The 113,376-nt window shown below is 56.4% G+C and carries 102 protein-coding genes, 1 tRNA gene and 1 pseudogene (2 of these 104 cut by a window edge); 62 read left to right on the plus strand and 42 right to left on the minus strand.

Annotated elements, in window-relative coordinates; translation table 11 throughout:
- The 3 genes from QV747_RS02120 to QV747_RS02130 form a co-directional block, all read right to left on the minus strand.
- Positions 1-522, minus strand: partial view of an HDOD domain-containing protein gene (locus QV747_RS02120; RefSeq protein WP_273428752.1) — the 5' portion only. 336 nt of this gene lie to the left of the window's left edge; the window shows 522 of its 858 coding nt (coding positions 1-522); the start codon lies at positions 520-522; its stop codon lies off the left edge, out of view.
- A gap of 75 nt (positions 523-597) precedes the next feature.
- Positions 598-1,038, minus strand: a complete 441-nt coding sequence (locus QV747_RS02125) for a SufE family protein (protein ID WP_273428754.1) — start codon at positions 1,036-1,038, stop codon at positions 598-600.
- Positions 1,039-1,044: 6 nt separating this feature from the next.
- Positions 1,045-2,253, minus strand: coding sequence for an aminotransferase class V-fold PLP-dependent enzyme (locus QV747_RS02130; RefSeq protein WP_273428756.1), 1,209 nt, complete (start codon positions 2,251-2,253; stop codon positions 1,045-1,047).
- 39 nt (positions 2,254-2,292) lie between these two features.
- Between QV747_RS02130 and nudB the strand changes: the two genes are divergently transcribed.
- The 5 genes from nudB (at position 2,293) to QV747_RS02155 (ending at position 7,567) form a co-directional block, all read left to right on the plus strand.
- Positions 2,293-2,769, plus strand: a complete 477-nt coding sequence (gene nudB, locus QV747_RS02135; protein WP_273428758.1) for a dihydroneopterin triphosphate diphosphatase — start codon at positions 2,293-2,295, stop codon at positions 2,767-2,769.
- Position 2,770: 1 nt separating this feature from the next.
- Positions 2,771-3,547 (plus strand): endonuclease/exonuclease/phosphatase family protein, encoded by a 777-nt coding sequence (locus tag QV747_RS02140; RefSeq protein ID WP_273428760.1) that lies wholly within the window; start codon positions 2,771-2,773, stop codon positions 3,545-3,547.
- Entirely contained in the window at positions 3,544-4,713 is a 1,170-nt protein-coding gene (clsB, locus tag QV747_RS02145; protein ID WP_273428762.1) for a cardiolipin synthase ClsB, read from the plus strand. Before QV747_RS02140 ends, clsB begins: the two co-directional genes overlap by 4 nt.
- Before the next feature lie 190 nt (positions 4,714-4,903).
- Positions 4,904-6,946: an NADPH-dependent 2,4-dienoyl-CoA reductase gene (locus tag QV747_RS02150; protein WP_273428763.1), complete on the plus strand. Its 2,043-nt coding sequence runs from the start codon at positions 4,904-4,906 to the stop codon at positions 6,944-6,946.
- 333 nt (positions 6,947-7,279) lie between these two features.
- A complete protein-coding gene (locus tag QV747_RS02155) occupies positions 7,280-7,567 on the plus strand; it encodes a hypothetical protein (RefSeq protein WP_273428765.1) in 288 nt (95 codons plus the stop codon).
- Between the two features lie 80 nt (positions 7,568-7,647).
- On the opposite strand, the gene QV747_RS02160 is transcribed toward QV747_RS02155, so the two are convergent.
- Entirely contained in the window at positions 7,648-8,553 is a 906-nt protein-coding gene (locus QV747_RS02160) for a recombination-associated protein RdgC (RefSeq protein WP_273428767.1), read from the minus strand.
- Positions 8,554-8,681: 128 nt separating this feature from the next.
- Here QV747_RS02160 and QV747_RS02165 point away from each other — a divergent pair, with 128 nt between their 5' ends.
- The 3 genes from QV747_RS02165 to QV747_RS02175 all read left to right on the plus strand — a co-directional run bounded on the left by QV747_RS02165 (position 8,682) and on the right by QV747_RS02175 (position 12,434).
- On the plus strand, positions 8,682-9,689 hold the full coding sequence (locus QV747_RS02165) for an extracellular solute-binding protein (RefSeq protein ID WP_047393746.1): 1,008 nt from the start codon (positions 8,682-8,684) through the stop codon (positions 9,687-9,689).
- Positions 9,690-9,791: 102 nt separating this feature from the next.
- Complete coding sequence (locus QV747_RS02170; RefSeq protein WP_273428770.1) at positions 9,792-11,387, plus strand: iron ABC transporter permease; 1,596 nt, start codon at positions 9,792-9,794, stop codon at positions 11,385-11,387.
- Between the two features lie 3 nt (positions 11,388-11,390).
- Entirely contained in the window at positions 11,391-12,434 is a 1,044-nt protein-coding gene (locus QV747_RS02175) for an ABC transporter ATP-binding protein (RefSeq protein WP_273428772.1), read from the plus strand.
- Between the two features lie 75 nt (positions 12,435-12,509).
- On the opposite strand, the gene QV747_RS02180 is transcribed toward QV747_RS02175, so the two are convergent.
- Genes QV747_RS02180 through QV747_RS02195 form a run of 4 tightly spaced genes read right to left on the minus strand, consistent with a single transcriptional unit; the run spans position 12,510 to position 15,396 of the window.
- Positions 12,510-14,213 (minus strand): SulP family inorganic anion transporter, encoded by a 1,704-nt coding sequence (locus QV747_RS02180; RefSeq protein ID WP_273428773.1) that lies wholly within the window; start codon positions 14,211-14,213, stop codon positions 12,510-12,512.
- Between the two features lie 2 nt (positions 14,214-14,215).
- Positions 14,216-14,632 (minus strand): DUF6691 family protein, encoded by a 417-nt coding sequence (locus QV747_RS02185; protein WP_273428774.1) that lies wholly within the window; start codon positions 14,630-14,632, stop codon positions 14,216-14,218.
- A 10-nt stretch (positions 14,633-14,642) separates the two neighbouring features.
- On the minus strand, positions 14,643-15,068 hold the full coding sequence (locus QV747_RS02190; RefSeq protein WP_273428775.1) for a YeeE/YedE family protein: 426 nt from the start codon (positions 15,066-15,068) through the stop codon (positions 14,643-14,645).
- Positions 15,058-15,396: a metalloregulator ArsR/SmtB family transcription factor gene (locus QV747_RS02195; protein ID WP_028448991.1), complete on the minus strand. Its 339-nt coding sequence runs from the start codon at positions 15,394-15,396 to the stop codon at positions 15,058-15,060. Before QV747_RS02195 ends, QV747_RS02190 begins: the two co-directional genes overlap by 11 nt.
- 87 nt (positions 15,397-15,483) lie before the next feature.
- Here QV747_RS02195 and QV747_RS02200 point away from each other — a divergent pair, with 87 nt between their 5' ends.
- Genes QV747_RS02200 through QV747_RS02210 form a run of 3 tightly spaced genes read left to right on the plus strand, consistent with a single transcriptional unit; the run spans position 15,484 to position 17,028 of the window.
- On the plus strand, positions 15,484-16,353 hold the full coding sequence (locus QV747_RS02200; protein WP_273428777.1) for an MBL fold metallo-hydrolase: 870 nt from the start codon (positions 15,484-15,486) through the stop codon (positions 16,351-16,353).
- A gap of 12 nt (positions 16,354-16,365) precedes the next feature.
- On the plus strand, positions 16,366-16,794 hold the full coding sequence (gene trxC, locus QV747_RS02205) for a thioredoxin TrxC (protein WP_273428778.1): 429 nt from the start codon (positions 16,366-16,368) through the stop codon (positions 16,792-16,794).
- Between the two features lie 30 nt (positions 16,795-16,824).
- The gene (locus QV747_RS02210; protein WP_273428780.1) at positions 16,825-17,028 is read left to right on the plus strand and encodes a DUF2892 domain-containing protein; all 204 of its coding nucleotides are present in this window, start codon (positions 16,825-16,827) and stop codon (positions 17,026-17,028) included.
- Positions 17,029-17,157: 129 nt separating this feature from the next.
- Here the strand turns inward: QV747_RS02210 and pbpG are convergent, their stop codons facing one another.
- A complete protein-coding gene (pbpG, locus tag QV747_RS02215; protein ID WP_034618752.1) occupies positions 17,158-18,201 on the minus strand; it encodes a D-alanyl-D-alanine endopeptidase in 1,044 nt (347 codons plus the stop codon).
- A 226-nt stretch (positions 18,202-18,427) separates the two neighbouring features.
- On the opposite strand from pbpG, the gene QV747_RS02220 reads away from it, so the two are divergent.
- Together QV747_RS02220 and QV747_RS02225 are read left to right on the plus strand one after the other, a co-directional pair.
- Entirely contained in the window at positions 18,428-20,146 is a 1,719-nt protein-coding gene (locus tag QV747_RS02220) for an alpha/beta hydrolase (protein ID WP_273428783.1), read from the plus strand.
- 93 nt (positions 20,147-20,239) lie between these two features.
- On the plus strand, positions 20,240-21,418 hold the full coding sequence (locus QV747_RS02225) for an acetyl-CoA C-acetyltransferase (RefSeq protein ID WP_273428785.1): 1,179 nt from the start codon (positions 20,240-20,242) through the stop codon (positions 21,416-21,418).
- A 100-nt stretch (positions 21,419-21,518) separates the two neighbouring features.
- Here QV747_RS02225 and mscL read toward each other — a convergent pair whose 3' ends face one another.
- The 7 genes from mscL to QV747_RS02260 all read right to left on the minus strand — a co-directional run bounded on the left by mscL (position 21,519) and on the right by QV747_RS02260 (position 27,529).
- On the minus strand, positions 21,519-21,950 hold the full coding sequence (gene mscL / locus QV747_RS02230; protein WP_273428787.1) for a large conductance mechanosensitive channel protein MscL: 432 nt from the start codon (positions 21,948-21,950) through the stop codon (positions 21,519-21,521).
- 45 nt (positions 21,951-21,995) lie between these two features.
- A complete protein-coding gene (gene rlmM, locus QV747_RS02235) occupies positions 21,996-23,045 on the minus strand; it encodes a 23S rRNA (cytidine(2498)-2'-O)-methyltransferase RlmM (RefSeq protein WP_047393729.1) in 1,050 nt (349 codons plus the stop codon).
- Positions 23,046-23,128: 83 nt separating this feature from the next.
- A complete protein-coding gene (locus QV747_RS02240; protein ID WP_273428790.1) occupies positions 23,129-24,664 on the minus strand; it encodes a sensor histidine kinase in 1,536 nt (511 codons plus the stop codon).
- Between the two features lie 38 nt (positions 24,665-24,702).
- Positions 24,703-25,362 carry an energy-coupling factor ABC transporter permease gene (locus QV747_RS02245; protein WP_273428792.1) on the minus strand — a complete coding sequence of 220 codons (660 nt, stop codon included), beginning with the start codon at positions 25,360-25,362 and terminating at the stop codon, positions 24,703-24,705.
- Between the two features lie 3 nt (positions 25,363-25,365).
- Positions 25,366-26,013, minus strand: a complete 648-nt coding sequence (locus QV747_RS02250) for an alpha/beta hydrolase (protein WP_273428794.1) — start codon at positions 26,011-26,013, stop codon at positions 25,366-25,368.
- Between the two features lie 42 nt (positions 26,014-26,055).
- Complete coding sequence (locus QV747_RS02255) at positions 26,056-26,367, minus strand: ferredoxin (protein ID WP_273428796.1); 312 nt, start codon at positions 26,365-26,367, stop codon at positions 26,056-26,058.
- Positions 26,368-26,437: 70 nt separating this feature from the next.
- Positions 26,438-27,529 carry a hypothetical protein gene (locus QV747_RS02260; RefSeq protein WP_273428798.1) on the minus strand — a complete coding sequence of 364 codons (1,092 nt, stop codon included), beginning with the start codon at positions 27,527-27,529 and terminating at the stop codon, positions 26,438-26,440.
- Between the two features lie 127 nt (positions 27,530-27,656).
- Between QV747_RS02260 and QV747_RS02265 the strand changes: the two genes are divergently transcribed.
- Entirely contained in the window at positions 27,657-28,130 is a 474-nt protein-coding gene (locus tag QV747_RS02265) for a WbuC family cupin fold metalloprotein (RefSeq protein ID WP_273428800.1), read from the plus strand.
- A gap of 62 nt (positions 28,131-28,192) precedes the next feature.
- On the opposite strand, the gene QV747_RS02270 is transcribed toward QV747_RS02265, so the two are convergent.
- Both QV747_RS02270 and metG read right to left on the minus strand, forming a co-directional pair.
- Positions 28,193-28,471: an acylphosphatase gene (locus tag QV747_RS02270; protein ID WP_028449004.1), complete on the minus strand. Its 279-nt coding sequence runs from the start codon at positions 28,469-28,471 to the stop codon at positions 28,193-28,195.
- 88 nt (positions 28,472-28,559) lie between these two features.
- On the minus strand, positions 28,560-30,584 hold the full coding sequence (gene metG, locus QV747_RS02275) for a methionine--tRNA ligase (protein WP_273428802.1): 2,025 nt from the start codon (positions 30,582-30,584) through the stop codon (positions 28,560-28,562).
- Positions 30,585-30,780: 196 nt separating this feature from the next.
- Here metG and QV747_RS02280 point away from each other — a divergent pair, with 196 nt between their 5' ends.
- From QV747_RS02280 to typA, 5 genes are all read left to right on the plus strand, one after another.
- On the plus strand, positions 30,781-31,146 hold the full coding sequence (locus tag QV747_RS02280; protein ID WP_028449006.1) for an Hpt domain-containing protein: 366 nt from the start codon (positions 30,781-30,783) through the stop codon (positions 31,144-31,146).
- A gap of 52 nt (positions 31,147-31,198) precedes the next feature.
- Complete coding sequence (locus tag QV747_RS02285; RefSeq protein ID WP_034618910.1) at positions 31,199-31,822, plus strand: trimeric intracellular cation channel family protein; 624 nt, start codon at positions 31,199-31,201, stop codon at positions 31,820-31,822.
- Positions 31,806-32,441, plus strand: coding sequence for a CoA pyrophosphatase (locus QV747_RS02290; RefSeq protein WP_273428806.1), 636 nt, complete (start codon positions 31,806-31,808; stop codon positions 32,439-32,441). The genes QV747_RS02285 and QV747_RS02290 overlap by 17 nt, the downstream gene beginning before the upstream one ends.
- Positions 32,442-32,515: 74 nt before the next feature.
- Positions 32,516-32,992 (plus strand): DUF3592 domain-containing protein, encoded by a 477-nt coding sequence (locus QV747_RS02295; RefSeq protein ID WP_273428808.1) that lies wholly within the window; start codon positions 32,516-32,518, stop codon positions 32,990-32,992.
- Between the two features lie 239 nt (positions 32,993-33,231).
- Entirely contained in the window at positions 33,232-35,049 is a 1,818-nt protein-coding gene (gene typA / locus QV747_RS02300; protein WP_028449009.1) for a translational GTPase TypA, read from the plus strand.
- Positions 35,050-35,255: 206 nt separating this feature from the next.
- Here the strand turns inward: typA and bamC are convergent, their stop codons facing one another.
- A complete protein-coding gene (bamC, locus tag QV747_RS02305) occupies positions 35,256-36,380 on the minus strand; it encodes an outer membrane protein assembly factor BamC (protein WP_273428809.1) in 1,125 nt (374 codons plus the stop codon).
- A gap of 37 nt (positions 36,381-36,417) precedes the next feature.
- Positions 36,418-37,293: a 4-hydroxy-tetrahydrodipicolinate synthase gene (gene dapA, locus QV747_RS02310; protein ID WP_273428811.1), complete on the minus strand. Its 876-nt coding sequence runs from the start codon at positions 37,291-37,293 to the stop codon at positions 36,418-36,420.
- A 471-nt stretch (positions 37,294-37,764) separates the two neighbouring features.
- Between dapA and nagE the strand changes: the two genes are divergently transcribed.
- Positions 37,765-39,246 (plus strand): N-acetylglucosamine-specific PTS transporter subunit IIBC, encoded by a 1,482-nt coding sequence (gene nagE / locus QV747_RS02315; protein ID WP_028449012.1) that lies wholly within the window; start codon positions 37,765-37,767, stop codon positions 39,244-39,246.
- A 26-nt stretch (positions 39,247-39,272) separates the two neighbouring features.
- On the plus strand, positions 39,273-39,758 hold the full coding sequence (locus QV747_RS02320) for a PTS glucose transporter subunit IIA (protein ID WP_028449013.1): 486 nt from the start codon (positions 39,273-39,275) through the stop codon (positions 39,756-39,758).
- A gap of 83 nt (positions 39,759-39,841) precedes the next feature.
- On the opposite strand, the gene QV747_RS02325 is transcribed toward QV747_RS02320, so the two are convergent.
- Together QV747_RS02325 and fnr are read right to left on the minus strand one after the other, a co-directional pair.
- Positions 39,842-40,525 carry a hypothetical protein gene (locus QV747_RS02325; RefSeq protein WP_273428813.1) on the minus strand — a complete coding sequence of 228 codons (684 nt, stop codon included), beginning with the start codon at positions 40,523-40,525 and terminating at the stop codon, positions 39,842-39,844.
- 18 nt (positions 40,526-40,543) lie between these two features.
- A complete protein-coding gene (gene fnr / locus QV747_RS02330) occupies positions 40,544-41,290 on the minus strand; it encodes a fumarate/nitrate reduction transcriptional regulator Fnr (protein WP_081986573.1) in 747 nt (248 codons plus the stop codon).
- Between the two features lie 151 nt (positions 41,291-41,441).
- Here fnr and hemN point away from each other — a divergent pair, with 151 nt between their 5' ends.
- Both hemN and QV747_RS02340 read left to right on the plus strand, forming a co-directional pair.
- Entirely contained in the window at positions 41,442-42,857 is a 1,416-nt protein-coding gene (gene hemN / locus QV747_RS02335; protein ID WP_273428814.1) for an oxygen-independent coproporphyrinogen III oxidase, read from the plus strand.
- Positions 42,858-42,873: 16 nt separating this feature from the next.
- On the plus strand, positions 42,874-43,542 hold the full coding sequence (locus QV747_RS02340) for a sulfite exporter TauE/SafE family protein (protein ID WP_373317272.1): 669 nt from the start codon (positions 42,874-42,876) through the stop codon (positions 43,540-43,542).
- A 42-nt stretch (positions 43,543-43,584) separates the two neighbouring features.
- Here the strand turns inward: QV747_RS02340 and QV747_RS02345 are convergent, their stop codons facing one another.
- Complete coding sequence (locus QV747_RS02345; protein WP_273428817.1) at positions 43,585-44,073, minus strand: GNAT family N-acetyltransferase; 489 nt, start codon at positions 44,071-44,073, stop codon at positions 43,585-43,587.
- Positions 44,074-44,148: 75 nt separating this feature from the next.
- Here QV747_RS02345 and QV747_RS02350 point away from each other — a divergent pair, with 75 nt between their 5' ends.
- Complete coding sequence (locus tag QV747_RS02350; protein ID WP_273428818.1) at positions 44,149-44,487, plus strand: YkgJ family cysteine cluster protein; 339 nt, start codon at positions 44,149-44,151, stop codon at positions 44,485-44,487.
- 124 nt (positions 44,488-44,611) lie between these two features.
- On the opposite strand, the gene QV747_RS02355 is transcribed toward QV747_RS02350, so the two are convergent.
- Positions 44,612-46,417, minus strand: a complete 1,806-nt coding sequence (locus tag QV747_RS02355; protein WP_273428819.1) for a DEAD/DEAH box helicase — start codon at positions 46,415-46,417, stop codon at positions 44,612-44,614.
- A 372-nt stretch (positions 46,418-46,789) separates the two neighbouring features.
- On the opposite strand from QV747_RS02355, the gene QV747_RS02360 reads away from it, so the two are divergent.
- The 19 genes from QV747_RS02360 (at position 46,790) to rfaE1 (ending at position 65,531) form a co-directional block, all read left to right on the plus strand.
- The gene (locus tag QV747_RS02360; RefSeq protein ID WP_273428821.1) at positions 46,790-47,821 is read left to right on the plus strand and encodes a hypothetical protein; all 1,032 of its coding nucleotides are present in this window, start codon (positions 46,790-46,792) and stop codon (positions 47,819-47,821) included.
- Positions 47,821-49,533, plus strand: a complete 1,713-nt coding sequence (recJ, locus tag QV747_RS02365; RefSeq protein WP_273428823.1) for a single-stranded-DNA-specific exonuclease RecJ — start codon at positions 47,821-47,823, stop codon at positions 49,531-49,533. The genes QV747_RS02360 and recJ overlap by 1 nt, the downstream gene beginning before the upstream one ends.
- A gap of 21 nt (positions 49,534-49,554) precedes the next feature.
- Positions 49,555-50,883: a chitinase N-terminal domain-containing protein gene (locus tag QV747_RS02370; protein ID WP_047393707.1), complete on the plus strand. Its 1,329-nt coding sequence runs from the start codon at positions 49,555-49,557 to the stop codon at positions 50,881-50,883.
- A 27-nt stretch (positions 50,884-50,910) separates the two neighbouring features.
- Entirely contained in the window at positions 50,911-51,354 is a 444-nt protein-coding gene (locus tag QV747_RS02375) for a gamma-glutamylcyclotransferase (protein WP_273428825.1), read from the plus strand.
- A gap of 69 nt (positions 51,355-51,423) precedes the next feature.
- Entirely contained in the window at positions 51,424-52,179 is a 756-nt protein-coding gene (rlmB, locus tag QV747_RS02380; RefSeq protein WP_028449024.1) for a 23S rRNA (guanosine(2251)-2'-O)-methyltransferase RlmB, read from the plus strand.
- A gap of 194 nt (positions 52,180-52,373) precedes the next feature.
- A complete protein-coding gene (locus QV747_RS02385; protein WP_273428826.1) occupies positions 52,374-53,708 on the plus strand; it encodes a DUF3422 family protein in 1,335 nt (444 codons plus the stop codon).
- Between the two features lie 114 nt (positions 53,709-53,822).
- Positions 53,823-54,389, plus strand: coding sequence for a CDP-diacylglycerol--glycerol-3-phosphate 3-phosphatidyltransferase (gene pgsA / locus QV747_RS02390; RefSeq protein WP_028449026.1), 567 nt, complete (start codon positions 53,823-53,825; stop codon positions 54,387-54,389).
- A 62-nt stretch (positions 54,390-54,451) separates the two neighbouring features.
- Entirely contained in the window at positions 54,452-55,618 is a 1,167-nt protein-coding gene (locus QV747_RS02395) for an MFS transporter (protein WP_273428828.1), read from the plus strand.
- 141 nt (positions 55,619-55,759) lie between these two features.
- A complete protein-coding gene (gene aroF, locus QV747_RS02400) occupies positions 55,760-56,764 on the plus strand; it encodes a 3-deoxy-7-phosphoheptulonate synthase (RefSeq protein ID WP_273428829.1) in 1,005 nt (334 codons plus the stop codon).
- A 10-nt stretch (positions 56,765-56,774) separates the two neighbouring features.
- A complete protein-coding gene (locus QV747_RS02405; protein WP_273428830.1) occupies positions 56,775-57,443 on the plus strand; it encodes an META and DUF4377 domain-containing protein in 669 nt (222 codons plus the stop codon).
- Positions 57,440-58,309 (plus strand): prephenate dehydrogenase/arogenate dehydrogenase family protein, encoded by an 870-nt coding sequence (locus QV747_RS02410; protein ID WP_273428832.1) that lies wholly within the window; start codon positions 57,440-57,442, stop codon positions 58,307-58,309. The genes QV747_RS02405 and QV747_RS02410 overlap by 4 nt, the downstream gene beginning before the upstream one ends.
- Positions 58,310-58,336: 27 nt before the next feature.
- The gene (gene mgrA / locus QV747_RS02415) at positions 58,337-59,326 is read left to right on the plus strand and encodes an L-glyceraldehyde 3-phosphate reductase (RefSeq protein ID WP_273428834.1); all 990 of its coding nucleotides are present in this window, start codon (positions 58,337-58,339) and stop codon (positions 59,324-59,326) included.
- A gap of 106 nt (positions 59,327-59,432) precedes the next feature.
- On the plus strand, positions 59,433-60,089 hold the full coding sequence (gene cmk, locus QV747_RS02420) for a (d)CMP kinase (RefSeq protein WP_273428836.1): 657 nt from the start codon (positions 59,433-59,435) through the stop codon (positions 60,087-60,089).
- Between the two features lie 179 nt (positions 60,090-60,268).
- Entirely contained in the window at positions 60,269-61,957 is a 1,689-nt protein-coding gene (rpsA, locus tag QV747_RS02425; protein ID WP_231550504.1) for a 30S ribosomal protein S1, read from the plus strand.
- A gap of 25 nt (positions 61,958-61,982) precedes the next feature.
- The gene (locus tag QV747_RS02430) at positions 61,983-62,267 is read left to right on the plus strand and encodes an integration host factor subunit beta (RefSeq protein ID WP_028449033.1); all 285 of its coding nucleotides are present in this window, start codon (positions 61,983-61,985) and stop codon (positions 62,265-62,267) included.
- A 114-nt stretch (positions 62,268-62,381) separates the two neighbouring features.
- Positions 62,382-62,684 carry a lipopolysaccharide assembly LapA domain-containing protein gene (locus QV747_RS02435; RefSeq protein WP_028449034.1) on the plus strand — a complete coding sequence of 101 codons (303 nt, stop codon included), beginning with the start codon at positions 62,382-62,384 and terminating at the stop codon, positions 62,682-62,684.
- Between the two features lie 3 nt (positions 62,685-62,687).
- Positions 62,688-63,863 (plus strand): lipopolysaccharide assembly protein LapB, encoded by a 1,176-nt coding sequence (lapB, locus tag QV747_RS02440; protein ID WP_273428839.1) that lies wholly within the window; start codon positions 62,688-62,690, stop codon positions 63,861-63,863.
- Positions 63,864-63,904: 41 nt separating this feature from the next.
- Entirely contained in the window at positions 63,905-64,603 is a 699-nt protein-coding gene (pyrF, locus tag QV747_RS02445) for an orotidine-5'-phosphate decarboxylase (protein ID WP_273428841.1), read from the plus strand.
- Between the two features lie 4 nt (positions 64,604-64,607).
- Positions 64,608-65,531, plus strand: a complete 924-nt coding sequence (gene rfaE1 / locus QV747_RS02450) for a D-glycero-beta-D-manno-heptose-7-phosphate kinase (RefSeq protein ID WP_273428842.1) — start codon at positions 64,608-64,610, stop codon at positions 65,529-65,531.
- A 63-nt stretch (positions 65,532-65,594) separates the two neighbouring features.
- Here the strand turns inward: rfaE1 and QV747_RS02455 are convergent, their stop codons facing one another.
- From QV747_RS02455 to flgA, 6 genes are all read right to left on the minus strand, one after another.
- On the minus strand, positions 65,595-67,370 hold the full coding sequence (locus tag QV747_RS02455) for a GGDEF domain-containing protein (RefSeq protein WP_273428843.1): 1,776 nt from the start codon (positions 67,368-67,370) through the stop codon (positions 65,595-65,597).
- 105 nt (positions 67,371-67,475) lie between these two features.
- Complete coding sequence (ispH, locus tag QV747_RS02460) at positions 67,476-68,396, minus strand: 4-hydroxy-3-methylbut-2-enyl diphosphate reductase (RefSeq protein WP_273428844.1); 921 nt, start codon at positions 68,394-68,396, stop codon at positions 67,476-67,478.
- On the minus strand, positions 68,393-68,884 hold the full coding sequence (lspA, locus tag QV747_RS02465) for a signal peptidase II (RefSeq protein ID WP_047393696.1): 492 nt from the start codon (positions 68,882-68,884) through the stop codon (positions 68,393-68,395). The genes ispH and lspA overlap by 4 nt, the downstream gene beginning before the upstream one ends.
- Positions 68,877-71,762, minus strand: a complete 2,886-nt coding sequence (ileS, locus tag QV747_RS02470; RefSeq protein WP_273428846.1) for an isoleucine--tRNA ligase — start codon at positions 71,760-71,762, stop codon at positions 68,877-68,879. Before ileS ends, lspA begins: the two co-directional genes overlap by 8 nt.
- Positions 71,763-71,792: 30 nt before the next feature.
- Positions 71,793-72,719, minus strand: coding sequence for a bifunctional riboflavin kinase/FAD synthetase (locus QV747_RS02475; protein WP_273428847.1), 927 nt, complete (start codon positions 72,717-72,719; stop codon positions 71,793-71,795).
- A 156-nt stretch (positions 72,720-72,875) separates the two neighbouring features.
- Positions 72,876-73,574, minus strand: a complete 699-nt coding sequence (gene flgA / locus QV747_RS02480) for a flagellar basal body P-ring formation chaperone FlgA (RefSeq protein ID WP_273428849.1) — start codon at positions 73,572-73,574, stop codon at positions 72,876-72,878.
- A gap of 73 nt (positions 73,575-73,647) precedes the next feature.
- Between flgA and rmuC the strand changes: the two genes are divergently transcribed.
- The gene (rmuC, locus tag QV747_RS02485) at positions 73,648-75,126 is read left to right on the plus strand and encodes a DNA recombination protein RmuC (protein ID WP_273428851.1); all 1,479 of its coding nucleotides are present in this window, start codon (positions 73,648-73,650) and stop codon (positions 75,124-75,126) included.
- Positions 75,127-75,367: 241 nt separating this feature from the next.
- Positions 75,368-77,953 (plus strand): bifunctional aconitate hydratase 2/2-methylisocitrate dehydratase, encoded by a 2,586-nt coding sequence (gene acnB / locus QV747_RS02490; protein ID WP_273428853.1) that lies wholly within the window; start codon positions 75,368-75,370, stop codon positions 77,951-77,953.
- Positions 77,954-78,027: 74 nt separating this feature from the next.
- Here acnB and QV747_RS02495 read toward each other — a convergent pair whose 3' ends face one another.
- On the minus strand, positions 78,028-78,834 hold the full coding sequence (locus QV747_RS02495; RefSeq protein WP_273428855.1) for a carbonic anhydrase: 807 nt from the start codon (positions 78,832-78,834) through the stop codon (positions 78,028-78,030).
- A 196-nt stretch (positions 78,835-79,030) separates the two neighbouring features.
- Between QV747_RS02495 and QV747_RS02500 the strand changes: the two genes are divergently transcribed.
- The 6 genes from QV747_RS02500 to QV747_RS02525 all read left to right on the plus strand — a co-directional run bounded on the left by QV747_RS02500 (position 79,031) and on the right by QV747_RS02525 (position 84,470).
- Positions 79,031-79,486: a PilZ domain-containing protein gene (locus QV747_RS02500; RefSeq protein ID WP_273428856.1), complete on the plus strand. Its 456-nt coding sequence runs from the start codon at positions 79,031-79,033 to the stop codon at positions 79,484-79,486.
- Entirely contained in the window at positions 79,483-80,160 is a 678-nt protein-coding gene (ung, locus tag QV747_RS02505; RefSeq protein WP_273428858.1) for a uracil-DNA glycosylase, read from the plus strand. The genes QV747_RS02500 and ung overlap by 4 nt, the downstream gene beginning before the upstream one ends.
- A gap of 2 nt (positions 80,161-80,162) precedes the next feature.
- Positions 80,163-81,041, plus strand: coding sequence for an ROK family protein (locus QV747_RS02510; RefSeq protein WP_273428860.1), 879 nt, complete (start codon positions 80,163-80,165; stop codon positions 81,039-81,041).
- A gap of 78 nt (positions 81,042-81,119) precedes the next feature.
- Positions 81,120-82,895: a glycoside hydrolase family 9 protein gene (locus QV747_RS02515; protein ID WP_273428861.1), complete on the plus strand. Its 1,776-nt coding sequence runs from the start codon at positions 81,120-81,122 to the stop codon at positions 82,893-82,895.
- Between the two features lie 9 nt (positions 82,896-82,904).
- Positions 82,905-83,909 (plus strand): ADP-glyceromanno-heptose 6-epimerase, encoded by a 1,005-nt coding sequence (gene rfaD / locus QV747_RS02520; protein ID WP_028449048.1) that lies wholly within the window; start codon positions 82,905-82,907, stop codon positions 83,907-83,909.
- A 126-nt stretch (positions 83,910-84,035) separates the two neighbouring features.
- Entirely contained in the window at positions 84,036-84,470 is a 435-nt protein-coding gene (locus tag QV747_RS02525) for a DUF4124 domain-containing protein (protein ID WP_273428863.1), read from the plus strand.
- Positions 84,471-84,578: 108 nt separating this feature from the next.
- Here the strand turns inward: QV747_RS02525 and QV747_RS02530 are convergent, their stop codons facing one another.
- Positions 84,579-86,477, minus strand: a complete 1,899-nt coding sequence (locus QV747_RS02530) for an MFS transporter (RefSeq protein WP_288791466.1) — start codon at positions 86,475-86,477, stop codon at positions 84,579-84,581.
- 163 nt (positions 86,478-86,640) lie between these two features.
- On the opposite strand from QV747_RS02530, the gene QV747_RS02535 reads away from it, so the two are divergent.
- From QV747_RS02535 to QV747_RS02550, 4 genes are all read left to right on the plus strand, one after another.
- Positions 86,641-87,474: a DUF1338 domain-containing protein gene (locus tag QV747_RS02535; RefSeq protein WP_273428867.1), complete on the plus strand. Its 834-nt coding sequence runs from the start codon at positions 86,641-86,643 to the stop codon at positions 87,472-87,474.
- Complete coding sequence (locus QV747_RS02540; protein WP_273428869.1) at positions 87,474-88,592, plus strand: saccharopine dehydrogenase family protein; 1,119 nt, start codon at positions 87,474-87,476, stop codon at positions 88,590-88,592. Before QV747_RS02535 ends, QV747_RS02540 begins: the two co-directional genes overlap by 1 nt.
- Complete coding sequence (locus QV747_RS02545) at positions 88,589-90,157, plus strand: aldehyde dehydrogenase family protein (RefSeq protein ID WP_273428871.1); 1,569 nt, start codon at positions 88,589-88,591, stop codon at positions 90,155-90,157. Before QV747_RS02540 ends, QV747_RS02545 begins: the two co-directional genes overlap by 4 nt.
- An 85-nt stretch (positions 90,158-90,242) precedes the next feature.
- Positions 90,243-92,363, plus strand: coding sequence for a prolyl oligopeptidase family serine peptidase (locus QV747_RS02550; protein WP_273428873.1), 2,121 nt, complete (start codon positions 90,243-90,245; stop codon positions 92,361-92,363).
- Positions 92,364-92,365: 2 nt separating this feature from the next.
- Here the strand turns inward: QV747_RS02550 and QV747_RS02555 are convergent, their stop codons facing one another.
- The 3 genes from QV747_RS02555 to QV747_RS02565 are packed head-to-tail and all read right to left on the minus strand — an operon-like array spanning position 92,366 to position 95,077.
- Entirely contained in the window at positions 92,366-92,614 is a 249-nt protein-coding gene (locus QV747_RS02555) for a DUF2164 family protein (RefSeq protein ID WP_273428874.1), read from the minus strand.
- Positions 92,615-92,632: 18 nt separating this feature from the next.
- Positions 92,633-93,730: an anhydro-N-acetylmuramic acid kinase gene (locus QV747_RS02560; RefSeq protein ID WP_273428876.1), complete on the minus strand. Its 1,098-nt coding sequence runs from the start codon at positions 93,728-93,730 to the stop codon at positions 92,633-92,635.
- A 24-nt stretch (positions 93,731-93,754) separates the two neighbouring features.
- Positions 93,755-95,077, minus strand: coding sequence for a peptidoglycan DD-metalloendopeptidase family protein (locus QV747_RS02565; protein WP_273428878.1), 1,323 nt, complete (start codon positions 95,075-95,077; stop codon positions 93,755-93,757).
- Between the two features lie 318 nt (positions 95,078-95,395).
- Between QV747_RS02565 and QV747_RS02570 the strand changes: the two genes are divergently transcribed.
- Both QV747_RS02570 and QV747_RS02575 read left to right on the plus strand, forming a co-directional pair.
- Positions 95,396-96,226 (plus strand): SAM-dependent methyltransferase, encoded by an 831-nt coding sequence (locus QV747_RS02570; RefSeq protein WP_273428880.1) that lies wholly within the window; start codon positions 95,396-95,398, stop codon positions 96,224-96,226.
- A gap of 244 nt (positions 96,227-96,470) precedes the next feature.
- Positions 96,471-97,886, plus strand: a complete 1,416-nt coding sequence (locus QV747_RS02575; RefSeq protein WP_273428882.1) for a GNAT family N-acetyltransferase — start codon at positions 96,471-96,473, stop codon at positions 97,884-97,886.
- Positions 97,887-98,312: 426 nt separating this feature from the next.
- On the opposite strand, the gene QV747_RS02580 is transcribed toward QV747_RS02575, so the two are convergent.
- The 3 genes from QV747_RS02580 to QV747_RS02590 all read right to left on the minus strand — a co-directional run bounded on the left by QV747_RS02580 (position 98,313) and on the right by QV747_RS02590 (position 102,146).
- Positions 98,313-99,941: a methyl-accepting chemotaxis protein gene (locus QV747_RS02580; RefSeq protein WP_273428883.1), complete on the minus strand. Its 1,629-nt coding sequence runs from the start codon at positions 99,939-99,941 to the stop codon at positions 98,313-98,315.
- Between the two features lie 320 nt (positions 99,942-100,261).
- Positions 100,262-100,352 (minus strand) — tRNA-Ser (locus QV747_RS02585).
- Positions 100,353-100,487: 135 nt separating this feature from the next.
- Positions 100,488-102,146, minus strand: coding sequence for a SulP family inorganic anion transporter (locus tag QV747_RS02590; RefSeq protein WP_273428885.1), 1,659 nt, complete (start codon positions 102,144-102,146; stop codon positions 100,488-100,490).
- A gap of 165 nt (positions 102,147-102,311) precedes the next feature.
- Between QV747_RS02590 and QV747_RS02595 the strand changes: the two genes are divergently transcribed.
- Complete coding sequence (locus QV747_RS02595) at positions 102,312-102,932, plus strand: hypothetical protein (protein WP_273428886.1); 621 nt, start codon at positions 102,312-102,314, stop codon at positions 102,930-102,932.
- Between the two features lie 60 nt (positions 102,933-102,992).
- Here the strand turns inward: QV747_RS02595 and QV747_RS02600 are convergent, their stop codons facing one another.
- Positions 102,993-103,829, minus strand: a complete 837-nt coding sequence (locus tag QV747_RS02600) for an HAD family hydrolase (RefSeq protein WP_273428888.1) — start codon at positions 103,827-103,829, stop codon at positions 102,993-102,995.
- Positions 103,830-103,926: 97 nt separating this feature from the next.
- Here QV747_RS02600 and QV747_RS02605 point away from each other — a divergent pair, with 97 nt between their 5' ends.
- The 3 genes and pseudogenes from QV747_RS02605 to QV747_RS02615 all read left to right on the plus strand — a co-directional run.
- Positions 103,927-104,424, plus strand: a complete 498-nt coding sequence (locus QV747_RS02605; protein WP_273428891.1) for a hypothetical protein — start codon at positions 103,927-103,929, stop codon at positions 104,422-104,424.
- Between the two features lie 54 nt (positions 104,425-104,478).
- On the plus strand, positions 104,479-104,943 hold the full coding sequence (locus QV747_RS02610; protein ID WP_273428892.1) for a hypothetical protein: 465 nt from the start codon (positions 104,479-104,481) through the stop codon (positions 104,941-104,943).
- A gap of 18 nt (positions 104,944-104,961) precedes the next feature.
- Positions 104,962-105,447: pseudogene (locus tag QV747_RS02615) on the plus strand (GGDEF domain-containing protein); the annotation flags it as partial.
- A gap of 20 nt (positions 105,448-105,467) precedes the next feature.
- On the opposite strand, the gene mfd reads toward QV747_RS02615, so the two are convergent.
- Entirely contained in the window at positions 105,468-108,878 is a 3,411-nt protein-coding gene (gene mfd / locus QV747_RS02620; protein WP_273428893.1) for a transcription-repair coupling factor, read from the minus strand.
- Between the two features lie 285 nt (positions 108,879-109,163).
- Between mfd and tyrS the strand changes: the two genes are divergently transcribed.
- Positions 109,164-110,438, plus strand: coding sequence for a tyrosine--tRNA ligase (gene tyrS / locus QV747_RS02625; protein WP_273428895.1), 1,275 nt, complete (start codon positions 109,164-109,166; stop codon positions 110,436-110,438).
- A gap of 71 nt (positions 110,439-110,509) precedes the next feature.
- Here tyrS and QV747_RS02630 read toward each other — a convergent pair whose 3' ends face one another.
- Positions 110,510-111,898, minus strand: a complete 1,389-nt coding sequence (locus QV747_RS02630) for an efflux transporter outer membrane subunit (protein WP_273428897.1) — start codon at positions 111,896-111,898, stop codon at positions 110,510-110,512.
- Positions 111,891-113,376, minus strand: partial view of an efflux RND transporter permease subunit gene (locus QV747_RS02635; protein ID WP_273428898.1) — the 3' end only. Its footprint extends 1,664 nt past the window's final position; 1,486 of the gene's 3,150 nt are visible here — the last part of the coding sequence; its start codon lies off the right edge, out of view; its stop codon occupies positions 111,891-111,893. Before QV747_RS02635 ends, QV747_RS02630 begins: the two co-directional genes overlap by 8 nt.

Below are 113,376 nucleotides of genomic sequence, written 5' to 3' on the forward strand. Positions count from 1 at the left end.
AATAAACACGGCCCGGCTCATACGCTCGCCGCGCTGTAGGGTGCGCACATAATTTGAATAGCGCGCCGCCATCACGGCTTTGCCGCAACCACGAAACAAGCCAAAGGTGTAGGCCTCTTCGGCCTGAATGCCATGCACCCGGCTGGCCAGCTGGCTGGCGATCATCGCAGTTTGCGTGGCCTGATCCCAAAACAGGGCCATGCGTTCGCTTTGCTTGGGATCGAGAGTTTGTTTGAGAACTAGGCCTTCCAAAATGGTGCAGATATTGCGCAAACCTAACAACTGCAAGGCTTGATCGACTGAGGTGATTTTCTGGCTGAGCTGGTAAAACGGAGAATTCACGGCCTTGAGCATGGCCAGTGAGAGGGTGAGATCGTGGTTGATCAGGCGGCCGATCTCGACAAAATCTGGGTCGCTACTCTGCTGGGCCGCTTGCAGGGCATCCAGAATGGCGGGCCGCGGCGGAATCACCAGATTGCGCAGCAGTTGCTCAGATTCAACATTCGGCAATTCACGTAGCATGGGTGTGCCTTCCAACAGATTGTCTTCAATTTAGCAGCCCGCTGGCCGAAATTAAATGCCCATACTGGAAAAAACTTACTGGCGTTGCTTTTCGATGGTTTGCACAATCGCGCGCAGCCCATTGCCACGGCTGGCCGTCAGAAAGCGCTGCATGCCCCGTGCTTGCAGCCAGCCTTCAAAATCAAAGGTTTGTACGGCATTGGTGGGCTGGTGGTGATAGGCCGTGAGCACCAGTGCCAGCAGGCCTTTGACGATGCGTGAATCACTATCGGCGGCGATTTGCCAGTGACCGTCGGCGCTGCGGTCTTGGCGTAGCCAAACCTGACTTTCGCAGCCGCTCACCTTGCAGTCGGCGGTTTTATATTCCGCCGGCCAATCGGGGAGTTGGCGCGATAGTTGCACCAAGAGGCGGTTTTTCGCTTCCCAGCTGGCGGCCGCATCGAGGGTCGCGGCCAGCTGCGTCAGGGTGATGGTTTGGCCAAATGGGTGGGCCAATAGCTCGGTAGGGATCATCATGGCGCCTTAATTAAGCATGTCTAAAGTTTCGGCCAACACCGCCAAGCAGCGAGCCACATCGTCGGCGGTGTTGTAGGCGGCCAGCGAGATCCGCAGGCTGCTGCTAATGCCCAAGGCCTGTTGCAAAGGCTGGGCGCAATGATGGCCGACCCGCACCGCAATCTGCTGCGCATCTAAAAACTGTGCGACGTCATAAGGGTGAACGTGGCCAAAGGTCAGCGCCGACAGGCTCAGTTTATGCGCCGCCTGCCCATGGATCACCACCCCGGGTATTGCGCGCAAGCCATCTTCCAGCTGTTGATGCAGTGCGGTTTCATGCGCCAGCAAGGCGGCGCGATCTTGCTGGGCCAGCCACGTTAGCGCCGCGGCCAGCCCCACGGCTTGCGCGATTGGCGGGGTACCGGCTTCCAGATGCCCGGGTGGCGCGGCATAGCGGGTGCCGCTAAATGCAACCGTCTCAATCATCTCGCCACCACCTTGCCACGGGGGTATGCGCTGCAAAAGCTCATCGCGGATATAAGCCACGCCAATACCCGTGGGGGCATATACTTTATGCCCAGAAAAAACATACATATCGCAGCCCAAAGCCTGCACATCGACCGGCAAATGGGCAACCGCCTGCGCGCCATCGACCGCGATCAGGCAATTATGCTGGTGTGACATGTCACAGATGGCTTGAATATCCTGAACACTGCCAATCGCGTTGGAGGCATGGCTGATTGCCAATAGGCGGGCGCGTGGGCGAGCCAGTAATGTGGCCAGCGCTGTGAGATCAATCTCGCCGCTGGCGGTGATGCCCAGTGGCAAGATGCTCAGCTGACGGCGCTCGGCCAGCATTTGCCAGGGCACCAGATTGGCATGATGCTCCAAGGTGCTGACAATGATTTCATCGCCGGGCGAGAGCAACATGCCGACGGTATTGGCGAGTAAATTCAGCGCCTCGGTGGCGCCACGGGTGAAAATGATTTCGTCGCTGCTGGCGGCATTTATAAATCGCGCCACAGTGTCGCGCGCATCTTCATAAGCCTCGGTGGCGGCCACCGCCAAACGATGCGCGCCGCGATGCACATTGGCATTGCTGGTTTCGTAATACGCACGCTCGGCATCGAGCACACAGCGGGGCTTTTGCGTGGTGGCGGCGTTATCGAGGTAGATCAATTCCGGGTAGTGGCCCAACAGGGGGAATTGCTGCTTGAAGGCGGCAACGTCAAACATAGGCAAGAAAGGCTAGAGGGATTAAGTAGCGATTGTATAATGCCAGCTCCTGATCTGCCGAATAAAAGCCCCATGCCTTATAAACAGCCGGTATCCATCCTGTTGATCATCCATACGCCCGACTTGCAGGTGCTCTTGCTCGAACGCAATGATTTTCCCGATGCCTGGCAATCGGTCACCGGTAGTCGCGAAGGCGACGAAGCCTTGCGCGATACGGCCTGTCGCGAATTGTGGGAAGAAACCGGTATTCGTGTTGACCCAAGCCAGATTGTGGATTGGCAACAACAGCATGATTTCGAGATTTTCGAAGTTTGGCGCCACCGTTACGCCCCGGGCGTAACGCACAATACCGAGCATGTATTCAGTGTTGAGCTGCCCGCCATCTGTGACGTGGCCATGGCGCCGGGCGAGCATCGACGTTTTCGCTGGGTGGGCTGGGAACAAGCGGCCGAGATGGTGTTTTCGCCTTCCAATGCCGAAGCGCTGCGTGAATTACCAAGCCGGGTAGGCGCCTAAGATGCTGGCCACTGCCGCGCCCAGCGCTCCGCGTCAGCTCGTCGTGGCCAGTTACAATATCCATAAAGGCTTTTCGCCGCTCAATGCCCGGCTGGTGCTGCATGATGTGCGCCATGCACTCAATCAGCTGGCACCGGATCTGGTGTTTTTGCAGGAAGTGCAGGGCCAGCATGTGCGGCATTCGCAGCGCTTTGCCACCTGGCAAAATGCCCAGCACGAATACCTTGCCGGCGACAGCCTGCATAGCGCCTATGGCGGCAACGCCCATTACCGCTTGGGCCATCATGGCAATGCGCTGTTATCGCGTTTTCCGATTGCGGCGGCTGAAAATGTCAGCCTCACTTTGCATCGGTTTGAGCAGCGCGGTGTGCTGCATTGTCAGCTCAGCATTCCGCACTGGGATACCCCTTTGCATGCGCTGTGTGTGCATCTGAATTTGCGCGCCACCGACCGGCGCAAGCAAGTGCAGCTCCTAGCGAGCTACGCCCGTAGCGCGATACCCGCGAGTGAACCTTTGCTACTGGCCGGAGACTTTAACGACTGGCGCGGCGAGCTCAGCAGCATGCTGGCAGCTGAGCTGGGCGTACATGAGGCCTTTGAAGCGCTGCATGGCGCGCCGGCGCGCAGTTTTCCGGTGCGCTGGCCTTTGCTAACGCTGGATCGGATTTATCTGCGCGGCTTTCAGGTGCAGCGGGCCGAGGTATTGTCCGGTGCGCCGTGGCGGCAGCTGTCTGATCATGCGCCGCTATACACCATTTTGCAGGGGCTAACGCCATGAAACGCCCACCGCTACGCGAGAATAATCAGGTCAAATTATTACGCAATGGCGGTGAGTTTTTTCCGCTGTTGCTGCGGCAGATTGCCGCCGCCGAGCGCGAAGTGCTGCTGGAAAGCTATATCTTTGCCAGCGACGAAATTGGCCGCAGCGTGCTGGAAGCTTTATGCGCCGCCGCACAGCGTGGGGTGCTCGTGCGGGTCTTGCTCGATGGGTTTGGCGCGCGGGATTTACCGGCCCACTGGCGGGCCGAACTCAAAACTGCTGGCGTGCAGCTGCTGTTTTTCCGCCCGGAGGTGGAGCGCTTTGCGCTTAATCGCGCCCGTTTGCGGCGTATGCATCGCAAATTATCCTGCTTTGATGGCCGCATTGCGCTGGTGGGGGGCATTAACATCATTAGCGACTTTGACGAGCCTCATCTGGCGCCGCGCTACGATTACGCCGTGCAACTGATAGGCCCGGTGGTGAACGATGTGCGCGCAGCCTTGCAACACGAGTGGCAGCACAGTGCGTGGGCGCAGCTCAAGCGCAAATGGGCCAATCGCCTGACGCTAGATACCCCAGTTGAGTATGTCGGCGCAACGCCGATTCAGTTTGTTACCCGTGACAATACCCGCAATCGAAATGCCATCGAGCAGGCCTATCTGCACCGCATCGAAGCCGCGCGGCAGGAAATCGTGATTGCCAATGCCTATTTTTTGCCTGGCCGGCGGATTCGCCAGGCGCTGTTGCAGGCGGCGCGGCGTGGGGTGGCGGTGATTTTGCTGCTTCAAGATGAGCGTGATCACGCGCTGCTGCAGTATGCCAGCTGGGCATTTTACCGCCCGCTAGTAGCTGCGGGGGTCGAGATTTACCACTACAAGGCCGGTTTTATGCATGCCAAGGTGGCGGTCTTTGATGGCGAGTGGGCCACGGTGGGCTCAAGCAATATCGACCCTTTTAGCCTGATGCTGGCGCGCGAAGCCAATGTGTTTATCCACGATGCGCACTTTGCACAAACCCTTAGGCATGACATCCAGCGGCATCTGGTGCGCGATGCTCAGGCGATTTTGCCGCAACATATTCAGCGCGCAGGATTCGGCTTGCGCGCCTTGGTGTGGGGCGCTTTTGCCTTGGTGCGCCTATTGTTGGGGGTGACGGGCTATGGCGGGCGCAAATATCTGGAGTAAGCGTCTGGACTAAGCGCTCACCGTGACAGGTGCAGCAAATCTGCCACAACTTCGGCGTAGTCATGCCAGGCTAACTACACTCATTTCAGGCGCATTGGCCATTTTGCGGGTCTTACCGTCTTGCCGGATGGCGCAAAATGCGGCAGATTTCAGCGTATTGCTTAAACGATCGTTTGAAAGTGAGGCTTGCATGACTAGCTTTTCGTCGCCATCGTCGCCATCGTCGCCCGCGGCCACGCCGTATCCGCATTTATTCGCCCCGCTTGATTTGGGCTTCACCCAGCTACGTAATCGTACCGTGATGGGGTCGATGCATACCGGGCTGGAAGAATGGCCCGATGCGCCCGAGCGGCTGGCGGCCTTTTATGGTGAGCGCGCAGCGGCCGGGGTGGGGCTGATTGTGACGGGTGGGGTGTCACCTAATCGCGCTGGCTGTGGCTACGAAGGCGCGGCCATGCTCACTGAGGTGGCGCAGCTACCGCGCCATACGCCTGTTACTGCTGCCGTCCACGCCGCTGGTGGCAAGATTGCTTTGCAGATTTTACACACTGGCCGCTATGCCTATCACAGCGAATCGGTCAGCGCTTCGGCCATCTGCTCGCCGATTACCCCGTTTACCCCGCATGCACTCAGCGAGGAAGAAATTGCGCAAACCATCGCCGATTTCGCCCGCGCCGCGCAGCTGGCCCAGCAGGCGGGCTATGACGGGGTGGAGATCATGGGTAGTGAAGGCTATCTGATCAATCAGTTTCTGGTGCGGCGTACCAATCAGCGTAGCGACGATTGGGGTGGCAGCCTCGCCAATCGGCAGCGGCTGGCGCTCGAGATTGTACGCGCGGTGCGCGCGGCGGTCGGGGCGGAATTCATTATTATTTTCCGCATTTCGCTGCTGGATCTGGTGGAGGACGGCGGCACACTGGAAGAGGCGATTACGCTGGCCCAAGCGCTGGAAGACGCAGGCGTTACGATCTTGAATACGGGGATCGGCTGGCACGAAGCGCGGGTGCCCACCATTGCCGCGGTGGTGCCGCGCGGCGGGTTTAGCTGGGTGTCGCGCGCCATTAAGCCGCATCTGCGGGTGCCGCTGATTGCCGTGAATCGCATTAATACCCCGGAAATTGCCGAGCAAATCCTTGCCGCTGGCGACGCAGATCTGGTGTCGCTGGCGCGCCCCTTGTTGGCGGATGGGGAGTATGTGCTCAAAGCCCAGACTGGGCGTGCTTTAGAGATCAATACCTGCATAGCCTGTAATCAGGCTTGCCTTGATCATGTGTTTGAAGGTCAGCCCGCATCCTGTTTGGTCAATCCGCGCGCCTGTCGCGAGATTGAGTTTCCCGCCCAGCGCGCAGCCCAGCAGCGGCGAGTGGCGGTGATTGGCGCGGGCCCGGCGGGGCTGTCGTGCGCGCTAACGGCCGCGCAGCGTGGGCATGCTGTGACTTTATTCGAGGCCAGCGATCATTTGGGCGGGCAGTTTGCGCTGGCGCAGCGTGTGCCGGCCAAGTATGAATTTGCAGAAACCCTGCGCTATTTTCAGCAGCAGTTGGCGCTGACTGGCGTAGACATTCGCCTCAATACCCGCATTCAGTCCGCGGCCGAGCTGGCTGGCTTTGATGAAGTGGTACTCGCCACCGGTGTACAGCCCCGCGCGCTGGATTTGCCGGGCGCTGAGCATCCGATGGTGGTGAGTTACGCCGACTTGCTGGCCGGTAAAGTCGCGCCCGCCGCGCGGGTCGCGATTATTGGCGCGGGCGGGATAGGCGTGGATGTCGCTGATTTGCTGCTGCACGGTACGGCAACTGATTATTTGCAGGCCTGGGGTATTGATGCCAGTTTACAGGCTGTGGGTGGCTTGGTGCCGCCCGCGGCGGCGCCGGCCCAGCGCGAAATCTGGCTGTTGCAGCGCAAAGCTGGCAAGCCCGGCGCCGGGCCGGGCAAGACCACCGGCTGGATTCACCGACTGAATCTGCAACGCCATGGCGTGCATTTGCTGGGCAATGTGCGCTATCTGCAGATTGACGATGCGGGCCTGCACATTGAAGTGAAGGGCGAGCGCCAGCTGATCCCCTGCCAGCAAGTGGTGGTGTGTGCCGGGCAAGAATCGGTGAATGACCTGTATTCTGTGCTGCAAGCAGCCGGCTTGCGCGTGCATTTAATTGGCGGGGCAGAAAAGGCCGGCGAGCTAGACGCCAAGCGTGCCATTCGGCAAGGGTTTGAGCTGGCTTGGGCGTTTTAAACGGTGCGTCAGCTTGCCCGACTGATGGCAGGCTGACGAGCGGTGAAATTTACCGCTCGCGCCAAAGCTGACGAGTTTCGTCATAAATGGTCTGCAGGGTTAATGGCTTGCTAGCACAACGCCGCAAACCGCCTACCTTTGTTGCAGTGCGATGTAGCTAGGGTTTAGCAGGACTAAGTGAGTGACAGAGCAGGTTTTATGCCAACGGCAACTGGTGTTAGGCTGGCTTACGTAAGGCCTGCCAGCGTGGTGTGACCGTTTAGCGGTGATCTTGCTCAGCGAGCAGGCGTGTTTCTATCGTGGCCGTATGTTTTTCGCATATGGAGTCTCACGATGAAAACCCTATTTGCTTTTGGCCTCTTGGCGGCCATGCTTAGTCCCGCGGTGGCTAGCGCCAATAGCTGCAGCGAACAAGTACAAGCGGTCAAAGCCGAGATGGCCACAGGTCACTATGATTTGCAGCTGCGGCGCAAGGTGAATTCGCAGCTTGAACCTTTACTTAAGCCGCGCAAGGATTTGGGCCCAATCAATGAAGACTATTGCCGTAAAGAGGTGGATGCAGCGCGCTCGCTGCTCAGTGGCAATCCGCGCCAGACTAGCTTGCAAGTGGCTCAGCGCTAATTAAAAAGCCCTGCCAATACCTGTGTGGGTATATGTAGCAGGGCTTTTTCTTATACTGCTTCTAGGGCTATACCCCGGGTTTATTCGCGCTCGCCACCCAGGGCCGCCAAGAGCTCAGGGATAAAGCCACGCAGCTCACCCACCAACAGCGCAAACTGCGATTCAAACAGCGCATCTTGCGTTTCGGCATCCATGTCTTTGAGCTCGTCTTTCAGCACATCCAGCATCGCCAGCGATTTGATTTCCAGCGCTTCGGTCAGGGTGAAGGTCAGCCGTTCGCCAAAAGCTAGGCTCAAGCGGGTGGCGATTTTGCCAGTGTCCAGATGCTGGCGCACTTCGGGGCAATCCATCACTTGCCGTTTAAAGCGGGCAATCGAGCCTTCGTCCCCCGGGGCTTTTAGCTCAGCATCTTGGCCAAGGCTCAGGGCATCGGGTGGCGTGGTGGTTAGCCAATCGGTCATAGCGGCGGCGGGGCTGATTTCGGTATCAATCAGCCGCGTGGGCAGGCTGCCCAAGGTTTCGCGCAGGGTGCTCAGTAAAAACTCGGCTTTTGCGGCGCTCGCCGCATCCACCAAAACCAGTCCTTGCTCTAGGTCGATCAAGGCGCGCTGCACGCGCGAGCGGGTAAAGGCGCGCGGGGTGAGCTCTTCCACAATGCGGTCTTTCAGCTCGCGCTGCTCTTTGCGACCGACTTTGCGGTTTTCACTGGCTTCGATTTGCTGCACACGATAATCCAGCTCGTCTTTGATTACGGCTGCAGGCAGGACTTTTTCTTCGCTTTTTAGCGCGACTAGCACGGCCTCTTGTCGCGCGAGGGCGTAGCTTTCGGGCTCATGGCGTGCCGGTGGCACCCAGCCATGCGATTCCATGTCCATGCTGGCGCAGGGAACAAAAGGGCGCTTGGCCAGTTCTTGCTGAATGCTGTCTGCTTGCAGCGCGTGTTCGGTGGCCAGACGATAAATTTGCAGGTTACGGAACCAAAGCATGCGTTCACTCTCAATAAGGGGTCGCTGATTGTACCGCCGGGGGCGGAGCGGCAAAACTCTTTTATGTATTTGAGAATGATTCTGCTTTAACTGTATAATGCGAATACTTCTTGTTAAGGACTCACGCAATGAAACGTCTCACCTTGTCTGTCTTAGCAATGTCGCTGTTGGCCGGTTGGGCCCACGCGGAAACTGTGACTGTCTACTCATCGCGCAATGAACAGCTGATCAAGCCGCTGTTTGATGCCTACACCAAAGAAACCGGCGTAGAAGTCAAAGTGCTGACCGACAAGGAAGGCCCACTGCTGGCCCGCCTGCAAGCCGAAGGCAGCAACACCCCGGCCGATATGCTGATCACCGTGGATGCCGGCAATCTGTGGCAGGCCAGCAATATGGGCTTGCTGAAAACCTTTAATTCCAAAGTGGTGAACGAGAATATTCCAGCGCATTTGCGTGATCCGCGCGGCCAGTGGACAGGTCTTTCGGTGCGTGCGCGCACCATGGTTTACAACCCAAGCCTGATCAAGGCCGAGCAACTTTCGACCTACGAAGATCTGGCCGATCCAAAATTCAAAGGCAAGTTGTGTCTGCGTACCAGCAAAAAGGTCTACAACCAATCGCTGGTGGGCATGATGATCGCCCAGCAAGGTGAAGCCAAAACCGAACAAGTGGTACGCGGCTGGGTGGCGAATCTGGCAACGGATGTTTTTGCGGATGACACCAAGCTGATCGAAGCGGTGGCGGCTGGCCAGTGCGCGGTGGGTATTGTTAATACCTACTATCTGGGCCGGATTCTGGATAAATTGCCGGCGGATAAACGCGAAGCGTATCCCGCTAAACTCTTCTGGGCGAACCAGAAAACCAACGGCGTGCACGTGAATATCTCGGGTGCGGGCATTACCCGCTTTGCCAAAAACGAAGCGGGCGCGCTTAAATTGATCGAGTGGTTGTCGTCGGATAAAGCGCAAAACCTGTATGCCGACAAAGATCTGGAATTCCCGGCTAACCCGAAAATCAAAGCCGATGTGATCGTAAGCAGCTGGGGCCCGTTCAAGCAAAACCTGATCAATATGGCCAAAGCGGGCGAGCTGCAAGGCAAAGCCGTGCAGCTGATGGATCGCGCAGGCTACAAATAAGCTAGAATCGGTGTGGCGCACCCAGGTGCGCCCATTGAATGCCACAGGGGCAGCCGGCGAAAGTCGGGTCTGCCCTTCGTTTTTTCATCTCTGATCACGCTTATGTCCAAACACTCCTGGCGCGGTGCCGTGCTGGCCTTGCCGATTGCTTTGCTCACCTTGATTCCACTATTGGTGGTGTTGGCGTCTTTTCTGCATCCGCAACCAGAAATCTGGGCCCATCTGGGCCAATATGTGTTGCCTGATGTGCTGCGCAATACCGCGATCTTGCTATTAGGCGTGGGCTTTGGGGTGTTGCTACTGGGCGTGCCGCTGGCCTGGCTCACGGCCGTATGCGAGTTTCCCGGCCGCCGCTGGCTCAGTTGGGCGTTGATGTTGCCGCTGGCGATGCCTGCTTATGTGTTGGCCTTTGTACAGGTCGGTTTGCTGGATTTCACCGGGCCAGTGCAGACGCTATTGCGCGAGCTAACCGGCGACAGCAGCTGGTTTCCGCGCATTCGCTCCACCGGCGGTGTAGTGCTGGTGCTGACGCTGGCGTTCTATCCTTATGTTTATTTGCTAGCGCGCAATGCCTTTCTTACTCAAGGCAAGCGCGCGCTTGAAGCCGCGCAAATGCTGGGCTATTCCCGCCCGGCAGGGTTTTGGAAAGTGGCGCTACCGATGGCGCGACCATGGCTGATTGGCGGGCTAACGCTGGCGCTGATGGAAACCCTAGCCGATTTCGGTACGGTGTCGGTCTTTAATTTTGATACCTTCACGACCGCGATTTACAAATCCTGGTTTTCCTTGTTTAACCTTACTGCGGCTTCGCAGCTGGCGTCACTTTTGGTGCTGTTTGTGTTGGTGCTGGTGTTGGTGGAGCAACGTGCGCGCGGCGCGCGAGCCTATCATGGGCGTATTGTGGCGGCCGAGCGCATTGTGCTCACCGGTTGGGCGCGCCCTGCGGCCACGCTATTTTGCCTCGCAGTGCTGGCGATGGCTTTTGTGATTCCGCTCTTGCAACTCTTGGTCTGGGCCTGCAGCGTGCTCGCCACCGATCTGGATGCGCGGTACTGGGGTTTTACGCTGCGCTCGATGTTGATTTCCTTAGCGGCAGCGCTGGTGGTGAGTGTACTGGCGCTGGTGTTGGTGCTACTGCAGCGCCACTATGCGAGCCGTGCCACACGCTTGACCGTGCAGTTGGCGACATTAGGCTATGCCGTGCCGGGCACGGTGCTGGCAGTGGGCGTGTTTGTGCCGATCGCCTGGCTGGATAATCTGCTGCTGCCTTATGCCCATGCCTTGGGTTATGAGGGATTTCAAATACTCAAAGGCTCGGTGGCGGTGATGCTGCTGGCGCTGGGCGCGCGATTTATGGCTGTGGCTTTTCAGCCGCTGGAGAGCGCGATGCAGCGGGTTAGCCGCAATCAGGAAGACGCGGCTCGTTCGCTCGGATTATCCAATCGCCAGCTCACCTGGCGCTTGCATTTGCCGATGCTGCGTGGCGGGGCGCTCACCGCGGTGTTGATGTGCTTTGTGGATGTAATGAAAGAAATGCCCATCACGCTAATGACCCGCCCCTTTGGCTGGGAAACCCTGGCGGTGCGCGTGTTTGAAATGACTTCGGAAGGCATGTGGGCCAATGCGGCACTGCCCAGTTTAATGATTGTGTTGACCGGGTTACTTCCGGTCATCCTGCTGGTACGAAAAGCGGAATAAGCGATGCCATTACTTAGCGTTAACCAAATTGCCATCGAATTTGCCGGCGCACGCCGGGTGGTGGATGGCTTGTCGTTTGCTTTGGAAGCCGGTGAAATTGCCTGTTTGCTCGGGGCCTCGGGTTGCGGCAAAACCACGGTGCTGCGCAGTATTGCCGGCTTTGAAGCGCTGCAGGCGGGCGAGATACATCTGCAGAGCCAGCTCTTGAGCGCGCCCGGCGTGCAGCTGCCCCCCCAACAACGGGGTATCGGCATGGTGTTTCAGGATTACGCACTGTTTCCACACCTGACCGTAGCGCAAAACGTGGGTTTTGGCCTGCGCTCGCTCACCAAGCCCGAGCAAGCGCGCCGGGTGGCCGAGATGCTGGATTTGGTGGGCCTGGGTGAACTAGGTGGCCGCTATATCCATGAGCTGTCAGGCGGCCAGCAGCAGCGGGTGGCACTGGCACGGGCGCTGGCGCCGCAACCACGGCTCTTGCTGCTGGACGAGCCGTTTTCCAATCTGGATGTCGAGCTGCGCGAGCGGCTGGGGCAGGAAGTGCGGCAGATTTTGAAAGCCACCGGCACCACGGCGATTTTGGTGACGCACGATCAGCGCGAGGCCTTTGCCATGGCGGATCAGATTGGCGTGATGAGCGAAGGGCGCATCCGCCAGTGGGGCACGCCGTATGATCTGTATCACCAGCCTGTCGATCGCTTCGTGGCCAACTTTATCGGCGAAGGTGTGCTGCTGCCGGCGCGCCTCACTGGGCCGCAATGTATTGAATTTGAGCTGGGCGAGCTGTGCCGCACTGCGCCAGTGGAGTGCGGCATTGGTGCGGAGCTGGAAATCCTGATTCGCCCAGATGATATCCAGCACAACGATCGCAGCCCGTTGCAAGCCAAAGTGGTGGCCAAGGCTTTCCGAGGGGCGCAGTTTTTATACACGCTGGCGCTGCCCTCGGGCCAACAGGTGTTAAGCCTAGTACCTAGCCACCATAACCACGCGCTGGGCGAGCTGATTGGTATTGAGCTGGAAGTCGAGCACTTGATTGTGTTCCGCAAGTAAGGCAGGGTACACGCGCTGGAGAGGGTATCGCCGGCTAGGGCTTGCTAGTTAAGGCTTTCTGGCAGATACCCTAGGTTAGATCGCGAAATCTTCTTCTTGTGCTGGGCTGTGTAGCGCACACACCGCCGCATGCGTCGAAATAAACGGTGGCGCGGCCAGCTGTGCGAGCAGATCGGCATGGGCCAGCGTATCGCGCACCGGGCCTTTTAGCTCGGCCAGATACAGCTCAATGCCGCGCTGGCGCAAGCTGGGCAGCCAGTTTTGCAGTGCTTGCGCCGCGGTGTAGTCCACCGAATTTACAGCCGAAAAAATCAGCAGCAGCTGTCGGCAGCTGCTCTGGCGCTGTAGTGCATTTTCCAATTGCTCCAGCACCGTAGCCACATTGGCAAAGTACAGATTCTCATCAATCCGCACCAGTAATTGCTCGGGGTGGGTTTCCACCGCAAAGCGATCGACATTGCGAAAATGCTCGCTGCCCGGCAGGCGACCAACAATCGCCACATGCGGGCGCTGGCTGCGCCAGAGGTAAAGTAGCATTGTTACCAGCACCCCCAGCGCAATCCCCTGCATTGGCCCCACCCAGAGTACGCCCAGATAGGTCAGCAGCCACGCCATGCCATCGCGCCGATCATAGCGCCAGGCCTGCCAGCCCGTATGCCAGCTCAGCATGCGGCTCGTCGCCAGAATAATCGAGGCACCCAGCAAGGCGAGCGGTAGAAAGGCAAAATAGGGGAGTAATGCCCACAGTGCTAGCCCTAGCAGGCCGGCGGTGAAGATACCCGCCAGGGGTGTATGTGCGCCGGCTTGGGTGTTGACCATGGTGCGCGAAAACCCGCCACTCACTGGCAGACCACCTAGGCTGGCAGCAGCCAGATTGCAGCTACCGAGGGCTAATAGCTCGCGATTGGCGCTGATGGTTTGCCCGCGCTCGGCTGCTAGCGTTTGCGCGATGGTGATGCTTTGCAAAAAGCCCGCCAGACTGATCAGCAAAGCCGGCAGCAACAGGCTCTGGATGCTGGCCCAATCGAGCGCCGGGCTAACCCACGCGCTGCTTTGGCTGGCGCTGAGCTGCAAACGCGGCAACGCCCAGGGCAGGGCCAGTGCGGCAAGCAACAGTAAAAGCGCGATGGGGGCGAGTTTGCCGGCTAAATCGGCATGGATGCTCGCTAAGCCCCAGCGGCGCAATAGTGGTGGCAGTCCAAACTGTGCCGCGGCCAGCAGGGCAAAACTGGCAAGGCCATAGCCCACATCCAGCGCGCGCAAGCCTTGCGAGCTATGCGGTAATTGCTGCAGTAGTTGCGGCAGTGTATCGCCGCGCCATGGGCTGCCCAGCAACACCCCAAGCTGCCCCAGCGCGATCAGCAAAGCAGTGGCGGCGCTAAACGCCTGCACCACCGGCAGCGCCAGCAAGCGGGTGAGTTGTCCAAGCCGGGCTGCGCCCAGCCCGAGTAAAAAGAGGGCCGACAACCACGTCAGCGTAGCAGCCAGCGCCACATAGTGGGCACTGCCGGCGGGGGCTAGGGGGCTGAGTGCTGCGGCGGTCATGGCGGAGGTGATCGCCATCGGGCCAACGGACTGCGTCATGCTGGTGCCAAATATCCCATACAGCAGCAAGGGCCCAAGGCTGGCATACAGCCCCGCCAGTGGCGGTAAGCCGGCCAGCTGCGCATAGGCCAAGCCCTGCGGAATCAGCAGTAGCGCCACAATCAGGCTGGCGCTGGCGTCGCCCGCCAGCCATTGGCGCTGATAGTGCCGTGCCCAGCCCGGAAGTGCGCGCATGCTTAGCGGCGCTCCAGCCAGCTAAACAGCGCCATACCGGCCAGCATGGCCGCCACAAACAATACCCCATCTAGTATGCCGCTGCCGACTAATACCAAGGCTGGCCCGGGGCAAATACCCCCGATGCCCCAGCCCACCCCAAAGGCCGCCGAGCCCAGCAGCAAGCGTTTATCAATCACGCTGCTGCTCGGTAATTGCATCGGCTCGCCGGTAAGGCGGGCGGTGGAGCTGCGTTTGGCCAGTAGAAAAAACGGCAAGGCCACGCCAATCCCCCCGGCCATCACCAGCGCAAGGCTTGGGTCCCACAGGCCGGCCAGATCCAAAAAGCCCTGTACCTTGGCCGGATTGGCCATGCCTGCCAGTAATAAACCTAGGCCAAACAAGAGGCCGGTGAGCAAACCTAATAGATTTAAGCGCATGGTGGTGTCCTTATAACACATGCTTGATCACAAACACGGTGGCAAAGCCGGCACTCATAAAGCTCAGCACTGCAGCCAGTGAGCGCACAGAAAATCGTGACAAGCCACAAATACCGTGCCCGCTGGTGCAGCCATTGGCGTAGCGGGTGCCGATACCCACCAGCAAGCCAGCGATCACTAGCCCCAGCGGATTGCTGACCATCTGCAGCGCTGGCAGCGGGGCAAATAATTGCCACACCAGCGGGCTAAGCAGAATGCCCAGCACAAATAAGTAGCGCCACTGCCGATCAGCTACCCCCTGTACCAGCCCGCCAATGATGCCGGCAATGCCGGCGATACGGGCGCCGAGCAAAATCAATAAGCCGGCCGAGAGGCCGATTAAGGCCCCGCCAGCCAGCGAGGCCCAGGGGGTAAAGTGGATCAGATCAATCTGCATGTTCAGGCTCCGGTACTTGTGCATCAATCGGGCAATACAGCTGGTACAACAGCCCCAGCAGGCTTTGCACTTCGGCGCTGGCTAACGAATAAAAAATCCGTTTGCCATCGCGGCGGGTATTTACGAGCCCGGCATTGCGTAACACACCCAGTTGTTGTGAGAGCGTGGGCTGGCGGATGTCGAGCAAGGCTTCAAAATCAGAAACACATTTTTCGCCATCGACCATTTGGCATAACAACAGTAGGCGGTCTTCGTTGCCGAGATTTTTCAGTAATTGCGCCGCATCGCCGGCCGCGGCGCGCATGCGGCTCATCTGGGTGGGATCCATGGCTATGCTCCTCGAATACTTAGCGTTGACATATTATATAAAAAAATATATCGTAAAGTAAAGTCAGATCGATACAGGAGTTTTGCCATGTTCAAGCCCACGGTGGAGGCGTTTTATGATCCGGCCACATTTACGGTTAGCTATCTGGTGTTTGATCGGCCCGGTGGCCATGGGGTGATTATCGATCCGGTGCTCGATTACGAGCCACGCGCGGTGCGAACCAGTACCGAAAATGCCGGTCTGATCGTTAAACGGGTTGCTGAGCTGCGGCTCGAAATTGACTGGATCTTAGAAACGCACGCGCATGCCGATCATCTTTCGGCGGCAGCCTGGCTCAAAACGCAGCTGGGCGGGCAGATCGCGATTGGCGCGGGTATTACGGCGGTGCAAAAAATCTTTAAACCCATTTTTGGGATGGAGGCCGAGTTTGCCACCGATGGCCGGCAATTTGATCGCTTGCTGGGCGCCAATGATGAATTACAGGCCGGCGATTTGACCATTCAGGCGCTATTTGTGCCCGGGCATACGCCGGCTGATTTGGCGTATTTAATTGGCGATGCGCTCTTTTTGGGCGATACGCTGTTTATGCCGGATGTTGGTACCGCGCGCTGTGATTTCCCGGGGGGCGATGCGCTGGCGCTATATCAATCGGTACAGCGGCTGTATCAGCTGCCGGACGAAACCCGCGCCTTTGCCTGTCATGATTACCCACCGCCTGAGCGCACTACGCCACGCTGGGAAAGCACGATCGCTGAGCAAAAGCGCAGCAATATTCATCTGCGGGCGGATACTCCGGCGGCCGAATTTGTGGCCATGCGGGAAGCGCGCGATGCGAGTCTGGCCATGCCGGTGTTGATCATGCCCTCAATTCAAGTCAATATCCGGGCCGGCGAATTGCCACCGGCCGAAGCCGACGGGCGCCAGTATTTAAAACTCCCACTTAATACACTGGGATAAAAGGAGACCACCATGAGCTTGCATTTAAGCTGCCCCCATTGCCATGCCACCAACCGGCTGGATGCCGAGCGCCTGAAAGACGCGCCTAACTGCGGTGCCTGCCACCAGCCGCTGCTGAGCGGTGCGCCGCTGGCGGCCACCAGCGATAATCTGGCCGCGCTGATCAAACACAGCACGCTGCCGGTGGTGATTGATTTCTGGGCGCCTTGGTGCGGGCCTTGCCAGATGTTTGGTCCGACTTTCGCGGCCGCCGCTAAAGATCTGGCCGGCAAGATGCTGTTTATTAAGGTCGACACCGAGGCACAGCCAGAATTGGGCAATCAATTCCGCGTGCGCAGTATCCCGACGCTGGTCGTGCTGGAAAATGGCATGGAGCTGGAGCGTATGTCAGGCGCTTTGTCGGCCGGGCAGTTCAAGGCCTGGTTGCAGCAATTTTTGTAAGCCGCAGGCGCGGCGAGGAGAGGAGGCGGTATGCAAGTCAATGTGGGTGGTATTGACCGCGTGTTGCGGATCGGCGTTGGCGCTGGCCTGGTGATTTTAGCCGCGCTGGGTGTGATCGGGGTTTGGGGTTGGTTGGGGGTATTGCCCTTGGCGACTGGCTTGATGAGGTTTTGCCCGGTATACCCCCTGCTGGGGCTGAATAGCTGTCCGCTAAAACCTAAGGCGGATGATTAAGCTCAAGCTTGCTACTTGCTTGCGCGACTATCGGCGTCAGCAAATATTCCGCGTGCCGGCAGCAGCTCTGCACCGGTAATAAAAAAGCCCAGGTGTTAACTTGGGCTTTTTGCTGTGCAATCAATACGGTTAACCCGCGCGCAAATTACCGGCTTGGCGAGTTTCTTCGATCCAGCGGCGTACGCGCTGTACATCACCGATCCGGGTTTGCTTGCCGGCTGAATCCATCAATACCATCACCACCGGCATATTATTGATTTTGGCTTGCATCACAATGCAGCGGCCTGCTTCATTGATAAAGCCGGTTTTTGATACGCCGATTTCCCAATCCGGGTCTTTCACCAGCGGGTTGGTATTGCGATACGCCATGCTGTGGCCGGTTAAATTCGACACAAAGGTGTATTCGCTGGAAGTTGAAAACTGATGAATTTCTGGATAACGCATGGCTGCTTTCACCATCAGCGCCAGATCGCGCGAAGTAGCAACATTGCGTGGCGTGAGCCCGGTTGGGTCATAAAACTGGCTACGCGTCATGCCCAATTGCTGGGCTTTCTCATTCATTTTGCGCACGAAAGCTTCACGACCGCCCGGATAAGCATGGCTCAAAGATGACGCGGCACGATTTTCAGAAGACATCAGCGCCAAAAGCAGCATTTCACCGCGGGTGAGGGTGGTGCCCACCGCTAAGCGTGAGCCGGTGTTTTTCAGCGTGTCGACATCGTCTTGGGTAATGCTGATCAATTCATTCAGAGGCAGGCGTGCATCCAGCACCACCATGGCCGTCATCAGTTTGGTGATCGAAGCGATCGGCACCACCTGATCGGCGTTGCGCTCATACATCACTTCGCCGGTTTGTTGGTTTACCACCACCGCCGCCTGCGATTGAACACCAGGGCTGTACAGATTGACCGGATTGGCATTCACGCGGGTGACTTGCACATCGCGGCGGGCGCGGGCGATGGCCTCGCGTTTTACATCGGAACGATTACTGCGCTTGGCCGATTTAGTGGTGGCTTTTTTGCTACTAGCGGTCTTCTTTTTGCTGGCGCTGGAAGTGGCCTTTTTGCTGCTAGCAGTTGTTTTTTCTACAGATTTACTCGCCGCGAATGCGGGAGTGGCAGCCAGAATGGCGCTGGAAACGATGACGCACAGGGCTCGGAGTAGGGTAGGCATGGCAATGGGCCCTCGGGGGTAAAGCAAGTGTTGCTATGTTAGTTGACGCTGATTTTAACGAAAGCAGCGTAAAAAGTCATTGCTAATCAAATAGTAGTGCCTTTTTTCTAAACTATGACATTAAAATTCTTGAGGCTTGCGCGCCACGTTAGCTAATTTGGGTGTTGCACTGCAAAATGGCAATGGTCACAATGTCAGCGATTACCCTAATCTTTCGGAGTAAATTGTGTTGAATCAAGAGGCGCTGCAAGCTTTTTTTGAGCAAGTTACCGAAGTAAACCGTCAGTGGACTGAGCAATGGGGTAAGTTTTTTCCGGTTGCCGAGCCTAACCAGCCGATGAACGTGATGCACGAAGTGTTGCATAAAATGCAACACTCGCAGCCGGAGTGGCTACAAAGCCAAAGTCAATTTTATCAGCAGCAAATGGATTTATGGCTGGGACTGATTGGTGCTAAGCCAGCTGGCAAAGTGGTTGAAATAGATAAAACCGACCGCCGCTTTACCGCGCCTGAATGGGATAGCCCGATTTTTGACTATATCCGCCAAAATTATTTGCTGACCGCGCGCTGGCTGCTTGATCAGGTGAATTCGCCGCAATTTGATGAAGCCACGCGGGAAAAGATGTCTTTTTTCACCCGCCAATATATCGATGCGATTAGCCCGAGCAATTTTGCCTTTACCAATCCCGAAGTCATGAAGTTGGCGCTGGATACCAAGGGTGAAAGTTTGCAAGAAGGCATGAAGCAATTGATGGCCGATATGCAAAAAGGCGCCATCACCATGACCGACGAGGCGCAATTTGAAGTGGGTAAAAATCTGGCGGTTACCCCGGGTGAAGTGATTTTTGAAAATGACTTATTCCAGCTGATTCAATACAGCCCAAGTACCCCCCAGGTGTATAGCCGTCCAGTGCTAGTTGTTCCGCCGTGTGTAAACAAATACTACATTATGGATTTGCAGCCAGCGAATTCTATGATGGGCTACATCGTGAGCCAGGGCTTTACCACTTTCTTGGTTTCCTGGAAATCGATCGAAGCCGATCAGGGCCATTTGCAATGGGATGATTACATCGACAGCGGCGTGATCAAAGCGGCCGAAGTTGTGCGCGAAATTAGCAAAGCCGAGAAAATCAATGTGCTGTCATTCTGCATTGGTGGCGAATTGGTTTCGACGGCGATTCCGGTGATGAAAGCGCGCGGTTTGGATTGGTTTGAATCGATTACCCTGATGACCGTCATGCTTGATCACACCGATCCGGGCGAGATTAAACATTTCATCGACTGGAATCTGGTTCGCCAGCGTGAAAGCCAGGCGAGTGGTGTGGTAGATGGCAAAGAATTAGCCCGTACTTTCTCGGCCCTGCGTGCCAATGATCTGATCTGGAATTATGTGGTGAATAACTACCTGAAAGGGAAAACGCCACCACCATTTGATCTGTTGTACTGGAATAGCGATTCGGCCAATCTGGCTTTGCCGATGCATACCTTCTTCCTGCGCAATATGTATCTGGAAAACAACCTGATCAAGCCCAATTCATTTAGCTTGTGCGGTGTGCCAATCGATTTGAGTACGATTAATGTACCCACGTATATTTTTGCGGCGCGCGAAGACCATATCGTGCCGTGGAAATCGGCTTTTGCCACCACCAAGCTATTCAAGGGCCCCTTGCGCTTTGTGTTAGGGGCTTCGGGGCATATTGCCGGGGCGATTAATCCGGTTTCAACGAATAAGCGCAATTATTGGGTGAACGATAATGTGGCGCTCAGCGCTGATGACTGGTTTAACAGCGCTGAATCACGTCCGGGCAGCTGGTGGCAAGATTGGACACAATGGCTGGTGCCGCACTCCGGTGCGCAGCAAGCCGCACCCAAGAAAGCCGGTAATACCAAATATAAGGCCATCGAGGCTGCGCCGGGGCGTTATGTTAAAGCGCGCTTGGCCTAATTGAAATTCAAGGCAAGACGTGGTGTCTTGCCTTTTTTGCAACTCAATGCTTACGGCATAATTTAGATCCAAACAAAGATAAAGGAAGATACCATGACCGAAGTTGTTATCGTTGCGGCCGCTCGGACAGCGCTGGGCAATTTTGCCGGCGCTTTGGCCAAAGTGCCAGCGCCAGAACTGGGCGCGACTGTTATTCGTGCCTTGCTGGAAAAAACTGGCGTGGCTGGTGAGCAGGTGTCAGAAGTCATTCTGGGCAATGTGCTGACCGCCGGGCTGGGCCAAAATCCGGCCCGCCAAGCTGTGCGCAAAGCTGGCTTGCCAGATGCAGTACCTGGCTTGACCATCAATCAGGTTTGCGGCTCGGGCCTCAAAGCTGTGGCCTTGGGTGTGCAAGCGATTTTGGCGGGCGATGCCGAGATCGTGATTGCTGGTGGCCAAGAAAATATGTCGGCCAGCCCGCATCTGCTCAATGGCAGCCGCGATGGTTTCCGGATGGGCAACGCCAGCCTCGTCGATAGCATGGTGTACGATGGCCTGACTGACGTATATCAGGGCTATCACATGGGCGTCACCGCGGAAAACATCGCCAAAAAATATGGCATCAGCCGTGAAGAGCAAGATGCGCTGGCCTTGGCTTCGCAGCAAAAAGCTGCGGCTGCGCAAGCTGCCGGCAAATTTGCCGCGGAAATCGTGCCCGTAGTCATCCCGCAAAAGAAAGGCGACCCGCTGGTATTTGCGAGTGATGAATTTGTAAAACCCGGCACTACCGCTGAATCACTGGCCAAATTGCGCGCTGCCTTTGATAAAGAAGGCACAGTGACGGCCGGTAATGCCTCGGGTATCAATGATGGTGCCGCTGCCGTCTTGCTGATGAGCCGTGCTAAAGCGGCTGAGCTGAATCTGCCGGTGCTAGCGAGCATCAAAGCGGCTGCTAGCACCGGTCTGGACCCAAGCATTATGGGCATGGGCCCGGTATCGGCCACGCAAAAAGCTTTGGCTAAAGCTGGTTGGAGCATCGCTGATCTGGATCTGATCGAAGCCAACGAAGCCTTTGCTGCACAAGCACTGGGCGTGGCGCGCGAACTGCAATGGGATCTGGATAAAGTGAATGTCAACGGTGGCGCGATCGCGCTTGGCCATCCGATTGGCGCCTCAGGCTGCCGCGTGTTGGTCACTCTGGTGCATGAAATGGTCCATCGTGATGCCAAAAAAGGCCTGGCTACCCTGTGTATCGGTGGGGGTATGGGCGTAGCAATGTGTCTGGAGCGCTAATAGCGATAGATACCCAGCTGGGTATCTGGGCTAGCCATAAACAAAAACCCGCCACAGGCGGGTTTTTGTTTATTCAGCAGCGGTAATTGGATGCTGTGGCTTATTTGTTTTTCAGCGCATCCCGAATCTCGCGCAGCAGCACGATGTCTTCAGGCGTTACTTCCGGCGCAGGTGGTGCTGGTGGGGTTTCGCGGCGTAGTTTATTCATGGCTTTCACCACCAGGAAAATAGCAAACGCCACAATCACAAAGCTGATCATGCTATTGATAAACAGACCAAAATTAAGCGTCACCGCACCAGCATCTTGCGCAGCTTTCAATGTCTCGTAAGGACCAGCTACTTTGCTGCCGTTCACCAAAGTCACAAACATATTGCTGAAATCGACTTTGCCTACCAGATAACCAATTGGTGGCATGATGATATCTTTAACCAGCGAATCGACGATCTTGCCAAAGGCCGCGCCGATCACCACGCCGACCGCCAGATCAATCACATTGCCACGCATGGCAAATTCACGAAACTCTTTAAACATGGCTTTTCTCAATTCAGTAAGTTGAAAGGGTGGCGTGATTTTTGGTTAATCGCGGGCTGTCGTCAAGTAAACGGTGATTTCTTCCCGATCGTGATAAAGCTGCTTGGCGCGCCAGTGACACTGCATGCCGGCTTGTTCCAGCTTGGCTTCAATCAGGGCCAGGCATTTACTTACTTCGAGATAGCGTTTTTTCATTGGCAGCTTCAAGTTGAAAATGGTGCGCCGGGCCATGCCGCTGGCTAACCATTTGGCAATCAGCTCGGCTACGCGAATAGGCTGCTCCACCATATCGCACACCAGCCATTCCACCGGGTTTTTCGGGCGGAATTTAAACCCATCATCGCGAATGTGTTTGACCTGATGATGGCGCTCCATACTGCCTTTCATGGGGCCATTATCCACGGCAAATACCTTCAGGCCGCGCATCACCAGCTGATAGGTCCAGCCACCTGGGGCCGCGCCCAAATCGACGCCGGTCATGCCTTCGCGGAATTTGCGTTCGGGCTCATCCACTAGCATCAAAATCGCTTCGTGCAGTTTCAGCGTTGAGCGGCTAGGGGCATCCACCGGCATGCGTAGGCGCGGAATGCCGCACAACCAATCCGTCTCTTTAGCCGGGCGGCTGGCGATAAAGACTTCGTTTTGCTGCGGGAAAAATAAATGCAGGCGTTGCTCGCCCAGATTGTCGATCCAGCCATGTTCGCTGGTGGCTTTGAGAACATAATCGCCAAATTTACGGCAGAAGCTGGAGAGCGATTTACCTTCATTGGTATCAGGGTATTCCAGCCAGATGTCGCAGAACTCTTGTTGCAATTCATTGAGTGCGGCCACGATGGGGGTTAGCCGATCGCGGCTGCCAAGCTCGAGCCGCGCATGCACCAGCACGCTCTGGCGGGCAAAAATTAGCTTGGCCTGGATGAGGCTATTGAGCGCCCGAGGATTGGCTTTCTTGGGAGTAAAAAGTACCCAGCCGGCCCCTTTTTCAATCTGCCCGTCGCAGCTGGCCACATCCTGTAGCTCTTCAGCGCAATCGGGTTCAAAACCCGCGCGGCAATACGCCAAGAGGGCAAAGGGTTGGGCGGCAATAGCAGTCATGGCGGGCCTGAATCAAAAAAGCGATGCGAAAGGCGGCAAGGATACCCAAGAATCCCTAGCCTGACCATGCCCGATGGGCGGGATTATTTATGCCCATGGGTCGGAATGCGCATTTCAAAGCGCGTTCCTAGGCCTAAATCCGAAAAGACTTTGATCGTGCCGCCCAAGGTTTGGGTCACCAGATTAAAGACGATATTGAGGCCCAGGCCGCTACCGCCGTTGGCGCGTTTGGTGGTGAAGAAGGGGTCAAATACTTTATCAATGATATTGGCGGCGATCCCTTGGCCGTTATCGCTGAAATTCAGCACGGTTTCGCCGGCTTCTTCATGCGCGGCAATCGTAATTGTATTTTGCCGGCCGGTTTCGTTATTGGGGCCAAAAGCATGCAGCAACGCATTCTGCAGCAGATTGGTCAAAATTTGCGAGAAAGCGCCGGGGTAACTATCGATTTTGATTTCATCGGGGCAATCAATCACGATTTGCACTGCCGCGTGTTTGGTCAGTGGGCGCAGGCTTAGCAAAATCTCGTTCAGATAGGCTTTGAGCTCAAAATCGCGTTTAACTTCAGAAGTCTGATCAACCGCCACGCGTTTAAAGCTTTGGATTAGGTCAGCGGCGCGGGTGGCATTACTCAGAATCAGGCTAGAGGATTGTTCGGCGGTTTCGCCGTAGCTAAGCACGTCTGATTTTTTCACTTGACCGTCTTCGATCATCTGGCGGAATTTCACCGATTCATCGCGCAAGACCGAGGCGCTGGTCAGAATAACGCCGACCGGGGTATTGATTTCATGCGCAATGCCGGCCACCAGACTACCCAGCGAAGCCATTTTCTCGGATTGCACCAGGTTTTTTTGTGCCTCTTGCAGTTGCCGCAAGGCTAGCTCAGCTTCTTCCTTGGCTTGGCGCATTTGGGCTTCGGTGCGCGAGAGATTGGCCACATCATCTTGCAAGCGATGGGCAATGCGGTTGTAGCCAATCGAGACTTCATCGATTTCCTGGTAGGGATTACGCGGCAGATCGATATTGTTGTAGTTGATATCGCGCTCGGCGATCTGGTTGATCCGATCCCGCAGCAAGGCCAGTGGGCGAATCACAATTTGCTGCAGCGACCGCGAAAGGGCCAGCACCACCAGCAAATCGAGAATAATAATCTCGATGATTTTTTCTAATACCTGCTCACGCAATTGCTGCTGAATTAATTTACGATTGGATTCAAAGCGCACATGGCCCAGCACTTTCTGGCTTTCGGCGCCGCTGAAATTAAGCGCAAAGCTTGGGCTATTTTTCTCGAGCACGGCATGATCGAGTTTATTGATTTGCCCATCAGGGCCGCGCTGGCGACCATCGAGAAAAGAGTCGCCGTTATAGACTTCCAGCGTCGTGATGGCTTCGTAGCTCATCTCGGCATCCAGCACTCGGGCAAGCTGAATATCATCGAAATTCCACAGCACGCCAGGCACCACGGTTTCCATGCGCAGACGCATGCGCTGCTCGTAGCTTTTTAGCTCTTCTTCCAGGCGCTGCTCGGTGCGCAAATAGGAAATGGCGCCGGAAATTGACAGCGCCATCGTCAGGATGACCACAAAAATCAGATTGAGGTGGGTGCGGATTCGGCGCATGACATCGACAAGCGGGAAAATTACTTCAAATCTAGCAGTTAATCCCGCTTTTGCAGATATTTTCTGTCATCAAAGGTGCTAATCAGCTGCGGTTGCCACACTACCAAGAGCGTGAGATTCAGCCCGGTGATAAAACCTTCTGGCCAGCCCATTAAAAAGTAATACGGCAGGATTTCTTCGAGGAGGAAACTTGCGCCATAACTGCCGGAGGTGGTCAGCACCACGGCATGGCTGATGCCAAAGGCCCACATGCTCAGCGCCGCGGCGGCAAAGCAATTGATAAAAATGTAGACAAAGTAATTGAGCGGTAATTTACGTTGCGCCCAGTGCAGCAAGAGCGCGGTGAGGCTAATGGGAATGAGCGCCTTCAGCGTCCAGATAATGCCAATCCGCTCGAGGGGTATATGCCCATACAGCCCTTGCAGACTGAAGAGTACGGCCATACCCAGCAGGGCACGCCAAGGGCCGGCAATCAGCATCAGTGCGGCGCTGCCCAAGATATGAAAGGCAATGCCTGACTGGATTTCGGCTTTTAGCTGCCAGCTGAGCAAAATCAGCACGCAGGCCGCGAGCCAGCCGGTGAGCTGGCCTTGCGGGATGGCGCGCCAGGCTTCGCGCCGCAGCGCCACTACACAGCCCCACGCTAAGCAAAACCAGCCCAGAGTGAGCCACGAATCCGCGTAGAGTGGGGTGTCCATCGCTTAAAAACGCCAGTTTTTATCAACCAGCTCGGCTAATTGGGTGAGCCGGCCATGAAAGAAGTGGCCGACGCCAGGTACGACCAGCACGGGCAATTGCTGTGGCCGCGCCCAATCTAGCACTGCGGCCAGGCTGATGACTTCGTCTTCTTCGCCGTGTATGACCAAAGTGCCTTTGGGTACGGTGGGGAATTCATAGCGGCTCACGGCGGGGCCGATCAGAATCATGCCTTCGACTTCATGCTCGGCCAGTCGCTGGCGCAAGCGCGATTGCACCAGGGTGCCAAATGAGAAGCCGGCCAGCGTGAGGCGTGTGACGCCCGGGTTTTCGGCACGGGCGTGCGCCAGTACTGCGGCCATGTCGTCGGGCTCATGCTCGCCTCGGCTGTGTGTGCCGGCCGAGTGACCAACGCCGCGCAGATTCGGGCAATACACCACATAACCCAAGCGTGCCAAAGTCTTGGCCAGCGTATGCACCACTTTATTATTAAAAGTGCCGCCTTCCAGCGGGTTGGGGTGGGCTACCAAGGCGATACCCACGGTGCTGGACCACGCGGATTCGAGCTTCAGGCATTCCAGTGTGCCGACCGGGCCGGCAATTTGGATTAGTTCAAATGTGGCGGCCTTGCGGGGTATGTTGCTCTGGGTCATGAATGTAAATACTTTGCTGTTAATACTGGGTGTGGGTATGGCTTAAATCTTCAGGCGCTCAACCACTTGGCCTTGCACCAGATGCTGCTCGATGATTTCGTCGATGTCGGATTTATCCAGATAGGTGTACCAGGTTTCCTCCGGGTAGATCACCATGACCGGGCCTTCTTCGCAGCGATCCAGGCAGCCGGCTTTATTGATGCGCACTTTGCCCTCGCCACTCAGGCCCAGACTTTTGACCCGGTCTTTGGCGTAGGCGGCTAGCTCGCTGGCACCACAGCTATTACAGCTTTGGCGCTCGCCCGGCTCGCGCTGGTTTTGACAGAAAAACACGTGGTGTTGGTAGTAGCTCATGCGCAGGCTCCTTGGCGGGGCAGAACAGGGCGGCAGCACAAGGCAGGCCACCCATGGTAATCACTGACAATTATTGAATGCTGGCGATGGCCGAGCCCAGATTATGGGCGGTAATAAACAATGGCAGACCATCGGTGTCGAGCACGGGCTGCACATTGCCGATGATTTTGACTTGCTCAACACGGCATTCGCGCATCAGTTCAGTCACATATTGCTCGATGTAGGCTACTTGGTCATTGGCAGCAAGTGGCCATACATAGCCTTCCCAGCGCTCGGGGTCTTCTTGGCTACTGAATGTAATCCGGATTTCGGCGTTTTCGTGCGCGGCCACCGTCACTACCGGCGTGCGGCCTTTGCTGCGAATGGAGCGCAGCGCGTTGCTGGTCATTACTTGCAGGCGTGTTTCCAGCTGGGTGACCCGGCCGGCATCTTGTGCCGCCAGCCAGCTCAGTGGCGTGCGCGGAATGGGGAACAGCGTCACGCCATCAGCTTTGAGGGCGTCGCCAATCAATTGCGCAAATGGCATGCCCCACGCGCCAACGCTACCACCGAGCTTAATCGCTGGGGCGGCATCTTGGCTTTGCATCGCCACACCCACCAAATAGCGCAGCGCAACGATTTCGTCTTTTACCACAATCGGTGCGCCGGCCGAATCCAATGGAAAATCGCGGGAGCTGCTTAGATTGGCCTTCCATTCGGCCACTTGCGCCGGGTTGATGGCCGCCAAAAGGCTGGCATCCAGCAAAGCGCCCGAGAGCCACACATCGGCATCAGCGGCGACAACGCCATGCTCGCCCAAAATGGCCAAGGCTTTGTCGCCATCGATTTCGCTTGGTAAGGTGGTTTCGCCTTTTAAGCCAGCCACCAGCACGACAGGAATCGCAAACGGAATCGCGTACCGCGGTGCGGTGGATTGCTCAACCTCATCGCGGATGCATTGCCACAATTCAAACCACGCCTCTTGCGATGGCACCTGAGTAATCGCGCCATTCAAACCATAGTGATCACGCGCGGCCAGCAATTCGGCGATCAGCTGGCGCAGCCCCTGGCGTTTGCTCGCCACTTGGCTAGCTTCACGCTCGGTGAGCAGCGACATCAGTTGGCGAATAACCGGATTTTGCGGGTTAACTCGGGGATACAGGCGTGGATCTGGCAGCGTCATGATCAGCAATCGGTAGCAATATTCAAGGCTGCGATTATAGCTGCGCCAAGGCGTGCTTGTCGCCACTGCTGAAAGCGTGGGCGCATCGTGGTTTAATTACGGCATTTAACCTGCCCAGAGCCGATAGATGCCGCACTACAGCTTACTTGATCAAACCTTGCTGACTGATTTGCTCGCAGAGGCTGCGGCTAGCCCGCGCTTACGCAAAAACCGGAATTTTCATGCCGGTGATGATGCAGCCTGTCATCGGCTGGCTAATGCCTTGCAGCCCGGCACCTATGTGCAGCCCCACCGGCATCTGAACCCCGCCAAGGCTGAATCCATGTTGATGCTGGCAGGGGAGCTGGGCGTACTGATTTTTGCGCCGGATGGGCAGGTGATAGCCAAGCATCATTTGCGCGCCGGGGGTGAGCAATTTGGCATCAATATCGAGGCGGGCACATTCCATGCCGTGGTGGCCTTAACGCCCTGTGTATTCTTTGAAGCTAAAGCTGGGCCCTATGTGCCGGTGGCACCAGCAGAGCTAGCGGCTTGGGCGCCGCCGGCTGGTGCGGCCGAGTGTGAGGCTTATTTGACGTGGATGCGGGCGCAGTTTGCGTGATTGGCTTGCTGGCTGGTGTATCTGGCTGTATCGCTTGATAGTATTGGCTTGGCAGGCAATACCTAGGCGGTCATCATTTCGTGAAAGGCAGAATAGCCTTTGGCTTTTACCCGGTGGCGCTTAACGTCATCAACCCGCGCGTCTTCCGGGCCGGTTTCTAGCCATTCGGCCAGTTCATCTAGATCATGTGGATCGCCCTCGGCCCAGACTTCAACGCGGCCATCATGCCGATTGCGGACCCAGCCGGTGAGGTGCAGGCGTTCAGCCTCAACGCAGGTGGCCCAGCGAAAGCCAACGCCCTGCACGTGGCCGCTAACAAAGCAATGAATGGCGTGGCTCATGGTGATTCCTACCGCGGATTTGTATTGCATTGTAGGCATAAAAAAACGGCAAGGTTGAGACCTTGCCGTTTTTGCTCAGGGCATGTGCTTATTTCACGCGCATACCTGGTTTGGCGCCATCGTGCGGCTCGAGGATATACAAGCCACCATCGCCACCGGCGGCCAGTACCATGCCTTCAGAGAGGCCGAATTTCATCTTGCGCGGGGCCAGATTGGCCACCATCACCGTGTGTTTACCGATCAGATCTTCCGGCTGGTAGGCCGATTTGATGCCGGCAAAGACATTGCGGGTTTCATTGCCAAGATCGAGGGTCAGCTGCAGCAGTTTTTCTGCGCCTTCCACGTGTTGGGCATTGGCAATGCGGGCAATGCGCAGATCCACTTTCATGAAATCATCAATGCTGATGGTTTCACTGATGGCCGGGATCTCATAGCTTGGCGCCGCAGCTGGGGCTTCGGCTGGCGCGGGCAGGGCTTGTTTGTTTTCTTCGATCATGGCTTCGATCTGTTTTGGGTCAATCCGCGTCATCAGATGGTTGTAGGTATTGATGGTGTGGTTGGTGAGCAACTTTTGCGCGTCTTGCCATTGCAGCGGGGCTACATTCAGGAAGGCTTCAACATCGCTAGCCAGTTTAGGCAATACCGGTTTCAGGTAAATGGTCAGAATGCGGAAGGCATTAATCAAAATGCTGCATACCTGCTGCAGATCTTGCTCGCGGCCTTCTTGCTTGGCCATTTCCCATGGTTTGTGCTGATCAACAAACTGGTTCACTTCATCGGTGAGTGCCATGATTTCGCGGATAGCGCGGCTGTATTCGCGCGCCTCGAAATGCTGGGCAATCGATTCGCTAGCGGCTTGCAAGCGGTTTAAGAGCTCAACCTGGCCTAATTCACTGGCCAGTTGGCCGGCAAAACGCTTGCTGATAAAGCCGGCGGCCCGGCTGGCGATATTGACAAATTTACCGATCAAATCGCTGTTCACTCGCGCGGTGAAGTCTTCAAAGTTCAGATCGATGTCTTCAAAGGTGTTTGAGAGCTTCGCCGCAAAGTAGTAGCGCAGCCATTCTGGGTTCAGGTGGTTGAGGTACGATTCGGCAGTGATAAAGGTGCCGCGCGATTTACTCATCTTGGCGCCATCCACGGTCAAAAAGCCATGGGTGTTGATCGCTGTCGGGGTGCGGTAGCCGGAAAACTCCAGCATCGCCGGCCAGAACAGGGCGTGGAAATACAGAATGTCTTTACCGATGAAGTGGTACAGCTCGGTGCTTGAGTCTGTTTTCCAGTACTCGTCAAAATCCAGCCCAAGGCGATCGCACAGGTTTTTGTGGCTGGCCATGTAGCCCACTGGCGCATCAAGCCATACATAGAAATATTTGCCTGGCGCATCAGGGATTTCAAAGCCGAAATACGGCGCGTCGCGCGAGATATCCCAGTCCGACAGGCCAGATTCAAACCATTCCTGCATTTTGTTGGCGGCTTCGGCCTGCAGTTTGCCCGGGGTGGTGGTCCAGCCTTTGAGGAAAGATTCGCAATCGCCCAGTTTGAAGAAATAGTGCTCTGATTCGCGTAGCTCGGGTGTAGCGCCAGAGACGGCTGAGAACGGGTTGATCAGTTCGGTAGGGCTGTAGGTTGCGCCACAGACTTCACAGTTGTCGCCGTATTGATCTTTAGCATGACACTTCGGGCATTCGCCTTTTACGAAGCGATCAGGCAGGAACATGTTTTTGACGGGGTCGTACAGCTGATTGATCGTGCGGCTAACGATCTTGCCATTGTCTTTCAGTTGGCGATAAATCGTACTGGCAAAGTGGCGGTTTTCTTCGCTATTGGTGCTGTAGTAGTTGTCAAAACCAACGTGAAAGCCGGCAAAATCCCGTGAATGTTCGCCATGTACCCGCGCAATCAGCGCTTCTGGGCTGATGCCTTCTTTCTCTGCGCGCAACATGATGGGCGTGCCATGGGTGTCATCTGCACAGACATAGTGGCAGGTGTGACCGCGAGATTTTTGAAAGCGTACCCAGATGTCGGTCTGAATATATTCCACCAGATGGCCGATGTGAATCGCCCCATTGGCGTAAGGCAGAGCGGAAGTGACAAGGATTTTACGAGTCATGGCAGGCCAGAATTGTTGCGAAAAATGGATCGATTATACCGCAGCAGGCCGAGTGCGTGGGCAGACGGGCGCCCCTGCTCACTAGTGTGGTTTTCCCCGTCTTGGCGCAGTGCGGCAAAGCCAGCTAAGATGATCATCTGGCTGTCAGAATAATGAAATTAAATCACCCACCAGCCATGACTGTGCGGAGAACATCATGAGTACTGCCTTGTTAAATGAAGTTGACCACGAGCTGCGTGATATCGAGACCATGTTCCAATCCCTAGAGCAAGCGGTGGGCATGGATATGCGCGAAGAATTGCTGGCCTTGTTTTACCCAACGCTGGATGAGTGTTTGCAGGGCTTGCAGCAGGCTATTCCGGCGCAAGATGCGGGGCAAATTATCAGCTTTGCTCACAAGCTCAAAGGCGCGGCTGGCCAGCTAGGGGCGACGCGGATTGCTCAGCAAAGCAAAGATATTGAAATGCAAGCCAAGCGCAGCGAGCTAAGCGACATCGCGCCGGCGTTTGATGTACTGCAAACCTTGTGTGCGGCGGTCAAAGCTAAACTGCTCAGCGTTTAATCATAAAAAAGTTGTTTTGGCCGTCGGCCGTGTGGAAAGGTGTATTTTGCAGTTGCCTGAATTTACTTGGTTGTTTTTGATTGGTACCGCATCGTTCACGATTTCGGGTTATTTGATCGGCGCAAAAAAACAGTTTGATTTGCTTGGGGTGGTGATCTTGGCACTGCTCACCGCGATTGGCGGCGGCATGATTCGCGATGTGCTGGTGGCGCAACTGCCGCGGGTGTTTCTCGATAATGGCCCGTTTCTCACAATCTTTCTCACGCTGGGGCTGGCCTGGCTGGTGCGTCTGCATCGGCTGAATGTGGGGCTACTGAATAAAATTTTTATCGTGGCCGATTCGATCGGGCTGGTGGCCTTTAGTATCGCGGGCGCGCAGGTGGCGATGTCGATGGGCGTGAATCTGTTTGGCGTCTGTGTGTTGGCCTTTGTCACTGCGGTGGGCGGCGGTTTGGTACGCGATATGCTGGTGAATGATGTGCCGTTTATTTTGCATGAAGATTTTTATGGCACTGTGTCGATTCTGGTGGCACTGGCGTTTTACTTTTCCCAGTCGGCTGGCTTTACCGCGGCGGGCTGGGTGTGGCTTCTCTTTGCTGCCGGGCTAGCCCTGCGGCTATTTGCGCATTGGCGCGAGCTGAAACTCCCGAAGGTGATGGATGATGTGGCCCGCTGAGGCTACGGCTTTTCAAGCTTGGGCTGTGCGGCGTCTGCAAGGGGTGACGTGGCCAGCGGCTGGCGATGGGGCGCGACAAGGGCAGCGGCCAGCGGCGGTGTTGGTGGGGGTGGTGCTGCGTGAGGAATTAAGCTTGTTGCTTACGCAACGGGCCGCCCATTTAGCCGCGCATGCTGGCCAGATTAGTTTTCCGGGTGGCGGGGTCGAAGCACAAGATGACGACCGCATTGCCACCGCGCTACGCGAAACGGTGGAAGAAGTGGGTATCAATCCGCAGCATATCTCCCCCTGGTGCCAATTGGGCCACTATCACACCATCAGCGGCTATTGCGTAACGCCAGTACTGGCGGGGATTGATCCGGCGTATCAGGCGCAACCCGATCACAATGAAGTGGCCGATGTATTTGAGATTCCCCTTTCGATTGCACTTGATCCAGCGCACTATGCCAGGCGGCGGGTACAGCGCGGTACGCAGCAGGGTGAGGCGCTATTTTTAAGCTGGCAGGATAGACTGATCTGGGGCGCTACTGCAGGTATGTTGCTGCAGCTTTCATCTGCCTTGGGTTTACCGGGTATACCTATGGATGCTCGTTCGGGCGATGTGTTTGTGATTGCCTAGGCTACTCGTAGCGGTGCGTCAATTCGTCAGCTTGTCTGCTTGGCAAAAGCTAACCGGGCGGCAAGGGAGGTAGTATGCAGATTGATCCTTCAGCGCTGGAACAATCAGCGCAGCGTGTAGGCAAGGCATGGATACGCTGGGTTTGGTGTCTGCAGCTAATGGCGGGCTTGGCATTGTTAGGCTTAAGCTATGTGCTGGGCGCCGAGCGCTATCCTTTGTTGTTGCGCGGCGAGGTCGTGCAGGGACAGTTGCTCCGTTATGAGCGGTTGCCGCCCGATCAAACGCAGGCCGAACGCTATCGTGTTTACGTCGCCTTCATTCATGATGGGCGGCTGTATCAATTTGCCGATTGGAATTTACTGCGCGTTCGCGGTGGAGTGGCCAAGCAACCGACTGTGATTTACGACCCAGTCGACCCCACGCTGGCCATGCTGGATCGCGGCACTTGGCGCAATGCTTTGCCATGGTTGCCGCCAGCGCTAGTGGGCGTGTTTTTGCTTTTGGTGGGTTTGCGCTCGGGCTGGAAAGCCCGATCAGCTGAATGCGCCTAGATACCTATCTGGGTATGTGCTAGCGAGCATTATTCAATATGGATTTCAGCGTTATACCCGGACGGCGAGTGACTGCAGGTTCTAGCGTCAGGCTCATTCCGTGGCTTCGCACTCCTCATTTCGCCATGATGTACAGCCTTTGTACTTATTAACCGCCAGTCGGTACTTGCCAAAGTACGGTGATTGTCATTAAGCCATGATACAATCCGCCGTTTTCGCAAATCCTGAATTTGAGACCCATGACCCGCGCACTTCGAAATGTCGCCATTATTGCCCACGTTGACCACGGCAAAACCACGCTGGTAGACCAGCTTCTACAACAAGCCGGTACTTTCCGCGAAAATCAGCAAGTTGCTGAACGCGTAATGGATAGCAACGATCTCGAAAAAGAGCGCGGCATTACCATTCTGGCGAAAAATACCGCTATTAATTACGAAGGCACTCACATCAACATCGTGGATACCCCAGGGCACGCGGACTTCGGTGGCGAAGTTGAGCGCGTATTGGGCATGGTGGATGGCGTGGTGCTGCTGGTGGATGCCGTTGAAGGCCCAATGCCACAAACCCGTTTCGTGACCAAAAAAGCGCTGGCCCAAGGCCTGCGCCCGATCGTGGTGATCAACAAAATCGACCGTCCAGGCGCGCGTCCTGATTGGGTGGTGGATCAAACTTTCGATCTGTTTGACAAGCTGGGTGCCACTGACGAGCAGCTGGACTTCCCAATTGTTTACGCTTCAGGTCTGAACGGCTTTGCCAAGCTGTCGCTGGATGCTGAATCAGCCGATATGCGTCCACTGTTTGAGACTATCCTCTCGCATGTGCCAACTCCACCGGGCGATGCCAATGCGCCATTGCAGCTGCAAATTGCCGCGCTGGATTACTCAACCTATACCGGCCGCCTTGGCGTTGGTCGCGTGCTGAACGGCCGCATCAAGCCTGGTCAGCAGGTGGTGGTAATGAATCACGACGACCAAGTAGCTGCAGGCCGTATCAACCAGGTGCTTGGCTTCAAAGGCCTGGAGCGCGTTGAAGTACCTGAAGCTGAAGCGGGTGACATCATTATTATCTCTGGTCTGGAAGACATCGGTATCGGCGTCACTATCTGTGATAAAGAGCAGCCGATGGGTCTGCCGATGCTGACCGTGGATGAGCCAACCCTGACCATGGACTTTATGGTGAACACCTCACCATTGGCCGGCACTGAAGGTAAATTCGTCACCAGCCGTCAGATTCGTGATCGTCTGACCAAAGAGCTGCTGACTAACGTGGCGCTGCGGGTTGAAGATACCGATGACACCGACGTGTTCCGCGTTTCTGGTCGTGGCGAGCTGCACCTGACTATTTTGCTGGAAAACATGCGCCGTGAAGGCTATGAGCTGGCCGTTGGTAAACCACGTGTGGTGTACAAAGAAATCAATGGCGAGCGTTGCGAGCCATATGAAAACCTGACCATCGACGTTGAAGATGGCCACCAAGGTGCGGTGATGGAAGAGCTGGGTCGTCGCCGTGGCGAGCTGACCAATATGGAAAGTGATGGTCAAGGCCGTACGCGCGTGGAATACCATATTCCAGCCCGTGGTCTGATCGGTTTCCAAGGAGACTTCATGACCATGACCCGCGGTACTGGCTTGATGAGTCACGTTTTTGATGACTATGCACCGGCTAAGGCTGATATGCCAGGTCGTCACAACGGCGTGCTGATTTCCCAAGAGCATGGCGAGGCGGTTGCCTATGCGCTGTGGAACTTGGAAGACCGCGGCCGGATGTTTGTAAGCCCAGGCGAGAAACTGTACGAAGGCATGATCATCGGCATTCACAGCCGTGATAACGACCTGGTGGTAAACCCGATCAAGGGTAAGAAACTGACCAACGTGCGCGCTTCAGGTACTGACGAAGCGGTTCGTCTGACCACGCCAGTGAAACTGACGCTGGAATCGGCCGTTGAGTTTATCGATGATGATGAATTGGTCGAAATCACTCCGCAAAACATCCGTATTCGTAAGCGCTATCTGCAAGAGCATGATCGCCGCCGGATGAGCAAGGTGGAAAGCAACTAAGGCTCCACGCCTCACAAAACGCCAGTCTACGGACTGGCGTTTTTTTTGCCTATCGAGGTGAGGTACGCCAATGAGATACCTTGGTGCTAGATCAGTGGTTTGTTTGGTGTAGGAAATAAAAAACGCCAGCGGTATCGTTGGCGTTTATTTGCTTGGTGTATAAGCCGCAAGAGCTTGTTCTAATTGGCTTGCGGAGCTATACCCTGCTATTTCAATTGATTGAGCAGGTCGTTCAGCATTTTCTTCTGCACCGCAGGATCGATTGGATCTTTGCTGGTGATGGTCAGGCGGGTTTTGTCGCCTTGAGGACTTAGCTTCACTTCAAAGGCTTGCGCATTGGTGCCTTTGCCATCTACTTTGCCGCTTTCATCTTTTTTCCAGAATGCTAAGGAGCTGAAGTAGCTAGACTCAACTTCTTTGTCGATATCCGTTGCAGCGCGCTGAACGGTGAAGAGGCCAGCGCTACGGTTGCGATCTTGAATGTTGTAACCCACGCGGTCAAAGGCAAGGCCTACACGGCGCCATGCGCGATCAAAACCATCGCTGATCAGCAGGCTGTTGTTGTCGAGGCTGGCGCGAGCCACCGGTTTGGCGCTGGCTTGCTGTACTGCTTGCGCACTCTCTTCTTTGCTTAGCCCAAATGACTGCATCAACAGGCCCATCATTTCCAGCTCAAGATCTGGATTAGGTGGCGCTGCGGTATAGGCAGTGCCACCCCAGTTTTGGGTTTGCGCTGAGCCTTCTTTGTAGACTTCGGTCATGCCGCGATAGGTTAGATAAATATTGACGTGTTGATCGTCATTGCCGCGTTCAATCCGCGTGCGATATTTATCCAGACGGCCGGTGGATACAAAATAATCAGCAAATTTACGAACCAGATTTGTCATGAAATCATTCGGTAGATCCGCACGATTTTCCAGCCAATCTGTTTCCATGACGCCAGTCGCTGGTTTTTCAGTAGTGAGAGTAAAGCCATTGGCAAGCCAGAATTCGCGGCTGCGCTCCCATGCTTCGTTGGCACTGAGCGTGGCTTCAATAAAACGTAGCCCGTCCTGATTCACGATGCGTGCATTCGCGGGCTTGGGTAGTAATTCACGATTAGTATTGTTGGCTTGTGCCGCTGTTGTGGCACTTAGCGTCGTATTGGCGGTGGCGTTCGGCGTGGCTACTTGCGATAGGTCGGGTGGCACTTCAAGCGGGTTGCGACTCACGTTGTCACTGCCACTGCGATAATCCACCTTGCTGGTGAGAATGTTATCAGTAGAGCAGGCGCTTAACGCAGTCAGCAGTGCGGTAGAGAGCAGCAGTTTGGAAAGAGTTTTGATTTGCATGAATCGAGATTCCGAAAGGGCGGGTCTACCAACAAAATTAGATAATCTGAGCCGCTTGCATGGCTTGTTTGAGCGTGCTTTGAGCGCTCTCACTCAAACGTGTCAGCGGTAGGCGCAGGCCAGCGGGGATTTTGCCCATGGTTTCCAGCGCCCATTTAACCGGGATGGGGTTGGCTTCAATAAACAGATGCCGATGCAGTCCTTGCAGCGGGTCGTTCAATTCGCGTGCACGAGCGATGTTGCCTTTTGCAGCCGCGGCGCACATTTCACTCATGGCTTTGGGGGCCACGTTTGCAGTTACTGAAATCGTGCCATGGCCACCCAGCAAAATGAAGGGCAGGGTGGTGGCGTCGTCGCCACTGTAAAGGCCAAAGCCAGCTGGGGCGCGCTTAGCTAGCTCGGCAGCTCGCTCCATATTGCCCGTGGCATCTTTGATCCCCACGATATTGGGCAATTCAGCCAACTGCAGTGCAGTATCGTTGCTCAGATCGCAGCCAGTGCGGCCGGGTACGTTATACAGCAGGGTGGGCAGTGCCGTATTTTCGGCAATGCTTTTGAAGTGCTGATAAAGGCCGGCTTGCGTGGGTTTGTTGTAATACGGTACGACGCTAAGGCCGTAGTTAGCACCGACGCGCAGCGCTTCATTCGAAAGGTGAATGGCTTCGCGGGTGGAGTTGGCGCCCGTGCCGGCAATGACCGGCACGCGGCCGGCCGCTTGTTCGACCACTGCTTTTACTACTGCGATGTGCTCATGCACATCCAGAGTGGGGGATTCACCTGTGGTGCCAACGGCGACGATGCCATTGGTGCCTTGTTCAATATGCCAGTCAACGAGTTTACGCAGGGTGGGGAAATCGATTTCACCGTTCACGTCCATCGGCGTGACGAGTGCAACAAGGCTACCTGTAAGCATGTGTGGATAAACCAGTAACAGATAAAAAAACTATTCTAACCGAAGCTGTGCGGCGGTGTAACCAATCGATTGCCGACTTTTCACCATTTTGCTTGCGATGGCGATACCCCGGTGGTGTATCGGCTGGCGAATGTAAAGAAATCTTGCAAAGTATTAAGAAGCAGACTCATTGGTTGTAATCATTGAGCAATCTCAACATGATGCGCCTCACACAATGACAATCTTTGCCGCACGGATCTTCGTTGTTTCGTGCGAGCTTTCAAATGGTTGTTTGAAGATTTTTGCTTTCTTGCACAGCTTGCAATGGAAACATTGCACAGATTGTGACGGCGGGCAGATAATCAAGTGGCCATTTTGAACCTCTCGTCTGCGCAGCAAACGATGTTCTGGGGATGAAGTTGTAGTGTTATCAGCTCTAGCTGGTTCTTCAATCTAATAGGGTCGAAGTACTACTTAAAAGGTGAAATAAGCATGAATATTTTGGGCTATTTGCAAAAAATCGGCCGGTCACTGATGGTGCCGGTAGCTGTATTGCCAGCCGCTGCGATTTTGATGGGTATTGGTTACTGGATTGATCCGGATGGTTGGGGTGCAAGTAATGCACTGGCAGCTTTCTTGATTCAAGCTGGTGCTGCCATCATTGACCAGATGCCAATCCTGTTTGCGGTTGGTGTGGCATACGGTATGTCGAAAGACAAAGATGGCGCTGCTGCGCTGGCGGGTCTGGTGGGTTTCCTCGTGGTAACCACCCTGCTCAAACCTAACGTGGTATCGCAAATTCAGGGTATCCCTCTGGATCAAGTGCCAGCCGCGTTCAAGAAAATCAACAACCAGTTTGTTGGTATCTTGTGCGGTGTGATTGCTGCAGAACTCTATAACCGTTTCAGCGGTGTTGAGTTGCACAAAGCACTGGCGTTTTTCTCGGGCCGCCGTCTGGTTCCAATCGTTACTTCTGTCGTGATGATCGTTGTATCGTTCATCCTGATGGCAGTATGGCCACACATCTACGGTGGTCTGGTGCACTTCGGTGAATCGATCGTTGGCCTGAAAGCTGTTGGTGCTGGTATCTATGCCTTCTTCAACCGCTTGCTGATCCCAGTAGGTCTGCATCACGCCCTGAACTCTGTGTTCTGGTTTGACGTAGCCGGCATCAACGACATTCCTAACTTCTTGGGCGGTGCGAAATCACTGGCCGAAGGTAAGGCTGTTCAAGGTGTTACCGGTATGTACCAAGCTGGTTTCTTCCCAATCATGATGTTTGGTCTGCCAGGTGCTGCATTGGCGATCTACCAAGCTGCTAAGCCTGAAAACCGCGCTCGCGTAGGTTCAATCATGCTGGCTGCTGCGGTAACTTCATTCTTCACTGGTGTAACCGAGCCGCTGGAATTCTCCTTCATGTTCGTGGCACCACTGCTGTATGTGGTTCACGCCTTCCTGACTGGTGTGTCTGTATTTATCGCTGCGCAAATGCAGTGGATTGCAGGCTTTGGCTTCTCAGCCGGTCTGGTTGACTTTGTTCTGTCTAGCCGCAACCCGCTGGCCCAGAACATGATCATGCTGATTGTTCAAGGTGTGGTGTTCTTCGCGATTTACTACTTTGTATTCCGCGCAGTGATCGCAGCTCTGAACCTGAAAACGCCTGGTCGTGAAGACGAAGAAGCCGTTGCTGCTGCCGCTCCAGTAGCTGCCCCAGCTGCTAGCGACACTCTGTCACTGGCTCAAGGCTACGCGGATGTAGTTGGTGGTGCTGCTAACGTGACCAACGTTGACTCATGCATTACCCGTCTGCGTCTGTCGGTAAATGATGCTGATCTGGTGAATGAAGCTGCTGCCAAACGTCTTGGTGCTAGTGGTGTAATCAAGCTGAACAAACAAAGCGTACAAATCATCGTTGGGCCTAAAGCCGAACTGATCGCTGACGCGCTGCGTGGTGTTCTGGCCGGAAAAAAGTAACAGAGGCTGCGCCACAGCCTGAGGCTGTGGCCGTTGTAGCCTCTAACCCCGGCGAAATCGTACTGCTGTCCCCGGTAACGGGTGAGGTGGTGGCTCTGGAAGATGTGCCCGATGCGGCATTTGCGACCCGAGCTGTAGGTGAAGGTGTGGCGATTCTGCCTACCGGTAATCAAGTTGTTGCGCCGTGTGATGGCCAATTGGTGAAGATCTTCAACACCAACCATGCTTTCGCACTGATCAATGATGCCGGTGTTGAGCTGATCGTGCACATCGGGATTGAAACCGTGAAGCTGGGCGGGCAAGGTTTTACCCGTCTGGTTGAGCAAGGTAGCCAAGTGAAAGCCGGCCAGCCGGTGCTGGAGCTGGATCTGGAATACTTGCGCAACAATGCTAAATCGGTGATCAGTCCGGTGGTATTGACCAATGCTGATCAATTTGCCCCATTGGCCAATCTGGCTAGCGGCGCAGTGGTTGCAGGTCAAACCCCGCTCTACACCATCAAAAGCAAATAAGTAGTTGAGTAATGAAAAAAGCCACCTTCGGGTGGCTTTTTTATTTGTTTGCGCCTGTAAGAGCTTGAGCGAGGCTGCTCGCCTTATTGCTGGCTGAGTAGTTGCGCCAGCTGGTGAGTGGGGCTGTATTCGTTGCTAATTAATGGCGCAAAGGCCTGCTCAAGCTGTGGGTGATGTGCATGAAATGCTGCAGGTGGAAAATCCTGCAGAAAGCGATGGGCGAGGCCACGCAGGGTGGATAGTTGCAGCTGTTGTTGCAAGAGCTGATGGCTCAGTGCCGTTAGCAGTGGCCCTTGCTGCTGAAACGGGTTGGGTTGTTGCAATGTGCTGAGGATGGCTTGCCAGTCTTGCTGTTCGGCGCTTTGCGAGGGCGGCAATAGCGTCTGCCAGATCTGCTGAATAAACCCGCCGCAGCCGCGCGGGCCGAGGTGCAGCCAGCCATTGGCCACGGGGGCGAGCAGATCCAGTATTTCGGCAGATTGCTCAAGCGCGGCATGCTCGCCGCTGGCCGCCAGCATAAAGCCGTGCAGGCCGGCCAGAGGGCTGGGCACGATGATGACTTCGCACAGCGGATGCTCAGGATAGTGTTGCTGCAGATAGGGGGAGCCAGGATGAAACAGCAAAATTGCTTCATCCGTGGCGATGCTGGGTAGCTGTTGGCTGAGCGGGTGCAGGCAGAAGGCTGTTTGGCGCGGAGTTTGCCAGTGCAATCGGCTGGCTATTAGGGGTATAAGACTAGAGGGGGCAATCAAATGGGCTTGGCGCATGATACCCCCGGTGGTGCTTTATTCGTCGTGACAGGTGTTCAAAAGTTTTTTCAGGCTGTCGATGTTTTCCAACTCGATTAAGCGGTTTTGCACTTTAATCAAGCCTTGGTCCTGGAATTTGGAGAGTGTACGACTCACGGTTTCCAGTTTCAGGCCCAGATAGCTACCGATTTCTTCCCGCGTCATACGCAGATGGAAGCTGCTGGATGAATAGCCGCGCACGGCGAAACGCTGTGACAGGTTCAGCAGGAATGCCGCGAGGCGCTCTTCGGCCTTCATATTGCCCAGCAATAGCATCACGCCGTGATCGCGCACGATTTCGCGGCTCATTACCTTGTGTAGATGGCGTTGCAGTAGTGGCACATCGCGCGAGAGGTCTTCGATGTCGCTAAAAGGCAGCTCGCACACTTCGCTGTCTTCCAGGGCGATGGCATCGCAAGTGTGTACATCGGTGCTGATGGCATCCATGCCCAGCAATTCGCCCGACATGTGAAAGCCGGTGACTTGCTCGCGGCCATCTTCAGAAATCACGCTGGCTTTAAAGAAGCCCAGACGCACCGCATACAGCGAGCGGAATGGTTCACCAGCACGATACAGCGCCTCGCCACGTTTAATCGGGCGGGCCTGGGTGATCAGTTTATCTAACTCTGACATTTCATCCTGGGAGAGGCCGATGGGCAGACACAGCTCACGCAAACTGCAGTTAACACATGAATTGCGCAGATGGCGTGGGGTCATGTCGCGTACTTGGATGGGGGAAATCATCAACTTCTCACCAGAAAACAAAAACAGGGAAACATTGTACCGCTAGCGCGTGCTAATTACCGCATGCGCCGTCACGATGAATTGATTTTAATCAAACCAGAGGATTAGGCTAGCTCTTATTCTGCAGGGGTAGAATCGGAGTAGAGTCACGATGACATTTGTAACAAGCCAGCATCCGCACCCGAGCGGCCAAATCGAATTTGATCGCGAGCTGATCGTGCGTTACGACGGCAAAGGGCCGCGCTATACGTCTTATCCGACCGCGGATCGCTTTACGCAAGCCATGACCAGTCCTCAGCTGGAGCAGATATTACAACAACGCTTACCCGGCGCGCTAGCCAATCCGCTATCGTTGTATTTTCACATCCCTTTCTGCAATACCGTATGTTATTACTGCGGCTGTAACAAGATTATTACGAAAGACACCAGCAAAGCGGATGTGTATCTGGATTATCTCGGGCGCGAACTAGCCCAGTATGCCCAGGCCTTGCCACAGCGCTCACGGGTCAGTCAGCTGCATTTAGGCGGCGGCACGCCCACCTTTTTAAATGAAGCGCAGCTTGAGCGCTTGCTGGGGATGGTGCGTAGCCATTTTGAGCTCTTGCCGACTGGCGAATACTCCATCGAGATTGATCCGCGCAAAGTGGGCGAGTCGATGATCCGCACCTTGGCGCAGCTGGGTTTTAACCGGATGAGTGTGGGTATTCAAGATTTCAACCCCGCGGTGCAAGAGGCCGTGAATCGGGTGCAATCGCAAGAAGAAACCCGCACTGTGATTGAAGCCGCCCGCATGCATGGCTTTAAGTCGGTGAGTGTCGATCTGATTTATGGCCTGCCCAAGCAAACCGTGGCCAGCGTCGCTGAGACCATTGCGCAAGTGCTGACATTGCGTCCGGATCGCATCGCCCTCTACAACTACGCTCATTTGCCCGAGCGCTTTATGCCGCAACGGCGGATTAATGAGGCCGAATTGCCCTCCGCCAGCGATAAGCTGGATATGCTGCAAAACGCCATTCGCGATCTCTTGGCGGCGGGTTACGTGCTGATTGGCATGGATCACTTCGCTTTGCCGAATGATGATCTGGCCGTGGCGCAGCGCCGTGGGCGGCTACAGCGCAATTTTCAGGGGTACTCTACCCATGCCGACTGTGATTTGCTGGCCTTTGGCGTGTCGTCGATTGGCAAGGTGGGCGGGCAGTACTACCAGAATGTAAAAACGCTGGAAGAGTACTATCAGGCGGTCGATGTGCAGCAGTTGCCGGTGCAGCGCGGCCTGACGATGAATCGCGATGATGTGATTCGCCGGGCGGTGATTCAGGCGCTAATGTGCCAATTCGAGCTATATTTTCAGGCGATTGAAGTCAGCTATATGATCGTTTTTGCCGACTATTTTGCTGACGAGCTGCAATTGCTCGCGCCGCTCGTCGAAGATGGTTTGCTGCAGATCGAGGCTGATGGTCTGTTTGTAACTGGCAAAGGCCGGTTGCTGATCCGTTCGATTGCCATGGTGTTTGATCGATATTTGCGGACAACGGTGACGCAAGCGCGGTATTCTCGCCTGATTTAACGGTGGGCGGGATAGCGTGCTGGAAGTAGATCTGCTGGCCCTGTTTTTGGCTGGTTTGCTCGGTGGCGGGCATTGTGTGGGCATGTGCGGTGGCATTGTTACTGCTTTTAGTTTGCAATTGCCGCCTACGGCGCGCTGGCCGTATTTGCTGGGCTTTAATCTGGGCCGACTGGCCGGCTATGCGCTGATCGGTGCCTTGCTGGGTGGTTTGGCAAGCTTTGCGCTGCTTTTGCAATTGCAGGCGCTCAAACTCTCGCTGTTTATCCTTGCTAATGTCCTGCTGCTGTTGCTGGGGCTGTATATCGCCGGCGTTAATCGCTGGCTCACTCGCGTCGAAGCTCTAGGGCAGCCGCTATGGCGGCGAGTGCAGCCGCTGATGCGGCGCTTACTGCCGGTGCGCTCGGTGTGGCACACGCCGCTAATAGGCCTCTTGTGGGGCTGGATACCCTGCGGGCTGGTGTACACCGCCTCTTTGTCGGCGCTGGCGAGCGGCAGTGCCAGTCACGGGGCGGGGGTGATGCTGGCCTTTGGGCTGGGGACTTTGCCCAATCTTTTATTGATGGGCTTGTTTGCCCGCCAGCTCCAGCAAGGCCTGCAAAAACCGTGGGTGCGGCCACTGTGTGGCGGGCTGATTGTGGCGATGGCGCTGTGGCAGCTTTATACCCTGCTGGGTATCTATTTCTAGCCCTTTTCTTATCTGATTTAGCTGGCAATACCCCTGGGTTGGCTAAAGTGTGCGGCTCATCAACTCGGCGGCGCCGTATTTGTGCAGATCAGCGCTGTTGCGCTCGACCACAAAGCCATGCCGTTGCCAGAATGCCGGCGCGCGCCCCACTGCGATCAGCATTGCGCGCGGCAGTTGCTGCGCCCGCGCCCAGCTCAGTGCCGTATCAATCAATTGCTCGGCCACCCCAAGGCCGCGCGCGCTGGGCGCGACGGCCAGATCGTGCAGATAAAAGCAGTCCGCTGCGGCCTGTGGCTGTGGCCAGCAAAGCTGCCGGCTGTCGAGTTCGGGTGGCTGCCAGCCTTGCCAGGGGTGGCAAAACAGATACCCCAGTGCTTCGCCATCGCGCTCGGCCAGCCAGTGGCTGGCGGGCGAAAAGGCAATTTTGGCGGCAAAGCATTCTGCTTGCTCTAAGAGTTCCGGTGGGTAGCAGCTGGCTTGAATGGCGGCAACCGCGGGCAAATCGGCGGCGGTGAGTGGGCGAATCAGCATGGTAAAACTTGACCCCAGGCGGGGAATTGGATTGAATGCGGCCCTGATTGTAATCGCTGGATCGGGTGGCTGAATATGGAAAATGTGTGCTTGAGCTGTGGCGCCTGCTGTGCGGCGTTCCGGGTGTCATTTGATCGCTCGGAGCTTAGTAGCGAAGGCGGCACAGTGCCAGATAGTTTGGCGGATGACGAAACTGCCTACACCGCCCGTATGCGCGGCACCGATTATGCGCAGCCGCGGTGCTTGGCGCTGGTGGGCAAGGTCGGTGAGCGGGTGTCGTGCGGTATCTATTTCGAGCGTCCATCACCCTGTCGCGAGTTTGGCGCGCTGGCCGAAATCGGCGTGTATAGCGCGGCCTGTAATCGCGCCCGCGCGCGGCATGGCCTGCCGCCGCTGGAGGTTGCGGGCGATTAAGCGCTGGTTCGATTCTGTTGGGCTCAGCGATCGCCACGCAACTGAGCAAGCCCAAAGCGCAGCCCTAGCGGGCAATAAAAAAGCAGCCCGTAGGCTGCTTTTCTAATTGGGTAAGGCGAGATGCTTAGCTAAAGCGACCGCCGCCACGTTTGCCATCTGGCTTGCCGCCAAAATCGCCACGTGGAGCGCGAACTTCGCGCTGACCGCCTTCACGTTGCTCACGCTGGCTACCGTAGTTGCCACGTGGGGCGCGCTCGCCGCCAAAGTCACCGCGCGGAGCGCGATCAAAGTTACTGCGTGGCGCACGTTCGCCACCAAAATCGCCACGCGGTGCGCGGTCGAAATCACGACCACCACGATCGCCGCGATCACCACCATAGTTGCCGCGTGGGGCGCGCTCGCCACCGAAATCACCGCGTGGAGCGCGATCGAAATCGCCACGTGGCGCACGGTCACCGGCGAATTCGCCGCCGCGTGGGGTGCGATTGCCGTAGCCGCCACGTGATTCGCGATTATCAAATTGACGCTCGCGTTGGCCGCCAAAGCCTTCACCGCGTGGTTGACGTTCGCGCTCGCCGTAGCTGCCGCGTGACGCTTCGCTGCGATGACCTTCAGTGTGACGTTGGCCGTCTTCGCGTTGGCGCTGGCCTTTGTAGCCACCAAAGCTCTTGTTGTAGCCGCCATCGCGACCACGGCCACGGCCTGGGCCGCCTGCGCCACGACGATCGCCACCTTGGTGGCCACGGCCTGGCTGGAAGCGTGCTTCCAAGCCTTCGATCTCTTGTACGCCAAATTCGATTTGGAATTGACGGCGGATTTTAGTCAGCAGCGAGAAATCGCTTTTCGTCACCAGTGATACGGCCACGCCAGAGCGACCGGCCCGGCCGGTACGACCGATCCGGTGGATGTAGTCTTCCGCAAAGCGTGGCAGATCGAAGTTGATCACCAAGCTAATGCCGGCCACGTCGATCCCGCGCGCCGCCACGTCGGTGGCCACCAGCGTGTCGATATCGCCGCGACGCAGACGATCCAGAGTGCGGCGACGATCGCGCTGAGCCAGGTCACCGTGCATGGCGGCAGCTTTAAAGCCTTCCAGCTTCAGCCATTCAGCCAGCTCATCGGCCGACAATTTAGTCGCGGTAAAGATAATGGTTTGCTGGCCGTCGTTGTCACGCAGCAGTGCGGCAACCAGCTTTTGTTTGTGCTCATAGCCATCGGCATAGTGCACACGTTGTTCGATTTGTGGCTTAGATACTTCTTGTGGCGCCATTTCCACCAGTTTTGGCGAGCGCAGCATTGGCTCGGCAAAGCTTTGTACCGATTCGCTCAGCGTGGCCGAGAAGAGGGCGGTTTGGCGCTCTTTGGGCAGTTGCTCAACGATGGATTCCACTTCATCAATAAAGCCCATGTCCAGCATGCGGTCGGCTTCGTCCAGTACCAAGAGTTCCATGCGGCGGAAATCAATGCGGCCATTGCGCATCAGGTCGGTCAAACGGCCTGGGGTCGCCACCAGCACTTCATACGGCTGCGCCAGCATTTTGTTTTGCACTGGATAGGGTACGCCACCCACAACGGTCACCACTTTGCAGCGCGGGATCTTGCGGCAGAATTCGGTTGCCACTTTAGATACCTGCTCAGCCAATTCGCGGGTTGGCGTCAACACCAAAATACGCGGGCCGCGGCCATTGTGTTTTGGCTCTTTGGTCAGTTTGTGCAGGGCGGGCAGCAAGAAGGCGGCGGTTTTACCGGTACCGGTTTGCGCTGAAGCCATGATGTCGTGGCCGGCCATGATTTCAGGAATGGCGGCTGCCTGAATCGGGGTTGGGGTGTTAAAGCCTTGAGCTTCCAGGGTGGCGGTAATTTGTGGCGCCAGGCCCAGTTCGATAAAAGCGTTAGGCGTGTCTGTAGCCGTAGCAGCGGTATGCGGCATGTTGGCAGTCCTTATATGTGTGGCCAAGTCCATGACTTGACTCAGCATCGACGCCAACCAGAAGTTCCGCTATCAACAACTGCAGTGCGGGGAAGAAGGTCAGAGGCGATGAGATCTATGAAAAAGCAAAACGCCCACCGAAAGAAATAAAGTGTGCAACAAACCTGCCATCGGCAGCGAAACTGTTGCAATGCAGCGGGCAATGCATCGAAGGGGGCGAATTATGCCTAGGTGTTGCCAATAATGCAACACACATTTTCAGATGCTTGAATTCGCTGCGGGATGCTGCTAGCCAATGCGGGTTTTTACTCAGCGGTTTTTTCTTGTGCTAGGTGGGCGAAAGCTTGGGCGTGGCGATGTTAAAATGCGCGTATGACGACCTTGACCCAACTTGAACTGATTCTACCCGGCGCACTGTGGCCGCAGCTAAATACACGCGCCGCGATCTGGCAAAACCAAACCCTGCCGGCGCTGGCCAAACTGTATGGCACGAGCCGCAAAAGCATTTTGCCACTGCGCGGGCGGGCGGCCTATCTGGCGAGCCTGGCGGGGCTGGCGCAGCTACCCGCCGGGCCGATTTTGGCAGCGCACTATCAAGCCCAAACTGCTACGCCACTCACGGCGGGCTACTGGTTGCTGGCTGAACCCGTCCACCTGCGCCTCGAACGTGATCATCTCACCGTCTTGGGTGAGCCGTATCTGGCCTGCCAGCAGGCGGAAGCCGAAGCGCTGGTGGATAGCCTGAATGGCTTGTATGGAGCGGATGGCTGGCAGTTTATTGCCATCAGTCCGAGCCAATGGCTGCTGCGCCTGCCGGCCGATCCGCAGCTGGAGTTTGTGCCGCTGGATCAGGCGCTTAATCGCGATCTGAACGACGTTTTGCCTGCGGGGCCGAAAGCGCTGCAATTTCACGCCTTATTGAATGAAATGCAAATGTTGCTGTACCAGCATCCGGTGAACGACGCCCGCGATGCGGCAGGCCAGCCATTGGTGCACAGTGTGTGGCTATCGGGTGGTGGGGTATATCCTGCGGATCAAGATGTGGCAGTGCCTGCGGCGCTATACGCCGATGATGTATTGCTCAATGCCTTGGGTGCGCAAGCGACTGTGCCGGGCAATTTTGCCGCAGCTCAGGGGCTGAATATCAGTAATGCCTGTGTCTTACTCGATGATTTGCGCTATCCGGCTATTTACGGTGAAGGCTATCAGTGGCAGCAAATCTGGCTGCGCTGGGAAGCCGACTGGCTGGCGCCGGCCTTGGCCGCGCTGCAAGCCGGCAGCCTGACCGAGCTATGCCTCACCTTGCCCAATACCGGCGAGCAATGTCGCATTCGGCGCGGTGATTTATGGCGCTTCTGGCGACGTCCCGCTTTGCCGATCGGGCCGTTGACGGAGGAAGGCTGATGTCATTGATACGTCCGCGCCCCATCGCGCCGCAAGCAGTCGCCGCTCTGCAGCAAGCGGGCTACACCCCGCTGCAGGCGCGAATATACGCCGCCCGTGGCATTGCCGACCCGCAAGAGCTGGAGCATGAACTGAGCCGCTTGCTGCCGTTTACCCTGTTAAAAAACGCCACCGCCATGGCGGCGCGCTTGGCCGATGCGATTGCGGCTGGCCAGCGGCTGCTGATCGTGGGGGATTATGATGCCGATGGCGCCACCGCCACCACCTTGGGCATGAAGGGCCTGGCGGCGTTTGGTGCGGTGGTGGATTTCATCGTGCCCAACCGTTTTGAGTATGGCTACGGCCTGACGCCCGAGATTGTCGATCTGGCGCGGGCCAAGGCGCCAGATGTGATCATTACCGTGGATAACGGGATCGCGAGTCTGGCAGGCGTGCGCCATGCGCAGGCTCACGGCATCGAAGTCTTGATTACCGATCACCATTTGCCCGGCGATGAGCTGCCGCCGGCTTTGATCGTGAACCCGAATCAGCCCGGCTGCACTTTCCCGAGCAAAAATCTGGCCGGTGTCGGGGTGATGTTTTATGTGCTGATGGCCTTACGGGCCGAATTGCGCCAGCGCGGTGTCTACGCCAATGGCCAGCAGGCCGAGCCGAATCTGGCGCAATGGCTGGATATCGTGGCGCTGGGCACGGTGGCCGATGTGGTGAAGCTCGATGCCAATAACCGCATTCTGGTCGAGCAGGGCCTAAAACGCATGCGCGCCGGCCGTGCCTGCACCGGCATCATGGCGCTGTTTGCGGCGGCGGGGCGTTATCACGGCCGCGCCAGCTGCTTTGATCTGGGCTTTACACTGGGGCCGCGCTTAAATGCGGCCGGGCGGCTGGATGATATGAGCTTTGGCATCAATACGCTGCTCGCCACTGATGAAGGCCAGGCACTGCAGCAGGCCAAGGCGCTGGATCAACTCAATCGCGCGCGGCGCGAAATTGAGCAGGGCATGCGCGAAGAGGCCGAGCGCGCCTTGCTGGCCGTGGATGTAGCTGATCGCTACAGCTTGTGTCTGTATCAGCCCGACTGGCATCAGGGCGTGATCGGGATTGTAGCCTCGCGGGTCAAAGATCAGTTTCACCGCCCCACGCTGGTGTTTGCCGATGGCGGTGTCGACGGTGTGGTGTGCGATGAAATCAAGGGCTCGGGCCGCTCGATCCCCGGTTTACATCTGCGCGATGCGCTCGATCTCGTTTCCAAGCGCCAGCCGCAGTTAATCCGCAAATTTGGCGGGCATGCGATGGCGGCCGGCCTGACGATTGCCAAGGCCGATTACGCCGCTTTTGCGGTCGCATTTGAGGATGTGTGTCGTGAACTTCTGGATGAGAGCCAGCTCACACGGGTGATCGAAACAGATGGCGAGTTGCCGGCCGATGCGCTACAAATCGCCACCGCCGAGCAACTGGATCGGCAGGTCTGGGGGCAGGGCTTTCCGGCGCCCGTTTTTCAGGGGCGTTTCCGCGTGGTTGAGCAGCGCATCGTGGGTGAAAAACACAGCAAGCTCAAGCTCAGTAGCCCTGAGGGTATGGTGCTAGACGCTATGCGTTTCAACTACGCCGAGCCGATACCCCGGGATATTCAGGCCGTGTATAAAATCGCCGTTAACGAATTTCGCGGCGAACGGCATTTGCAGTTACAGTTGGAATATTGCGAAGCAGTTTAAACCCCGCCAAGGAAATTGCGCATGGCTCCGCGTTTTGCCCTTCTTGTTCGTGCTACTGGCTGGCTGTTGGCTGGCGCCTTCTCGGCCGCGGCCCACGCCGGTTTTTTATTGCCCAGTAGCGAAGCGGCCAAACGCGATCAGCTAGCCTGCCAGCCCACCGCCGTGCTTGGGGTGCTTGAATGCGAGCAGCTGAGCGCGCCGCCGCCGCCCGTGCGCAATGATCCGAGCATTTATGCGCCCGAGTTTGTGGCCAATAGCGGCCCCAGCATTCCCGAGCAACAAGTCGAAGCGCCGATGCTACCGGTGCTGGATGCCTTGCCGGCACGACTCAAAAACGGGCCGCTCACCATCGCCTGGGATATCTGGTTTGGTACGGCCGGGCAGTGGTGGGAAGTATGGGATAACGACGTGCTGCGCTATCGCGGCCGTGATTTTAGTCGCCGTACCCGCGATAACGCCCCGCCAGTGCAAGGCGAGCGCGTGCAAGTGACTGAGCTGGCCGAGGCGCGGCTGGAGTCGGTGCAAAGCGGCGTTTTTCAACTGGCTAAACTCACCCCGGGCGAGCATCAATTTCGCATCAGACTCTGCAACGGCACGCTCGAGGCGCCGCTGTGCACCGAAGTGCGCGCCGCGACCTGGGTGGAGGCGGGTGAAGAGCCCGGCGCCGTGGCTGAAGCCGGCCCGCCCGATGCGCCGGCCTTGGCGTGGATTCCGCAAATCACCACCGATGGCGTGGTGACGGTGGCGTGGAATTTATGGTGGGGAAATCCCGGTACCCATTGGGAAGTGCTGAACGGCAGCAAGGTGGTGTACCGCTCGGATAAATTCACCGAAAACAATGATCGCAGCCAAGCCGGCCAAGTGAATTTACCGCTGGCCAATGGCGTGCACGAATTATCGGTGCGCCTGTGCCGGCGCACATTGTGCACAGGCTCGGAGAAAATCCGCGTCGAGGCCATGCTCGGGCCCGAGCTTCTGCCTGCCAAGCCGGTGCTGGCGCTGTTTACCCCGGATGATCCTGACTTGGGCGATGGCTTATTGCCGACGCAAGTGTTATTAAGCTGGAAAACCGAGCAGCCCGGCGTGGCGCCGGATCGCTGGTTGCTGATTGATCAAACCACCCGCGAAGTGCTGTACAGCCAGGCGCTAAAAACAGATTGTGGCAATGGCGTATGGTGCGGCAGCTGGCAAGGCGTGCCGGCCAGCCGCCCGGCCAGCTGGCGCGTCAAGCTCTGCCAGGCCAAGCGCTGTGTGGATTCGGATGTGCTGCAAGTGCCCGCGGTGGGTGAAGAAAGTGGCCCAGCGGTGGTCGAGCCGCTAGGCAAACCCACGGCTGCACAGGCACAATAGCGCTCCATCATTTCAGGCTATGTCAGCATGATTGAGTCGCGCGCCTCTGCCGCCCCAACCACGGATTCGGCCACGCCTAGCGCCGAGCAGTTTTTGTTTGTCTATGGCACGCTCAAAGCGGGTTTTGCCAATCACCATTATCTGGCGCAAGCTAGGTATATTGCGCCAGCCTGCACCGAGCATGAGTTTGCGCTGTATACCCTTGATTATCCATTTCTAGCTAAAAGCCCGGCGCTGTACCGTGTGCAGGGTGAATTGTATGCCCTGGATGCGGCCACGCTGGCACAGGTCGATCAGCTAGAAGAACACCCTAGCGATTATTGCCGCGAGCTTAGCCCGATCATCACGGCTACGGGCGAGCGGATTTGGGCGTGGGTGTATTTTCATCCGGCGCCGCAAGGGCGCTTGTTGCCGCGCGGCGATTATCAGGCCGATCTGGGTACGCTCTCAGGCCGCCAGCGCGAGGCCTAAGTCGCAATCTTGCAGCGCAGCGGGGCAAAAAGCCGTAAAATCCCGCCTTTGAATGGGGAATTGCGCCAAATGCAAAAAAAATTGATCCACGGTTTTCATGCCGTTACCGCGCGTTTGCGCCGTTTTCCGGATAGTGTGCTCGAGCTGTATGTCAGCAACGAGCGCAGCGACCCACGGATGAAAGACTTGCTGCGTCTGGCCAAAGAAGCCGATCAGAAAATCACCCCGATGACCGCCGAGCGTATGGATGGCCTGGCCGGCAATGTGCGCCATCAGGGCGTGGCGGCGCTGATTGATAGCGATAAGAGCTATCTGTCGATTGAAGATGTGCTCGATGATCTGGACGAGCCGGCTTTTTTGCTGATTCTGGATGGCATTACCGATCCGCATAATCTGGGTGCCTGCCTGCGGGTGGCCGATGCCATGGGTGTGCATGCGGTGATTGCCCCTAAAGATAAATGCGTGGGCATTACCGCCACCGTTTCGAAAGTGGCGTGTGGCGCGGCCGAAGTGGTGCCCTATGTGATGGTGACTAATCTGGCGCGCACTATTCGTGATTTGAAAGAGCGCGGTATCTGGATCGTAGGCACTGCGGCCGATGGCCAGACGGATCTGTATAACTACGATCAAACCGGCGCGATTGCCTGGGTCTTGGGCAATGAAGGCGAGGGCATGCGCCGCCTGACACGCGAGCTGTGCGATTCGCTGGTGTCGATTCCGATGTTTGGTACTGTAGAAAGCCTGAATGTATCGGTGGCCACGGGCATGGTGCTGTCCGAAAGCCGTCGTCAGCGTTTGGCTGCGAGCAAAGCCGCTAGCGCCTAAAGCTTGCGCAGTGCTGGTGCGCGCGCCGCGCGAGCTGGTCCGCGCTGGTGCAGAGTGTGAATCTTGTAAGGGGTATTGCTGCTAGAGTCTTATTTTATAAGGTGCTGGTGGTAATACCCCTTGCTTCGTTATGTGGCATGGCTTTTGCATTGCTCTATGGGTAAAGATCGCCACCCAACGGTGAGGAGACCTACATGCCCCACGACGCCAACACCAAGACCGCCGCAACCGAATTTAGCTTGCGCCTGCATGAGCATCCGCTGCGCCGGCAGGTGGCCAGTGAAACGCATACTTTGGCTTATCCCGCGCTGCAGATTCCCGGCCAAGTGAGTCATCTGGCGTATGCTAATCAGCATCTAAGCCTCGCCAATGAGCTGTGGTTATTGCAGCGGCTCTGTCGCCATTTTGGCGTGGCGGGGCCGGCGGGCGAAGTCGCTGCGTTCAGTACGCAGTTGGGCGAGTTGCAACTGTTTTGGCAGCGCCACGCCGAACATTCCATGCTGAGCATCAGCGCACCGCTCGATTCGGCGAGCCCGCCTTTTTCCCAGCCGGCCTTGGCAGGCTTGCCGGCCGAATGGCTGGATTTATTGCCCGGGCAAGTCTTGGTGGCGATCCATGCCTTGGTGTTGCCAGCGGCTGCACTGCCGCAGGCGGTGCCAGAGCTTGCGGCGCATTTTTTTGCCGGCCATGAGTTGGTGGGTGGCGAAGTGGGGGATGGCGCCGGTTGGCTGTTTGGTGATTACCAGCCCGATCACAATGGCTTTTTGCGCTTTGTGCTCGCCGATCGGCGTATGGGGCGGCGGCAGGCTGGGCGGATGTTGCAGCGGCTGTTTGATATCGAAAGCGCGCGGGCGCTGGCCCAGCTGGCGCCACCGATCGCCCAGCAAATCGGCCCTGAGCTCGCCGCGGCCGATCTGGAGCTGGCCGAGCTCATCAGCAGCTTGCAGGATTTGAGCGCGCACAATGAATGGCCGCTGCTGCAGCGGCTGACCCGCCTGTCGGCGCAGGTGGAAAGCGCGCTATCGCGCACCGACCATCGCTTTGCCGCCTCGGCAGATTACTACATGCAGGTGCGTGAACGGCTGCTAGAGCTGCGCGAAACCCGGGTGCAAGGGGTACAGCCCTTGAGTCAGTTCCTAACCCGCCGCCTGGCGCCCAAGTTGCAGCATTGTGCGGTGGTGGCGCAGCGTCAGCGCACCTTGGCTCAGCGCGTGAGTCGCGCCACGGCCTTGCTGCGCACGCGGGTTGAGGTCGGGCTAGAGCAGCAAAATCAGCATTTATTGAGCGGCATGGCCGAACGTGCGCGGCTGCAGTTACGTTTGCAGGAAACCGTCGAAGGCTTGTCGATTGCGGCGATCAGCTACTACTTGTGTGGGCTGCTGGGCTATGGGCTGAAGGGGCTCAAAGCCATGGGCGTGCCAGTGGCGGTGGAACTGGTGCAAGGCCTGAGTTTGCCGCTGTTGGTGGCAGTGCTGTTTGCTGTGCTGCGGCGGGTGCGGCGTAAGCTGGGCGAGCAGCCGGCCGCTTAGGGCAAGCGGTGGGCGCGGAAAACAGTTACAATCTCGGCCATTCTCATGCGGGTGGGCTTTGCTAGCCTGCATGGCCGTGATAGCTGGCCACCGGCCTACCGACGATCTTAGACTATGCCTTTGAATTTGCCGATTTTGCTAACCTGGTTGCGCGTGGCGCTGATTCCGGTGTTTGTGGGTGTGTTTTATCTGCCACATACCGATTATCCGGTGGCCTGGCAAAATATGGTCGGCACGGGCCTATTTGCGCTGGCCGCCATCACCGACTGGTTTGATGGCTTTCTGGCCCGGCGCTGGAATCAAACCAGCCAGTTTGGCGCTTTTCTCGATCCAGTCGCCGATAAATTAATGGTGGCGGCGGCGCTGATTTTGCTGGTGGAGATCGATCGCGCGCCATCGTGGCTGGCAGTGATTATCATCGGTCGCGAAATCACCATTTCGGCCCTGCGCGAATGGATGGCTCAGCTGGGTAAATCCAAAAGCGTGGCGGTGAATATGATCGGCAAGCTCAAAACCACCGCGCAGATGATTGCGATCTTGTTCCTGCTGTGGTGGGCGCCGCTGGTGCCGGGCGTATCAACGCCATTGATTGGCAGCATTGCGCTTTATCTGGCCGGCATTCTGACCATCGTGTCGATGTTTTATTATCTGCGCGTTGCGGCCGAGCAGTTTAAATCGTGATGCAAGGGTATTGCTAGCCAAGCCAATCTTAATCAGCTTGCTAGGCCAATACCCAGCTAGGTATGCAGAAAAAAACCGCCTTGCTGGCGATCGCCGGCTTCTATTTTTGCTATTTCGCCTTTAACGGTCTGTTTTCCCCTTACTGGGGCCTGTATCTGGCTGGGCTGGCGTTTCCGGCCTGGCAGATCGGTATTCTGACTAGCCTCACGCAAATCAACCGCATTTACGCTCCAGCCATCTGGGGCTATCTGGCCGATCGCAGTGGCCGCCGGCAAACCATTTTGCGTCTGGCTGGTGTCGCGGCCCTGTTGTTTTTTATTCCACTGACCTTTAGCACCAGTTTCTGGCCGCTGTTTCTAGCGGTATTGCTCGCCAGCTTTTTCTGGAGCGCGGCTTTGCCGCTGGTGGAAGCCACGGCCATGAATCTGCTGCAGGGCGATTCGGGTGCGTATGCGCGCTTGCGCATCTGGGGCTCGGTGGGTTTTGTGGTGGCGACGCTGGTGGCGGGCTATTTGATCGAGGCGCTGGGTGTGGGCGTGTTGCCATGGGCCGTGATCTCGGTGATGACGGCCTTGGCGCTGTATTGCTGGTGGGTGCCAGAAACTGGCGCGGCGGCAGCGCGCAGCACGGTCCAAGCAGGTTTTGCCCAGATATTGCGCCAGCGTGAAGTTTTGGCGTTGCTGGGCGCCACCTTTCTGATGTCGTTGGCGCATGGCCCGTATTACAGCTTTTACTCGATTTATGCGGCCGAGCAGGGCTATAGCAAGAGCTTGATTGGCTGGTTTTGGACCATCGGGGTGGGGGCTGAAATCGCGGTGTTCTGGCTGATGCCGCAGCTCACGCAGCGGTTTCGCTATCGCAGTCTCTTATTGTTTGGGCTGGCCGTCGGGGTGCTGCGCTTTGCGCTGATTGGCTGGTTGCCTGCTACCTTGGCCGTGGTGATCGTGGCCCAGCTGGGGCATGCCTTTACCTTTGGCAGTAATCATGCGGTGAATATGTGGTATATCCATCGTTACTTTGCTGGTCGACATCAGGCTAAGGGGCAGGCATTGTATATTGCGATGTCATTTGGCTTGGGTGGCAGTTTGGGCGGTATCCTGGCGGGGTTAGTCTGGCCGCTGTGGGGCGGGGCGTGGGTGTTTACCGCTTCGGCGCTGGTGTGTGCGGCCGGCTGGGCGCTGGCCCGCTGGGGTGTGCCACCGGATGATGCTGTGCGGGTGGCTCCCTAGGCATGGCGATGCGAAACGCTGGCAGTGATTAATACCGACCGTATTGGCGGGTAAGGCTTGCCGGTGTTAGTCTGGCTGGCTATACCTCGGTGATTGCACTGGGTTTAACATGTAAAAAAGGGCGATACGATGATCATTGTGATGAAATTATCGGCCACCGATGCTCAGGTGCAGGCGGTGGTGAATGAAATCCGCGCCCGTGGCCTGACCGAGCACGTATCGCGGGGCTCGGAGCTGGTGATTATTGGTGCGATGGGCGATGAAGACCTGCTGGATGCCTCGCGCTTTGAAATCCTCCCTGGGGTGGAGCGTGTGACCCGCATCATGAAGCAATACAAAATTGTCTCACGCGATACGCACCCGGCCGGCTCGGTGATTTCGGTGCGCGGTATCCCCTTGGGCGGCAAGCAGATTCAGGTGATTGCCGGCCCATGCTCGGTAGAAACCCAGCCGCAAATGGCTGATGCGGCCGCCATGGTGGCCGCCGCCGGTTGTCGCATGATGCGGGGTGGGGCATTTAAGCCGCGAACTAGTCCGTATGCGTTTCAGGGTTTAGGGGTGCAGGGGCTGGATTATCTGCAAACCGCGGCGCGCGCACACAATCTGCCCGTGGTTACCGAGCTGATGGATGTGCGTATGCTCGACACCTTTATGGAATACGACGTGGATGTCATCCAGATTGGCGCGCGCAATATGCAAAACTTTGACCTGCTCAAAGAAGTGGGTCGGGTCAATAAGCCGATTATTCTCAAGCGAGGTTTGTCTGCCACCATCAATGAATGGTTGATGGCGGCTGAATATATTGCCGCCGGCGGCAATCACAATATTATTTTCTGCGAACGCGGTATTCGCACCTTTGAAACCGCTTATCGCAATGTGCTGGATGTAACGGCGATACCGGTCCTCAAGCGGGAAACGCATTTGCCGGTGATCGTTGATCCAAGCCATGCCGGTGGTAAAGCGTGGATGGTGCCGGCGCTGGCGCAGGCCGCCGTTGCGGCTGGTGCGGATGGCTTGCTGGTGGAAATGCACCCGAATCCACCCGAAGCCTGGTGCGATGCTGATCAGGCCCTCTCGGCCGAACAATTAACCAGTCTGATGGCCACTTTGCGCGCAATTGCCAGCGCAGTGGGCCGCGAACTGTAGGAGAACCTTGATGCGGACTATTTCTTGTATTTTGGCAGCTGCGCTGGCGACCCCGCTATTGAGCTATGCGGCAGAATCTAAGCCATTGTTGCTCAATGGTGAGTATGAGCTGGTGTCTCTCAAGCAAGCAGGCAAGGCGATCAAGCTGGATGCCAAGCAACGCCCTAGTTTGCAGGTGGGTGAAGATGGTCGTGTCAGTGGTTTTGCCGCTTGTAACCGCTTTAATGGTCAGCTGCAAGCCAATCCGCTCAAAATCGGCCCGCTGGCCACTACGCGGATGATGTGCGCCCCAGCGCAGATGCAGGTTGAAACGGCCTATTTGCAGGTGCTGCAAGGCGCTGAGCAGTTGCAATTACATAAAAAAGGCCAGGTTTTGCGAGTGAAAGACGGTCAGGGGGGCGAGCTGCGCTTGCAGCGTACACCTGCCGTTCGTACCGCAGAGCTGTGGGTTGGCCCCGAGACTAAGCCGTGCTCGGCCGGGGTGATGAAAATGGATTGTTTGCAGGTGAAAACCAGCGCCACTGGCGAGTGGGAAAACTTTTATAACTCGATTGCCGGCTTTCAGCCGGAGGCGGGCAAAAGCTACCGCCTGAAAGTCAAAATCGAAAAAGTGGCCAATCCGCCGGCCGATGCCAGCAACTTGCGCTACAGCCTGATTAAGGTGCTGGAGCAGCAATGAAACTGCGCAAACTGGTCTTGCTGGGTACGGGCCTGATTGGCGGCTCGTTTGCGCTGGCTTTGAAGCGCGCCCGGCTGGTGGAAGAGGTGGTGGGCGTTGGGCGCAATACGGCCAATCTGCAGCGGGCGATTGAGCTGCGGGTGATTGATCACGCCAGCCATGTCGCCGCTGAGGCGGTGCAAGGGGCCGATCTGGTCTTTCTGGGTACGCCGGTGGGGCAAATGGGTGCGTTGTTGCAACAAATCGCCCCGCATTTGGCCCTCGATTGCATTGTGACCGATGGTGGCTCCACCAAGCAGGACGTTTGCGCGCTGTATCGCCAGTATTTGCCTCAGCAACTCAGCCGTTGCGTACCCGGACACCCGATTGCGGGGTCCGATCTGTCCGGCGCCAGCGCCGCGACCTATGGCTTGTATGAAGGCCGGCGGGTGGTGCTCACACCGCTTGCCGAGACCGATGCTGCGGCTTTAGCGCTGGTGCGCCAGCTGTGGCAAGCCTGCGGGGCGCAAGTGTATGAGATGGCTGCCGCCAGCCATGACGGCGTGTTTGCCGCGGTGAGCCATGTGCCGCATCTTTTGTCTTTTGCCTTTATGAATACGGTGCTTGATAAAGACAATGCGGCGCAGTGCCTCGATTTTGCCGGCACCGGCTTTCGTGATTTCACCCGCATTGCCGGCTCGCACCCGGATATGTGGCGCGATATTACCCTTGCGAATCAGCAGGCCATTTTGCAGGATTTACGCGCCAATGCCGCGCAGTTGCAGCAGTTGATTGGCTTGATCGAAGCGCAGCAAGCTGATGCGCTCACCGAATACATCAATCGGGCCAGTCAGGCGCGCAGCGCTTGGGGCAAAACCTTTCGCTAAGCGGCCACTGGCCGGTAGGAGATTTTTATGCGCTATGTCGCCGACCCACAGCGTTATACCCAGATGCCTTACCGTCGCTGCGGGCGCAGCGGGCTGAAACTGCCGGCCGTGTCGCTAGGGATGTGGCATAACTTTGGCGAAAATCGCCCTTATGCCAATAGCCGTGCCATGGTGCTCAAGGCCTTTGACCTGGGTATTACGCATTTTGATCTAGCGAATAACTACGGCCCCAAACCCGGTGCGGCAGAAGAAACCATGGGCCGTCTGTTGGCGACCGATCTGCACGGCTATCGCGATGAGCTGATTATTAGTAGCAAAGCCGGCTGGGAAATGTGGCCCGGCCCTTATGGCGATCTGGGTAGTCGCAAATACCTGATTGCCAGTTGCGAGCAAAGTCTGCGCCGGATGGGGCTCGATTACGTCGATATTTTCTACTCGCATCGCCCTGATCCGGATACTCCGATCGAAGAAACCATGGGCGCGCTCGATAGTTTGGTGCGCCAAGGCAAAGCGCTGTACGTGGGCATTTCCTCCTATTCGGCGGAGCAAACTGCGGTGGCCGTGAAGGTGCTCAAAGAATTGGGTACGCCTTGCCTGATTCACCAGCCTTCGTATTCGATGTTTGATCGCTGGATTGAGGGTGGCCTGACCAAAGTGCTGGCTGATGAAGGCGTGGGCTCGATTGCCTTTTGCCCGCTGGCGCAAGGTTTGCTCACCGATCGTTATCTGGCGGGTATTCCAGCAGATTCGCGGGCGGCAGATGCCCAGAATCATTTCTTAAGCGCCGATAAAGTAGAAGTGCGCTTGCAGCAGATTCAGGCCTTGCATCTGCTAGCGCAGCAGCGTGGCCAGTCGCTGGCGCAAATGGCGCTGGCTTGGGCCTTGCAGACAGTCACTTCGGTGATCATTGGCGCGAGCCGGCCGGAACAGATTATTGAAAATGTTGGCGCCATCCACCATCTAGACTTTAGCGCTGACGAATTGCAGGCTATTGAAGCCATACTGGCCAACGCTTAATTCGCTTTAGATCAAAAGCATCCTGCAGCCCTTGCTGCAGGATGTTTGTTTTTTGGGCGGGCAGCTGCTCGTTCTGACTGAGTTGTTTTGGAGAAGGAGTTGCAGTATGCCGCACATTCCCGTGATCGCCATTGATGGGCCTTCCGCCTCCGGCAAAGGGACCGTGGCCCAGCGCGTGGCCGAAACCTTGGGTTTTCATTATCTGGATTCCGGCGCCATCTATCGCCTCACTGCGCTCGCTGCATTGCAGCAGGGGGTATTGTGGTCTGATGAAGACGCAGTAACGTCTGTGGCGCAATACCTGGATGTAGTATTTGATGGCGACCAGATTTTGCTGGCAGGCCAAAACGTCACGACTGCGATACGCAGCGAAGAAATCGGTTCAGGTGCTTCGCAAATCGCCGCTTTGCCCAAAGTGCGTATTGCTTTGCTGGCGCGCCAGCAAGCCTTTGCCAAAGCGCCGGGGCTGGTGGCCGATGGTCGCGATATGGGTTCCGTGGTCTTTCCCGATGCCAAGCTCAAAGTTTTTCTGACCGCATCAGCCGCTGCGCGGGCCGAGCGGCGCTTTAAGCAGCTCCAAGCGCGTGGCGAGGCGGCTGATTTGGCGGTGATTACCGCAGATCTGGAAGCGCGCGATGCACGGGATCGTGCGCGCAGCGTAGCGCCGCTGGCGCAAACCGAAGGCGCCTTGCTGCTGGATACGACCGAGTTGACTGCGGATGCCGCAGTTGAGCAGGTGCTGGCTTGGTGGCAAGGCCGCTAAGGGCTTGATCGCAAGAGAGAAAATCTGTAGAATGCGCGGATTCTGTGTAAATCCATTTTTACATGGACGCGCGTCCTGCCAGCGGACTGATTCTGCTGGCCTTTTTTATTAACTTAACCCGCCGTTCTTGCATTGTGTGACGCGCGCGCAAGCGACCGGCAAATGGAATTTTCCACATAATGACTACCGCTACTATGGACAGCTTTGCAGCCCTGTTTGAGGAAAGCCTCACCCGCCAAGAAATGCGAGCTGGTGAAGTGATTACCGCTGAGGTTGTAGCGATCGACAGCAACTTTGTCACTGTAAATGCTGGCCTGAAATCAGAATCTCTGATTCCGCTGGACGAATTCAAAAACGACAGCGGCGAAGTTGACGTTAAAGTTGGTGACTTCGTACCTGTTGCCATCGACAGCCTGGAAAACGGCTACGGTGAAACTAAGCTGTCTCGCGAAAAAGCGAAACGTCTGGCTTCTTGGATCGAGCTGGAAGACTGCCTGGAGCGCGGCGAGATCATGACCGGTGTTATTTCCGGCAAGGTCAAAGGTGGTTTGACTGTGATGGTAAATGGCCTGCGTGCCTTCCTGCCAGGCTCTCTGGTAGATATCCGTCCAGTGAAAGACACTACGCCTTACGAAGGTAAGCAAGTTGAATTCAAAGTGATCAAACTGGATCGCAAACGCAATAACGTGGTGGTATCACGTCGTGCGGTACTGGAAGACTCTCTGGGTGAAGAGCGTCAGAAACTGCTCGAGACCCTGAAAGAAGGCTCGATCGTTAAAGGTATCGTTAAAAACATCACTGACTACGGTGCGTTCGTTGATCTGGGCGGTATCGATGGTCTGTTGCACATCACTGACCTGGCGTGGCGCCGTGTTAAACACCCATCTGAAGTTCTGTCAGTGGGTGATGAGCTGGAAGCTAAGGTTCTGAAGTTCGATCAAGACAAGAACCGTGTATCTCTGGGTCTGAAACAATTGGGCGAAGATCCATGGGTGGGTCTGTCACGTCGTTACCCATCAGGCACTCGTCTGTTCGGTAAAGTAACTAACCTGACCGACTACGGCGCGTTCGTTGAAATCGAACAAGGCATCGAAGGTCTGGTACACGTTTCTGAAATGGATTGGACTAACAAAAACGTTCACCCATCGAAAGTAGTGGCACTGGGCGACGAAGTTGAAGTGATGATCCTGGATATCGACGAAGACAAACGTCGTATCAGCCTCGGCATGAAACAGTGCATGGCTAATCCATGGGACGATTTCGCTGCTAACTACAAGAAAGGCGACAAAATCAAAGGCGCGATCAAATCGATCACTGACTTTGGTGTGTTCGTGGGTCTGGCTGGCGGTATCGACGGTCTGGTTCACTTGTCTGACCTGTCTTGGAACGTGGCTGGTGAAGAAGCCGTGCGTAACTTCAAGAAAGGCGATGAAGTTGAAGCCATCGTTCTGTCTATCGATGTAGAGAAAGAGCGTATCAGCCTCGGCATCAAACAGATGGAAGGTGATCCATTCAACAACTTCATCTCTCAATTCGACAAAGGTGCCGTAGTTAAAGGCGCGGTTAAATCACTGGACGCGAAAGGCGCCGTAGTGACTCTGTCGGATGATGTTGAAGGCTACCTGCGTGCGACTGAAGTTTCACGTGATCGCGTAGAAGACATCCGCACCGTTCTGAAAGAAGGTGATGAAGTTGAAGCGATGATCATCAACGTGGATCGCAAAACTCGTTCGATCAACCTGTCAATCAAAGCTAAAGACAGCGCTGAGCAAAGCGAAGCAATGAGCAAACTGTCAACAGACGCTAACGCTGGTACGACTAGCTTGGGCGCGCTGCTGAAAGCTAAGCTGTCAGGTTCTGCTGAATAATCCTGCATAGGAATCGCAGTAGGATATGACCAAATCTGAACTCATCGCACGACTGGCCGAGCGCTATCCACAGCTGGTTGCCAAAGATGCAGAGTTGGCCGTGAAGACAATGCTCGATGCCATGGCCCGTAGCCTTTCGCAAGGCCAACGCATCGAGATTCGCGGTTTTGGTAGCTTCGACTTGAACTATCGCCCGCCACGGGTGGGGCGCAACCCAAAGTCAGGCACGAAAGTGGCTGTACCGGAAAAGTTTGTGCCGCACTTTAAAGCAGGCAAAGAGCTGAGAGAGCGGGTCGATTTCGAGCTGTAATCTGAGTGGCTTTACCCAAAGCGGCCTCTGCGGAGGCCGCTTTTTTATTGTGCTTGGTAAACCCAATGCTAATTTAGGCTACAATGGAATGCAGATAACAAGGGGGGTATTACGATGCAATATCTGGGCTGGATCGTTAAATTTCTGATCTTTGTGTTGTTGTTTGGTTTTGCCATGCATAACGCTGTTCCCGTCGATCTGCATTTTTTCCTTGGCTATGTATGGAATGCGCCTTTGGCCATGATTTTGTTAGTGTTTTTCGTGCTGGGCGTGGTGTTTGGCTTGCTAGCGAGTTTTAGTCAGGTATTTCGTCTGCGTCGCGAGCTGGTGAAATTGCGCAAAGAAAACAAACAACTCGCGCCGATTGCTGCGCCACTCACTGACTCCCCCCTGATTCAACCAAAAGACGCGATCTAATCAATGATTGAAATCCAATTCTGGTGGCTGGTAATTTTGCCAGCCTTTTTTGGCTTGGGCTGGCTTGCTGCCCGGGTCGATATCAAACACGTTATTGCCCAAAGTAAATCGCTGCCGGCGGCTTATTTCAAAGGCCTTAATCACCTCTTGTCTGGTGAAACCAATAAGGCCGTGGAGATTTATGTCGATATTGCCAAGCAGCACGAAGAAACCATTGAATTGCAATTCACGCTCGGGCATTTATTCCGGCGGCGTGGCGAATTGGAGCGTGCCATTCGCATGCACCAAAAATTGCTCGCCCGGCGCGATCTAAGTGATGTGCAGCAAGAAAAAGCCAAGCTTGAATTGGCGATCAACTTTATTAAGGCCGGGCTCTTTGATCGTGCCGAAAACTTGCTGCATGAATTATCCGGCACCGGTGCGGCACGCGCCGCATTAGTCGAGCTCTTGGCAATTTACCAGCAAGAACATGAATGGCTCAAAGCCATTGAGATTGCCCAGCAATTACGCGATGAAAGCCACAGCTATCAGCATGAAATTGCTCAATTTTATTGCGAATTGGCAGCGTCGGCCTTGGTGCGTAAAGAGCTAGATACGGCGAATGGTTTTCTGGAGCAGGCTTTACAGATTCATCGCCAATGTGTGCGGGCGCGCCTGATGCGCGGTGAGATCTTGCTGGCCCATGGCAGTGCGCAAGCAGCGCTGGATGAATGGTTGGCGATTGAAAACCAAGATCCACAATATTTAACTTTGGCCGCTAAGCAGGTTTTGCATGCCTACACCCAAATGGGACAGGCGACGGAAGGCGTAGCGCTACTACGGCGGTATCTGGCGCGGTATCCGGAGCTGGATATTGTTGATCTTTTATACGAGCAAATTATTGCTGCAGATGGCGTGGAGGCGGCGCACGACTTTGTGCGTGAACGCTTACGTGAGACGCCAACGATGTCCGGGCTGCGCAAATTGCTGGAGGCACATCTGCTGGTGGCGCCCGATGAGCAAAAGCCAGAAATCGAACTCATCGGCAAACTGCTGCACGACAACACCCGCGAACACACGATGTATTATTGCCATGAATGCGGCTTTAAAACCCGCCAATTTTTCTGGCATTGTCCCGGTTGTAATGGCTGGGAAACCTATGCGCCGATCCGCGGCAAACGCCGTACGGCTAATCATTGATTGGCCGCTAGGCTAATTCTAATTTCTGTTTGGTTTTAAATATGACGCTTGATCCTCGTATTGTAGTGGCATTGGATTATCCCAATGCCGCCGGTGCTTTGGCCTTTGCCGAGCGCGTAAACCCGCAACTGTGCCGCTTGAAAGTGGGTAAAGAGTTGTTTACTGCCGCTGGCCCACAGCTGGTGGAGCAATTGTCGGGCAAAGGCTTTGAGGTTTTCCTTGATCTAAAATTTCATGATATCCCGAATACCGTAGCGCAAGCCTGCAAAATGGCCGCCGATTTGGGTGTCTGGATGGTGAATGTGCACGCCAGTGGTGGCCGCAAAATGATGGAAACCACCCGCGAAACGCTGGATAAACTCAGCCAACGACCACTACTGATTGCGGTTACCGTCTTAACCAGCATGGGAGTCGAAGATCTGCAAGAGCTTGGCTTGCACTGCAGCCCGGCCGAGCAGGTGGAGCGCCTGGCGAAATTGACCAAAAGCTGCGGCCTTGATGGCGTGGTGTGCTCTGCGCAGGAAGCCAGCTTATTAAAGGCTGCTTGCGGGCAAGATTTTAAATTGGTTACCCCGGGTATTCGCCCAGCCGATGCGGCCTTGGATGATCAAAACCGCGTGATGACGCCTGCTGCCGCGATTGCAGCTGGGGCGGATTATCTGGTGATTGGGCGTCCGATCACGCAAAGTGCCGACCCACTGGCGACGCTGCAAGCCATTCAGGCATCTTTGCAGGGGTAAGCCAATGCAGTTAAAAGAGCAGGTAAAGCAGGCGCGCGTATTGGTAGTCGGTGATGTGATGCTGGATCGCTACTGGTTTGGCGACGTTGAGCGGATTTCACCTGAAGCGCCGGTACCGGTTGCGCGAATTACCAAGAGCGACGAGCGTGCCGGTGGCGCTGCGAATGTGGCACGCAATATCGTGGCGCTGGGTGGTCAGGCTAAGCTTTTGTCGGTGATTGGTGATGACGAGGCGGGCACTAGCCTCGAAAAACTATTGCAGCAGGCTGGGGTAGAAACGGGCCTGCACCGCGATGCCGAGATCTCCACCACCGTCAAATTGCGGGTATTGTCACGTCAGCAGCAATTACTACGCATCGATTTTGAAGACAAGCCCAGCCACGAAGTACTGGCCGCGAAGCTCGATGATTTCAAAGCCTCGTTGCTGGATATTGATGTGGTGATTTTGTCCGATTATGGCAAAGGCAGCCTCTCACATGTACAGGCCATGATTCAGGCTGCCAATGAAGCGGGTAAACCGGTGCTGGTCGATCCGAAAGGGGATGAATACAGCATTTATGCAGGCGCGACGTTGCTCACGCCTAATCGCAGCGAATTCAAGCAAGTGGCGGGTAGTTGGCAAGATGAGGCAGAGCTTACCCGCAAAGCTCAGGCTCTGCGCGAGCAATTGCAGTTGCAGGCATTGCTGGTAACGCGCAGCGAAGAAGGGATGAGCCTCTTCAAAGCGGATCAGGTGGTACACAAACCCACCCAAGCCCGCGAGGTGTTTGATGTCTCAGGGGCAGGAGATACGGTCATTGCCACGCTGGGCTTAATGCTGGCGGCGGGGCTGGATTTACCCGAAGCGATGGACTGGTCAAATAAAGCAGCTGGCATTGTGGTGGCCAAGCTGGGTACTGCCGTAGCGAGCGCAGAAGAGCTATTTTAGCAAGCTATACTCGGTGGGGGTATAGGAAAGGACGCCACGGCGTCCTTTTTGTTTGCGGCTCGTTTAGCCTTGTTCCACTCGATTTTTGCCGTTTTTCTTTGCCCGATACATGGCTTCATCCGCGCGCTTGAGGACCGCATCACGTGCTTCGGTGGGCTCGGCCAAGGTGATGCCTGCGCTAAAGGTGATCAGTACTTTTTCGTTGTCATGCATAAAAAAGCGCTTGGTGAGTTCGCGCTGCACCCGCTGCATAATCATGGTCCCCGCTGCCAGATTGGTGTCCGGCATCAGCACCACAAATTCTTCGCCACCATAGCGGGCGACGGTATCGGTGGGGCGCAGCAGATCTTTCACGACCGTCACCAAATGCTTTAGCGCCGCATCGCCCGCGGCATGCCCCATGCCATCATTGAGTTTTTTGAAGTTATCAATATCCAGCAATGCCACGGCAAACTGGGTATGGCTGCGCAGGGCGCGTGAAGTTTCGATCTGATAGGCGTCTTCCAACCCGCGGCGATTGAGGGCGCCGGTAAGTTGGTCTTCGCGGACTTTATCACTCAGCGCGGTGAGCTCTTTTTCTAATTCGACCACGCGGGAATGGGCGAGGTCAGCTTGTTTGCGCGCTTCACGCAGCTCATCGCGCGAGCGCATTACATCCAGCTGCATGCTGCGAGTGTCTTGCAGCAGATCTTCCATCACATGGCGGATCGAGGTGAGGTCGTTGGCGACAGTGATTTTTTCGGCATAGCCACTGATTTTCTCGTGATAGGTGTCGGTGCTTTCAGACATAAAGCTTAAGCGATCGATAAAGGTCGCCAGCATGTCTTTCAAGACCGATTGCGCTTCAACCAGGCTGTGCTTAACCTGGCTTTGCTTATACAGCACTTCTTTTAGGCCGGCCTCGGCGTCATACAGCACGCGCATATCCAGCGGTTGCGCCATGATGGTTTGCACCACGGCAATCTGTCCGCGCACCCATTCATCGTCGACCACGATTTCGGCCATATTGTCGGTCAGCAGGCGCAATAAGCGCATCAGCCCATCGCAGAGTCGGTCTTCCTGATCGTTTTGCAGCTCCAGTTTGAGCCAGAATTTGCGCAGGCGCGGTAGCCATTTATCCATCTCGGCAGCATTGCTCACCGCGCGGGCTTCACCCGCCATTGCTTGCGTTTCCTGCTGCAGATCTGGGTTGTGGCTAAGGCGAGCCTGTAGGCCGAGCTCCAATGCGGTAACCGTGGCATCGCGCCAGTCCTGCCAGTTAATGCCGCCATAGGCAGCCCCCTCGGCTGGCGTAGTGGATGGATTGGCGGGCGCATTGCCCTCGCTAGCCTCGGCGCTGCTGAGCCCGCTATCAATGCCAGTTTCGCCCCAGGCCGTAATCAGGCCGCTGAGCTTTTGATTAAGTTCGTTGCTGTCACTGCCAAAATTGATCAGCACCTTATCCAGTGCTTCACGCTTGCGGCTAGGGGGGTAGGCGGGGTTACGTAAATCCCACTGCAGGATCAAATCTTTGATCAGGTCGGCCCAATTGCGGGCTAGATCGGCACTGCCGTGCTGCAGGTTATAGCAGCGGATAATCTGATCGAGTAATGGCTGCCACTCTTCACGTTTTATAAGGCGTTTGAGTTGCTCAAGCTGGCGCTTGGCATCGGGATGCTCGCTACCATCCAGTGCCTGAATCAGCTCGCGCAGGCCAGGATGAATCCGTTCTTCCTCGCTACTTTGCGCGATTTCGTGATAAATCGACTGATAATGATCCGGGCTGGGGACGATGCGGCGGAGCGCCAATTGCTTGAGCGTTTCGCGGGCAATATCGGTCGGGTTGGTCAGTTTTTCCATACGGGCGAACCAGAGGGCAGGTAGACGAAAGTATAGAGCAGCAAAGCGCTGCGCCCAATAAAAAACGCCACGTCGGTGACGTGGCGTTGGGCGAATAATTGATGCTTAAACCAAGCCTTTGGGGAGGGCAAAAATCACGTTTTCTTCCACGCCGGCCATGGTCTCGACCGTGGTGGCACCGAAGGCCTGAATCTGCTCGATCACGCGGCGGACTAATACATCCGGCGCTGAGGCCCCAGCGGTAATGCCGACACGACCTTGGCTGGCAAACCATTCGGCTTTGAGCTCGGTTTCGTTGTCGACCATATAGGCGGCGATACCAAGCCCCGCGCCAACTTCGCGCAGGCGGTTGGAATTGGAGCTATTGGGCGAGCCCACCACGATCAGAATATCGATATCTTTGGCCAGCTGTTTCACCGCATCTTGCCGGTTTTGGGTTGCGTAACAGATATCGTCTTTCTTCGGGCCAACAATCGCTGGGAAGCGCGCCCGCAAGGCATTAATCACCACCTGCGCGTCGTCCACCGAGAGCGTGGTCTGGGTGACGTAGGCCAGTTGCTCGTCATTGCGCACTTGCAGATTCAGCACATCTTGCTCGTCTTCCACCAGGTACATGCCACCTTCGCTTTGGCCCATCGTGCCTTCAACTTCTGGGTGGCCTTTGTGCCCGATCATCACGATTTCAAAACCTTGCTCGCGCAGGCGTTTGACTTCAGAGTGCACCTTGGTCACCAGCGGGCAGGTCGCATCAAAAATCGTCAGCCCCCGCTCGGCGGCTTCCGCGCGTACGGCTTGTGATACGCCATGCGCGGAGAAAATCAGCGTGTTGCCGGCTGGCACATCGGCCAAATCTTCGATAAAAATCGCGCCTTTGGCTTTCAGATCTTCGATCACAAATTTATTGTGGACCACTTCATGGCGCACGTAGATCGGGGCGCCGTTTTTTTCGAGCGCTTTTTCGACGATGGCAATCGCACGATCCACACCGGCACAGAAGCCGCGTGGCTGGGCGAGGATGATGTTCATGCGGTCTTTTCCTTTTTAAAGCTGTCGATCACCAATAAAGCGGCGCCAACGCAAATGGCCGAATCGGCAATATTAAACGCAGGGTAAAACCAGCGCTGCTGATAGTGCAGCTGGATAAAGTCGATCACATGACCAAAGATCATTCGGTCGATCGCATTCCCGAGCGCACCACCCAGAATCAGCGCCAGCGCGGTGGCATAGCGCGGCTCGTGCTGGTGTTTTTTCAGCAAAAAAACAATCACGACCGACACCACCAGCGCCAGGCCCGTAAAAAAGTGCCGCTGCCAGCCGCCGGCATCGGCCAGAAACGAAAAGGCCGCACCCGGATTGTAGGCAAGGGTCAGGTTAAAGAAACCGGGAATGATTTCATGCACCTGATACAGCTCGAATACCGCCTCAATCCAGTGTTTGCTCACCTGATCGAGTAACAGCACCAGCGCGGCCAGCCCGAGAAAGGCGCTGAACCGCGGCGTGAACAGCTTAGGCATGCTCGCGCACCTCGCCTTGGCCATGCAGATTGTCATCACAGCGCGCGCACAGCGTGGCATGGCCAGCTACCGTAGATACGGTAGGGTGGTAATGCCAGCAACGCTCGCATTTCTCATGGCTTGAAGGCAATACCTCGATGGCAAACTCGCCAGCGGCGACACTAGCCTGTGAAGTGATCAATACAAATTTCAGCTCGCCACCCAGTGCTTGCAAGGCGGCCAGTGTGTCGCCTTCGGCCTTGATGCTAACTTCGGCTTGCAGGCTTGAGCCCAGTTGGCCGCTGGCGCGCAAGACTTCGATGTCTTTTTGCACTTGAGCGCGTACATCACGTACCAGCGCAAATTGCGCTGCGAGTTGGTCAGCATCGGCCACGCCCGGTACGGCATACCAGCGGTCGAGGAAGACGCTTTCGGTCTCGGTGCCGTGCAGCACTTCCCATACTTCGTGCGCTGTAAACGATGTAATAGGCGCGAGCAGGCGTACCAGTGTTTCGGTGATATGCCACAGCACCGTCTGCGCCGAGCGGCGGCCCGGACTGTCAGCGCCCATGGTGTACAGACGATCTTTGATGATGTCCAGATAGAACGAGCCCAGCTCTTCCGAGGCGTAGCTGGTCATTTCCTGCACGGCCAGATGGAATTCGTATTTGTCATACAAGCCCAGCACGGTCTGCTGGAAGTTGCCCAGCTGCGCGAGGGCGTAACGATCCAGTGTGGTCAGCTGCTCAACCGGTAGCAATTGGGCGGCCGAGAAATCAGACAGATTGGCCAGCAAGAAGCGCAGCGTATTGCGCAAGCGGCGATAGCTGTCTGTGGTGCGCTTGAGGATCTCATCTGAAATCGACAGCTCGCCTGAGTAATCGGTGCTGGCCACCCACAGGCGCAGCATATCGGCGCCCATTTGGTTGATGACGGTTTGCGGCGCGATCACATTGCCTTTTGATTTAGACATTTTCATGCCCTTGCCATCAACCACAAAGCCGTGTGTCAGTAGCTGATCATACGGTGCGCGGCCTTCGGTGGCGCAACCGGTTTTCATCGATGACTGGAACCAGCCGCGATGCTGATCCGAGCCTTCCAGATACAGATTGGCTGGCCAAGGCAGGCCACGGGCTTTGAGCACCGCAAAGTGCGTGGCACCAGAGTCAAACCACACATCCAGCGTGTCTTTGAGTTTGACGTAATCGTTGGCTTCATCGCCCAAGAGCTCACTGGCATCCAAGCTAAACCAGGCTTCAATGCCTTGGGCTTCGATGCGCTGGGCAACTTGTTCAAGCAATTCGCCTGAACGTGGGTGCAGTTCGCCCGTTTCTTTGTGCACAAAGAAGGTCATCGGCACGCCCCAGTTGCGCTGGCGGGAAATACACCAATCCGGGCTGTTGCCGATCATGGCGGTAAGACGCGCGCGGCCCCAAGCCGGGAAAAACTCGGTGGCATCTACAGCCTGATTGGCTTTGCTGCGCAGCGAGACACCTTCGTGGCCTGGCTGATCCATGGAAATGAACCACTGGCTGGTGGCACGGAAGATAATCGGCGTTTTGTGGCGCCAGCAATGTGGGTAGCTGTGCAGCAGTTTTTCATTGGCAAACAGTGCATTGTTGCTGGCCAGGACTTCCAGCACCAAGGGGTTGGCTTTCCACACGGTGAGGCCAGCCAGCTCCACTTCACCATTCATGGCAGGGGTGCTGCTGATATAGCGGCCGTCGTTGCCGACCGGATTTTCGGTTGGCAGTTGGTATTTCAGGCCCACTTGATAGTCTTCCACCCCGTGCGCCGGGGCGGTGTGCACAAGGCCGGTACCGGCATCGGTGGTGACGTGTTCACCCAAGATGATCGGCACTTGGCGGGCAAAGAATGGATGTTGCAGTTGCAAGCCTTCCAGCGCGGCACCTTTGGCTTGGGCAATCACTTCGTTGGCATCAATGCCATAGCGTTTCAGCGCGGCTTCTGCCAGCTCGCGCGCCAGAATCAACAGGCCTTTTTCTGTGGCGATCAGATCGTAAGTCAGCTCAGCCGACAAGCACACCGCCTGATTGGCGGGCAGGGTCCATGGCGTGGTGGTCCAGATGATGGCGTAAGCCGCTTGCTCGCCTACTTGCACGCCACCAAAAGCTTGCGATAAGGCCGCGGTATCCACTACGCGGAAACCTACGTCAATGGCGGGTGAAGTTTTGTCTTCGTATTCCACCTCGGCTTCGGCCAGCGCCGAGCCACAGTCTACACACCAGTGAACGGGTTTTTGCCCGCGGCGCATGTAGCCGTTGGCGTTGATTTTACCCAGCGTGCGCACGATTTCGGCCTCGGTGCCAAAATCCATGGTGCGATATGGGTTTTCCCAATCGCCCCATACGCCCAGACGGATAAAGTCGACTTTCTGGCGCTCGATCTGTTTGGCGGCATAAGCGCGGCACAGCTCGCGGGTGAATGAAGCCGGCAGCTGGGTTTCTTTTTCATCCAGACCATGGGCTTTGCGGTATTCCACGATGCGGGCGTGGATGTCGGGGTTGTTTTTCACCGCGTCTTTATCGAACTTAACGATTTTTTCGATCTGGTGTTCGATCGGCAAGCCGTGGCAATCCCAGCCCGGAATGTAGGGCGCATCAAAGCCCGACAGCGATTTGGCCTTGATGATCACGTCTTTCAGGATTTTATTTACAGCGTGGCCGATGTGGATGTCACCGTTGGCATACGGAGGGCCATCGTGCAGCATGAATGAGGGGCGATTTTCCGCTTTGGCTTTGGCGCGCAGCTTTTGATACAGCTGCTGGTCTTGCCATTGTTTCAAAAAGCCCGGCTCTCGTTTGGCCAGATCGCCCCGCATTGGGAAGGGGGTGTCCAGCAAATTAACCGGGTACTTATTGGCGGGCTTGTCACTCATGGCTGTCTCTTTCTTTCAATCATTCAAATATCAAACGGTGGTCTGCGCGGCAAACCAGTCACGGGCTTGCTGGCAGTCAACGCCGATCTGGGCGATCAGCGCGTCAAAATCGGGGTATTTCTCTTCGTCGCGCAGCTTGTGCAGAAAATCAATGCGCAAATGCTGGCGATAAATATCGCGGGCAAAATCAAATATATTTACTTCCAGCTTGGGCGTTGGATCACCACCGTGGATGGTGGGGCGAAAACCTAAACTCGCCACACCCTGATAGCTGCGCTCTAGGCCGTGGATTTCAACCACGAATATACCAAGAAGCGGCGGGCGGTTGTGTTTGAGCTGGATATTGGCAGTGGGAAAGCCGAACTGCCGCCCCAATTGCTCGCCACCCACTACCCGGCCTGAAATCGCATACGGGCGGCCTAGCAGTTTTTGCGCGAGCGCCATTTCGCCTTGGGCTAAGGCTTCCCGCACTGCGGTGGAGGAAATGCGGTTACTGCCTTCGGCCTGGGTTGGCAGGCTTTCGCATTGTAACTGCGGGTGGGCTTGCAGTAGCGCCAGATCGCCGGCACGCTTGGCGCCAAAGCGAAAATCATCGCCAATTAGCACTTGGCGGGCATTGATTTGCTTTACGATGATGTCATCGCGAAATTGCTCGGCACTGAGCGCCGCAAAGGCGCGACTGAAGCGCTGCACAATCAGGTAATCGATACCACAGGCGCGCAATAATTCGATTTTCTCGCGCAGGCTGGTGAGCCGAGCGGGCGCAGCTTGCGGGGTAAACAGCTCGCGCGGATGCGGCTCGAAGGTCATCACCACCGAGCAGAGCCCTTGCGCGCGGGCCAGCGCGCTTAAGCGCTGCAATACGGCCTGATGCCCCAGGTGCAGGCCATCAAAATTACCGATGGTGAGCGCCGAGGGGGGTAAGGGGCTGGTCGGGGTGCCGCGGATAACTTGCATGCCGTGCTAATAGCTTCGCTAATAAAGTGGGTGACACAGTAAAAAGACCCGGCAAAAGTCGGGTCTGGATAGCACAGATTCTACCTTGGATGGCGCGCTTTGTCAGATGGGCGTGTGGCCATGCTGGCCCGCGCTGGGCTGCTGGCGCGGCCGCGCTTAGGGGGTAGACACCAAAACGCTGCCGTTCGCTTGCGCTATGCCGGAGATAATATTATTACTCCCCACCCGTACCCGTATGATTGCGCCTTCTGCTGCGGCCCCCAGCGCTATACCCTCGTTATTGATTTCCAGCCCGTCTTCACGAAAGATCACTTTCACCCGCTGGTTTTGCTGGATCACCATCGCGGCGCGCAATTGCTCTTTGCGAATCGGCTGGCCGGCGGCAATGGCTGAATTCAAGGTGCGGCCGATGGCTTGGCTAGCGTCCAGAATGACCGAGCCGGGCAAAGTGCCCAAATCGCCTTTTTGCAGCAGTACATCGGCTTCGCTCAGGGTTTGGTTGGCGGCAACCGGGCGGGCGGCGCTGACGTATTGCACCTGCAGGCTAATCTGCGCGGGCAGATTGATGCTCCAGCTGGCACCTGCGACGCAACGCACCCGCAGCATGGTTTTACCCATCAGCCGGTAGCCGCTCGGTAAGCCGATTTCGAGTTGCTGGCAGGCGGGGAGATTAAGTTTGCTATCGGGCTCGCTGAGGGTGAAGCTGGGTATGCCTGGGCTGTTGGCCAATGCTTCATCCAGCCAGGCGCTGGCCGCACGTTGCAAGGCGCCCAAATCCTGGCGCGTATTGGCCACAACCGGCTGGCAAAGACTCAGGGCGAGGGCGCTTAGCAGCGCAGAAGTGTATTTATGCATGCCGTCGATTATAGGCGCATGTGGCTGCATCGCCTACAATCGCGGTTTGGTTCTCTTTGCGGAAAAATACCCGATGTTGGAAGTGCTGTTTGGCGTTACCACGATTTTTGTTTTACTCGGTTGTGCGCTGGTGGTGGTGCGCATGCAGCAGCTGGTGACCCAGCAGCGCGAGGTACTCGATACCTTAACCCAAGATTTGGAAGCCAAGCATCGCGAAATGCTGGGCGATCTGCATCAAGGCTACGCCAAGCAAAGCGAAGCACTGCAGTCGGGGCTGACCCAGCATGGTAGCTTGTTGCATGAAGCGGTTAACCGCAGTGGCGATCGCTTGCGCGACACGATGAGCGAGTCATTTGATCGCCTGCGCGGGGCGGTGGGCGCGGAAATGAAAGATAGCCGCGAGGCGCTTAATCGCCTGCAGGCGGCGCAAACCGATGCGCTCGCTACCTTGCGCCTCACGCTGGTGGCGAGCTTGAGCGAAAGCCGCGAGCAGATTAATAAACAGCTGGCCGAAATTGCGAGCGCATTGCAAACCAAACAGGATGCGCTGCGCGAAGATATGCTGATGAAACTCTCCACCATGCTGGCGGAGCAATCCAAGCGCGAAATGGAGCAAATTGCGGCGGCACTGGCGCAATCTGCGGCTACGCTCACCCAAAGTGTTGCGGAGCTGACCAAGGCCACCGATCAACGCTTGGGCGAGATCTCGGGCAAAGTCACCGAACGGCTGGACGAAGGCTTTAAGAAAACCAATGAAACCTTTGCCAATGTAATGGCGCGCCTGGCGACGATTGATGAGGCGCAAAAGAAAATCGATGGCTTGACCACCAATGTGGTGAGCCTGCAGGAATTGCTGGGTGATAAACGCTCGCGCGGCGCCTTTGGTGAGGTGCAACTGGAACACCTGGTAAGTAATGTCTTGCCGGCGCAAGTGTATGAGCTGCAAGCCGTGCTGCCGGGCGGAGTGCGCGCGGATTGCCTGCTCAAACTACCTGAGCCCACCGGCACGGTGGCGGTGGATTCCAAATTCCCGCTGGAAAACTATCACCGTATGTTTAATGGCGAGTTGGATAAAGTACAAGCGACGCGCCAGTTCAAGCTCGATGTGAAAAAACATATCGATGACATTGCCAGCAAATACATTATCCCGAATGTGACCGCCGATGGCGCGGTGATGTTTATACCGGCCGAGGCCGTATTTGCCGAGATTCATGCCTACCACCCTGAGCTGGTGCAGCATGCGCTGGCCAAGCGGGTGTGGATTGTGTCGCCAACCACGCTGATGGCGGTGCTCAATACCGCTCGGGCGGTGATCAAAGACGTAGAAACCCGCAAGCAAGTGCACATCATTAAAGAAGCGCTGGGCAAGCTGGCGCAGGAATTCACCCGTTTTGACGATAGGATGAAGAAACTGGCCACTCATATCCGCCAGGCGCACGATGATGTGCAGCAGGTGAGCATCACCAGCGAGAAAATCTCCCGTCGCTTTACCGAAATCGAGCAGGTGCGGCTGGCTGGCGAGAGCGAATTGGCTTTGCCTGACGCAGATTAAGCGTGCTGCGTGGGGTATAGGTTGCGAATGATTGTGCCGTTTGGCTTCGGGCTTGATACGGCATAGGGTATGGCGGGGTGGCTGCGCCACGGTGGCGACTATTGCCGCTTTACCCATCAGCGTATGTAGTGATTGACACCTTGCTACGCTTTGATTCACAGCAGCCTAACAAAGGGGTAGAATCGAAAAGATTTGTTGTATATCAAGTTTCATCCCCCTCAATACATATAAAGGTAACGCCGTGTTAGAAGCCTACCGTCAACATGTTGCCGAGCGCGCCGCCCAAGGCATCGCTCCACTACCACTGTCTGCACAACAAACCGCTGATCTGATCACCCTGCTGCAAAACCCACCGAAAGGCGAAGAAGCTTTTCTGGTTGAACTGCTGACTCACCGTGTTCCCGCCGGTGTTGATGATGCAGCTAAAGTTAAAGCCGCGTTTCTGGCCGCTGTAGCCCAAGGCACTGATACCTGTGCGCTGATCAGCCGCGCCAAAGCGACTGAATTGCTTGGCACGATGCTGGGTGGCTTTAATATCAAGCCGCAAATCGATCTGTTGGCCGATGCCGAAGTGGGCGCGATTGCTGCAGAAGGTCTGAAAAAGACCCTGTTGATGTTTGACTACTTCCACGATGTGAAAGAACTGGCGGATGCTGGCAATGCCAATGCCAAAGCGGTACTGCAATCATGGGCAGATGCGGAGTGGTTCACGAGCCGTCCTGAAGTGCCAGCTAAAGTGACTGTCACTGTGTTCAAAGTGACTGGCGAAACCAATACCGATGATCTGTCACCTGCGCCTGATGCATGGTCACGTCCAGACATCCCGCTGCACGCACTGGCGATGCTGAAAAACCCACGCGAAGGCATCAATGCCGATGTGCCAGGCCAAGTTGGCCCGATCAAACAGCTGGTTGAGCTGCAAAAGAAAGGCCACCCAGTGGCCTACGTAGGCGACGTAGTCGGCACTGGCTCTTCACGTAAATCCGCTACCAACTCGGTGCTGTGGTGGACTGGTGAAGACATTCCATTCGTGCCCAACAAACGCTTTGGCGGCTACTGCATTGGCGGGAAAATCGCACCGATCTTCTTTAACACCATGGAAGACGCGGGCGCACTGCCAATCGAATTTGATGTAACCAACCTGAATATGGGCGATGTAATCGACATTTACCCATACGAAGGCAAAGTAGAAAAAGACGGCCAGCTGGTAACCACCTTTAGCCTGAAAACTGAAGTGCTGCTTGACGAAGTGCGCGCGGGTGGCCGGATTAACCTGATTATCGGTCGCGGCCTCACCTCTAAAGCGCGTGAAGCGCTGGGCCTGCCTGTTTCAACGACTTTCCGTCTGCCGCAAAACCCAGCCGATTCAGGCAAAGGTTTCTCGTTGGCACAGAAAATGGTGGGTCGTGCTTGCGGTTTGCCAGAAGGCCAAGGCGTACGCCCAGGTACTTACTGCGAACCGAAAATGACTTCAGTTGGTTCGCAAGATACTACCGGCCCAATGACCCGCGACGAATTGAAAGATCTGGCGTGTCTGGGTTTCTCGGCTGATCTGGTGATGCAATCGTTCTGCCACACTGCCGCGTATCCAAAACCGGTTGACGTAAAAACGCACCACACACTGCCAGAATTCATCCGTAACCGTGGCGGTGTTTCGCTGCGCCCTGGCGACGGTGTTATTCACTCGTGGCTGAACCGCATGCTGATGCCAGATACCGTAGGTACTGGTGGCGACTCGCATACTCGTTTCCCAATTGGTATTTCATTCCCAGCCGGCTCTGGCTTGGTGGCCTTTGCTGCCGCTACCGGCGTGATGCCGCTGGACATGCCAGAATCAGTGCTGGTGCGCTTCAAGGGTGAGCTGCAGCCAGGCATCACCTTGCGTGATCTGGTTAATGCCATTCCACTGTACGCAATTAAGCAGGGTCTGCTGACTGTTGCCAAAGCCGGCAAGAAAAACATCTTCTCGGGCCGTATTCTGGAAATCGAAGGTCTGCCAGACCTGAAAGTTGAGCAAGCCTTCGAGCTGACCGATGCTTCTGCCGAGCGTTCTGCTGCAGGTTGTACCGTACGCCTGAACAAAGAACCGATTGAAGAATATCTGCACTCCAACATTGTGCTGCTCAAATCCATGATCGCAAATGGCTATGGCGATGCGAAAACGCTGGCGCGCCGTGTGAAAAGCATGGAGCAATGGCTGGCGGCACCAAACCTGCTGCAACCGGATGCCGATGCTGAATACGCTGCTGTGATCGAAATCGATCTGGCCGACGTGAAAGAGCCAATCCTGGCTTGCCCGAACGATCCAGATGATGTGAAAGTGCTGTCTGAAGTGGCTGGCACGCAAATCGATGAAGTGTTTATCGGTTCGTGTATGACCAATATTGGTCACTTCCGTGCCGCGGGTAAACTGCTGGAAGGCAAACGTGATTTGCCAACCAAGCTGTGGATTGCGCCACCGACGAAAATGGATGCCCAGCAACTGACCGAAGAGGGCTACTACGGTACCTTCGGCGCAGCGGGTGCCCGTACAGAAATGCCAGGTTGTTCGCTGTGTATGGGTAACCAAGCGCAAGTACGTGAAGGTGCAACCGTGGTTTCTACTTCGACGCGTAACTTCCCGAATCGTCTGGGTAAAAACACCAATGTATTCCTGAGCTCTGCCGAGCTGGCTGCCGTGGCTTCGCGCCTAGGCCGTCTGCCAACTGTGGCTGAATACATGGCGGATGTTGGCGTGCTGGATAGCAAGGCTGGCGAAGTTTACAAGTATCTGAATTTTAACGAGATCGATACTTATCAAGCCGAAGCCGATTCAGTGCAAGTGTAATAGGCACTGAGTAAAAAAGCCCCGCATTGCGGGGCTTTTTTTATTGGCTTTGTCTTGGTTGGTATTGACGGTGCTTAGTTGCTATCGAGCACTGCACGCTCGAATAAAGGCTGCAATGGCCGGGCATTCATGCTGAATTCGCGCTTGAAGCGGCTAATTTGTTTGGCCGAAATATTCAGGGGTTCTTTGAGCACAAACCAGCGTACGCCTTCGCTGCAGGGTGGTGTAGTCAGCGAGCCCATAAAGGTCCAGTAGCTGCTATTGCCGGGCAGGAGGCTGGCGACATTGTATTTGATGTCGTCTTTAATCTTGGTTTCGTTGTGCTCGCTCGGTAGATTTTCCCAGAACTGGGTAAACAGCGGGTTGTCGGCCTTGCCTTGGTTAATCAGTAGCGCAACCACGGCCAGCTGGCCCGCTTCATTTTTATGCACTAAGTGCGCCACCATCGGATAGCGTTTGCCGCCAATGGCTTCTTCGCTGGGGGTATGAAAGTGAAATTGCAACAACTGATAGCGATCTTTACCAACCTCCAGAAAACTGCCTCCATCGTAATTGAGCTGAATCGTGTGGCCATTATTCTGGATATTTAATTTGCTGGGCTGATAGAAAAATTGCAGCCGATCAAGGTTTTGCGCGTAGGCTTCATTAATATTGATTGGTGACTGCTGGGTGCCGCTTTTACAAAGGGCAAACTCGGGTTTCATATTGCCCCAGTTCTCGGCACCGGTGCTACCCTCATAGCTCCAGTGGCTAGGGTCGTGCGGGGCGGCACTGTGGCTTTTTTTGCTATGGCTGGCGGTGTGCCCGCCACTGGCCAAAAGTGGAGTGCTGAAGATGCTAGTGACTAAAGCCAGGCCAAGCCAATGCAGATGTGGGCGCATAATCTTATCTCGATGTCGTCAGAATAAAACCATTTTAGCAATGCCATTTGAATTCACCATCGAAAAAGTCAAATTCAGCGCGCATTGCGTAAAGCCACAGCTCAGTCGCCACAGAAACGACGATATAATGGCCAGCAATTAACCAAGGGGTATTTCGGTGATCCTGAGCGGACCCACATTGACCGCGCAATTGCCCATGCAGTGGTGTCAGAGTTTGCCGCCAGCGGCGGCCAGCGATTGGGAAATGCTGCGCTACTTAATGGTGTTGGCCGATTTCGAGCAGCCGGCGGCGCCGATCGAGCTAGCGCAGGCTAAGCAAGACCTGCAACTTTTATGGCTGGCTCGGCAGCAAGTGGCGGCTTTGCCTGCAGCGCAAACCGTGCAGCTTGGGATGCAGGCCATTGTGTGGACCAGCCAAACGGCCACGCCTCAACCCGGTGAAACGGGCTATGTGGCATTGGCGCTATCCACTCATTTTCCGCGCCTCTTGCATTTGCCTGCCACCATTACGGCCGTGGCGGCGAACCCGGCGGGTGGACAGTGGGTACGGGCGGAGTGGCAATTAGCCGGCCCCTTGCAAGATCAATTTGAGACCACGGTGTTTCGCTATCATCGCCGGGCTATTTCCAATGCTCGGCAAGGACAAGTATGAATTTATTTTCGCAGCTGCCCAGCGCCTGGCAGTTGGCGCTGCCAGAGTTGGCCACGGATGCCAAATTTGCAGCTTTGGGCGAGTTTTTGGCGCAGGAAACGGCGAGTCAGCTCGTGTATCCGCCAGTTGCACAGTGGTTTAGCGCCTTAGAAACGCTGGCGCCCAGTGCAGTGAAAATCGTGATTTTAGGGCAAGACCCTTATCATGGTGCCGGCGAGGCGCATGGCTTGGCGTTTTCGGTGCCGCATGGGGTGAAAGTACCGCCTTCGCTGCGCAATATCTGGCAAGAATTGGCCCGCGATTTGGGCTTAACCCCGCCGCAGCATGGCAATCTCACTGGCTGGGCTGCGCAGGGCGTACTGTTATTAAATACCGCTCTGACCGTACGCGCAGATTGCGCCGGCTCGCACAGCAAACAAGGCTGGGACGTGCTCACCAATGCCATTATTCGCTATCTGGCGCGCCAGCGGCAGCAGCTGGTATTTGTCTTGTGGGGCTCACATGCCCACAAACGGGCCGCATTGATTGATGCTAGCCAGCATTGCGTGTTGCAATCGGTGCATCCATCGCCGCTCTCGGCTTACCGCGGATTTTTGGGGTGTGGGCATTTTTCGCAAGCCAATCGCTATCTTTTAGAAACAGGACAAACGCCCATTGATTGGGCGCAGGCATAACTATGGCACTGATTGCTTTTGATATTGGTGGTACCCAGATTAAATACGGCTTGGTCGAGCGCGATGGCACGGTGCTAAGCGCCGCGCTGTACGACACGCCCAAGCACTGCGGTGGCGAAGGGCTGGTGGCCGCGCTGATTCAGCTGGCGCAAACATTGCAGCAACAGCAGCCTGTTGAAGGCATCGCCATCAGTAGTTTTGGCCTGATTGATGCAGAAAATGGCGTGGTCTTGGGCGCGGCCGAGGCCGTGCCCGGCTACACCGGCACCGCGGTCAAAGCCGCGCTGCAAGCAGCTTTGGGCCTACCCGTGAGCATCGATAATGATGTGAATTGCGTGGCCTTGGCCGAAGGCTGGCGGGGCGCGGCGCAGCAAGTGCGGCATTATATTGCGGTGGCGATTGGTACCGGGATTGGGGGCGGCATTGTGCTCAATGGCCAGATTTACCGTGGCCATCGGGCGGCAGCGGGCGAGTGGGGTTATATGTGGATCGATGGCCTGGTCTGGGAAGACCACGCCTCCATGCGTGGTCTTGTTAATGCCGTGAATGCCGATCTGCAAACCCAGCTGGATGGCCGCGACATCTTTGCCCGCTATGATGCTGGCGATGTGTCGATTGTGCTGCATGTTGAGCGCTGGTTTGGCCTTCTGGGTAAAGGCCTGGCGAATCTGATTTATGCCTTTAACCCGCAACGGCTGGTGATCGGCGGTGGAATTACCGCGCGTGGGGATGCGTTTCACCGTCAGCTGCAAGCAGCGGTACAGGCAGCCTTGCAGCCTGATTTTCAGCAGATGACCGAATTAGTGCTGGCCAGCGCCGGTAATCATGCTGGCATGATTGGCGCGGTGCGCAACTGGCTGGATGAACACGCGCGCGAATAACAACCAAACGTGCGCGGCGGTAAGCGCCGAACAACTGAATTTCAATACTTTCTAGCGATAAGCGAGTGCATTGTGAAGATGATCCTGAATCACCTGGGCTTTGAGCCCCAAGGGCGCAAAGTAGCACTGATCGAGGCTGGCCCCGATCTGCTGGTAGGCAAAACCTATACCGTATATGACGCAAAGACCCGTCAGGCTGTGCTACGCGGGCCGATACTCCCGCAGGGTACGGTAGCGAACTGGACTCGTGATGGTAAAAAACGCCACTACTGGCAGGCCGATTTCAGCGAGCTAAGCCAGCAGGGTGAGTATTTCATCGCAGTGGATGATCTGCTGCCACCGCTGGTGTCGGCGCCTTTTAAAGTGGCCGGCCATTTGCTGGGCGAGCTCTTGATTTCCGACATCGTGCATTACATCAAAGGCCAGCGCTGCACTGGCATTTTTGATAATGCTGATCGCAACGCGCCGATTGAAGGTAGCAACGCTAGCAAAGACGTGCATGGTGGCTGGTACGACGCCTCGGGCGATGTCTCGAAATACCTGTCGCATTTGTCCTTTGCGCAATACATGAATCCGCAGCAAACCCCGCAGGTGGTGTGGAATCTGGTCGATGGGCTGGCGCAGCTGCCCGCGCGCCCCATCTGGCTGGAAAACCATATTGCCTTGGGGCTGATTCCGGATGACGCCGAGAAAATCGCCTTCTTTAATAAATGGTTTTACGAGCGGATTACCGACGAAGCCTGCCACGGCGCGGATTACCTGCTGCGCATGCAGGATGAGAGCGGCTTTTTCTACATGACGCAGTTTGATCAGTGGAGCAAAGACCCAGCTCGCCGTAGCTTATGCGAATATAAAACCAATAAAGGCGACAAATACACCACCTATCAGGCGGCGTACCGGCAAGGTGGCGGCTCGGCAATTGCGGCACTGGCCCGTGCCAGCACCCTGGCGCGCGATGGCGAATTTAGCCGCGCCGAATATCTCGCGGCTGCGCAACGCGGTTTTGCCCATTTGCAAGCGCACAATGTCAGCTACCTCGAAGATGGCGTTGAGAATATCATCGACGACTATTGCGCCTTGCTGGCCGCCTGCGAGCTGCAAGCGGTGGCACCGGCTGCCGAGTACTTAAGCGCGGCAGCCAGCCGTGTTGGCCAATTGCTGGCGCGCCAGCAGGCTGATGGCTGGTTTGTGGCCGATCATCTGGGTGAGCGTAGCTTCTTCCACGCGGCTGAAGCGGGCTTGCTGTATATCGCCCTGATGCGCTTTGTTGAGGTGGCCCCTGATCACGCGCTAGTGGCAGATGTGAAAGCTGCGCTGCGCAAAGCCTATGCGTATGAGCTGCAAATTACCTTTAATGAAGTGAATAACCCTTTCGGGTATCCGCGCCAATACGTTAAGCAGCAAGGCGTAGAGGGCAATACCCAGTTCTTTATCCCGCATGACAATGGCACTGGCTACTGGTGGCAGGGTGAAAATGCGCGTTTGGGCTCGATTGCTGCCGCGGCGGCGCGGGCGCAGCGCCTGTTTGCGGGGGAGGCCGAATTGGTCGCGCAGCTCGCGCGTTATGAGCAGGCCGCGCTGGATTGGGTGTTGGGCAATAATCCGTTTGACGCCTGCATGTTGCAAGGCTGGGGGCGGAATAATCCGCGCTATGAGCCGGGCTTCTTCAATGCTCCGGGTGGCGTGTGTAATGGCATTACCAGCGGGCTAGATGATGAAACGGACATCGATTTCCGTCCATCCGAGATCGCGACCATGGCCAATAGCTGGCGCTGGACCGAACAATGGATGCCGCATGCAGCTTGGCTGTATCTGGCATTGTGTACCCGCTTGGCCACTCAGGCCGCGGCATAAGGAGACAAAATGGCAATTATCGTCACTGGCGCAGCCGGTTTTATCGGCTCGAATATTGTAAAAGCGCTGAACGAGCGCGGTGAAACCGACATCATCGCCGTAGATAACCTCACCCGCGGGGATAAATTCCGCAATTTGGCCGATTTACAGATCGCTCACTATCTGGATAAGCACGATTTTATCGAAGAGCTGGCCGCTGGCACCTTTGATGGCATGGTGTCGGCCGTACTGCATCAGGGCGCGTGCTCTGACACGATGGAGCACAACGGCAAGTACATGATGGATAACAACTATCAGTACACCCTCAGCCTGTTTGACTGGTGCCAGTCAGAAGAAGTGCAGTTTCTGTATGCGTCTTCAGCGGCCACCTATGGCAATGGCGAAAATGGCTTTATCGAAACGCCCGATTGCGAGCGCCCGCTGAATGTCTATGGCTACTCGAAGTTGCTGTTTGATCAGGTCTTGCGCCAGCGCATCGCCGCCGGCGAGATTACCGCGCAAGTAGCTGGTTTCCGTTATTTCAACGTCTACGGCCCGCGCGAATGGCACAAAGAGCGGATGGCCTCGGTGGCTTTCCATCACTTCAATCAGTATCAGGCCACCGGCAAGGTGAAATTGTTTGGCGAATACGGCGGTTATCCGGCCGGTGGCCACACGCGCGATTTCATCTCGGTAGAAGATGTGGTGAAAGTGAACTTGTGGTTCCTTGATAACCCCGAAGTGTGCGGCATTTACAATGTGGGCACCGGCCGGGCGCAGCCGTTTAATGATATTGCTGTCGCGGCGGTTAATACCTGCCGGCTGGCCGAGGGAAAACCCGCGCTGAGCCTGGAAGAGCTGCTGGCGCAGGGCTTGCTGGAATACGTGGATTTTCCAGAGGCACTCAAAGGCAAATATCAGTGCTTTACCGAGGCGGATCTGACCTTGCTACGCGAAGCGGGCTATCAGGAGAAATTCCTGACCGTGGAAGAGGGTGTGGCCCGCTATGTGCAAAGCTTGTTAGGTCAGCGCTAAATCGCGCTGTTCCGGGACATGCCATAACCACGCCATTCCGTCACAGTGGGCCTGCATACTGGCAGGCACCGCTGTGGCGGGCTAAGATGGCAAGCAGAGCAAAAGCCAGAACGCAAAGGACATCAAATGCGCGCAGTAATCGGATTGGCCATCGTGGCCGCAGGCCTTGCCTTAAGTGCACAGGCCCAAGTCTACAAATGGGTAGATTCAACTGGCCGGACCGTCTATTCCGACCAGCCGCCCCCCAAAGAAGCCGGCAAAGCCAAGCCGATCAATATCAAAGAATCTGCAGTCACCACCGTGAGTGCGCCAAAGGCCGATGCTGCCGCCAGCTCGGTGGCTAAACCGGGTGCCGCAGCGGCTTCGCCCGCGTCGCCCACCACGAAGCCCGCGCGCGATGAAGCGGCGTGCAAGGCCGCGCAAGAGCGGCTGAATTTCCTGCAGCAAAGCAAACTCTTTAAAGCTTATCGGCCCGATGGTTCGATTGAATATCTGCCAGCGGAAAAGAAAACAGCAGAAATCGCCGAGAAACAGGCGTATCTGGAGAAAAACTGCAAGTAAGCAGCTCGGTCGTGGTTTAAGTCGCGCGCCGCGCGCTGACCGAACTGCGATACTAAAAAAGGGTGCCATTGGCACCCTTTTTGTTTACATGCGTTAACATGCAAAGCCTTATTGCACCTCACCACGCAGCGCCCGTACTGCATCCTCCAGCCCCTGGCGGTCAGCCTCGGCGGCGGCAATGGCTGGACCAATGCGCAGCGCGATTTTCGAGAACAGGCCCCGTGGCCATTTCATCATCGCCGCGCCATCTTTGCGGCTAAAGAAACTCCCCCACAAGCCTTGCAACGCCATTGGAATAACCGGCACCGGGCTATCGCGCAAAATCCGCTCAATGCCCGGCATAAAGCGATTCATTTCGCCGGTTTTGGTAATGCGCCCCTCAGGGAAAATCACCACCAAATCACCCGCTGCCAGCGCGGCCGCAATGCCCTCAAACGCGGCTTCTTTAATCTGCGCGTCTTCACGTGCGGAAGCAATCGGGATCGTGCCGGCGGTGCGGAAGATAAAATTGATCACCGGCAGATTGTAGATCTGATAATCCATCACAAAGCGGGTGGGGCGGCGGATGGCGCCGGCAATCACCAGCGCATCCATATAGCTAACGTGATTACACACCAGCACCGCGGGGCCACTGGCCGGAATATGCATCAGGCCCTCTTTTTTTACCCGATACAGCGTGTGGGTGAGGATCCAGACCATAAAGCGCATCAAGAATTCGGGGATCAGCGTGTAGATGTAAATCGCCACCAGAATATTCATGATCGCCACGATCAGCAGTAATTCACGGATGCTCACGCCATTGCCCAGCAGTAGCATGCTCATAATCGCGCCAATCACCATAAAGAGGGAATTCAGGATGTTATTGGCGGCGATAGCGCGGGAAGTGTATTCGCGCTCGGTGCGTGTTTGGATGAGGGCATACAGGGGCACAATAAAGAAGCCACCAAACACCCCGATCAGCAAAATATCTGCCAATACACGCCAATGGCTGGGCTCGGCCAGAAAGCTGCTGAGTGTGTAATGGGCGGCAGGCACCGCGCTGGTGGCGAAAAAGAGATCAACCCCAAAAACCGATAAACCAATCGAGCCAAACGGCACTAAGCCCAGCTCAATTTGCCGATCCGAGAGCTTTTCACACAATACCGAGCCCAAGCCTACACCCAGCGAAAACACCGCCATAATCAGCGTGTACACATCGGCGGTGCCATGCAGTACGTTTTTGGCTAGCTCCGGAAACTGGGTCAGATACACGGCGCCAAAAAACCAAAACCAGGAAATCCCCAATAGGCTGTTAAATACGGTTTTGTTGTCTTTTACATGGCGAATAATCGCCATGGTTTCGCTAAAGACATTCCAATTGAGCTTGATATTGGGGGCCGTGGGCGGGGCGGGCGGCATGCTGCGGCTACTGAGGTAACCAATGACCGCCACCGTGACGCAGGCAAACATAATCAGGTTTTCACCGCCGGCGCGACTTTGCACGATCATGGTGCCAGCAATCTGGCCCAGCAAAATCGCCACAAAAGTGCCCATTTCGATCAGACCATTGCCGCCCAAGAGCTCGCGTTCATGCAGGTATTGCGGCAATACCGAGTATTTCAGCGGGCCAAAGAGCGCCGAATGCACGCCCATCATAAAGAGACACGCCATCAGCAAGGTGGCGTTGTGCCAGATAAAGCCAAAGCCAGCCACCAGCATAATGGCGATTTCCAAGAGCTTGATCCAGCGCGCCAGCGTGGCTTTATCGTATTTCTCCGCCAGCTGCCCGGCCAGTGCCGAAAACAGGAAAAACGGCAGCATGAAAATCCCGGCGCTCAGATTCACAATCATCGCGGTATTCATGCCCAGCATCGACAGGCCATGAAAAGTCACCAGCACCAGAAAGGCGTTTTTAAACAGATTGTCGTTAAAAGCGCCAAAAAACTGGGTGATGAAGAGCGGCAGGAAACGGCGCTGGCGAAAGAGACCAAACTGGCTTTCGGGTTGCTGGGTATCGTGCATGGGCATGAGGGCAAAAAGTATAGTGCCGCCAGTCTAATCGAAAGCCGCTCGCAAGCCTATCCCACTGCCATGTGGCTGTACCGCCCCCATGCACCGCTAGTCGGCATGTTGCAGCAGCACATCAGGCGCGCTGCCTATGGTGGGCATAAGTGCACCGCAGGAGTGCCCCATGGACTACCCCACATTCTTTGCCCGGCTTTGGGATGACTATACCCAGCTCAACCCGCAGGCCGCCATTATCCGCGCACGCTTTGGTGGCGCGCAGGTGCCCAATGATCACGTCGCTTTTCGCACTTTTGCGACCCCTGAGCTTGGCATCGCCGTGCTTGAGCCTTGGCTCTTAGAGCTTGGCTACCGGCGCGAGCAGCGCTATGTGTTTCCCGATAAACACCTTCAGGCCTGGGGCTACGTGCATCTCGAGCCTACAGCGCCGCTGGTATTTTTAAGCGAACTGCAGATCAGCGCCTTGCCAGATCCTGCCCAGGGGATCTTGGCGCGGTTACTGGGCCAACTGACCCAGCCGCCAGATTTGGGCTACACATTATTTTGGGCCGGGCGGCTATGGCCGGCCCCGACTTATGCCGAATTTCAGGCGCTGGCGGCCGTGAGCGAATACGCAGCCTGGCTGGCAGTGCATGGCCTGCATGCCAATCATTTTACCATTGCCGTGCATCTCCTAGGGGTATCACTGCAGGAGGTAGTAGATACATTGCTTGCAGATGGATACCCCATGAATACGGCTGGCGGATTGATTAAGGGCCAGCCGGAAGATCTGCTCATTCAGGCCGCGACTTTAGCTAGCCCGGTTGAAGTGGCGCTGGCCGATGGCCGTTATACCGTGCCTGGCTGTTACTACGAATTTGCCCAACGTTTTCGCCAGCCTGATGGGCAGTGGTATTCGGGCTTTGTGGCGGCTAACGCGAATCAAATCTTCACTTCCACGAACCGAGCGACCAATCGCGCCATGAATCAGCCCGCCGCCGGTGCGGCAAGGGGGCAATGATGCAGGTAGTGATCATCGGCGCGGGGAAAATTGGCGCCAGCATTTGTAAGTTACTGCTGCTCAGTGGCGATTATCAGATCGTGTTACTGGATACAGCAGCCGCCGCACTCGCTCGGCTGCAAGCCTATTGGCCCAAAAGCGGGCTACAAACATTGCAACTGCGCGGCGATGAAGATCTCAGCGTGTTATTGCGCGGGCAAGATGCGGTCATTGCCGCTACGGCTTTTGATCAAAACCCGCGCATTGCCCACGCTGCATTGCAGGCAGGCTGCAGTTATTTTGATCTGACCGAAGACACCACCACCACCGCGCTGATACGTGAGCTGGCCCTACAGGCCCGCGCAGGGCAAATCTTCGTGCCGCAATGCGGCCTGGCCCCCGGTTTTATCGGCATCTTGGCCCATGCACTGGCTAGCCGTTTTAGCCGGCTTGATACGCTGAAAATGCGGGTGGGGGCTTTGCCGCAATACCCGAATAACGCGCTGAAATACAACCTCACCTGGTCGACCGACGGGCTGATCAATGAATATTGCAACCCTTGTGCGGCCATCCGCCATGGCGTGCGGCTGGAAGTACAGGCGCTAGAAGGCCTAGAGCATTTCGCCCTCGATGGGATCGAATACGAGGCGTTTAACACCTCGGGCGGGCTGGGTACCTTATGCGAAACCTGGGCCGGGCGGGTTAATCAGCTCGATTACAAAACCGTGCGCTATCTGGGGCACCGCGAACGGATGGATTTTTTGCTCAATGATTTACGCCTAGGCGCCGATCAGGCTAGCCGGCGGCAGCTCAAACAGATCTTGGAAGCCGCCATTCCGGTTACGCTGCAGGATGTGGTGCTGATTATGGTCGCCGCCAGTGGCGAGCTGGATGGCCAATACCGGCAGATTACCGACGCGCGCAAGGTGTATCACCGCGAAATTGCTGGTGAAACCTGGAGCGCCATCCAGCTCACCACCGCCGCGGCGGCGTGTGCCGCAGTCGATCTTTTACTGCCGCAACGCGCCACGCGGCGTGGCTTTGTGGCGCAAGAAGAAATTACGCTGGCCGCTTTGCTGGCCAATCGCTTTGGGCAGTATTACGCGATTGATCGCTATGCGCAGGAGGTGCCGGTATGACGGCCCTGTATACGCTCAGCGAAGTTGCCGCCGAGCTGGGGCTGGCCGATCTCATCCGGCAGGGGCGCTGGCCGGCCGGCTGGATCGATGGGCTGCCAGTGTACCCGGCCTTGGTAGTGGGCGAGCGCGAGTTATCTAGCCCGATTGATTGCGCCAGCCATGGCCGCCAAGCCTATTTTCCGCCCACCGAGCTACCGGCGGCTTTGAATTCTGCGCAGGCGGCGTTTGTACAGTGGCGGCTGCGGCCCGCCCCGCAACGTGGCGCACTGGTGCGCGCCTTGGGCGAGGTGATTCGTGGCCATAAAGCGGCGCTGGCCAAGCTCATCGTGCTGGAAACCGGCAAGGTCGAAAGCGAAGCGCTGGGCGAAGTGCAGGAATGCATCGATATTTGTGATTTTGCGGTGGGGCTTTCTCGGCAGCTGCATGGGCTGGTCATCGCCAGCGAGCGGCCCGAGCATCGCTTGCTCGAGCAATGGCATCCGCTCGGCGTGGTGGGCGTGATTACCGCGTTTAATTTTCCGCTGGCCGTGTGGGCGTGGAATAGCATGCTGGCGCTGGTGTGCGGGGATGCGGTGGTATGGAAACCCAGCGAGAAAACCCCGCTGATTGCGCTAGCGATGCAGCAGCTGGCCCAACCCGTCTTGCAGGCGCATGCCGCACCGGCGGGCTTACTGCAATTGGTGCAGGGCGATGCGCTCGTTGGTGGGGCGCTGGCCGATTCGCCCGTTGTGGCGCTGCTGTCAGCGACTGGCTCAACACGGATGGGGCAGGTTTTGGCGCCACGGGTGGCCGCGCGCTTTGGCCGCAGCCTGCTGGAGCTGGGGGGCAATAATGCGCTGATTCTAACGCCCACCGCCGATTGGGCGCAGGCGCTGCCGGCCATTGTGTTTTCGGCGGTGGGCACTTGCGGGCAGCGTTGCACCAGCTTGCGCCGGCTCCTGGTGCCTCGCAGTATCTTGGCGCAAGTGAGCGAGGCGCTGGTGCAGGCCTATAAAACGCTGGCGATTGGCGACCCGCGTGTGGCTGGTACGCTGGTGGGGCCGATTATCGATAGTATTGCCCTGCAGGCTATGAAAAATAAGATTCAGCAGGCGATACAAGAGGGGGGTACTTTGCTATCCGGCGGCCAAGTGGTGGTTGGGGTGCCGGTGGGGCATTATGTGCAGCCCGCCTTGATCAGTATGCCAACGCAAACCGCCGTGATGCAGGAGGAAACCTTTGCGCCGCTGCTGTATCTGTTGCCCTACGATACGCTCAGCGAAGCCATTGCCTTGAATAATGCCGTGGCCCAGGGCTTGTCTTCGGCGATATTTACCCGTGACCTGCGCGAGGCCGAGTTGTTTATCAGCGCCGCCGGCTCGGATTGTGGCTTGGCGAATGTCAATTGCGGTACCAGCGGGGCTGAGATCGGTGGCGCCTTTGGCGGCGAGAAGGCCACCGGTGGCGGGCGGGAATCGGGCTCGGATGCTTGGAAAAACTATATGCGTCGCAGCACCAATACCATCAATTACGGCCAGAGCCTGCCGCTGGCGCAAGGGGTGCAGTTTGGTCTGGGCACTGACTGAGCGGCCGCGGGTGGTATCATCGCCAGCCTAAGCCCTCTGCGACTGATCTACTGCCCGTTCTACTACCCATTTTCCCTCTGCAATGATGACTACCCCCGTGCTACCCACCCCAAGCCACGATCCCTACTTATGGCTAGAAAATAACGTCGATCCGGCGGTACAGCAGTGGGCGGCAAGCGCCACCGCACACACGCAGCAGCAACTGGAGAGCGACCCTGCTTTCGCCGCCATCAGTGCGGCAGTGCTGCAAACGCGGCGGGATCAGCGGCAGATTCCCTATGGTAATGTGCACGGCGAGTATCTCTATCATTTTGCCCAAAGTGCGGCGCAACCGCTGGGCATCTATCGCCGGTGCCGCGTGGCCGAATATGGACTGGGTCACTGCGAATGGCAGACCCTGCTGGATCTGGATGCGCTGGCCGCAGCCGAAGGCGTGGCCTGGCAGCTGGCGGGCGTGGCGCATTATGTGCTGCAGCCTGAACGTTGCTTGCTGAGCCTGAGCCCCGGCGGTGGCGATGCCTGTGTGGTGCGCGAATATGATCTGGGCGCGCGGGCCTTTGTGGCCGATGGGTTTGCCTTCCCCCTGGGTAAAAGCCAGATCAGCTGGCGTGATCTCGATAGCCTGTGGGTGTGCCCGGCGTGGGATGAAGACCAGCAAACCACCGCCGGCTATTCGCGCGAGCTGGTGCTGTATCGGCGCGGGCAAAGCTGGGCGGAAGCCACCTCGATGCTGGTGCTACCAGAGCAGGTATTGCAAGTTGGCGCGTGGCGCTTTTTAGCGCAGGGCGAGCGTGGCGCAGCGCAGATCGATTTGGCAGAAGTGGCGCTAGATTTACATCGGCGCAGTTATTTCTGGCTACCCGAATGCGCGTGCGACGAGGAAATCGAGCCGGTTCATTTGCCCTTGCCGCCCAAGGCGATGGTCGAAGCCTATAGCCATGGTGATCTGATTGTGCGGCTGGAGGCCGCTTGGGCCTATACCGATCCAGCCGGGCAGGGGTATGAGTTTGTGGCCGGCAGTGTGATTGCGGTAGAACTCGATACCCAGCAAGGTATCTTGGGGCGCGCGCAACTGATTTTCGCGCCTAGCCCGCAGCAGGCGGTGCAGATGGTGGTGGGCAGCTGGCAATGCCTGCTGCTGATTGTGCTGGATCAGGTGCGCTGCGTCGCGCACAGCTGGCGCCATGCTCAGGGGCAGTGGCAAGCTTGCCCCAATCCGCTACCCACGGGCGGGGTGTTGGAAATCATGTGCCAGCCCTGGCAGACCGATACCATCTACTACAGTTACAACGATTTTCTAACCCCCGCGGCGGTCTATGCCTGTGAGCTAGGTTCATTAAGTCCGGCGCAGTGTCTGCGCCAGCAGCCGGCGGAGCTGAACCCGACGGATTATCAAGTGCAGCAATGCTGGGCTACCAGTGCCGATGGCACGCGGGTGCCGTATTTTGTGGTCGAAGCCACTGTGCTGGCAGGGCAGCCAGCCCCCACCTTGCTGTATGCCTATGGCGGTTTTGCCGTGCCGCAGTTGCCGTATTACCTCGATCACCTCGGCCCGCACTGGCTCGCGCCTGGCGGGCGCTATGTGGTGGCCAATGTGCGTGGCGGCGGTGAGTTTGGCGCGCGCTGGCATCAGGCCGCACTGCGCGAGCAGCGGCAATGCAGCGTAGACGATCTACTGGCCATCATGGCCGATCTGCAAGCCAAAGGCTGGCTGCAAGCGCAGCAACTGGCTTTGCAAGGCGGCAGTCACGGTGGGTGGCTGGTGGCACGCACTATGCAGCAGGCCGCGCAGCGGGCAGATTTGCTGCCGCTCGGGGCGGTGGTCTGTGAAATGCCGGTGCTGGATTTACTGCGCTACACGGAGCTCGGCGCGGGCGCCAGCTGGCTGGCTGAATATGGCAACCCGGCCAAGCCCGAACAGGCGAGCTGGCTGGCGGCTTTATCGCCCTATCATTGTATTCAGCCGGCCAGCGCCTATCGCTACCCACCGATCTTGCTCACCACCGCCAGCGATGATGATCGGGTGCACCCCGGCCACGCACGCAAAATGGCAGCGGCGCTGGCGAGTGCGGGTCAGCCGGTATCTTTTTGGGAAAGCCCGCAGGGCGGGCATGGTGGCCGTAGCGGCCAGCAGGTAGTGGCCGCCGACTTTGCCCGCGTGATGGCGTATTTACGCCAGCAGCTGGGGATGTCGGCAGCGGCATAAGTTTAGTTACGTCGCCGCTCTGCTGGCGGCAGGCAGTACAGCGGCAGATCTTCCAGTTGCCGCTGCAGTTGCTGCTGAGCATCCTGCAGCGCACCGTGATACAGCGCCGTGCCAAACTCGCTATGCAGTAAAAAGTCGAGCAGGAGCTGGCATTGCAGCTGGCTGGCTTCGACTTCCATTTCTTGCGCTAAATAATCCTGCACTGCGCTACTGGCGCGCAGCAGCGTGGCTTTATCGATTAGCTCGGCCATGACTTCCCTTTCGATGGTTTAGGCAGGGTAGATCGCGCCCAGAATGCGCTCGCCCCGTGCGCCAGTTACGGCGGGCAAATTGCCGCTTTGCCCTTGCTGGCAGCGCAGCGCCAACCAGGCAAAGGCATAAGCCTCAACCCAGGTAGGTGCGACGCCAAGCGCCGCGGTGGTGCTGATCGGGCAGCCGAGCTGGCGCGCCAGGCGTTGCAGCAGGTCAGTGTTATACGCACCGCCGCCGCAGACAAATACTTCATCGGGTTGGCCTAGCTGCAATATCGCTGCGGCCATGGTCTGGGCGCTTAGCTCGGCCAGCGTGGCCTGAACATCCACCGCGGCCAGCGCGCTAAAGGCACTGAGTTTGTCGTGCAGCCAGGCCGCATCAAATAAATCCCGCCCGGTGGATTTAGGCGCGGGCAGGGCGAAATAGGGCTCAGCCAGTAGCGAGGCTAACAGCGCGGCATCCACCGTGCCAGTGGCCGCCCAAGCGCCATCGGCGTCGTAGCTGGCGCCGTGTTGTTGGGCGATCCAGCTATCGAGCAGCACATTGCCCGGCCCGCTATCAAAGCCAGTGACCCAGCCATCGGCGCCCAGCCAGCTTAAATTGGCCATGCCGCCGATATTGAGCACCACCCGGTTGCGTCCGGGCGCGGCAAACAGTGCGTGATGAAAAGCCGGCACCAGCGGCGCGCCTTGGCCACCGGCTGCCACATCGCGCGAACGAAAATCACCAATCACCGTAATGCCGGTATCTTCCGCCAGCAAAGCATGGTTGCCGATTTGCAGCGTATACCCCAGCTCAGGGCGATGACGGATGGTCTGGCCATGGTTGCCGATGGCTTTGATTTGCGCCGGGCTGAGCTGCGCTTGCGCTAGTAATTGCTGCACCAAGGCCGCTGAAGCCCGGCTATGGCCATTGGCGGCCAGCGCCGCCCTGTGCAGCTCATTCGCGCCGGGGCTTTGCAAGGCTAATAGCTCGGCGCGTAAATCGGCCGGGAGGGGCGCACTTGCGGTGGCAATCAGTTGGGGGGCGGCGGGGGCAAAATCCACCAGCACCGCATCGATCCCATCGAGGCTGGTGCCGGTCATTAAGCCAATGTAATACGCAGTAGCAGTCATGGCGCAGACGCGCCCTGGGCGCGATTAGTCGAGTTGCGCCAATTCTACCTGTCCGGCGATAGAAAGTTGGCGTTTCATGCTGCGCGCCACCGGGCCAAAGGCCAATAGCTGCTGATTGGTCAGCTTTTTACCTTCGGGCAGTTTCACCGCCAGCGGGTCCACTTGCTCGCCATTGATTTTGAATTCGTAATGTAAATGCGGCCCAGTGCTGCGGCCGGTACTGCCTACTTCACCGATGATTTGGCCTTGAGTGACGTTGCTGCCCACTTTCAAGCCCGGCGCAAAGGCATTCATGTGCGCATACAGGGTGCTGTAGCGGCCGTCGTGGCGAATTTCGATCACATTGCCATAGCCGGCTTCGCGCGCCAGCTTGGTAATCACGCCATCGGCGGTAGCCATAATCTCGGTGCCGGTCGGCGCAGCATAATCGACGCCGCGATGCTGTTTCCAGTCAAACATCACCGGATGAAAACGCATGCCAAAGCCAGAGCTCACTCGCGAAAACTTCACTGGCGAGCTGATAAAGCCCTGTTTCAGGCTGGCGCCATCAAGCGTGTAGTAATTGCCGCTGGGGCTGCCATCGGCATACCACATCGCCTCGTGTACCACGCCGTTGCTGATAAATTGCGCCCCCAAGATTTTACCGGGCCGCACTAAGCTGCCCTGATGCACTTCGGCATCGTAAATTACGGTGAACTGATCGCCTTTTTGCAGCTTGTGGTGAAAATCCACGCGGCTGGCAAACAGCTCGATCAATTGCTGGGTAATCGCATCGGGTATATCGGCCGCATCGGTGGCGGCAAAAAACGAGCTATTAATCCGGCCTGATTTCAAAAAGGTTTGGGTCTGCGTTTGCGCCGGGCTGGCTTGCGCGGTGAGGGTGGTGTTTTCGCGGCCGATGCGGACTTCTTCGCCTTTGCTGGTGACATAGCTAATTTCGCGAATCAGCCCATCGGGGCGCGTGCTGGCCTGCAGAAAACGCCCCGGGCTGAGTTCATACAGTTTGCGGGCGGTGGGGTCGGTTTGAATAAACTGCTGCAGCTCGCTATCGATCACGCCCATCCGCGCCAGTAGACGGCTCAGGCTGTCGCCACTGCGGATCACTTCCACATGATTAAGGCTGGCATCGCCATTTTCGGCGCGCAGCTCCGGCGTGGGCAGCGTTTGGGTGACGGTGCTAAAGGTGGTCGTAACCTGAGGTCCGAATTCCACCACGCCATAGGCGGTGAGGGTCATACTCAGGGGGACTAACACAGCGGCGGCCAGCCATTGCTTATGCTGGCGCTGCCAGCTGGCAACAGGGCTACGGTCCGCGCGCGGCGGGTTTTGCGGTAAAATCTCGGCCATTCAAACACCATCTCGACTGCTAAGCGGCTGATCTAACAGCCTTTCCGGGCGCTAGACTACCAGTTTTTACCAAAATGCCAATTTCTAGCGGCTAACTAGGGCTGACTAGATTCGACAGAAATGCGCTGCCGGCCAGGCTGATAGGCCGTGAGCGTAGGCAGGGATTGCAGCTGGCAGACTGTCGCCGCTGATCGGCAGTTCCGCGGTGGTACTTTTACCAAACTGATCAAAGGTTTGGCTTTTGATTTTTAAAGTGGGTATCTGGCTAGACGTGCTAATTTAATTTGGCCTTAGCCTTATACCCCTGGAGAGTATTTTATGAGCACGATTCCTGAAATTCGCCCCGGCCAATCGGTGGAGCTACTAAAAGCCCTGCATATCCTGACTCGGGATGGCAAGCTCAACCAAGATAGCCGTCGCAAGCTCAAGCAGGTGTATCACCTGTTTAATTTCATCGAGCCGCTGCTCAACGATGTGCTCAGCCAGCACGAGCACGTCACGCTGGTGGATCATGGCGCGGGCAAATCGTATCTGGGCTTTATCATTTACGATCTGTTTTTCAAAGACAAAGCCGCAGGCCACATCTACGGCACCGAGTTTCGCGCCGAGCTGGTACAGAAATCACGAGAACTAGCGCAAAACTGCGGCTTTAGCCGGATGACATTCCTCGATATGCTGGTCGAGCAGGCCGCCGCAGCCAAAGAAATGCCGGCCGAGATCGATATCGTAACGGCGCTGCACGCCTGCGATACCGCGACCGACGATGCGATTCGCTTTGGCCTCGAAAAAAATGCCCAGCACATGGTATTGGTGCCGTGCTGCCAGGCCGAAGTGGCCAGCGTGCTGCGCAAACACAAAAGCCAGTCGCTCTCGCGCACGCCCTTGGCCGAGCTTTGGCGCCATCCGATTCATACCCGCGAATTTGGTAGCCAACTGACCAACGTGTTGCGCTGCTTGCTGTTGCAATCGAAAGGCTATCAAGTCACCGTGACCGAGCTGGTGGGCTGGGAGCACTCGATGAAAAACGAGCTGATTATTGCTAGCCGCAATAGCAGTGTGGCGTGCAAGCAAGCGCGCGAGCGCATGGCGCAAATCCTAGATGAGCTCAATCTGCAAGAAATGACCAACCGCTTTATGTACGAGGTATAAAGCGACGGGTATGAGCAGTTTCGCGACACCCTCGGCGCTGGTATTGACCATATAAATTATGTGGGAATATGCTGGCGCCATACCTTACATCGACTTTGAGTGTATTCCTGTGCCGAATTAATTTGCCCCCAACTCAGCAAGCTGATCGCGCCTAAGGCGCCATCGGGCTCGCTATTTCCTTGGCAAGCAGCTTAGTTCTGAGCTGGCTTGCGGCAAATTTGAATTCGCTATTTCAGGTACACTCATGCTCTCTTCTCTGACGACAGCGCGGCTGGTGCTGCGCCGTTTTTCCCTCGCTGATCTTGACGCAATGCTGGCGCTGATCGCGCAAGCTGAAATCCTGGCCGTTTTGCCCGATTGGGCCATGAGCCGGCCTCAACTTACTGATTATCTCAACTGGTGGATTGCCCATTACGCCGAGTTTGATCCACAAGCCCCCGAATGGCTGGCCGCCATCTGCCTGCGTGACAGCGGTGAGCTTATCGGCTGGCTAGGGATCTGGCCCAAAATTGGTCTGAATGAAACGGGGCCGGAAATCGCTTACGCCCTTTCCCCTGCGCACTGGGGGCAGGGGCTGATGACCGAGGCGGTGCGGGCGTTTACGCAAGCCATCTTTGCGCAATGTCCGCAACTGGCCGCCGTGCTGGCGATTGTGAAAGACTGGAATCAGGGCTCGCTGCGGGTGGTGCAAAAGGCTGGCTTTATCGCACGCGGCGAAGTAACGCTGGATGATGGTGAGCCATTCACCTTCTGGCGGTTACCGCGGCCTGATCTACTGGCATGGCCGCTGCAACTCCGCCGCGCGACCCAGGCCGATGCGCGTGAGCTGGCAGCCATGCAAACTGCGGCCTATGTAGAGCACGCCAAGCGTTGGGGGCCATGGAATGCACTTGATAACTCCGCCGCGGGCCCCGGTGGATACAACTCGGCCGAGATGATCCGCTACTTGATTGAGGCGGCGCAATATTGGGTGGTGAGTCTGGGCGAGGTCCTGGTTGGCGGTATCTGCGTGGAAGGGCCGTTTGCGGGCGATATCAGCATCAACTGGTTTTTTATCGATCCAGCCTTCGGGCGCAAGGGGCTAGGGCAGCGCGCGTTGCAGCTCCTTGAGGCGCAATACCCTACGGCGCAAAGCTGGAGTCTGGGTACGTCAGCGGCCAGTGCCGATAATGCGCGTTTTTATCAGCGCTGCGGCTATCAAGAGACTGATTGCAGTGGCGGCTATCGCTATTTTCGCAAAGAGGTGGCCGCGGCGGTGCCAGAGGCGCCTAGCCAACCGCATGGCTTTTTAGGCGAATATCGGCCTGAATTACATGTGGTCGATTGTGGCTGGCCAGATTTGCAGATCGTCAATAGCTCAATCGAGCGCGCGCGACTGCACAATGTGAATGCCACGGGCCTGCGTATCGGTGACGCGCGCCTGGCTGGGCTGGAGATTTGTCATGCCTCTTGGGGTGGCGCCCATTTGCATGATCTGGCGCTGGGATGGCACGGTGATGTGCAGCCGGTGATGCTAAGCCGAGTGGACCTATCGGGCGCAAGGCTGGAAGATTGTGATTGGCAAGGTGCCCAGATACAGGGCGGGCAGCTGGATGGGCTAGTGATTGAGGGCGTTCCGTATGCTGAGTTACGCGCGGCGTGGTTGGCCCAGCAAAGATGAGTTTCAGCTGGGTTTACGGTAGGTTGTGATAGCGGCCGCCAAACAGCAATAGCAACTGCCGGTAAGGACAGGGGTAAGGTGGTGGTTCACGTTGCCCCTGCCTTTTAGCAAGTCTTTAATACGTAGAGCGCGCTGATACGCATCAGTGCAGATACCTTGCTCGCCTGGCTCAAGCTCAAGGCCATGACGGCGCAATTGTCTGAAGTGGATGTCCTAGCCATCAATGCTTTTCTGCAACCCATCACCACACTCAAACAATAAAGTAGATGTGATTTGCTGCTGGGCTCATTTAAGCACGATCAGCCTCGCGTCTAGACAGACGTTCCTAAGCCTTTGCCAGTGATACTAAGTGCGCAGCAGCCTAGTTCAACAGCTTCTGCTGCGCACCGAGGTCTACAGGCTTCAGCCGCCAGACGCAGCGAGCGGCTATACCTTGAAGCAGCTTAGTTTGGCTTTCAATCCTTTCGCAATTTCATCCACCTGGGCTGCATTGTCAGCGGTGTGGCTGATCGAGGCCGTGGTTTCTTCGACCATTTGCGAGATATCCTCAACCCTTGCCGCGATATTATTGCTTGCCACGCCTTGCTCGCGTGTTGCATTGGCTACTTCATTTAGATGAATTAAGGTGCCGCTTGCCCCTGCATAAATCTGCTCTAGCGATTTGGTCGCTAGGCCACTCAGCTGTACCCCTTGCATGACTTGCGGTAAAGCGCTTTCCATCACGCTGACGATTGAGACAGTTTCGCCCTGCACGCTAGCCAACATCTGCTCAATATCAATGGTGGCATGAGCCGTACGCTCGGCGAGTTTTCGTACTTCATCGGCTACCACGGCAAATCCACGGCCTTGCTCACCTGCACGTGCAGCCTCAATGGCGGCATTGAGTGCTAAGAGATTGGTTTGTCCGGCGATATCTTTGATCACCGCCGCAATCCCGGAGATTTCTCTGGCTTTGCTATCCAGCTGACGAATCTGTGTAGTAGCGCCGGTGACGGTGTGTGCAATTTGTTCCATTGCCCGAGAGGCCGCCGATACCTGATTCACACCTGCGTCGGCTAGCTCGGTGGCCTGCTTCGATGTGTACTGGGTTAATTGCGAATGATCGGAGATATGGTTGATGCTCACCGTGAGTTCTTCCATGGCCGCAGCCATCGATGTTGTGGCATCGGCCTGACTATGCGCTGCTTGTGCGATTTGCTGACTGGCGCCGGCAATATGTGCTGCTTGGCGGTAGAGCTCATCAGCATCAAGACGAATCTGGCTGATGATCTGTTGTAGTCCTTTGGCCATACCATCGAGCGTGGCCAACAAGCTCCCCGCCGGCGCGTGATTGACTCGCACCTGTAAATCGCCAGCCGCAATTCGCTGCATAATCAGGATGGCTTGTTTAGGCTCACCACCGAGTTGATGCACGATGCTATGCGTAATTAGCCAGGCCAAGGCACTGATGAGTAGCGCCATCCCGATTAATTGGGCGATGCCCAACCAAAGACTTTGCTGAAAATCCTGTTCAATATCATCAATATATACTCCAGTACCCAGCACCCAATTCCAGCCCTCAATTAAAACGGCATATGAGAGTTTGGGCTCTGGCTTAGTGGCGCCTGCTTTCGGGAAGAAATAATCAACATAGCCGCCTCCTTGGCGGGCAACTTGATGCATTTCCCGAATCAAGTATTTGCCATTGGTATCTTGCAAATCACCCTTGTATTGCCCCTCGACCTCAGGTTTACTCGGCTGGAGCACATATACCAGTTGCGTATCAAAAATGAAGAAATAGTCTGTCTGGTTGTAGCGAACCTGCCGCAAGGCGGCTACGGCAGCTTGCTTGGCGGCTGTTTCGCTCAGTAGACCCTGTTGGCTTAGCTGTTGGTAGTGCTTAATCAGACTGCTGGCGGTTTCAACCTCATGCCTGATTTGTAGTTTTCGACTTTCTAATAGCTGTGTGTGTTGGGTATTTAGTTGCAAAATGCATAAGCTGGCCATTCCTAGTAAGGCCACAATGCTTAAGATTAATAAGCGAAATTTCACATCCAAATTCATAATCCACTGCATTTTATTATTCCTATGTTTTGTTTTTTATTGCGCGGATTTAAATTACATAATATTACCGTTTGCTGATATGACTTTGGCGCTCAGAAATATGACATTACCTAGACATGGGTGATTTGAATTACAGCTCAGTCGAGCTTAAAAGAAAGGATGCCTAACGTGCATAGGCTACTTCGCCGGCGACAGTGTGGTGCCGGTGTTAAGAGTAGACGGGCAGGATGTGATCAGCGCCTTTATATCGCAGACTTGCCGCATCGATTAAAAGACGTAAAAAAACCCTTGCGCAATCAGCACTAGCTGATCGATCAAGGGCTTATAAAAACTGGCGGAAAGAGGGGGATTCGAACCCCCGATAGGCTATTAACCTATACACGCTTTCCAGGCGTGCGACTTAAACCACTCATCCATCTTTCCGCAATGGAAGTTGCGCATCATACGCAAAAGCCGCCAGACTGACAAGCGGGCGAGTGGTGGCATGGTTAGGTTGGTACGACAGTAAAAGCAACATACCCCGCCATGTATATCAATCAATTCATCGAATTAATTAGGCTATAAAGCTATACCCGCCAATTCCTGCTTGAGATATTGTTCTGCACTGGCTAAGGCTGCGTGTAAGTCGGGGCTAAGCCATTGCGCACCCAGCTGCTGCGTGAAACCCGAACGTTGCATCAGCGAGGCTGGCTGCGGCAGTACCCCGCAGCACAGTAGCTGGCAGCCTTGCTTGTGTAATTGCCGCTGCAGATTTTGTAGCGCTTCCAGCCCGCTGGTATCGAGCTGAAACAGCTGAGAGAGATCTAGAATCAGCACCTTTTTTAGCGCTAGCCCAGGCTGGATAAGGGCTTCGATTTTGTTCACCGCGCCAAAAAACAGCGAGCCAGATAGCCGCCAGGCACTGATTTCGGGGCTGGCGTTGCTTGGTAAGGGCAGCAGCTCGAGCCGGGTGAGATCGGCAATGCGATAGATAAACAGCAGGCAAGCCAGCACCATGCCGATCTCGACCGCAATCGTGAGATCAAACAGCACCGTGAGGATAAAGGTGCTGAGTAAAATGCTGCGATAATTCCACGAATAGCGGTGTAATTCGCGCAACGCCGCCCAATCGCCCATATGCAGCGCCACCGCCATCACAATCGCGGCCAGCACCGCCAACGGTACATGAGCGGCCAGTGGTGCGGCGAGTACAACTATCAGCAGTAGCACCACGGCATGCACGATACCGGCAATAGGGGTGCGCCCACCGCAGCGGATGTTGGTTGACGTGCGGGCAATGGCGCCGGTGGCGGCAATCCCGCCAAAAAGGGGGGCGCAGAGATTGGCCAGCCCCTGCGCCATCAGTTCTTGATTGGGGTCATGCTGATCATCAATTTGCCCATCGGCCACTCTGGCCGACAGCAGTGATTCAATCGCACCGAGCAGGGCAATGGTGATGGCGGGGGAAATCAGCGCACCGATCAGATGCAGACTAATGCTGGGCAAGGCGGGGGCGGGTAGCTCGGCGCTGATCCCGCCAAAGCGGCTGCCGATGGTGGCGACCGGTAAATCGAGCACGATCGCCGCTAGCGTACCGAGCACGAGCGTGGTCAGTGGCCCCGGAATACGCGCCAGCCACGGTAGAAATACCGTAAGGCGATTGTAGAGCAGCAGAAAAACCAAGCAGCCGCTGGCGAGCAAGGTGGTGACCGGATCAAACTGCGGTGCGACCTGCAGCAAAACCTGCGCGCGCTGAAAAAACTCGGCTGGCACTTGCGCCACTGGTAGGCCGAAAAAGTCTTTAATCTGGGCTAGGAAAATCACTACGGCGATGCCATTGGTAAAGCCAATAACCACCGTCACCGGGATAAAGCGAATCAGTTGCCCCAGCCGGCTCAGGCCCATTAGTAACAAGATGGCGCCGGCCAGCATGGTGGCGGCTTGCAGTTGCCCCATGCCGTGCACGGTGACGATGCCGTACACAATCGGAATAAAAGCCCCAGTGGGCCCGCCGATTTGCACACGCGAGCCACCCAGCAGCGAGATTAATAAACCGGCGACGATGGCCGTCCAGATGCCGCTACTGGGGCTGCAGCCACTGGCGATGGCAAAGGCCATGGCGAGCGGTAAAGCCAGCACACCCACAGTGAGCCCGGCGGCGAGATCCAGCCCGAATTGCTGGCGGCTATAGCCGCGCAGGCTAGATAAAAGTTTGGGCTGAAAAAGTTGGCTTAGCATGCTGGGCTCCGGCGATGATCTTCAGCATAGCCAATCTCGCCCACACAAAGCTTGCGCTAGATCGAAGGGCTTACAATCTGCGTTGGCAAAACTTCGTTAGCCTGCAATATCAGTGCCTTATGATGCTGCCGTTGAATGCTTGTTTGCCCTGAAACGGATTGCCCCATGCATCGCCAGCCTGAATATCTTGCCCGCATTTATAACAAAACCGCCGAAGGTCAGGCCGCCTTGCGCGAGCGTAGCCAAGATCTGCCGGCTCAGCTGCGGCATTTGCTGATTCTGATCGATGGTGAGAAAAATGTGGCCTCCTTGATGCGCATGCTCAATAGCCCATCCGTCGGGCAACGGCTCAGCCAATTGGCCGAGCGGGGGCTGATTGTGCAGCTGAGCCAAACAGGGCAAGTGCTGCCCAAATACAGTGCCGAGCAACAAACCCAGTTGGCTGCGGCCGTCGCCGCTTGGCAAGCGCCGGCGAGCGTCGAAACTACGTCGAGCAATCTCACGATCGCAGAGCCAGTGGTGGAACCTGAAACCAGCCCACTCGAAGCCCCTCTAGCGGCCGCCCCCGAACAGCTCGCTCAAGTCAAAACACTGATGATCAATAGCAGCAGCGCCTGCTTAGGGCTGATGGCCAAACCGCTGATCCGCGAGATAGAAGCCATCAGCTGCCCGCGCGCATTACGCGCCACCATGGCGCGCTGGAATATGGCGCTGCGCGAATCGCGCCAAGCGGCGCAAGTGGCCGATTTATATCTCGAGCAAGCCAAGGCGATGCTAGCAGGCTAGGGTATAGCCCTGAAATTCAAGCTAAATAAAGCCCGTAGAGCAATACCCGTGTTGGTATCTTTAAACCGCGCTATTTAATAAACCTAGGCTGTCAATTTCAAGCTCCAGCCGCACCATGCTTGGCAGCTCAAGGGTATGGCTCATGCGTGCGCAGAGCTGCGCCGGGCTGCGGACGATTTGCTCATCGGGAATCGCATATTTGCGATGCAGGCGCTGATAGTCTTCAAAACCATAACTGACAATCACTGGATTGAGCCCTGCCGCCAGGGCCGCCTGATAGTCTTTGTGCTCATCGCCGCAGACCCAGACCCGCGATGGATTGATGCCCAAGTCTTCACGCGCGCGGCGAAAATGCCAGGTTTTTTCCATTTTGAGCGGAATGCAGGCCAGAAAATCCAGCTGCTCCAGCGCCACACCATGGCGGGCAAACAAGTGCTGCAAGGTGTATTCCGGCTGATGGGTGATATTGCGGGTGACCATGCCCACTCGCAGGCCTGGGGTATCTAGCGCCTGTTGTAACAGCGCCGCCACTCCGGGGTAGAGCTGGGCGCTATCGCGATAGACTTCGGTCAGGGTATTAATCAGCTCTTTGCGCTGCTGCGGCGTGCTTTGCCGCACCAAATTTTTGGGAAACTCTTTCAGTCCGCCAAAATACTTGAATAGATTACGACGCTTTTGAAACCGCGCCAGATCCCCAATATCCATGCCGCGCAGGCGAAAAGTCTGGGCAATGGCATCAAAGGCGTCGATCAGCGTGCCATCGGCATCAAAGATCACCAATTTATCGTGGCTGGCGTACATGGGCGTCCAAGGGGCGGGCGTCATCAAAATTTCATCGTTGCCAGCAGCATAAACGGCAAATGCTGCAATTCGATGATGGCCAGGTTCGAGACTCATTTAGCACCACAAAGCCGTTTGGCTGTGCACAAACTGATGTCACAATTCTTTCTGTATAATGTCAATCAATTACAAATAGCAAAAGGATTGGTCCAGTATGGCGGATCTATTCCTCCCTGCGACTGCGCAGCACCGCTGCGGGCATAAACCGATATTGCAGGCATTCACTGAGCTGGAAGCACATTTGCAGCATCTGGTTTTTCAGTCGCTGGCGTTTGCCTGCCCGACATGTTGCCGGGACGGATTTATCGCCCTGGATTTAAATTGCCAAACCTACGCGAATTTACAGGTGCAGAATGAGCAGATGTCAGCGTTTGTGCTGGAAGTCTCGCAAGTAATCAGCCCGCTCGATGAGCTGTTAGCCATGGTGGGTTATCAGCAAGCCAGCGCAGCGATTGATGAATACCAACAGCCCGCCGAGCCACTGGATATCGAACACGCCGTGTGGCGCAAAGAATATTGGTTTGCTACTAACGCATCCCCAGAGTTGGTGTTGCAGTTAATGCATCTGGTGAAGCAAGAGTTAAGCTGGCTAGCCATGTACCTGCCGGCTGGCAAAGCAGCCGTTCATTTCGGTTCCTTCATGCCTCGCTAGCAAAACCCCGGTCAGCGGCTATGGTGGAATGTAGCCAACCCGTAAGGCCGGTGTATGCAACTTTCGCTCAATACCATCCTTGATGCACTGGAAGCCCAGATCGCGGTGATTGATGCCGCGGGCTGCATTGTGTATGTCAATGCGGCATGGCAGCTGTTTGGCGAAGAAAACGGCATGCCGGCCGGATACAATTGGCTCGGCTGCAATTACCTGCAAGTGTGTCAGCAAAGTACTGATCCCGATGCTACGCAGGCCGCTGCTTTAATCATGGCCATGCTGCAAGGTCAGCAGGAGAGCGGGGAAATGGAGTATCCCTGCCACAGCCTCACGGTAGAGCGCTGGTTTATGATGCAGCTCAGTCGCAGTGGCGATGGGCAGCATGTGGTGATCTCGCATCACAATATCACCATGCGCAAACGGGCTGAGGCTGCGGTGGAGCATCTCTCATTGCATGATCCGCTGACGGGGCTGGGCAATCGCCGGCTGCTCACGACGGAGCTGCCACGGCTTTGGCAATAGCATGCGCGGCATCATGCCTGCATGTCGGTACTGCTCTTGGATATCGATCATTTCAAGCAATACAACGATCATTTTGGCCATCAAGTGGGCGATCAGTGTTTGCAGGCCGTGGCGCAGGTCTTGCGGACCTATGCGCAGCGGGCTGATGATGTGCTGATTCGGTATGGTGGTGAAGAGTTTCTGGTTTTGCTGGGCTTTACGCCAGCGCCGACGGCAATTCAAATCGCGCAGGCCATCCAGACTTCGCTGGGCAATTTGCCGCTGCGCAGCCCACAGGGCGGGCCGGTCACGGTCAGTATTGGTTATGCCTGCACTCAGCCTAACCCGTGGTTGCAACCCGAGGGCATGTTGGCAATTGCAGATCAACATTTGTATGCCGCCAAGCTCGCCGGGCGCAATCGGGTGTGCGGCGAGCTGGCGGCCCGCCCCGCCAATTTAGCCACGACATCGAGTCGGATTGGCAGATACCCAGCCACGTATTTGCAGCTAATAACTGAAAAATAAAGCTTTCAGGGCAATACCCCTTAGGCTTGTAATTCGGCTAGCAGCTCTTTCACCCGCACCGCGCGCAGCACGGCTTCCGGCCAGTTGCCTTCAATGCGCAATTTATCCTGCCCAGCCAGTTTGTAGTTTTTCTTGCTTTGAATCAGCGAAATGATCTTCATCGGCTCAACTGGGGTTTTGGGCAGGAAATGAATAATGATCGCGGTATCGGCCGCATCAATTTTGCTAATTCCCAGCGGCCCGGCCAATAGCCGCAGACGGTGGCAATCGAGTAAGACTTTGGTGGCATCGGGCAGCAGGCCAAAGCGGTCGATCAGCTCCTGATGAATATCGCTCAGCTCATCGGCATTTTCTACGCTGGCGAGGCGCTTATACAGGCTCAGGCGCTCGTTGACATCCGGGCAATATTCATTCGGCAATAAGGCTGGCGCATGCAGATTAATCTCGGTCGTTACGCCCAATGGCTGCGATAAATCGGGCTCGCGGCCGGCTTTTAAGGCTTTGACGGCTTCTTTGAGCATTTGTGAGTACAGCGCAAAGCCGATTTCCTGCATTTCGCCCGATTGCGAGTCACCCAGAACTTCACCCGCCCCGCGGATTTCCAGATCATGCATGGCCAGATAAAAGCCCGAACCCAGCTCTTCCATCATCTGGATGGCTTCTAGGCGTTTTTTCGCATCGGTGGTGAGGCCTTCCGGATCGGGCACCAGCAAATAGGCATAGGCTTGATGGTGCGAACGGCCCACCCGCCCGCGCATCTGGTGCAGCTGCGCCAGGCCGAATTTATCGGCGCGATTCATCACGATGGTATTGGCATTCGGGATATCGATCCCGGTTTCGATAATGGTGGTACACAGCAGCACATTAAAGCGCTGCTGGTGAAAATCGCGCATCACATGCTCAAGTTCGCGCTCGCGCATTTGCCCGTGTGCAACGCCGATGCGCGCCTCCGGCAACAAACTGGCCAGTTTTTCGCGCATATTGTCGATGGTGTCGACTTCATTGTGCAGGAAGAACACCTGCCCACCGCGTTTCAGCTCGCGCAGTACCGCTTCGCGGATAATGCCATCACCGTATTTGGCCACAAAGGTTTTCACCGCCAGGCGTTTGCTTGGCGCCGTGGCAATCACCGAGAAATCGCGCAGGCCTTCCAGGCTCATCGCCAGCGTACGCGGGATTGGCGTGGCGGTGAGGGTGAGCACATCCACATTGGCGCGCAGGGCTTTCAGTTGCTCTTTCTGCCGCACGCCAAAGCGGTGTTCCTCGTCGATAATCACCAAACCCAGCTTGGCAAATTCGATATCCGGCTGCACCAGTTTATGCGTGCCGATCACGATATCCACCGTGCCTTCGGCCAAGCCTTTGAGGGCGGCGGCGGTTTCTTTGCCTGAGCGGAAACGGCTGAGCTCGGCAATTTTGATCGGCCAATCGGCAAAGCGGTCGCTAAAGGTTTGAAAATGTTGCTCGGCCAGCAGGGTAGTCGGCACCAGCACGGCCACCTGTTTGCCACCCGCCACCGCGCAAAACGCCGCGCGCAGCGCCACTTCGGTTTTACCAAAGCCCACATCGCCGCACACCAGCCGATCCATTGGCTGTTTCACCCGCATATCCACCAGTACCGCCTCAATGGCCGCCGCCTGATCAGGGGTTTCATCGAAGCCAAAACCGGCCGCGAAGGCTTCGTAATCATGCGCTGTCCATTCAAAGGCATGGCCTTCACGGGCGGCACGGCGGGCGTAAAGGTTAAGCAACTCGGCTGCGGTATCGCGTACCTGCTCGGCAGCTTTGCGTTTGGCTTTTTCCCAGTGGCCCGAGCCGAGTTTATGCACCTGAATGCTATCGGCCGCACCGCCGGAATAGCGTGAGATCACATGCAGCTGGCTTACCGGCACATACAGTTTATCGCCGCCGGCGTATTCGATCAGCAAGAGCTCGGTATCCCCATCGCCCAGATCCATGGAGGTAAGACCCATATAGCGGCCGATGCCGTGCGCTTCGTGCACCACCGGGTCGCCGATTTTTAGCTCGGATAGATCGCGCAGCATACTGTCGGTATTGCTGCGTTTTTGCTGTTTTTTGCCGCGCGATTGCGCCACAGCCGGGTAGAGGTCGGCTTCGGTAATCAGCGCAATACCGTCGTCCTGCCAGATAAAGCCACGATACAGCGGCGCCACGATCAGTTGCACGCCCGCGCCGCTCTGCAGCGCGTCGGCCCAGCTGTCGCCTAATTGTGCGCTGAGGCCATATTCGGCAAAAAACTGCGCCATGGTTTCGCGCCGGCCGAGGCTTTCGGCCACCAAGATCACTTTGCCGGCGTAGGTGCTCAGGTACTGCTGCAGTTTTTGCAATGGGTTTTCGCTGCGGCGATCAACATCCAGCGCGGGTAGGGCGCTGGTCACAAGACTACTGCCGGCGGTGAGCTCTAGCCGGCGGTATTTTTTGAGCTGGCCAAAGAGTATATCTGGCGCTAGAAACAGATCGCGTGGCGGCAGTAAAGGGCGATCTTTGTCGCCGATATTCAGTTTGTGCCGCTCGGCGATATCTTGCCAGTATTGCTCGGCAGCCCCCGCCAAATCACCGTGCAGGGCCAATACCCCCTCGCTGGCAAAGTCGGCGCGCAGATAATCAAACAAGGTGGCAGTCTGATCAAAAAACAGCGGCAGGTAGTATTCGATGCCGGCCGGAATGATGCCATTGCTAATGTCTTTGTACAGCCGGGCATTGCTGGGCGCGCCTTCAAATACTTCGCGAAAGCGCTGGCGAAATTTGGTTTTGCCCGCATCATCGGTCGGAAATTCGCGCGCTGGTAACAGCCGGATTTCCGGTACCGGATATAAGCTGCGCTGCGTGTCGACATCGAAGGTGCGGATGGTTTCGATTTCGTCATCAAATAGATCAATCCGGTAGGGCAGCGGGCTGCCCATCGGAAACAAATCAATCAAGCCACCGCGAATCGAAAATTCGCCCGGGCTATACACCTGCGTCACATGGCTGTAGCCCGCCAGCGCCATATCGGCGCGCAGCTGCTCGGCATCGAGCTTTTCGCCTTTTTTAAGGAAAAAAGTCGTACCGGTCAGAAACTCGACCGGTGGCAGTACACCCATCGCGGTTTGCAGTGGCACCACCAGTACGTCGGCCTGACCCTGGCGCAGCTGCCACAGCGCCGCCAGCCGTTGGCTGATCAGATCGCTATGGGGCGAGAAATGATCGTAGGGCAGGGTTTCCCAATCGGGGAGCTGCACTACGTTTTTGCCCGGCAGGAAAAACGCCAGCTCATCGCGCAGGCGGCTCGCCTCTTGCGCGCTGGCGGTGATCACAACCAGCGTTGCCACTTGCTGTGCATATTCGGCCAGCAGGCGGGCATCGCCCGAGCCATGCGGCAGCGGCAATTGCAAACGTTCAGAGGCACGAGGCAGGGCAGGCAAAGTCATAAGTCGATACAGCGCCGGACAAACAAAACGGCAATTATACCAGCGGCGGCGCATCGGCTCAGTACTGCGCTGCACGGCTTGCGCGTGAAAATGCACTCATAGGTATCTGCAGCTAGCCCTTATCAAGCATGACTTAGCAGCTGATACGGCGAGTGGTATATGGAGGTAAAGCCGCTATGCCTGGGTAGATTGGGCTTGCCGACGGTTTGGGTTAGAATAGTCAGCTTTGATTAGCCAGCTAAGCCTTCGCGCGAGCTGGCTGTGTTTTCCCCTTTGGAGCCCCGTATGCCCACGCCTCATCTGTTACAGGATTTGCAAGACCGCGGCCTGATCGCGCAATGCACCGATCAAGCGACCTTGACCGAACTCTTGGATAAAGAGGCTGTGACCTTGTATTGCGGCTTTGATCCCACCGCCGATAGCCTGCACATTGGTTCTCTGGTACCCATTCTGGTGCTCAAGCGTTTCCAGCAGTTCGGCCACAAACCGATCGCCCTGGTGGGCGGCGCCACCGGCATGATTGGCGACCCCAGCTTTAAAGCCACCGAGCGTAAACTGAATACGCCGGATGTGATCGCCGGCTGGGTCGAGAAAATCCGCGCGCAAGTGTCGCCATTTTTAAGCTTTGAAGGTGACAACGCTGCCCTGATGGCCAACAACTACGACTGGTTTGGCGGCATGGGCGCGCTGGAATTCCTGCGTGACATTGGCAAGTATTTCTCCGTTAACCAAATGATCAAAAAAGAAGCCGTGCAGCAGCGCATTGCGCGGGAAGATCAGGGTATTTCGTATACCGAATTTTCCTACAGCCTGCTGCAAGGCTATGATTTTACCGAGCTGAATCGTCGCTACGGTTGTGCACTGCAGATCGGCGGCTCGGACCAGTGGGGCAATATCACCGCCGGCACCGATCTCACCCGCCGCCTGAATCAACAACAAGTGTATGGCCTGACTTTGCCACTGGTGACTAAATCGGACGGCACTAAATTCGGCAAAACCGAAACCGGCACCATCTGGCTGGACGCTAGCAAAACCTCGCCGTACGCCTTCTACCAATTCTGGCTCAATACGGCCGATGCGGACGTGTATAAGTTCCTGAAGTACTTTACCTTCCTGTCTGTGGCCGAGATTGATGCGCTGGAAGAAAGTGACAAAACCAGTGGCCAAAAACCACAGGCCCAGCGCGTACTGGCCGAGCAGGTGACTGCGATTGTGCACGGTCAGGCTGCCGTTGAAGCCGCGCAGCGGATTTCGCAAAACCTGTTTAGCGACTCGCTGGCCGCGCTGACCGAATCGGATTTTGCCCAGCTGGCGCAAGACGGCATGCCAAGCATTCAGCTGGATAGCGCTGCTAGTGGCTTGCTGGACGCCATGGTGGCCGGTGGTCTTGCCAAATCGAAATCCGAAGCCCGCACCTTTGTGCAAAGCGGGGCGGTGCTGATCAATGGCCAGAAAGTTGAAGCCGCCGACCATGCCTTAAGCGCAGCAGATCGCTTGTTTGACCGCTACACACTGCTGCGTCGTGGCAAGAAAAACTACGTGCTGCTGTGCTGGAACTAATAGCTGGCGAGTTTAGCTTAATCAGCGCAATAAAAAACCCGCCGATTGGCGGGTTTTATTTTTTCAGCGACTTATGATTTGCTTGGCTTTTGCCAGCCACCACCCAGCGCCTTATACAGCTGCACCCGGCTAATTAGCAGATCACTTTGGGCCTGCGTGTAGTTAAGCTGACTGGTAAACAGGCTACGCTGCGCATCCAGCACTTCCAGATAGCTGGAAAAACCATTGTCGTAGCGCAGGGTAGCCAGTTTCAATTGCCGCTCCAGCGCGGTCACTTGTTGCTGCTCGGCTTTAAGCTTATCGAGCGCCACTTGGTCGGCCACAATCGCCGCCCGCGTTTCACTGAAGGCATTTTGCACCGCCAGCTGGTATGCGGCGGCGGCTTGCTGTTCGCGTGCTTTGGCTTGATCCACTTGCGCGGCAGTCAGGCCATTATCAAACAGCGGCATGGCCAGATTGCCGGCAAAAGACCAAGCTTTGGCGCTGCCCTGAAAGAGATTGCTTAGCTCCATGCTCTCTAAACCTAAGAGGCCAGTGAGCGAAATGCGCGGATAGTAGGCCGCGCGAGCCGCTTGAATGCTGGCTCGGCTGCCTAGCAAGACACTCTCGGCTTGAGCAATATCAGGCCGGCGCAGCAGTAGATCGCTATCCAGCGCCGCTGGCAGTGGCGCTGGCGCACTAAACTGCCCCATGGCCGTGCCGCGCTCGATATTTTGCTCGATCAGCTGGCGCGGCGATGCGCCAGTCAGCACCGCCAAGGCGCCTTCGGCTTTGGCGATGGCCTTCACCAGCGCAGGGCGCGAAGCTTGCGCTGCCGCCAGCTCCACTTCGGCTTGGCGCACATCCAATTCCGAGGTCATGCCGCCTTTAAAGCGTTTCTGGCGTAAATCCAGCGCTTCCTGCCGCGACTGGATGGTGGCATCGGTGATGGCCAATTGCCGATCCAGCGTGCGCAGGTTGAAATAGGTTTGCGCCACATCAGCTTGCAGCGCGAGCTGCACGGCATCGCGGTTGTATTGATTGGCAAGCAGGCTTTGCTGCGCCGCAGCCGCGGTATTGCGCACCCGGCCCCACAAATCCAGCTCCCAGCTCACGCTGCCAGCGAGCTTGTAATAGTCGTAGGTTTGGCTGGGTTTACCGGTGCCTTCTTGGGAGGTGCGCTGGCGGGCAGCGCCGCCGCCCAGATCCACCCGCGGCAGCTGTTCTGCCGAGGCAATGCCCAGCACGGCCCGCGCTTCGGCTAGTTTTGCAGTCGCCATAGCCAGATTTTGGTTATTAGCCACAGCGGCCGCAATCAGCTGATCAAGGGTTGGATCGGCAAAGGTATGCCACCATTGGGCATCCACCGCAGCACTAGCAGTGGTAGCGGGGATATCTGTATTAGGCAGGGTATAGTCCGGCATGTTCACACACGCCGAGAGTAGCGAGGCGATACCCAGGGCTAGTATCGTTTTACGCATGATGTTCTCCTTCAGCTGCCGCAGTGCTGGCAGCCTGTTTTTTCTTCATTTCATCGCGCTTCATAATCAAACGGAAGAACAGCGGAATAAAGAAAATCGCAATAAAGGTGGCAGCCAACATCCCGCCAATCACCGGCATACCCAATGAGGCGCGGCTGGCGCGGCCAGCACCGCTGGAAATCACCAACGGTACACAACCCAAGATAAAGGCCAGCGAGGTCATCACGATCGGGCGGAAGCGCAGGCGGGCGGCTTCAAGTGCGGAATCGAGCAGGCTCATGCCTTCTTCGTACTTCAGCACGGCAAACTCCACGATCAGAATCGCATTTTTCGCCGCCAGCGCCACCAGCGTGACCAAACCAATCTGGAAGTAGACGTTATTGGTCATTCCAGCCAGCCACACCGCCAGCAATGCGCCAAACAGCGCAAATGGCACGGCAGTAATCACCGCGAACGGCAAGCTCCAGCGCTCGTACTGCGCCGCCAGAATCAGGAACACCATTACAATCCCGAACACAAAAGCCATCAGCGCGGTTGAGCCGGCTTCTTTTTCCTGGAAGGCCGAGCCGGTCCATTCCAGTTTGAAGTCATTGCTCAGCACTTCATTGGCCACTTCTTCCATGGCTTTGATGGCCTGTCCCGAGCTCACGCCCGGCGCCGGCTGGATCATCAGCTTGGCCGCCTGGAAGATATTGAAACGTTCCGCCAGCTCTGGGCCGACCGAGCTTTTTACTTTCACCAGACTAGTCAGTGGAATCATCGTGCCATTGGCCGAGCGCACATAGACATTGGCAATGTCTTCTGGCCGCGCCCGGTAATCGGCTTCCGATTGCAGCTGCACGCGATAAGTACGACCAAACTGATTGAAATCATTCACATAGACCTGACCAAAAGTCGCCTGCATGGTGTCAAACACCGAGTTAATGCTCACACCCAACGCTTTGGCTTTTTCGCGATCCAGATCGACATAGATCTGCGGTACGTTGGCACGGAAGGTGGTGGAGACATTGGCAAACTCAGGGCGTTTTTTGGCTTCCTCCACGAAACGCTGTACTTCCGCCGCGAATTGCTTGGTGTCGCCCGATCCGCGATTTTGCAGATAACCTTCCAAACCACCGGTGGTTGACATCCCGGTAATGGCTGGTGGGTTAAAGGTGGCGGCAAAACCATCTTGCAGCTTCATATACGCCTGACCTTGCAGGATTTTGGTTAGCGCAAACGAGCTATCCATCCGGTCTGGGCGTTCTTTCCAGTCTTTTAGGGTAATAAAGGTAATGCCGCTATTACTTAAAACCGCCCCCGATAGGATGTCGTAGCCCACAAACGAAACGACGTTTTCAATGTTTTTGTTTTGCAGCAGCATCGCGTCGTATTGCGCGGACACAGCTTCAGTGCGCTTGAGTGAAGCGGCATCAGGCAGCATCACCGCCGAGAGCAGATAGCCCTGATCTTCATCAGGCACCAGTCCACCCGGCACG

It is taken from the genome of uncultured Chitinibacter sp. (assembly GCF_945957625.1).
In the GTDB taxonomy this organism is placed as follows: domain Bacteria; phylum Pseudomonadota; class Gammaproteobacteria; order Burkholderiales; family Chitinibacteraceae; genus Chitinibacter; species Chitinibacter tainanensis.

What these genes read in the sequence shown, in the direction of transcription:
- QV747_RS02125 (WP_273428754.1), bottom strand. Translation starts at nt 1,038, where the DNA reads ATGATGATCCCTACCGAGCTATTGGCCCACCCATTTGGCCAAACCATC.
- QV747_RS02130 (WP_273428756.1), bottom strand. Translation starts at nt 2,253, where the DNA reads ATGTTTGACGTTGCCGCCTTCAAGCAGCAATTCCCCCTGTTGGGCCAC.
- nudB (WP_273428758.1), top strand. Translation starts at nt 2,293, where the DNA reads ATGCCAGCTCCTGATCTGCCGAATAAAAGCCCCATGCCTTATAAACAG.
- QV747_RS02140 (WP_273428760.1), top strand. Translation starts at nt 2,771, where the DNA reads ATGCTGGCCACTGCCGCGCCCAGCGCTCCGCGTCAGCTCGTCGTGGCC.
- clsB (WP_273428762.1), top strand. Translation starts at nt 3,544, where the DNA reads ATGAAACGCCCACCGCTACGCGAGAATAATCAGGTCAAATTATTACGC.
- QV747_RS02150 (WP_273428763.1), top strand. Translation starts at nt 4,904, where the DNA reads ATGACTAGCTTTTCGTCGCCATCGTCGCCATCGTCGCCCGCGGCCACG.
- QV747_RS02155 (WP_273428765.1), top strand. Translation starts at nt 7,280, where the DNA reads ATGAAAACCCTATTTGCTTTTGGCCTCTTGGCGGCCATGCTTAGTCCC.
- QV747_RS02160 (WP_273428767.1), bottom strand. Translation starts at nt 8,553, where the DNA reads ATGCTTTGGTTCCGTAACCTGCAAATTTATCGTCTGGCCACCGAACAC.
- QV747_RS02165 (WP_047393746.1), top strand. Translation starts at nt 8,682, where the DNA reads ATGAAACGTCTCACCTTGTCTGTCTTAGCAATGTCGCTGTTGGCCGGT.
- QV747_RS02170 (WP_273428770.1), top strand. Translation starts at nt 9,792, where the DNA reads ATGTCCAAACACTCCTGGCGCGGTGCCGTGCTGGCCTTGCCGATTGCT.
- QV747_RS02175 (WP_273428772.1), top strand. Translation starts at nt 11,391, where the DNA reads ATGCCATTACTTAGCGTTAACCAAATTGCCATCGAATTTGCCGGCGCA.
- QV747_RS02180 (WP_273428773.1), bottom strand. Translation starts at nt 14,213, where the DNA reads ATGCGCGCACTTCCGGGCTGGGCACGGCACTATCAGCGCCAATGGCTG.
- QV747_RS02185 (WP_273428774.1), bottom strand. Translation starts at nt 14,632, where the DNA reads ATGCGCTTAAATCTATTAGGTTTGCTCACCGGCCTCTTGTTTGGCCTA.
- QV747_RS02190 (WP_273428775.1), bottom strand. Translation starts at nt 15,068, where the DNA reads ATGCAGATTGATCTGATCCACTTTACCCCCTGGGCCTCGCTGGCTGGC.
- QV747_RS02195 (WP_028448991.1), bottom strand. Translation starts at nt 15,396, where the DNA reads ATGGATCCCACCCAGATGAGCCGCATGCGCGCCGCGGCCGGCGATGCG.
- QV747_RS02200 (WP_273428777.1), top strand. Translation starts at nt 15,484, where the DNA reads ATGTTCAAGCCCACGGTGGAGGCGTTTTATGATCCGGCCACATTTACG.
- trxC (WP_273428778.1), top strand. Translation starts at nt 16,366, where the DNA reads ATGAGCTTGCATTTAAGCTGCCCCCATTGCCATGCCACCAACCGGCTG.
- QV747_RS02210 (WP_273428780.1), top strand. Translation starts at nt 16,825, where the DNA reads ATGCAAGTCAATGTGGGTGGTATTGACCGCGTGTTGCGGATCGGCGTT.
- pbpG (WP_034618752.1), bottom strand. Translation starts at nt 18,201, where the DNA reads ATGCCTACCCTACTCCGAGCCCTGTGCGTCATCGTTTCCAGCGCCATT.
- QV747_RS02225 (WP_273428785.1), top strand. Translation starts at nt 20,240, where the DNA reads ATGACCGAAGTTGTTATCGTTGCGGCCGCTCGGACAGCGCTGGGCAAT.
- mscL (WP_273428787.1), bottom strand. Translation starts at nt 21,950, where the DNA reads ATGTTTAAAGAGTTTCGTGAATTTGCCATGCGTGGCAATGTGATTGAT.
- rlmM (WP_047393729.1), bottom strand. Translation starts at nt 23,045, where the DNA reads ATGACTGCTATTGCCGCCCAACCCTTTGCCCTCTTGGCGTATTGCCGC.
- QV747_RS02240 (WP_273428790.1), bottom strand. Translation starts at nt 24,664, where the DNA reads ATGCGCCGAATCCGCACCCACCTCAATCTGATTTTTGTGGTCATCCTG.
- QV747_RS02245 (WP_273428792.1), bottom strand. Translation starts at nt 25,362, where the DNA reads ATGGACACCCCACTCTACGCGGATTCGTGGCTCACTCTGGGCTGGTTT.
- QV747_RS02250 (WP_273428794.1), bottom strand. Translation starts at nt 26,013, where the DNA reads ATGACCCAGAGCAACATACCCCGCAAGGCCGCCACATTTGAACTAATC.
- QV747_RS02255 (WP_273428796.1), bottom strand. Translation starts at nt 26,367, where the DNA reads ATGAGCTACTACCAACACCACGTGTTTTTCTGTCAAAACCAGCGCGAG.
- QV747_RS02260 (WP_273428798.1), bottom strand. Translation starts at nt 27,529, where the DNA reads ATGACGCTGCCAGATCCACGCCTGTATCCCCGAGTTAACCCGCAAAAT.
- QV747_RS02265 (WP_273428800.1), top strand. Translation starts at nt 27,657, where the DNA reads ATGCCGCACTACAGCTTACTTGATCAAACCTTGCTGACTGATTTGCTC.
- QV747_RS02270 (WP_028449004.1), bottom strand. Translation starts at nt 28,471, where the DNA reads ATGAGCCACGCCATTCATTGCTTTGTTAGCGGCCACGTGCAGGGCGTT.
- metG (WP_273428802.1), bottom strand. Translation starts at nt 30,584, where the DNA reads ATGACTCGTAAAATCCTTGTCACTTCCGCTCTGCCTTACGCCAATGGG.
- QV747_RS02280 (WP_028449006.1), top strand. Translation starts at nt 30,781, where the DNA reads ATGAGTACTGCCTTGTTAAATGAAGTTGACCACGAGCTGCGTGATATC.
- QV747_RS02290 (WP_273428806.1), top strand. Translation starts at nt 31,806, where the DNA reads ATGATGTGGCCCGCTGAGGCTACGGCTTTTCAAGCTTGGGCTGTGCGG.
- QV747_RS02295 (WP_273428808.1), top strand. Translation starts at nt 32,516, where the DNA reads ATGCAGATTGATCCTTCAGCGCTGGAACAATCAGCGCAGCGTGTAGGC.
- typA (WP_028449009.1), top strand. Translation starts at nt 33,232, where the DNA reads ATGACCCGCGCACTTCGAAATGTCGCCATTATTGCCCACGTTGACCAC.
- bamC (WP_273428809.1), bottom strand. Translation starts at nt 36,380, where the DNA reads ATGCAAATCAAAACTCTTTCCAAACTGCTGCTCTCTACCGCACTGCTG.
- dapA (WP_273428811.1), bottom strand. Translation starts at nt 37,293, where the DNA reads ATGCTTACAGGTAGCCTTGTTGCACTCGTCACGCCGATGGACGTGAAC.
- nagE (WP_028449012.1), top strand. Translation starts at nt 37,765, where the DNA reads ATGAATATTTTGGGCTATTTGCAAAAAATCGGCCGGTCACTGATGGTG.
- QV747_RS02325 (WP_273428813.1), bottom strand. Translation starts at nt 40,525, where the DNA reads ATGCGCCAAGCCCATTTGATTGCCCCCTCTAGTCTTATACCCCTAATA.
- fnr (WP_081986573.1), bottom strand. Translation starts at nt 41,290, where the DNA reads ATGATTTCCCCCATCCAAGTACGCGACATGACCCCACGCCATCTGCGC.
- hemN (WP_273428814.1), top strand. Translation starts at nt 41,442, where the DNA reads ATGACATTTGTAACAAGCCAGCATCCGCACCCGAGCGGCCAAATCGAA.
- QV747_RS02345 (WP_273428817.1), bottom strand. Translation starts at nt 44,073, where the DNA reads ATGCTGATTCGCCCACTCACCGCCGCCGATTTGCCCGCGGTTGCCGCC.
- QV747_RS02350 (WP_273428818.1), top strand. Translation starts at nt 44,149, where the DNA reads ATGGAAAATGTGTGCTTGAGCTGTGGCGCCTGCTGTGCGGCGTTCCGG.
- QV747_RS02355 (WP_273428819.1), bottom strand. Translation starts at nt 46,417, where the DNA reads ATGCCGCATACCGCTGCTACGGCTACAGACACGCCTAACGCTTTTATC.
- QV747_RS02360 (WP_273428821.1), top strand. Translation starts at nt 46,790, where the DNA reads ATGACGACCTTGACCCAACTTGAACTGATTCTACCCGGCGCACTGTGG.
- recJ (WP_273428823.1), top strand. Translation starts at nt 47,821, where the DNA reads ATGTCATTGATACGTCCGCGCCCCATCGCGCCGCAAGCAGTCGCCGCT.
- QV747_RS02370 (WP_047393707.1), top strand. Translation starts at nt 49,555, where the DNA reads ATGGCTCCGCGTTTTGCCCTTCTTGTTCGTGCTACTGGCTGGCTGTTG.
- QV747_RS02375 (WP_273428825.1), top strand. Translation starts at nt 50,911, where the DNA reads ATGATTGAGTCGCGCGCCTCTGCCGCCCCAACCACGGATTCGGCCACG.
- rlmB (WP_028449024.1), top strand. Translation starts at nt 51,424, where the DNA reads ATGCAAAAAAAATTGATCCACGGTTTTCATGCCGTTACCGCGCGTTTG.
- QV747_RS02385 (WP_273428826.1), top strand. Translation starts at nt 52,374, where the DNA reads ATGCCCCACGACGCCAACACCAAGACCGCCGCAACCGAATTTAGCTTG.
- pgsA (WP_028449026.1), top strand. Translation starts at nt 53,823, where the DNA reads ATGCCTTTGAATTTGCCGATTTTGCTAACCTGGTTGCGCGTGGCGCTG.
- QV747_RS02395 (WP_273428828.1), top strand. Translation starts at nt 54,452, where the DNA reads ATGCAGAAAAAAACCGCCTTGCTGGCGATCGCCGGCTTCTATTTTTGC.
- aroF (WP_273428829.1), top strand. Translation starts at nt 55,760, where the DNA reads ATGAAATTATCGGCCACCGATGCTCAGGTGCAGGCGGTGGTGAATGAA.
- QV747_RS02405 (WP_273428830.1), top strand. Translation starts at nt 56,775, where the DNA reads ATGCGGACTATTTCTTGTATTTTGGCAGCTGCGCTGGCGACCCCGCTA.
- QV747_RS02410 (WP_273428832.1), top strand. Translation starts at nt 57,440, where the DNA reads ATGAAACTGCGCAAACTGGTCTTGCTGGGTACGGGCCTGATTGGCGGC.
- mgrA (WP_273428834.1), top strand. Translation starts at nt 58,337, where the DNA reads ATGCGCTATGTCGCCGACCCACAGCGTTATACCCAGATGCCTTACCGT.
- cmk (WP_273428836.1), top strand. Translation starts at nt 59,433, where the DNA reads ATGCCGCACATTCCCGTGATCGCCATTGATGGGCCTTCCGCCTCCGGC.
- rpsA (WP_231550504.1), top strand. Translation starts at nt 60,269, where the DNA reads ATGACTACCGCTACTATGGACAGCTTTGCAGCCCTGTTTGAGGAAAGC.
- QV747_RS02430 (WP_028449033.1), top strand. Translation starts at nt 61,983, where the DNA reads ATGACCAAATCTGAACTCATCGCACGACTGGCCGAGCGCTATCCACAG.
- QV747_RS02435 (WP_028449034.1), top strand. Translation starts at nt 62,382, where the DNA reads ATGCAATATCTGGGCTGGATCGTTAAATTTCTGATCTTTGTGTTGTTG.
- lapB (WP_273428839.1), top strand. Translation starts at nt 62,688, where the DNA reads ATGATTGAAATCCAATTCTGGTGGCTGGTAATTTTGCCAGCCTTTTTT.
- pyrF (WP_273428841.1), top strand. Translation starts at nt 63,905, where the DNA reads ATGACGCTTGATCCTCGTATTGTAGTGGCATTGGATTATCCCAATGCC.
- rfaE1 (WP_273428842.1), top strand. Translation starts at nt 64,608, where the DNA reads ATGCAGTTAAAAGAGCAGGTAAAGCAGGCGCGCGTATTGGTAGTCGGT.
- QV747_RS02455 (WP_273428843.1), bottom strand. Translation starts at nt 67,370, where the DNA reads ATGGAAAAACTGACCAACCCGACCGATATTGCCCGCGAAACGCTCAAG.
- ispH (WP_273428844.1), bottom strand. Translation starts at nt 68,396, where the DNA reads ATGAACATCATCCTCGCCCAGCCACGCGGCTTCTGTGCCGGTGTGGAT.
- lspA (WP_047393696.1), bottom strand. Translation starts at nt 68,884, where the DNA reads ATGCCTAAGCTGTTCACGCCGCGGTTCAGCGCCTTTCTCGGGCTGGCC.
- ileS (WP_273428846.1), bottom strand. Translation starts at nt 71,762, where the DNA reads ATGAGTGACAAGCCCGCCAATAAGTACCCGGTTAATTTGCTGGACACC.
- QV747_RS02475 (WP_273428847.1), bottom strand. Translation starts at nt 72,719, where the DNA reads ATGCAAGTTATCCGCGGCACCCCGACCAGCCCCTTACCCCCCTCGGCG.
- flgA (WP_273428849.1), bottom strand. Translation starts at nt 73,574, where the DNA reads ATGCATAAATACACTTCTGCGCTGCTAAGCGCCCTCGCCCTGAGTCTT.
- rmuC (WP_273428851.1), top strand. Translation starts at nt 73,648, where the DNA reads ATGTTGGAAGTGCTGTTTGGCGTTACCACGATTTTTGTTTTACTCGGT.
- QV747_RS02495 (WP_273428855.1), bottom strand. Translation starts at nt 78,834, where the DNA reads ATGCGCCCACATCTGCATTGGCTTGGCCTGGCTTTAGTCACTAGCATC.
- QV747_RS02500 (WP_273428856.1), top strand. Translation starts at nt 79,031, where the DNA reads ATGCAGTGGTGTCAGAGTTTGCCGCCAGCGGCGGCCAGCGATTGGGAA.
- ung (WP_273428858.1), top strand. Translation starts at nt 79,483, where the DNA reads ATGAATTTATTTTCGCAGCTGCCCAGCGCCTGGCAGTTGGCGCTGCCA.
- QV747_RS02510 (WP_273428860.1), top strand. Translation starts at nt 80,163, where the DNA reads ATGGCACTGATTGCTTTTGATATTGGTGGTACCCAGATTAAATACGGC.
- QV747_RS02515 (WP_273428861.1), top strand. Translation starts at nt 81,120, where the DNA reads ATGATCCTGAATCACCTGGGCTTTGAGCCCCAAGGGCGCAAAGTAGCA.
- rfaD (WP_028449048.1), top strand. Translation starts at nt 82,905, where the DNA reads ATGGCAATTATCGTCACTGGCGCAGCCGGTTTTATCGGCTCGAATATT.
- QV747_RS02525 (WP_273428863.1), top strand. Translation starts at nt 84,036, where the DNA reads ATGCGCGCAGTAATCGGATTGGCCATCGTGGCCGCAGGCCTTGCCTTA.
- QV747_RS02530 (WP_288791466.1), bottom strand. Translation starts at nt 86,477, where the DNA reads ATGCCCATGCACGATACCCAGCAACCCGAAAGCCAGTTTGGTCTCTTT.
- QV747_RS02535 (WP_273428867.1), top strand. Translation starts at nt 86,641, where the DNA reads ATGGACTACCCCACATTCTTTGCCCGGCTTTGGGATGACTATACCCAG.
- QV747_RS02540 (WP_273428869.1), top strand. Translation starts at nt 87,474, where the DNA reads ATGCAGGTAGTGATCATCGGCGCGGGGAAAATTGGCGCCAGCATTTGT.
- QV747_RS02545 (WP_273428871.1), top strand. Translation starts at nt 88,589, where the DNA reads ATGACGGCCCTGTATACGCTCAGCGAAGTTGCCGCCGAGCTGGGGCTG.
- QV747_RS02550 (WP_273428873.1), top strand. Translation starts at nt 90,243, where the DNA reads ATGACTACCCCCGTGCTACCCACCCCAAGCCACGATCCCTACTTATGG.
- QV747_RS02555 (WP_273428874.1), bottom strand. Translation starts at nt 92,614, where the DNA reads ATGGCCGAGCTAATCGATAAAGCCACGCTGCTGCGCGCCAGTAGCGCA.
- QV747_RS02560 (WP_273428876.1), bottom strand. Translation starts at nt 93,730, where the DNA reads ATGACTGCTACTGCGTATTACATTGGCTTAATGACCGGCACCAGCCTC.
- QV747_RS02565 (WP_273428878.1), bottom strand. Translation starts at nt 95,077, where the DNA reads ATGGCCGAGATTTTACCGCAAAACCCGCCGCGCGCGGACCGTAGCCCT.
- QV747_RS02570 (WP_273428880.1), top strand. Translation starts at nt 95,396, where the DNA reads ATGAGCACGATTCCTGAAATTCGCCCCGGCCAATCGGTGGAGCTACTA.
- QV747_RS02575 (WP_273428882.1), top strand. Translation starts at nt 96,471, where the DNA reads ATGCTCTCTTCTCTGACGACAGCGCGGCTGGTGCTGCGCCGTTTTTCC.
- QV747_RS02580 (WP_273428883.1), bottom strand. Translation starts at nt 99,941, where the DNA reads ATGCAGTGGATTATGAATTTGGATGTGAAATTTCGCTTATTAATCTTA.
- QV747_RS02590 (WP_273428885.1), bottom strand. Translation starts at nt 102,146, where the DNA reads ATGCTAAGCCAACTTTTTCAGCCCAAACTTTTATCTAGCCTGCGCGGC.
- QV747_RS02595 (WP_273428886.1), top strand. Translation starts at nt 102,312, where the DNA reads ATGCATCGCCAGCCTGAATATCTTGCCCGCATTTATAACAAAACCGCC.
- QV747_RS02600 (WP_273428888.1), bottom strand. Translation starts at nt 103,829, where the DNA reads ATGAGTCTCGAACCTGGCCATCATCGAATTGCAGCATTTGCCGTTTAT.
- QV747_RS02605 (WP_273428891.1), top strand. Translation starts at nt 103,927, where the DNA reads ATGGCGGATCTATTCCTCCCTGCGACTGCGCAGCACCGCTGCGGGCAT.
- QV747_RS02610 (WP_273428892.1), top strand. Translation starts at nt 104,479, where the DNA reads ATGCAACTTTCGCTCAATACCATCCTTGATGCACTGGAAGCCCAGATC.
- mfd (WP_273428893.1), bottom strand. Translation starts at nt 108,878, where the DNA reads ATGACTTTGCCTGCCCTGCCTCGTGCCTCTGAACGTTTGCAATTGCCG.
- tyrS (WP_273428895.1), top strand. Translation starts at nt 109,164, where the DNA reads ATGCCCACGCCTCATCTGTTACAGGATTTGCAAGACCGCGGCCTGATC.
- QV747_RS02630 (WP_273428897.1), bottom strand. Translation starts at nt 111,898, where the DNA reads ATGCGTAAAACGATACTAGCCCTGGGTATCGCCTCGCTACTCTCGGCG.